We start from the raw sequence: 115343 nt of genomic DNA, 5'->3' as shown, positions 1-115343 counted from the left end.
CGGGTATCTCATTCTTTCCGATATTTTCTACCCGGGATGGACTGCACGAATTAAAGAAGCGGAAGTTCCTGTTTTACCTGCTGATTTTTCATTGCGAGCCATTCCACTACCAGCTGGCAAACATCAGGTTCAACTCTCTTATGAGCCTCCTGGATTCAAAATCGGGTGTATCATCACAGTGACCACCCTTGCCATCATTTTGATTTTATTGCTCATGCCGTTTCGCTCTGAGAAAGCAACCAAGACAAACGAAAACGTACTCGACGTCAACAAATAACCTATAGTGGTTGCTCACTGTTATGGGGCATGATTCAGAATGAGACTAGTGGAGTATCATATTTCAATTTTGAAATAATGGATCTCACGAGAGTGCGACAACGGAGCACGTAAACAACACTCCCCACCCTCAATTTCCAGCTTGACAAAGCACTAGCTAGACGGTTTCTCTGAATTCTGTTTTTTCTGGCGTTTAAAGAATTCCTGGACTCGATCTTCAGTGGGCACTTTTCCGCTTCCCATAAATTTTCCCATGGGACGCTCGATTTTATGGACCAGATAACGTCCTGAGCGAAAGACAACAGGATGCGACCAGGGATAGGCACCTTTCAAACTGACAGGATATTGTGGAGGTGTCAGTTGCTCCGAACTCGACGATTTCGCCAAAGCAGAATCGCGGTTGAAGCCACTATCAATCAGATCCGTGACTACAAATTTTTGCGGACTTTCCTTCACAGCGGCATACAATTCGTTTCGATGGTTCGGACAAAAGATCAAAACCGAATCAAAAAAGACAAATCGTGTTGCAGGTTTTACACTGAGCTCTGGATACAAATACACCAGGGTGCTGTTATAACAATGTAAATCTTCGTCTTTTAAGTCTTGTGTTTTCAAATACTGTTTGACAGCTTCCAGATCTTCCCAATCGACCTGCACCAATAAAGCCAATTTTGATTTTAAATGGGCATTACTGGAATTCATGACACAGGTCTTCCACAATCTGGCCCGCTCGGGCTTGAATGCCGGACAAGAGAGCACCACCATCATCAGGAAAAACGCCATTCCCCCTTTCCAGCCCCAGGATAAGGAGCATTCCTGAAAACGACTTCCTAAATAACCACCAATGACGGTGATCGCCAACAGATGGGAAGGGGGATGCACATAATCAAACAGATGCTGGAACGCAAACGACTGAAATAACCAACCCAGATACATGAAAGCCAAAAGAACCGAGTCTCGCTGCCCCGGTTCAGCCGGAAAGTCCGTTTCAGAATTCCTGCTATTGCTCCAGTACGTTTTCAATGCCAGCAATGCGAGTGGGACCGCAATCAGATGCAGCAAGAACCAGGGATAAAATCGATACAAAAACTGGACAAAACGCAATGACTCCCATCCTGATTTCCGTGCTGCTACATACTCAGGATTCCATTCCGTAAACGTTTCATAAAACGCAGGCCAGGCACCATTCTGCCACATCCAGAAGATACCAATTCCCCCCAGAAACAATCCTCCCAGCAATAAGCTGGAGAAATCAATCATTAATCTGCGGAAATGGCGGATCATCAGTTGGGACCCAATCCAGACACACAACGCGGGAACCGCAACGAACGGTTTCACCCAAAAAGCTGCCGCCCAGAAAAGCCCTTCCAGGAACGCCCAGCCCCAAATCGATGCAAAGGAAACCTGCTGACTACGATTGATCAGTCGATCTGTCTGTTTTCGTCTAAGCCAGAGTGCCGCCATGGAAGGAAGCAGGATCAATGTATCACGTTGAAAGTGAGACCATTCAGAGATGGAAAAATAAAACGAGAATAAAGCAATTCCAACCCAGAGCATTCCAGACAGAGAAAGGTGATTTCTGCGATTCCACAGCATTAACAGAAAAGCCGTACCGCTGAAAATGACGAGATCAACAGCTCGTATCGCGTCAGAACTCATTCCTACGAGGGAACGAACCAGCATATGAACCCAGACGATCCCCGGCAGATTTGTCTCAAACATATCCTGATACATGGTTCCCCCGTTGAGAACCATTTGGGCCTGCAAATCGTAGAGCACCACATCAGTTGCCAGCGGCATTCTAATGAACAATGGGACATTGAGAATCAGAATCAGTAAGAAAATCACGGCTGCTGCCCATGTAAATGCTGTGATTTGACCTGTTCGCTGATTTCCCACCATTTAAACTCCACGCAAGTACACTGTTTACTTCAATTCTGCAGATCAGAACCAAGAAACACTATAGACGGAATAAGCAGCATAGGTAAAATAAATATATTACGTTTGGACGAAAATCTGCCATTTTTGTCAGGTACATGCAGAGTTCTCCTGATTGCACTGTTATGCTGAGCCCCATCAGAGGTCTGTTTGATAACTATTACGATTGAATTTCTGTATTTCCAATTCACAAAAGTCATCCCAAAATAAAGATTATTTTCCCGTGGATCCAGGACACCTCACCGAACTGATTGATTTGGAAGAGAACTATTGGTGGCACGTTGCCAAGCGCAAGCTGGTAACAGAAATCTTGACTACTGAATTTCCTCCCCCCGGTTTAGTGATTGAAGGGGGAATTGGCTCAGCACGGAACTTACTTGAATTCAATCGTCTGGGTTATGAAGTCACCGGCTTTGACCTGATGCAAGAAGCAGTGGACCATGGACGTTCACGCGGACTGGAAAATGTATTCGTTCATGAACTGAGTCAGCCCTGGCCCGTTGCTCCTGCATCTGCCAAAGCAGTACTCTTGTTAGATGTCATGGAACACATGGAAGATCCCGTAGAATTATTGAAAAACGCAGCTGAGACTCTGACAGAGGACGGTGGAATTATCATTACCGTTCCCGCCTATCCGATGCTGTACTCAGACTGGGATCGAAAACTGGGGCACTTCTGCCGTTATACAAAATTAAAATTTCGTCATAATGCGGAGCAGGCCGGATTAAAAGTGAAGTGGGTCACCCACTGGAATTCATTTACGTTACCTGCTGCGATTGCCATTCGTGGAAGAGACAAAATTCTGAAGCGAACCGATGATTCCCCGCCATGCTTCACGCGTGTTTCACGGTTTACAAATGCCTGCCTGAAATCGTTTGCGCAAATCGAACGCAAGCTAATTCATTCAACAGGAGTTCCGTTTGGTCTTTCTCTCGTAGGAGTTTTAACCAAATGAATCAAACCCAGGCCACCTCTTCATCGCTTGCCCGAATGCCAATAAACGAGGCGTTAATATCCGTCGTTCTCCCTGTATTTAATGAACAGTCCGTCCTGCCACAACTACTGCAAGCCGTTGAAGAATCGCTTCAGTCTGCAGGCAGTCAATATGAAATCATCTTCGTAAATGACGGTTCCTCAGACCAGAGCGGGCAAATCCTGAATGACCTTGCCGATTTGAACTCACGGGTCAGGGTGCTCCACTTTGCAAAGAATTTTGGACATCAGGCAGCGGTTCAAGCCGGTTTACTGCACGCGACGGGTGATGCCATTGTCATTATGGATTCCGACATGCAGGACAGCCCTGTTGCCATCATCGATTTCATCGATCACTGGCAATCGGGCTACGATGTTGTATACGCAATTCGTAGGGATCGCAAAGAAGGTGTACTCAAACGATGGGCCTTTCAAACGTTCCACAAAACGCTCAACTTAATCGCCAGTACATCAATCCCAAGGGATGCCGGCAACTTTGGTTTGATTGATCGTCAAGTCGCCATTCAAATCGCACAACTTAATGACCGAGACCGCTACTTTCCCGGACTCCGTTCCTGGGTTGGTTATCGCCAGATCGGTGTTCCCGTTGAGCGATTGGCCCGCTATGACGAAAACCCGCGCGTCTCATTTCTCCAGTTATGCCGATTGGCGAAGACCGCCATTTTCTCCTTTTCTTTTTTCCCGCTGACGATTTTCTATGTCATCGCCGCCCTGTCTGCCGTTGTCTGCATAGCGCTGATTTCCTTTGTGATGTATCATAAACTGGTCACCGGGCTGGCCATTCCCGGCTGGGCATCTACCACCATCACAGCCTCATTTTTTGGTACATTGAATGCGCTGGGAATTGGAATTTTGGGTGAATATGTCACCCGTATTTATGACCAGGTCCGAGCGCGTCCCATGTTCATCGTGGGAACGAAAACCAACTTTGACTCCCCGGAAATTGAAACGCCACTTTTATCGCAAACAAAGACGACACAAAATTCTGCAAAACAACAGATCAAAACTGATGTTGATCAAGAATATTCTCAGCAATCCTGATCACCCTGAGAAAACGCACCTGGCAGATGACTATTACGAGGTGTGCCTTACAATGTTGACCGAATCCTGATGTCGCGAGACTGGTTTTTCGACTGATTCCTGATTCCGATCAACGTCTTTACTTTGAATCGTATGCAGCAGTCGCGGCCGGAACACAACCATCAATAGCATCGGCAGATACCACAGTAAATAAACGCTTCCCTGCTGAGGATACCAGAGCAGAGTCGCGATGATAATCGCTGCGGTATGAGACATCAGATGCCCCAAATTCTTTTTACGCGGCCAGATTGTCAGACAAGCGATCAACAACACGAATCCGACAAACACAGGAATACGATAAGCAGAATCGTAGGCACTCCAGAACCCCGGCATTTGCTGACCGCCTTCAAATTTGAGAACCGACCAGTCAATGGAACCGATCGTTTGTTGTGTAAATGAAAAACGATCCACGGAAGTCAGAACCAGACTCCCCAGCAGAACGATCGCCACAACGCTACCGGAAAGGACAAACCGCTTGAGACCATTTTTCCAGTAAAAACTGGCCCATAATGGTAAGAGAAAGACGGGAAAAAACATGGCGCCACATGCCAGACCCATAAAAATGCCGGACAGAATCGGTTGCCGATAGGCCACAAATGCCCAAACCAGCAAGGCAGCAGGGAGTACATGATTGGCTTTACTGACATCATAGGCAGTACAAGGTAGCAGGAGGTAAAGTAGTGCCATGGCCAGACCAAGTTGAGTATCGGCAAAATGGACCCTCCCCATTATAATCAATCCAACAACCACAAAGGCATGTGCCAAAATCGCCATGATCCGTGCAGCCAGAGTCGCAGGGTCCAAGCTGGATTGTGCCACCGCACTGGAAAGTGGAACAACAGGCGCAGCGAAAAGACGAGCAGTGGGACCCGCTTCCTGTATTTCCTGCTTTTGATCAACCGTCACGTCTTCCATGCTCAACAAGCTGTCGGCTTGCTTCACGGTTTGTATGGTTTCGGCCGCTGGTTTCTCTGTAAAAACGCGCACCATAAAAAATGCAAAAATGGAAATACAAAGAAAGGCCATCCCAAAACTGTTGAGATTCTGCTCACCACGAGGCCTGCGTTGAAAAAAACAGTCAACGCTCATCCGAATGACAAACAATCCGGTTCCCGCAAACAACCAGATATTTCCCAGGACTGGATTGTCACTGAGAAATAAGAGCCCTGGTGAGATCGACAATAGTAACAACAAATCCAGATTGCGCAGCGAAGCAATACGGTCAAATCGGAAAAAGACCGCAAGCGTCAGCAACAGGGATAAGTAAAACCATGTCGCCTCACTTACATAATAATCAGGTAAGATGTGGTTCATACGAAAATACCGCCAGTGATTAGAATAGATCACCAGTCGAATGTTTTAAACGTCTGAGAAACAAACAGGTCCCCTTGTTTTTCACCCAAACGAATGTGCCAAGTCACATTCAAAGTCTTTTCCATTTGATCATTAAAGCATGACTGGCAACGAAATCTGCACTCATTGTTCACACATTTCAAAAATTTAACCAGCCGATATTTGGTTTTTTCTCAAGTTCGATCATATTTTCGCCATCAATCGAATCACATGTACACATCACTAATTCCATATTATCTAACACCAGTATTTCATTAGCTGTCTTAATAAATCACCCGCTTTCAGTATCTCGGCGCTGAAAACGCACATGTCGAATTTCAAGATGAAAGTATCAGATTCTCTTTGAAAAATGAAACCAATAGTGCCATCATGAAGTCACAATGGACTTAATGATCCAGAACGATCAAACCCCGTTCTCCCAAGCTCTCAACTCAAACAGGATTGAGGATAAATCACATGAGAACTCCCTGTCTCACACGAACGTTATTCCCTCTCATTGTTTTGTTTCTTTTGATCCGAAGCCCCCTCTCGGGAGAAGCGCAGCAAAGTAACCAACCAGCATCTTCCTTGACTAAATCCTGTCTCAAGAAGTTGAATTCAGATCGGGGGCTTTGTGTTGTGTTGGGACTTCCCGAAACTGGTGCCGCTTCGTTTGTCACAGAACTTGTGCAAAACAGTAATTTGCAGGTTTATTTTCAATCTGAATCTACAGAAGAAGTGAATCAGGTACGAAAGCTGTCTGATCAGCAAGGCCTATTAGGACAACGAATTTTCGCGGATCAGGGAAAAAACAACGCGATTGCACTTGCCAGTAATCTGGCCGATGTGATCTTCGTACAACCCCCATCGACGAAACCAGCCACTCAACAGGAACTTTTACGAGTGTTGCGGCCTCAAGGGACTGCCTTTACACCTACTTATCAAATCACGAAGCCGGTGCCTGAAGGAAATGATTATTGGGACCATCCTTACCACGGGCCAGATAACAACCCGCAATCGACCGATCAAAACGCAAGATCTCCTTATCGAACTCAATTTCTGGCAGACCCCAAATTTTCTCCGATGCCGGAAGTCTCTGTTGCAGCAGGAGGCAAGGTTTATAAAGCGTTTGGCCACATAGCCCATAAACAGAATCAGAATGCCATTTTGAATACCTTGATGTGTATCAATGCATACAATGGCACAATTTTATGGAAACGTAAACTTCCGGAAGGCTTCATGATTCACCGGAACACCATGATCGGAACCGAAGATGCCTTGTTGATGGCCGACAACGAATCATGCAAAATCATTGACAGTGAAACAGGCGAGATTCGGGACGAGATTGTGATTGATGAGAAACTAGCTGATGGACCTGTCTGGAAATGGATGGGTCTGCAGAATGGAACCCTTTATGCGCTCATCGGAAATAAGGAAGTCAAAGTCGACACCCAGAAATCGGCCCGACGCGGCTTGGGACATTGGCCTTGGGGAATGTGGAAAGGTCACGACTATTCAGACCCTAAAAAAGCGTTTGGTTTCGGCCGAACCTTTGTGGCGATCAATCCTGCCACGAAAAAAGTTCTCTGGCATTTTCGCGACAGAGACTACATCGACAGTCGCGGCGTCTGTATGAAAAATAACCATATTTTTTATTATTGCCCCGATAAATTTCTAGCCTGCCTGAATATCGAAAATGGAAAACAGGTTTGGAAAAACGACGATAAAAAACTTCTGGCTTCGATCGGCTCTAATCAGAAAGCACAACATTATGTCACCGGTTATGCCACCACAAACTACATCAAATGCAGTGACGATTACCTGTTTTTTGCAGGCCCACAACGCCTGCATCTAGTCACCGCCTCGGCCGCTGACGGGTATCTAATGTGGGAGAAAGAACACGGAAATCTGCAACTCGTCTTACGAAAAGATGGTATTTATGCTGCTGGACCAAAAGAAACCGGGATGAAACTCGATTATGCCACCGGAGAAAAAATCGCGTCGCTTCCCACGCGCCGTGCCTGCACGCGTGCCACCGGGAGCGTCGACAGCATTTTTTTCCGTACCCGGGGAGGCACCGTCCGACTCGAAACTGATTCACATTCAGCACAACACATTGCCCCTATGCGGCCTCCCTGTCAGGACGGGGTGATTGTTTCTAACGGGTTACTCTATTGGGGCCCCTGGATGTGTGGCTGTGAGCTCTCGCTTTACGGACATATCTGCCTCGGTCCGGAAAAGAATTCCGCTGCACCAGCTTCCCAGGCTCCCCCGCGGCACGTTGCCTATGGTAGTGACCTTTCGAAAGTTGAGCCATTGGCGGCTCGGAACGGTGACTGGCCCGCATTTCGAGGTGACAACCGGCAGTCCTCAACGACCAACGTATCAATCCCAGCTAAAACCAAACTCAGCTGGACGGCCCAAGTCACGCAGTCCGCAATGCCAACGGCTCCAGTCATCGCCGGAAAGTTGATTTTTGTAGCTGATCGAAATGGTGTTGTGACAGCTTTTGATATGCAAGGCAAGCAAGTCTGGAAACAATATACAGGAGGAGCCATCTATTACCCTCCTACAGTCAACAACGATCGTCTGTTTGTGGGTTCCGCCGACGGGCGGGTCTATGCCTATGAAGCAAAAACCGGACTACCGCTCTGGTCGTTTCGTGTAGCGCCTGAGCAACGCTGGATCCCCGTGTATGGAAAACTGATTTCTACCTGGCCCATCTCCGGGGGAGTCGTCGTTCAGAACAACACAGTTTATGCTGCGGCGGGGATCGCCCATTTTGATGGGACACACATTGTCGCATTAAATGCGGAAACCGGCGAATTACAGCAGGAAAATAATACGTCAGGTACACTTTCTGCAACTGTGAACAGCGGAATCAGCCTTCAAGGCAGCCTATACATTGATGAAAACGAACTCCGGTTCCTCGCGGGAGGCGTCTATGAAATCGCCCGTTACGATCTGCAGACTTTAAAATGTCTGAATACGCCCCGCGCAGAAGTCACATCACAATATCGAACTGCTTTCTATCCATATTACCCGAACTATGGAAAATATCTGTCGATTGAGCACACTCTGGCAGACCGACGGGAACTGGTACATGATGCCAGCTACGAAGGGAGTGCTTTTACCAATCTGACCCTGAAAGAAGCCTTACCACCAGGTGCACCAAAGGTGAAAAAAGAAGTCGCCCGCTGGTTGAGCATGCGTGCCAGACGCACGGGAGAAGCTTTTAAACGCAAAAACCTCTGGATCGACCAGAAGCAACGACGCTTCACCAGTTTTATTGTTTCTCCGGAAACACTGTTAACCGCAGGACATCCTGACGAAAAATCAGACGCTCCTTTTCTAACGGCCATTGATATCAATCAGGGCACAGACCTCTGGTCGCATCCATTGCCCGCATTGGCAGTGAAGGGGGGAACTGCCATCAATTCGGAAGGAACAATTGTGGTCACTTTGGAAAATGGACAACTTCTCTGCTTCAGAAAAGAATGATTCGACGGTAACGAAATCAGAATTGGTTGACTTTCAGATAGAAGCAAAAACCGTTACGTTAAAGACGTCAAACTATTCTCGATCATACTATTACTGAAGTTTCATTCCCATGACCACATCAATCGATCTCTATCTTTCAGGAAACGAAAATCCCCCTGAAAGTCAAAGCAATTTTTCTCACCTGACGTTCAGTAGCCTGGATTCGACCGGGTTCTCGAATATCACTTGTGATACCTTGAAATCGCTGTTTGCAGAGACCGATGCTGGTTATATTGCTTTCCTGGAGTCATCACAGCCCGTTGATCAGTCATTCTTCCATCAATTGAACGACTTGGATCTAGATTCCGATCAGGGGGGAGTCTGTTTCTTGCCTTTCCACGATTCCAGTCCGTTTGTCGATGCATGGGAGGCACTGCCTCCTGTCGCAGCCTCACTGGCGATGAATCCACTTCAGCATGCAGCCGTACTGATTCGAAAAACAGATTTTGCGTCCCTGAACAACCTTGAGAAATCAAACGACATCCTCTGGCAGGCATTGATTCGCCTGGCGCAAGCAGGCATTCCCAGCCAGTTGATCAATCCCTCTGTTTCCTCAGAAGACGACCTCAGTTCTGTGGTCTTTCCATGTCTTGCTCCAAAAAATCCCGGTCCTGATCAGGATTGGCTTCTCCATTTGTTGCAGGATTATGAACCAGCTCAGGATCTACCATCCATTACATCTCAAGCCGACGCCACGGCCCTCAAAGCAGGCTTATTCTGCATCCATGATTATCTGGACGAAAGTCATCAATATTCACAATCAGTCCAAAGCCAGGGGATTCACGGGGCGGGCGACTATTGGCATCATATCATGCACCGCCGAGAGCCAGACTATTCAAATGCCAAATACTGGAGCAGGGCGGTAGGCTATCATCCACTGCAAGACATCTTACCAGACGTCGTTGGAAACTTGTTTAATTTGGAGGGTAGCGATTCCGTTGAGAACTGGAAACGCCGACTTCTGCAAAATGATCGATGGTCACTGAACACATTTGTCGATTGTTGCGCGGAATGTGAAGCAACACACGATCCGGAATTAAACAGATTCGCACAAACGATACAATGGATTGAGATGCAACTCCTGCTTCAGAAAACATCTCAAGATGCTGTAAGAGGTTAAGTCGAAGCCGGCTTTTCATAACTACCAACAGTCTCAAAGCCCGAAAAGGCGTTTTTTTTACCTGATTGCCGTTCAGAATGCCAAATCACGAGAATTGAGCCGTTAAATTCTGTTGACAGCCGCGTTTGCGCGGTTATGATTTAAGTACTTACCGCTCAATCCTCCTGCGACTCCTGCGGGCAAACCGAGTGGATATCCATCCCATGGGATTTCCTCCGAGATGTATTTTCGCAGGGCCACCAAGCAGGAACGAGAACTTTCCTTCGGTCTTTTTCTCAGTGCCGACAGCGCATACCTTTTTGGAACCTTCCCATATTGCTGGTGTTCATTTTCGGTGAAGTCTCCATCTGTTACCATTTCACCGAAAGAACCTGATTCCTTCAGAAAACTGTAATCGTCGACCTCGACAGATTCATCAAAGTTAGTGGGACCGTTAGTATGTTTGGCTTTCCAGGCTGGATTGAAATTACCATCATCTTAGGGATCATTCTGCTCCTGTTTGGTAAACGTTTACCAGGAGCCATGAATTCTCTGGGTAAGAGCATAGTCGAATTCAAAAAAGGGGCGAGAGAGAGCATCGATGAAGATGACTCTTCGAAATCTGACTCACAGAGCTCCGAACAGGATAAGCAGCCAGAATAGAATTCCTGGGAAGTAAAATTGATCGCGCCAAGATGTTCGAAGATGGTATAGTAGAATAGAAACGAGGCTCAGAGGGCATTCGCTTTTCAGTAAAGCGTCCTTCAACACCTTAAAATAAAAGAGGTTCAAAAATGTTCCAGACAATTACACACATGACTCCTGTTCCCGCAATATTCGGAATGCCTGGCGGCTATGAAATGATCATCGTCGGGATTATTGCGCTGCTGCTGTTTGGTAAGCGATTACCCGAAGTCGCACGTAGCCTGGGCAAGGGAATTGTGGAATTCAAAAAAGGCGTGAGTGGAATTGAAGATGAAGTCAATCAGGCTTCGTACTCACAATCACAGCCTGAAACCCCTCGTCCCGCACCTGAGGAACGTTCTGATGAGTTCTCAGCTCCCAAATTTGAAGTTCCCAGCTCAGAACCCAAAACAGAAGAGAAGTCGGAACAGGCATAAGTGTTCCTGCACTTGTCAGATCAGTAAATTCGGTCTGACGATTTAATAGGGAGCCTTATTCAATACTTCAACATCAACGATGCGACCTGAAGGCTTGGTCAAGTCCAGGATTATCGGGTCAGGGGTGACTTCTTTTGAGATGTTCCCCGCTGAATCACGTGCAACAACCTGCAGATAAAACTTGGAAGGGTTGCCCGGTCCCACAGACCAGGTAAACCTTCCTGTATCTTCTTGCCAATCTACAATGGGTTCCCAAGGACCATTGGGCTGAGTCGAATAATTGATGGCGATCGACTTCTCTGCAGGGTTCTGATCACTCATTGCCCAGGTAATGGTTACTTTATTCGCTTCGCCTCCCAACCCCTGTTTAATCGGATGCAGCTTAATTGCCGGAGCAGTGCGGTCAACGACAATCACGACGTCCGGCTTCTCACCTGGCTTGGGTAATGCATCAGCAAGCCCGACTCCACTGCGAACACGCAGTGCAAAGCCATAAATTCCATCATGGGGAACTTCCACATGAAAGGGGCTCTTCTTATCTTCATCTTCACCATACTTATACCACTTCTGACCATTGTCTTCTGTGATATACAGCTCAATTGCCCCAATCCCTGAAGGACCGACTTCATCGACCTGAAACCCGATCTGAAACTGTGTTCCGTTTAAAACCTGCTTACGTTCTGGCGCCCAGTTCTTTTCGGAAGCAGGATAGCGTTTTTTCGCATAATGCGGCCGATTCTCCGGAGCATCGGCGACAAATTGCCCTTTCACTGAATCCTGCATGGGCTGATTGCCGCCTCCTGCTTTGGGAAACACGCTGGGTAGCTGTTGATTATTGGCTAGAGGTGTCTGCTGCTCAAACGGTTTCGGCTGAGTCGACTGTGGGTCCTGCCCTTGACTTGAGTAAGGAGCGAGCGGTTCAGGCTCCGACAATGTCAGGCTGTTATCTAGCGTCCCTCCCTGTGCGATCGGCTGATTAAAATCTGGCAGGTCCTGTTTTTTCTTAGGTAATGAACGACTGGCAGAAGCAACCACACGAATCTGCTTCTGGCTGCTCCCCACATTATCTGCTTTGTCTTTAATAATTCCGCGAACGGCAACAACGCCTCCCTGAGAAATGGACCAGGTTGTTTGTCCTTTTCCATGTGGTGCAACAATCACTCGTTGCCAGTTCGGACTTCCATTTTGAGAATACTCCAGTACCAGCTTACTTGGATCCAGGTACTGATCTTCAGCGTTCCAGATTAACTGGACCTTGCCGGGAGAAACCTGTCGTAGATCGAGATCCAATCGGGGAGGAGTCGTATCGATGACAACGCGCAATCCCGGCTCGAAGACACGACCGGAAGGGTGCAGCTGATTTTTTGAATCTAATGTACGAACAGAAAACCAATATTCGCCATCCTGTGTGGCTTCAAAGGGGAATTTGCGCGTAGCGGGAGAGACTGATTTCAAGTGATTCCAGGTAACACCCCGATCTGTGGAGACATAGAGTCTGATTTCACGAGCTCCCAGACGATCGATTTCCGCCTGATCATAATGATAGGGAATTCGAAACTGAGTCTTACTGGTATAGACGGGCGCCGATGGAACTGCAGCTGCCTGTGTTGAATCGGTTAGAATTCCCCAACAACAGCAACTGACTACCAGTAATGTCAATAGTCTCATGCCAATTCACCCCCATGTCCAGACAACAGCAATTATGATGTTATCCAGTCTCGGAGCCCCCTCCTGAGAAGTTGTAAATATATTTCAACAGCCAATACGTACGGGTACTAGTAAACCGGATCTTGACTATCTAGGCATATCGTCAAATCAGATCGTATGACTTGAGACGATCTTTCTGGTTAAAACAGAAGCGTAGTAGAAGAAAAGCCTCCCTGTTTTATGAAATATATAAAAGAGGCTCGTTCAACTTTTTGATTCGAATCTCGTGCGAAAATCAGCCTTTACGGAGTTCTGCAATCTGATTCATATATTCAGTAGTCAGCTTCTGAATTCCGTCCAAATCGCCTGAATCGACCATCTGCTTCGTCACCAGTGAGCTCCCCAAGCCTACGGCACAAGCTCCCGCCTTGAGATAGGCGGGTAATGTTTCCAGGTCAACGCCACCGGTTGGCATCAGCGGTATCTGGGGCAGGGGGCCGTGCAATGCTTTAAGGTAGGCAGGGCCGCCCACAAATGCCGGAAAGACTTTAATGATGTCTGCACCGGCCTCCCAGGCAGTTAAGACTTCTGTTGGTGTGAATGCGCCCGTCATGATCAATTTATCGTATCGATTGCACAATTCAATCACATCAGTATTTACTGTGGGCGTCACTATAAACTCTGCTCCCGCCAGAATCGCAGCGCGCGCTGTTTCCGTGTCGAGCACCGTTCCAGCGCCCAGAAGAATCTTATCTCCCAGTTCCCGCTTGACCTGTGCCAGAATATCCAAAACTCCCGGAACCGTAAAAGTCACTTCAATCACGTCCAAACCACCCGCATAGATGGCTTTGGATACATCAACCAGTAACTCACCTGATTGTGCACGAATGATGGCAACAGCACCACGATCAACAACCTGAGTGAAATCCGCATGCCGACTCATATGATGAACACCTTATTTCTATGATCTATTTTTAAATGGTTGAATATCGATTATGCTTGAAAAGAGAATTGTTCTGCAAACTCCAGAACCCACAAATCAACCAGATCCTTAAATGAATCCATATCAGCTTCAGCAACAAACTGATAATGGGATCGATTGAAGGTTTCCTTGTTTCGTATCGTCGCCTTAGCGACCAGTTCAATGATGTGTGTTTCCGTAAAAGGCCGCACCACCATCTCCAACCGGGTATAGAGACTCTGTGCCTTTTTCCCAGCTCCCAGGCTAACATCGTCACGAGTAATCCGAGATCCCCAGCCTTCCTCTTCCATCAGGGTTTTAAATTGAAAACCGGGAAAATGATCAGCCAGCTTTTTTAAACAACCATCAATATGGTCAGTCAACTCCAGTCGGTATTTCAAATGAAGATTCCGGAACTCTTCTTCAGACATTTTCTTTCCGACGGCTTGTTGCATTTCTTCATTTTTGGCTGCGCGCCCTTTATTGATGGCGTGCTGAAGACGTTTTTCAAAATCCATTCAAATTCCTAACAAAAATGAGTCTCTGGGCTAAACCGGTTTTGACAGCCAAAAATCTGCAATAAACCGTATCTGGGAAATTCAATCTAAAATTGATCATAAAAGTGAATACATTGGGATGCAATGCAAGGGCTCTAAGAGGCCGCGAATTCCCCCCTAGTTTTTGAATCGTTCAAATCACTGTCCTGCTTTGACTTTAGGTAAATTCAACAATGTAAATCTTACTATTTCCCTGTCTGACAGATTGGTGGAACGGAAAACAGCCTTCTATCCGATGAACCCCGATCTTTCAAATAGATTCAGGAAGAAGAAAATGATTCCTCGACTCAGTTTTCAGTTGAAAACCAGCGATTTCGCTACTCTAGTCAAAACCTGTATACTCACATTAAAGACTATGACTTGGGGAGCTCATTACCCACTAATATCGAATCTTACTGATTTTTGGCGCATGAAATGCTAACATTTCCAGAAGCTGATACAGATCAATTACTGCAGGCGGACTTGCCTCAAACTGGACACAGCCCGATAATTGTTGACAGACAATATATAATGGGTGCATGCTGAGAAAGACCAATCTGAAAGCGAGTAACTTCGTCAGTAAAGTAGTTATGGGTTTGTATTAGGGAAGACAGGAAGATAATACTTTCTGCCAGTTTTAAAGTGATTCTATATATTTTAACTTTGGGAAATGGATCTGGAAGACAAAAGTTATTCAAGGAACTGTTTGAGGGCCATATCCTTCAGTGGGTTTTGGCGTTTCTCCTTGTCAGTTTTTTGATTTGGTTGATCGTATGGATCGTAGGACGTTTTAGGGAAAATGAGGATCGTCATGTTGATGCGAGTGAATTGCTTCTTCAATTCTCAGAAATGCGTCGAGAAGGTGACCTTACGGACGATGAATTCCGATCCATCAAACAACGGCTTGTAGATCCCACCGAGAAGGATTTGGAGAAAAAAGAAACTACTGATCACATAGAAAACGACGATTAGAAAAATCAGGCAGAATAACATCTGCCTTCCTCTAGTCAATTTTCACTGATTACGAATTTACCTAACAATTGCCTCTTTTAAATTTTAGTAGATTTCGCTTTTAAATCCATGTCACAAGTTTTTTACATGTCGAATGATTTGCACGGAGGCAGAATCAAAACTCACTGGACGTTATACGCCATCATTTAGTTGACACCGTTGAAGGGAAGCTATGCCCACCGGACGAGATATCACCTCTGGAAAACGTAATTCTTCTGGAAAGAAAAATGCAAACTGTTCCTTTTGTAGAAAAAGCTATCGCGAAGTGGGGCCTCTCGTAGAGGGACCCGACAATGCGTATATCTGCGGAGAATGTATAGAAGTCTGCCAATCAATACTGGAACAGGAGCATCGACGCAGGGGAACGACGAAAAAACTATTCAAAAATGTTCCCACGCCACGTGAGATTGTAACCCACTTGAATGAGTATGTGATTGGTCAGGAACGAGCCAAGAAAGTCATGGCTGTCGCCGTTCACAATCACTACAAGAGACTGATGCATGCTGAAGAGGATGCTTCAGAAGTGGAACTCGACAAATCAAACATCCTCCTGATCGGTCCGACTGGCTCAGGAAAAACATTGCTCGCCAAGAGTCTGGCACGCTATCTTCAAGTTCCGTTTGCTATCGGTGATGCAACCACCTTAACCGAAGCCGGCTATGTAGGCGAAGATGTTGAAAACCTCTTACTCAAATTGCTGCACGCCGCTGATTTTGATGTCGAAGCAGCCCAACGCGGGATTCTGTTCATCGACGAAATTGATAAAATCGGCAAAACCAGCCAGAACGTCTCGATTACGCGTGATGTTTCCGGAGAAGGGGTTCAACAGGCCTTACTGAAAATGCTGGAAGGAACCGTTGCGAATGTGCCCCCTCAAGGTGGAAGAAAGCACCCCGAGCAACAATACATTCAATTAGACACATCAAATATTCTGTTTATCTGCGGTGGTACTTTCGTCGGTCTCGAAGATATTGTCGGCAAGCGACTGGGGCGTAAGACAATTGGCTTCGGTCAATCAGGCCAGAAGAAAGAAAAGCAGCAGGAAAAATCCAAGAACGATTTACTGGCACAGGCTTCAGTCGATGATGTTTTGGAATTCGGCTTGATTCCGGAATTGCTGGGACGTCTTCCCGTATTGTCGACACTTTCTCAACTGGAAGAAAATGATCTGGTCCGCGTACTGACTGAACCGAAGAACTCTCTGGTCAGGCAGTTCCAGAAATTCTTTGAGATGGAAAATGCCACTCTCGAGTTTACAGATGAGGCACTTCATGAAATCGCATGTATTGCTCAGAAGAAAAACACGGGAGCACGCGGGTTACGAAGCGTAATTGAACAGGCAATGTTTGATATCATGTTCGAGCTTCCCGAACAGGATGCAGAGAAAAAATATGTGGTTACACCGGAGATTATCCGAGGGACGGAACAACTTTTTCCCAAAGATGATTCAGCAGCCGCATAGACTCGCTGCACCCCAGGATCTATAATTAAATCAGAAATAAACAATTTTCCCGCCGAAGTGTTTCTTCGGCGGGTTTTCTTACGTGTGGCTGAGTCATGAAAATTCGCCTGAGTCTTCAAAGTCCTTCAAAAAAAACGAAGTCTATGACACTCTCGAAAACAACCTTAATCGGGAGAGCCTCAGACTGCGATATCAAACTCAAGTCAGATCTGGTCAGCCGCCATCATTGCAAAATCTTTCTGACTGAATCAGTTGCTTTGGTTCATGACCTGGGTAGTTCCAATGGTACTTTCATCGATGGTAAAAAGGTGACTCCCAAGCGAGACACCAAGCTGGCTCCCGGTTGCCTGTTGTCCATCGCCGACGTCAGTTTTCTAGTAGACTATGATCCACAGGTATTTGTGGATGTTGGATCTACTATCAACCTGAAGGGAATTGAATCTCTGATGCCCGAACATCCGCTTGCTTCTGCTTCGGATGACGTCATTCCTATTCATACTCCTGATGAGATCTCTCTGCCAGAGCCCCAGGAACATCCCGGGCAAAGCAAATCCAATGACACAGTAACGATTGACGAATACGAACCAGATCAGAATTCCCGGGAAAATAAAAAGACGATTCAATTTCCAGAAATTGAATTAACTGATAACATAGATCAAAATTGACCCCATCTTGACTTTCTCAACAGGATTCAATTATGTCGGACAATGACGTACAGCAACTTTTGAAATTGAGTAAACAGCTTCTTGATGCCGTTGATCATAAAGACTGGAATACCTACACAAATCTTTGTGATGAAGAATTGACTTCGTTTGAACCAGAGTCTCAAGGACACCTGATCACAGGGATGGACTTCCATCGTTTCTATTTCGAAATGAATCCAACAGGAAGACCCAGACAATCAACCATCAGTTCGCCTATGGTTTCGGTCATGGGTGATGTGGCTTTGATTACTTATGTTCGAATTGTCCAGGCAATTGACGAACACGGCCATGCATCCAGTTCCTCTTTTGAAGAAACCCGTATCTGGGAAAAGCAGGACGGCGACTGGCAACATGTGCATTTTCACCGTTCTCTAATTTCCTGATTGTTCGCCCGCGATGACTGAATCCGATTCAACACCCCAAATTGTCATTCTCTGTTCTGACATGCTGTTTCTCAGTAAGATCACTGGTACAGCCAGAGAGCTGGGCTACACATTCTGCACGGCGCTCAGCTGCAATAAAGCAGCTGCGTCGTTGTCGAATGAAACCAGACAGTTACTGCTGATCGACTTAACGCAACAAAATCTGGACTGGGGCTTGCTTGAATCAATCCATCAACGCAATGACAGCATAAGCAGCATTGCCTTCGGCCCCCACGTCGATACGGAACGTCTCGCCAAAGCAAGCGAGATCGGCTGTACGCAGGTACTTCCTCGCAGTCAATTTTCAGCACAGCTTCCACGGCTCATCGATGCGGCGTTTGATTAGACAACCTGAAAATCACAGGGATACTCAGAAGCTAATCCAGCTCGAATTTCTTCAACAACCCCTGATAAGCCTGCTCGCCATGCTCAAGGGCCACGACAGCACTGATCCGGGTCTCGCTGGTGTTTATCATCTGAATATTGATCTGGGACTCCGCTAAGGCGCTAAACATGCTTTGGCCAACTCCTGTATGACTACGGAGACCAATGCCAACCACCGACAGCTTTGCAATCGCTTCTTCGTGACTCAATTCAGCATTTCCCCATTCCGAGAGCAGGGGCCTCACAAGTTCCAGGCTCTTTTCCAGCGAAGTCCGAGGCACCGTAAACGAAAGGTGCGCCTGCTCTTCTTCGCCCATGTTTTGCACAATCATATCGACTGAAACGCCCCCCTCCGCTACCACAGAGAACAGACGTGAACAGATTCCGGGATTATCCGGCAAATTTCTGACAGTCACACGAGATTGACTTTGATCGAGCAGAACTTCACTCACCACAATGTCTTCCATATTGGCTAGCTGATCGATGATTTCCTGCTCAAGCTGAGTCAACCGCTGTGACGACTCTTCAGAACACTCGCCTGCAGGTAATTTCTGATTTGTAGCAAACGAGTAACTAGTCAGACGGTCCAATTCGAAACCATTATGAATTACACGGACTGCTTCTTCACATTGATTTCGATCAACGAGAACGGTCACCTTAATTTCACTGGTTGTAATCATTCCGACATTAATGCCTGCTCCGGCCAGGATCGAGAACATGCGGCTGGCCACTCCATAATGATTCCGCATGCCACTTCCAACAATTGAGACCTTGGACAAATTCGTTCCATGTTGAATCTTTCCTGAACCAATAGCATCAATGGCCTCACTGGCTGCAGTGAGCGTTTCCGCCAGATCTGACTGTGGAACGGTAAAGGAAACCCGTGCGACTCCTCCCGTTCCCACATCCTGTACGATCATATCCAGACAAATTTTTCGCTCTGACATTCGAGTAAAAATACTGCTCATGATTCCCGGCTCATCAGGAATATCGGTTAAACTGACCCGGACTTCATCGCGCACAAAAGCCACGCCGGTTACTACCGAGGCATCAGCTAAAGGCTCCGCAGCAATCAGAGTTCCTTCGCCATCAGAGAATGAGGGACGAACTTTCAGAGGCACCTGGTATTTTTTTGCAAATTCAATCGATCTCGAGTGCAGCACCCCCGCTCCCAAACTTGCCAGTTCCAACATTTCGTCATATGAAATACTGTCAACTTTGTGGGCTTCCGGTACGATGCGTGGGTCGGTTGTAAACACGCCTTCCACATCGGTATAAATTTCACACATATCTGCTTCCAGCACAGCTGCCAGAGCGGTCGCGGTTGTATCACTGCCTCCTCGTCCCAGAGTTGTGATATTCCAATCCTTATCCCGTCCCTGGAAACCGGCAGCAATGACGATCTTTCCTTCATTCAGAGCAGTACGCATCCGCTCTGTCGAAATCGAAATAATACGTGCTTTCGTATGCGAGGAATCTGTGACGACCCCAATTTGCGATCCTGTCAGACTGATTGCATCGCCCCCCAGCTTATGAATGGCCATCGCCATCAATGCAACTGATTCCTGTTCCCCTGTCGAAAGCAACATATCCATCTCACGCGGAGTAGGACTATCTGTCATTTCCGCAGCCAGTCGCACTAGTTCGTCCGTCTTTTTACCACGCGCACTGACCACCATCACAACCTGGTGACCGGCTTGATGCATTTCGGTAGCACGCCGCGCTGCAGCGAGAATTTTGCTGGTATCGGCAACACTCGTTCCACCAAACTTCTGGACTATGAGCGACACGTCTCTTCTCCGTTTCTCTACTCTTTGAAAAAATGATGATCTGACTCATTGAAAATGCCGTAGCATAAAAACAGTATATTACGAAATTTTGAGCATCCTCAGGCTGAGTCAAAGAACTTGGAAGGTAACAAATCGAATCAATTTCGTGAATCAACAGACTTTTCTGATTCGATAAATCTTGAAAAACTGCTTTGAAATGTGTCATATTCCTAAATTCTGGCAGCTCAGATCCAATACCGTAGTTAGGAGCCAGCCAAAACAGAAGTGTTCAAAACAGCACCCCCGTTAATCCCGAATTAATTCAACTAACTCCTCTGCAACCCTGTGAGCCGCCTGAGGGTAGGCAAGTTCATGGACTTTCTGTGACATACTGCTTCGTTCCTCCGGGCCATTCAACAAATCCAGAACCGCTTTGCTGAGCAACTGAGCGGTCACATTGGAGTCCGGAGCTTGTTCCACCAAGAATGCTGCCCCCCGTTCGGCATAAAAACGGGCATTGATTAACTGATGATCTCTGATTGAATTCGGAAACGGAATCAGAACGGTCGGAATACCCAAGCAGGCGATTTCAGCCAGCGTCGTAGCACCAGCCCGAGAAATGATCAGATCCGTATGTGTGTACCATTCTGTCAAGTCATCAAAAAAGGGCTGTACTGTCACCCTCAGTTGAGGCCACTGTTTTCTCATCCATTCATAGGTAACATTGACACACGCATATCCCGCTTCTCCCGTCTGATGTATCACATGTAGTGGCATTGGAAGATCGTCTCCGGTTTGTTTCAGCAGGGAGAGCACAACGTCATTAACAGCTGTCGCTCCCTGACTACCGCCTAAGATCAGAATTGAAGTTTCGGTAGATTTTTCTGCCGTCCCCTTCTGTATTCCTGCATTAACAATCTGCTGTCTGACCGGATTCCCTGTCAAAACAACACGAGGCTGGTTGTGATTTACTCCACTTCGCTTGCATTTGAATTCTGTTTCCGAGAAAGAAATACAGACCAGAGAAGCGCGAGAGAACAAAAACTGATTTGCTCTCCCTGGAATGATATTCTGCTCTAATAAAACAATTGGAATCTTTAACCAGGAAGCGGCAAGTATCACAGGCACACTCGCAAAACCTCCCAGACCAATAACAACGGAAGGTATTTTTGTTCGCAAAAAACGAATTGCCTGCAAGAATGCGCGGCCATTATGCCAAAGAAATCGAAAAGGGGCGCGTTTTAAATCGCTGGTTGATGACGATGGCAAACTGAGATGTTGATACCCTGAATTTTCAATGATTTGTTGCTCGACAATGCGGTTGGAGCCTACAAATATCGTCTGAAATTCACCGAGTGAAGCCAACTGCTCAGCGACTGCGATTCCAGGAAGCAGATGACCTCCTGTTCCGCCTCCCGCAAAAACGATTGTTTTCTTCCTAAGAATAGACTCGGTCATTGTACCCTGGAATCACTGGTGGAGTGACTTTTCAACTAAACACCAATCAAAGGGTCCAGCATAGGAAAACTCTTCTCAAATTCCCAGTCAATTCTTCTCCTCATCTTCATCCTCGTACTCTTCATCCTCGTACTCTTCATCCTCGTACTCTTCATCCTCGTACTCTTCATCCTCGTACTCTTCATCCTCGTACTCTTCATCCTCGTACTCTTCATCCTCGCACTCTTCATCCTCGTACTCTTCATCCTCGCACTCTTCATCCTCGCACTCTTCATCCTCGCACTCTTCATCCTCGCACTCTTCATCCTCGCACTCTTCATCCTCGTACTCTTCATCTGCTTCCGACTCGGAGTCTGCGAGATCTCTTTCCATAACCGCTTGCGGATCAGATAGCGGCTCCTCTTCTCCTTGCTCCGGATCGATCAACAATTCTGCCCCCGCCGGCGACCGGGTCAAGCTGACGATAATTCCCAAAGAGAGCAGGCTTACCATCAAATTTGTTCCACCATAACTGATGAGGGGGTGTGAAATCCCCTTCGGAGGCACCATCGCTGTCACAACGGCGACATTGATAATCGCCTGAAGAACCAACTGCATCAACAAAGTAAACCCGACAACATAGGCATATGACTTCTGATTCTGTGAGCGAATAATATTGAAGCCTGCCAGAAACAGTCCCAGCCAGAGTCCCACAATTCCGAGTGTCCCAATCAAGCCTAGCTCTTCTCCTGCCACCGAAAACACGAAATCGGTATTTGCTTCAGGCAGAAAACTTAATTTTTGTGCTCCTTTCCCCAAGCCGGATCCGGAAACGCCACCTGTTCCTAACGCCATTAGCGACTGCTTCAGCTGATAGGGAGCCGATTGCCAGTCAGTCCAGGTATCAAGAAACCCACTGATTCGCTTTAACTGATAAGGCCTTAATGCCACCAACATCCCCACAGCGGGAATCGCACAAAGCATCCCAACGATAAAGTTTCTGAGCGGCCAGCCTCCCAGGAACAAGGCAATCGCAACTCCCCCAACCAGAAACAACGATGTTCCCAAGTCGGGTTGTTTTAGAACCAGCGGGATCACAATAGCTAGAGGAATTAGTAAAGGAATCGTTCCTTTGAACCAATGGTTCAAAGACCGTCGCCGCTGCAGCATCAGCCGGACTGTCAAAAGGGGGAGTGCAATTTTTGCCAATTCTGAAGGTTGAAGAGAAACTGCCCCGAACCTTAACCAGCGTTGCGCACCATTCACGCGCGTACCGACCCCGGGAATTAAAACCAGAATCAGCAAAACTACGGTTCCCCAGAAGAGCAGGGGAGCGCGATCAAACCAATATCGGGCTGGCATATAAGAAGCAATTGAAGCCACGGTGACAGCAATTACCAGAAACGTCAAATGTTTTGACAAATAAACCTGTTCAAATTCAGTCGGCCAGGAGGTGATGCTGGCGCTATGCACCATTAGCACTCCGATCCCCAACAGCGCACACGCCATCGAAATGAACAGACTGCGGTCATGGTCCGGTTGCGATTGTGGTAAAATTGAAGCCGACTTCATTCGAAATCTCTCATCGATAAACGAGAATGGATATCAATGAAATCGTCTTGTAAAATGATACTCCACCAACCCAACCCCATTGTGAATTCACGATTTAGAAACATTCGACATCGACACGAACTAGCTGACAAAACCGTGATAACAGGCCTTTCTCCAATCGGACTACATTTCCTGACTGACAAAAGCCACATGATCAACAAACCCTATTTAGCTTGCCAATCACCTATTTCAAGAATGTAGGCTCAGGTCGCGATCTTCAAACTGGCAACCGCAATAATGGCCAGCAAAGCAGAACAGATCCAGAAACGAACAACAATTTTCATTTCATGCTCGCCTTTGAATAAATAATGGTTGTGCAGCGGACTACAAGCAATTAGCCGGTTTCCTGTGCGCCGAAACCAGAATACCTGCATAATGACACTGAGTGTTTCCACAACGAACACTCCGCCGGCAATCACCAGTAATGCTTCCTGACGAATTACCAGTGCAGCAAAACCAAGCAATGCCCCCAAAGGCAGCGAACCCGTATCTCCCATGAAGACCTGAGCCGGATAGCAATTGAACCACAAAAATCCCAGCACCGCTCCGACAGCCGCTCCTAGAAGAATACTCAGTTCTCCAGCCCCGGCGATATAAGGCACCTGTAAGTAATCAGCCATTACTTTATGCCCCGCCAGATAAGTCAACCCCGCAAAGGCCGAGCCGGCAAAAACCATGCAACCGCTGGCCAGCCCATCCAGGCCATCCGTTAAATTGACAGCGTTAGAACTTCCTGTCATGACCACGATCGTCCAGGGAATAAACAGGACACCTAGATAAAAAGTTAGACGGGTGACTGGCATAATCAAATCCAGCCCTGAATTCAAATTGGCGTTATTAAAGTAGAGAGCCGTCCCGATGACTCCTGAAAAGAGGATTTGGACCAGTAGCTTCTGACGAGGTTTTAATCCGTTCCGAGTAGTACTGAGCTTGATCCAGTCATCATAAGCCCCCAACAAAGCAAAACCCGCGGCTGTCAAAATTCCCAATTGAACGTAACGGTTCGAAAGATCTGCCCAAAGGAACGTTGAAATTAGAATTGCGCCGATGATGAAAATCCCCCCCATCGTCGGAGTAGCATTTTTCGAAGCATGGATTTCATTCAACTTTTCCGAGGCACTGTCAACGCGCTCACGAAACCGTTTTTCCAGCCAGCGGATCGCCAATGGACCCAGCAGCAAGGCAATCAGAAAAGAAGAAAGACTGGCCAGTGCAATTCGTGCCGTCAGAAAGACACGCGAATCACCGGTTGAGAGAACTTCGAGTTGTTCGAGCAGAGGAGAAAACGTCTTCAATAACCAGATTACCATGAAGTATTTTTCTCGTCACATACTGTATCACACAAATCAGGGCCAGGATTCATATTCATTCCACTAACCTGTTGAACTCGACTCTGACTCATTTTACCGAGTATTCACATACTCGTAAATGAAAGCACCGGACGCCGAGACCCCATATCCCGACGTCCGGTAAGGATTTCATCATGATACAGCAGTGGAGTGATCGACCCAAGTAATCACAAATTCCTGTGCTGATTTGTCCGCCGAAACGAACGCGCTCAGGATTCCCGCAAACCCAGGAGCACATGATGAAATCACAAGTTTAGACACATGATATTTTTTTCTCCCCCGAAGTAGCATCAAGAGAAACCTGTCGATTCAAATAGGAAATCAATCGTTCCATCCGCATACCTCGAGAACCTTTGACTAACACAACGTCTCCCACTTCCAGGCAAGAGACCACATCACTTTGTAATTCGCTTACATCCGTCGCCTGTACGATTCGATCCCGGGATAGATTTGCAGAAACCGCTCCCTGAACAACGGCTCCGGCTTGTTTTCCACAGACAAAAAGCAAATCAATTCCAGACGCGGCGATGAATTCTCCCATTTCATGGTGGTACCGTCTTGACTCGGCTCCCAACTCCAGCATATCCCCCATCACGAGAATGCGTTTACCGGAGCCCGACCAATCCTTCAGAATCTGACATGCCGCTCTCATCGAAACAGGGCTGGCGTTATAAGTATCATCAATGATCGTCCAGTGACCGATCTGTTCAACGTGACAGCGCCCCGGTACCGAAGCAAATTGACAAACTCCCTCAATAAGGTTCTGATTCGATAATCCAAATTCTTTCCCGACTGCGATCGCAAACAAAGCCGCATACACAAAATGCTTTCCCCGTGCTGGCACGAAATATTCTGTATCTTCAAACTGAAATTTTATTCCGTCGTGTGCTTGCCGAACAAAAACAGCCTGTAAATCATTCTGATCACCCAACCCCACCGTCAGGGTCCGAGCCGATGTCTTTGAAATCAGCGATTCAGCAAATGGATCATCCCCATTGACAACTGCTAACCCTTGAGCAGAGAGCTGTTCGAACAGCTCTGCTTTTGCATCTGCCGTTTGATCCAGGGTTCCAAAATGCTCTAAATGCGAGGGACCAATTCCTGTTATCACACCGAGTTCCGGTTGTGCTATCTGGGCCAATTCCTGAATTTCACCTGAACGCGAAGCAGCCAGCTCGAGAACCGCGTACTCATGAACCAATTCAATTTGTGCAATACTCAAAGGCACACCGAACTCATTATTGTAATTGGCGGGACTTTGAACACCCTTTAAAAACGGGGACAATGCCGAATGAATCATATTTCGAGTCGTCGTTTTGCCAACACTCCCCGTCACACCAATCACAGTCGCCTGCTGCTGACTGCGATACCAGCCAGCAAACTCCTGCAAAGCTCGATTGACATCATCTACAGCGATCAATGGCTGTGAAAGTGGACCTGTTTCCGTACCATGCTTTACAACACAAGCTTGCGCGCCGTGCTCAATTGCCTCGGCAACAAATTCGTGCCCATCCAAACGCTGCCCATGGATCGCAAAAAACAAGTCCCCTGGAGTAGTCGTTCGGGAGTCAATCGAAATCCCCTCAACACTAGCGGCTACCTGATCCGCCAGGACAGAAGTCCCCTGGATAACCTGAATAACCTTGTTGAGTGAAACACGATCCATACGATGAATTCTTTATTTTCTAAACTCTGACAGTCAGATGTAGTTCAAATTATTGCTTAAGCGGGAATCCTTGCTGAGCTCCCGGAGAGTAAGTTGCTGAAATAATTTTCGACCACCAGCCGATCACTAAAAGGAATCTTTTGATCTCCAATGATTTGTTCGCACTCGTGCCCCTTACCGGCAATCAGCACCAGGTCTCCCGCCTGCGCTTCGTCGAGCGCCCGACAGATGGCTTCTTTTCGATCGATAATTAATTCGGGGGTTATCCCCTTGGTTCGACAACCTTCCGCAACCATCTCGATAATCTGCATGGGATCTTCGCTCCGGGGATTATCACTGGTGATGATAACTTGATCCGCTTCGCTGCCTGCCAGCCCTAATAACCGACGTTTGGAATTATCGCGGTCACCACCAGCTCCAAACACACACAGAATGCGTTGTGAACAGACTTTTCTGGCAGCTCGAATTACATGGCTTAATGCATCATCGGTATGAGCATAATCAACAAGTACCGTATACGGCTGACCGCAATGCACCTGTTCCATTCTTCCCGGAACACAATCAGTGCTGCGAATCCCCTCGGCAATTTCAGTCAGCGATAAGCCTAAAGCCAGACAAACAGCCGCCGCCGCTAAGCAATTTGATATATTATGCATTCCAATTAACGAACTTTTGACGGGCACGCTCATCTCACCATATAAAAGTTGAAATGCAACTCCATTTACAGTTTCTTGGATCTGCTCGGCTGAAATGTCTGCCTGACCATGAATACCATAAGTCAAAACAGACTGTGACGAACTTACTTCGGATGCAAATGCCTGGCAGGCTGAGTCATCACGATTCAAAACGACGGTCCCATTCGGCTTGACGTGCTGAATGATCTTTGCCTTACAGGCTGCATAGTTTTCACGATTTTGATGATAGTCAAAGTGATCTTGGGTCACATTGGTGACGACACCAATCGAAAGTCCTGTCCCTGCCAGACGGCATTGATCCAACGCATGACTCGAAACTTCCATAACTGAGTGAGTGACATTATTTTTGACCATTTTGGATAGCATCTGCGATAGTTCACTCGCATCTGGTGTCGTTAATGAAGCAGGCCATGCAGTAACACCGTCATGATATTCGACCGTCCCCAACAGCCCAGTTCGCCGCTCAGTATTCTGTAGAATGGCTCTAATCAGCCAGGTTACTGTCGTTTTTCCATTCGTACCGGTCACCCCCACAGTCTGCAGATGACTGGCTGGATGACCTGCAAATTCAGAACAGAGAATCGCATAAGCTTTGCGGACATCACTGACGATACACTGAGGCACTGGGAGGTCCACTAAAGGATGGCCTGTAAGAACTGCTTTCGCGCCTTTTCTGAGCGCCTCAGGAATATATTTTTCGGCATTTTCTTTCGTACCGGGTACGACTGCGAAAAGATCACCCGGTTCACAACAACGACTGTCAGACTGAATCGATGTGGCACAAATGTCAGCACAATCGACAAAGCTTGCAGAGGGGAAAAGCGCCCTTAAGCTTATGGCAACTGTTCCCGGTGATAAGCTGAGCGATGAAGATGACATGGATGTGAGGTAAGAACCATGCATTTCAGTAAAACCATCTATGAAAGGGACGAGGAGTAGGGGAGATTTTGGTGGTAAACTGAAGATTGAAAAAGTTGATCAAAGCCGGAACCGGCAAGGGAATAGAACAGATTGAAATTATTACTTTTTGAGCAGGGGAGCATTCTCGTAATTCTCAGGATCAGGTCAACCCTGGTTATTTAAAAAAGTAGCCCCCCCAAGACCACCTTGTAATTATTACAGAAACACTTACCACAGCAAACATTGGCACAACAGCATGAATTCATTTTCCCGACCTGTCTACACACTGCTTTTCGTCCCCTGCGTTTCTACCGATTTCTCTTACTTCACTATTATCAGAGCAAGGCATGATTTTCGCTGAAACAGTGTCTGGAAACTGACATTTCATACTATCTACTCCAAAAATTAAAATCGGTATTTTTACCTATTTGGTACACAATACTATGGATTGAGGGGTTTACTCTATGTATCCTGTAAGCAGATCAGATGTGTCTCACTTCCATCTCTATCAACATCTGAATCACACTTTTTGAACGTAATTTCGTTTTCATAACAAGTTTAATCAAACTGCAAATTCTTGCTGTTTACTTCGCATTCTGCTGAAAAGCAGATCAGCAGCTGAAGTCATCGAAGACTTCAATTGTAAAAGGAGAAACTATTCTCAACTTACTTTTCCCCGATCAAACATTTCATTTCGATGTGCCAAAGGAGAGAGAATATGCTACAAAACTCGCGCCACAAAAAAGGGTTCACTCTGATCGAACTTCTTGTCGTCATTGCAATTATTGCTATCTTAATCGCCCTTCTATTACCGGCTGTACAACAGGCAAGAGAAGCTGCCAGAAGGTCTACCTGTAAAAACAATCTGAAACAACTTGGACTGGCGTTCCACAATTACCATGATACGCATCGTAGTTTCCCGTATGCCTGGTTTTTAGATCCCACCAACCCTGCCAATCTAAAAGCCGGCAGCTATGGCACCATGCTGCTCCCCTATCTTGATCAAGCCCCCCTATATAATCAGTGGAACTCTTCATACCCCGCTTTGAATGAGTTCGCAGCGATTCCCCAGGTTGCTCAAAACCTGACTGTCATTGGGACACCTCTTCCCGTATTTATGTGCCCGTCGACTCCAGAAACGACGAAACACGACTATGACTTGACCCCAGGCTTTCCTTTCAGCTGGACTGCAGCTCGTTCCGACTATTGTCCTGCATCAGGCGTCAGGGGTACCTACTCGAGCCTTGCCTATACAGGGCACCCGGCAGCAGCCAGCCGAAGCGGAATGTTAAATTTTGTGGGCCTTAGCGCGGGAGGTTCCCCCGGAGACAGTATCACCAGAATTCGCGATATTATTGACGGCCCCTCCAATACGATCTTACTAGGAGAGCGAGTGGGTGGTAATAAGATTTATACCGGCACAACGGTTAATGCCGCTCAAACAGCATTGTTAGGGCCCAGTAACGGTGGCGGCTGGGGAGACTTCCTCAGCGGAGAACACTGGTACCAGGGGTCCCTACGTGATGGCTCCGATGGGGGAAGTGGTGGACCTTGTGCCATCAACTGTAGTAGTGCAAGAAGCACCGGTTTTTTAAGCTTCCATGTTGGTGGTGCCCATTTCCTGCTCGGCGATGGCGCAGTGCGGTTCATCAGCCAAAATGTCGACGCTTATACATTCGCCTCTCTTACCACAAGAGCAGGTGGCGAGATCGTTGGGGAATTCTAACCCCACCTCTCATACGGTTCATTGTATGTCGGCAGGCCCCCTCAGGTGCCTGCCGACGTTTAAGCACCACATTTCCCCTCTGGTACTACCTGAGAGAGTTCTATGCAAATACAGCAGACAGTCTTTCTAACACTGATCACAGCATCCATGTTTTCCTGCAGCAGCCCCGAGCAACCCTTCACCAAACAAACTTACCCGGTCAAAGGAAAAATTTCTGTCGACGGGAAAGAACCTGGTTCCCCCATCCAGATTCAATGCTTGAGCACAGGCGAAATTGACACAGAACATCCCACCGCATCAGGTAGCATTTCTGCCAATGATGGAACATTTGAACTGTCAACCTACACTAGCGGTGACGGAATCCCTCCTGGCGACTATACCTTAACTTTTGTCTGGAAGAAATATGACATCATGTCACGCGGCTACAGTGGCCCTGACAAACTCAAAAAGCGTTACGATAAACCGGAAAAATCTAAAATCAAATTTTCTGTGGTTGAAGGCAAGCCTACTGATCTCGGTACCATTGAATTAACCACAAAATAACTCCACATTTAATGAGTCTCTTCGAAAACAAATTTATAATGATCCAGCCTGCTTCTGGAGCTTCCTGGATCATAATTTAACGTCTGTCTGAAAACTGGAATGAATCTATGATTTCACGAGTCTTCACATTTTTGCTAGCCATTACAGTCGGATCCACTATTTTCGCGGCCGAGAACTCGAATGTTCCTGCTTCACTCAAAGCAGCTAGAGAAATCCCCGATGCGTTTTTCAATTACATTCAACGCAAAGAGCCAGCTTATAAGTGGGAGCTCCATGACTCGTTCTCACATGATGGCGTCACCGCCTATCCTGTTGAACTGACATCTCAAACCTGGCAGGGAATGACCTGGAAACACTGGTTGTATATCTTTGAGCCAGACACAGTTCGAATCAATAACAAGGTTCTCCTGTTTGTCACCGGAGGCAGCAACGGCTCTCGCCCCAGCGAGAAACGACTCCACCCGGCATTTTTACTGGCTAAAACAACCGGTGCCCGCATCGCCTTACTCACTCAGGTTCCAAACCAACCCCTGTTTGATGGAAAAAAAGAAGACGACCTGATTACAGAAACCTGGCTGCGTTACCTGAAAACAGGAGACGAAAACTGGCCACTGCTGTTTCCCATGGCTAAAAGCGCCGTCAAAGCGATGGATGCCATTCAGGAAATTGTTCGGGAAAAACGCAACACAATCATTGATGGCTTTGTCATTACTGGTGCCTCTAAACGAGGCTGGACCAGTTGGCTTACACCCGTCGTTGACAAGCGAATCATCGCTACAGCTCCGATTGTGATCGACACGCTCAACTTTAGAAAACAAATGAAACACCAGATTGCCACTTGGGGAAAATACAGCGAACAAATTATCGACTACACCAGCAAGGGACTAATTGTAGAAGGCGAAGAAAACCAGAGAGAGAGACACCTCCGCCGAATGATGGACCCTTATACCTACCGAAACCAGCTAAAACTACCCAAATTAATTATCAATGGAACCAACGACCCCTACTGGGTTGTTGATGCAATGCGTTTTTACTGGCCGGATCTGGTAGGACCGAAATACATTCTTCAGGTTCCGAATGCCGGTCACAATCTGGGTGACGGAGTTGAATATGCCCTTCAGACAATCGGCGCATTCTTTATTCATGCTGCAACAGGCAAAGAACTTCCGAAAATCGAATGGGACAACTCCACTGACTTTGAATTGAAGCTCACTTGTAAAAGCAAACCGACACAGGTCCGCCTGTGGAGTGCTTACTCGGAGACTAAAGATTTTCGAAACTCCAAATGGACTTCCAACGAAATCAACCCAAATGAAGATGTGTATTTAGCAAAAATAAACAAACCAGAAAAAGGGCATGTCGCTTATTACCTGGAGGCCATCTACACCATAAACCAAATCCCTTACTCACTATGCACGATTACGACAGCAAAATAATCGCATCACAACCTTTTATTTTTGGATTTTTGAAGCAGGAGATCCATTTTTAAAATCTTCAAAGAAGATTTCTTTTTCATCTATCGGTTTATTTCTTGAATGTTAAGATAATGTTTAGAGGGAGCTGATCCTCCCCAAAACATGAAAAGAAGGACCGTATTTGAAAGTGGTGAAAGGAACAACCACATGAAAAAGAAATCGCTCGCCCAGTCTTCTAACCCGACTCCAACCAAGTCTACCGCTCGAGCCACATCATTGCAGTTTGATGCGCCCCATTCTCTGGAGTGTGAAATCCAGCATGCATTAGCACTTGACTCTGATGTCTGCCTGAATTCCTTGGTTGTTCGTCGCACTAAAAATGGAGTCTGCCTCGAAGGTGTTCTCGAATTTGATGACGAATGTCCGGACATCTGCAACAGAATCAAGGCACTCACAGGCGTTGAAGAAGTCATCAATCACCTCATGATGAAAAAACGAATGCCGCTACCCCCAAAAGGGTAAGCAGTACTTTAGTTACCACTAGTACGCCTCAATGAAATTTATGTTGAGCAGGCTTCTTGTGCGCAGCAAACTCTCCCATTCGTTTGTTTTTTTGGCAAAAAAACAAAAATTCGTCTGTGCGCCGTTATCCACTTCTGCTAACTTTCGCGAATCAACCTCGCTGTTTTAGGCGTCTTCAACTCTGAAACACATCCTCAATCATGATCAACATTTTCCGACGCCCAAATTAAACCTTATTCAATTACTTTTCCCAGACTATTGCTGGACTCATGAAGAAAAAAGCAATCGTCCCAGGTACTTATTGCAGCACTTATCAGTAGCAGGAAGGCCACTATGAGTCTGAATCATCACTCGAATCAAGATACCATGGTACAAATCCGCTGGCTTATCCGCAGAGATATGCCAGAGGTCCTTCGAATTGAAGAGGAAAGCTTCGAGTTCACCTGGACGGAAGAGTATTTCCTAAGCTGTCTCAGACAACGAAACTGTATCGGTATGGTTGCGGAACACAATCACCAGATCGTCGGCTTCATGATATATGAACTTCATAAATCAATGATCCAGGTTTTGAATTTTGCAGTCGCCCCTGAGTTTCGACAGCAGGGAATCGGACGCCAGATGGTACAGCGCGTCATCGACAAACTATCCCAGCAACGTCGTCGCGAGATTGTACTGGAAGTACGTGAGACCAATCTGTCTGCTCAACTGTTTTTCCGCAAAATGGATTTCCGCGCTGTTTCCGTGTTGAGAAACTATTTTGAAGATGCAGGAGAGGATGCCTACGTTCTCCAATATCGCATGGAACGCGCTGAACAGGATTTCGCTCCCGGCCTTGCCCCCAAGAATCGGATCAGCAATTATCTCGATGCCTCGGATGCTGCCTGAAATTGACAGCGAATGACAAATCAGTTGCCAAGTGGATCTTCTTCCAGTCAGCAGACGCCTGCCATTCAACTTCGTGGCGTCCGTGTCCATAATCTGCAAAATATCAACCTGGACATCCCCCTCAATCAATTGACTGTCCTCTGCGGCGTCAGCGGGTCCGGCAAGACCAGCCTGGCTTTCGATACACTTTATGCAGAAGGCCAAAGACGCTACATCGAAACGCTTTCCGCATCTGCCCGGCAATACTTAAACCAACTCCCCAAGCCAGACGCCGACCATGTCTCTCATATTCCGCCCGCAATTGCCCTAAAGCAAAATGCAGGTAAAAGACAGTCAGGCAGCCGCGGAATCGAACCAACTGTGGCGATCGAATCAGGAATTCACCACTACTTAAGACTGCTGTATACATCCCTGGGACAAGTCATCTGCCCCACATGTCAGTTACCAGTCCTGCCACAAACACCGGAATCGGTTCTTGAGTTCCTGAAAACACTCCCTGAAAACAGACGCTACCAGATCTGTTACCCACTGCTCCTGGCAAAGGATCAACAACCAGCAGAGATCATTGAGGACCTTATCCAACAAGGCACAACGCGTGTCATTGCCAATCACAAAATATTTAAACTGACAGAGAATAGCGTACGAGAAATCAACCCTTCAGGAGATCCTTACCTGGTAGTCCTTGACCGCCTGAGTACAAAAAATCTTGAAGAACAACGCGTTCTGGACAGCTTGGAACTCGCGTTTGAATTATCATCCGGGCAGTCAGTGATCCTCGTCGAACATCATCCGGACATCGATAATTCAACGGTATCCCTGACAGTCGACGAGAAACTCTGGCTTCGCTATGATTTTTCGACAGATCTGACCTGCTCCCAATGCAAAAAAAATTTCTGTCTTCCGGAACCACAACTATTCAATTTTTTCAGCCCGACCGCTGCCTGTTCCACCTGCCAGGGAACCGGAGTGATTTCGGATTCCGCAAGTTCCTTGAAAACAACACAGGCTTGCCCCGAATGTCATGGCAGCCGGCTGAATACAGCCGCACTCGCGGTCCAGATCCAAAACAAAAACATCGACCAGCTCTGCCAACAATCGATTCTGGAACTGCAAAACTGGTTCTCAGAGTTGTCACAGAACCTGAATCAACCCGTTGAACAACATGTGACACCGCTTCTCCGTGAACTCAACAATCGACTGGACCTATTAGCCGAACTGGGAATCAGCTACCTGGCACTCAATCGCTCTATGCGAACGCTCTCCGGTGGAGAAGCACAACGCATCGCCTTGGCGTCAACTCTGTCCTCGAATCTGGTCAACACACTCTATGTGCTGGATGAACCATCCTCGGGTCTGCACCCTGTGGAAAACAGTCGCGTGATAACAGTTCTCCAGAAACTGTGTCGCCTCAACAACACACTCGTCCTCGTCGAACACGATGCAGACTTCATCCATACAGCCGATCACATTGTCGAACTGGGACCTGCCGCAGGTAAAGCAGGGGGCCAACTTGTTTTTGAAGGCACCTATGACCAACTCATTGCCTCGACTTCCTCACCTACTGGTGAAATTCTGAATGCCCCTTCGTCAGCAGCACTGAAATCGGTTCCGAGAAAAGTAGATCCCGACTGGATCACACTCAGTGGAATCACTTGTAACAACCTGAAAAACATCGCTGTTTCTTTTCCCCTGGAACAGTTATGTGTTGTCACAGGCATCAGCGGCAGCGGAAAAAGCAGCCTGATTGAACAGACTCTTTTTCCTGTTCTGTCAGACCTGCTGACGGAAACAGAACACGCTCATTCATTTCCGTTCTGCCAGTCAATAACTGGCAGCGAGCAGATTGACGAAGTCATCTTTCTAGACCAGTCACTCGTAGGCCAGACTCCCCGGAGTATACCGGCAACCTACCTGAATCTGTTCGACGACATTCGTTCGGTGTTTGCCCAGACCAGTGATGCAAAGCTGCGCAATCTCTCTCCCAGACATTTCAGTTTCAACAGCAAAAATGGTGGACGTTGTCCTGAATGCAAAGGGACGGGCTCTATTGAAATCGATTTGCAGTTCCTGGCGAACTTAAATATGACCTGCCCGGAATGTCATGGCAAACGCTATCAACGCGAGCTTCTGGAAATAAAATATCGCAAACTCAATATTGCCGAAGTACTGGAACTGACCGTTGATGAAGCGTTTCCTTTTTTTCGTGGTCAACCAGCGCTTCAAAAAAAGCTGAAACAACTCAAAGATGTCGGCCTGGGATACATTCCCTTAGGCCAGTCGACCCCCACGCTCTCGGGTGGAGAGTGCCAGCGACTAAAACTCGCAGCCTACCTGACCACCAGCAGTCGCAACAAGACTCTCTTCTTAATGAATGAACCAACGGCCGGATTGCATCCCTTGGATATCCGATATGTGATAAACTGTTTCGAACATTTACTCACAGCGGGGCACTCTATTATTGTCACCGAACACAACCTGGAAATGATTTGTGCCGCAGACCATATCATCGACCTGGGGCCGGAAGCTGGCGAAGCAGGAGGCTCCATTGTGACGACGGGCACCCCCGCAGAAATCGCCCAACACCCCACCTCTCACACCGCGACTGCAATCAAAAAACGGCTCTCACATTCCTGAAGATCACAAGACTCAACGCTTCCGCCGCTGTCGTTTTCCTTTTTTTCCAGATCGAGATGCTTTCCCGGTTTGCTTGTTTCCAGCCGCGCCTCCCGTTTTTTTCAAATCATCTATGCGATCCCGCAATAATGCAGCTCGCTCAAACTCCAGCTTTTCGGCCGCTTCCAGCATCTCCTTTTCCAGCTCACCCAGAAATTCCTGAGTGATGTACTCTGACTCGTCTGAAAACCCGACGGATTCCCGCACAAATTGACGGGCTTCGATTTCTTCCTCAATGCCGCGTTTGATGGCTTTCTTGATAGACTCCGGTGTAATCCCATGCTCGCGATTATATTCTTCCTGAATCGCGCGGCGACGTTCGGTCTCGTCGATCGCATTCTGCATGCTGTTCGTCATCCGGTCTGCGTAAAGAATGACTTCCGCGTTGACATGCCGTGCTGAACGACCGATGGTTTGAATCAGACTGGTTTCACTTCGCAAAAACCCTTCCTTGTCGGCATCGAGAATGGCAACCAGTGAGACCTCGGGAATATCCAGACCTTCCCGTAATAAGTTGATCCCGACAACAACATCATATTTCTGCTCTCGCAGCCCTCGTAATATTTCCACGCGTTCAAACGCATCTAACTCGGAATGCAACCAGGCACAGCGAATTCCTTCCTCTTGAAAATAAGAGGAGAGATCTTCCGCTAACCGCTTGGTCAACGTTGTCACCAACACACGTTCTTTCACCGCAACGCGTTTCAGAATCTCCTCCTTCAAATGGGGAACCTGTCCTCGGGCCGGCACAATTCGAATCACGGGATCAATCAACCCGGTCGGACGAATGACCTGTTCAACCACTTCCCCTTCGACACGCTCCAGTTCCCAGTCACCGGGTGTCGCAGAGACAAAAACCGTCTGTCGGCGTCGTTCGTTCCATTCATCAAAAGTCAACGGGCGATTGTCCAGCGCCATCGGTAAACGGAACCCATGCTCAACCAGATTCGTCTTCCGAGACCGGTCTCCTGCAAACATCGCACGTACCTGAGAAACCGTCACATGAGATTCATCGACGAACAACAGATAATCATCGGGAAAGAAGTCAAGCAACGTATCCGGTGGCGAACCCGGTTTTCGACCTGCCAATGCGCGGCTGTAATTCTCGATCCCCGGACAAAAACCAACTTCCTCCAGCAGCTCCATATCATAACGGGTTCGCGCACTGAGCCTTTGAGACTCAAGCAACTTTCCTTCATTCTGCAACACCTGCAGCCGTTCGTCCAATTCGCTCTGAATTTCGTGAATGGCAGACTCAATTCGCTCCTGGGGCAGTACAAAATGCTTGGCCGGATAAATATACGCTTCCTGCACTGTCCGCAATACTTCGCCTGTCAGAGGATTGATCACCGCGAGATTTTCAATTTCATCGCCCCAGAATTCAATTCGATATGCGAACTCTTCGTAAGCGGGCCAGCACTCTACCACATCTCCGCGAACCCGAAATTTGGCTCGCGCGAGCTCAACATTATTTCGATCATACTGAATATCAATCAGCTTCCGCAGCATCTCGTCGCGATCAATCTCAGTGCCCACTCGAAGTGGGATCATCATTTCCAGATAGTCTTTGGGAGAACCCAAACCATAAATACAACTGACGCTGGCAACTACAATCACATCCCGGCGACTGACCAGTGCACTGGTCGCCAATAAACGCAGACGGTCGATTTCATCATTGATCGACGCATCTTTCTCAATGTAGATATCCCGTTGCGGAATATAGGCTTCCGGCTGATAGTAATCGTAATAGCTGACAAAATATGTGACGGCGTTCTCCGGAAAAAACTCTTTAAACTCCGAATACAATTGGGCGGCCAAAGTTTTGTTGTGCGAAAGAATCAGAGCAGGGCGGCCCAACTCTGCGATCACATTCGCCATCGTGAACGTTTTCCCCGATCCCGTGACCCCCAGCAAGACCTGATCCGACTTTCCCTCTTGAATCCCCTTGATCAGACCTTCAATAGCACGAGGCTGATCCCCCGAGGGCTGGAAGTCACTCTTTAACTGGAAAACGGACATACTCAATGATTCCTCTAGTTCTATTTTATCCCGTTAGAACGTTTCTGATACTCAATGCTTCCGACGTGGAATGGGGATATCTGTGTTTATTGTAGAGGAAAGACTTCGGCAGGGGAAAGGGACCAAAAGAGCAGAATCAAAGTGCCATCTATTTCAGGCATATGTGCAAATTCTTCCAGATTAGACTCCCATTTTAATCTGGATACCTGAAAAAAACTGCCAGCTTAGTCTTCAGCCCCTGTTTCATCTGACGGGGGCTCTGTATCGGTCAGATCTTCAGAGGATGTAGTCGCCTCTTCACCCCCTGGCACATCCTGGCTCACATCATTCAGTTTCTCTGTTTCACTCGCATCTGTTTCACCAGTATCCGAGAGAGGAGGCATTACCCAGATTTCGCTATATTCCACAGGCTGCTCCGCCCGGAATTGATGATGTCGCAGGAGCTCCAGGATCGCCAGAAAAATACCAATGATCCGACTGCGCAGATTCTCTCCCTGAAAGAAGTCACTGAACGCAACCCGCTGTTCTTCACGAACACGGGCACCGATCAATTCGACATAGGTCGAAATCGGTGTATCGTCATAGGTGATACTCGACTGTTCTTCGACTTCCTTGCGTTTAACGACCCGCGCTAGCGCACTGACCAGATCCCACAGCTCGACTTCTTTAATCAGGTCTTCGGATGGATCTTTCCCTGATTTAGGACGTTCATCCGATAACCGCGGATAATGTTCCTGCCATTCCGCTGCGTGTTCTTCCAACGCATTGGCGGCATCCTTGAACTTTTTATATTCCAGCAGCTGCTGAATCAGATCGCTACGGGGATCATCAATGACCTCCGCGATTTCTTCTTCTTCCGCCCGCGGCAGGACCATCCGACTTTTGATTTCTGCGAGTGTGCTAGCCATCACGATAAAATCGCCCACCAGATCCAGATCGATCAACTCCAGAACATTGAGAAACTCGTTAAAAGAAGACGTAATCCGAGCGACAGGCAGGTCGAGAATGTCCAGTTCATTACGTCGAATCAAATACAACAGCAAGTCCAATGGACCACTGTATATACTTAGATCGACCCGGTATTGCGCAGTCGTCATAGTTTCGTTTCGGGCTCAACTAACAGATATTGTCTTCACGATCCATCGTTAAACTGTTACCTGTCTTTTAGTTATATCGCATTTCTAATCAAGAATAGAATACGATGAGTCGTCAGTCATCGCGGTATTCAATCGCATATTATCGTTATCGTCAGATTAACCGCTACAGATTCATCGATTCCGATTTCCAGACCGAGAAATAAAAAATCGGCAAGTCGTTATGACTTGCCGATTTTCGAGTACATCAACTCACGATGACACAAAGCTGACTAAGATCAAACAATCCGAAATTCGGATCAGGCAGCTTTGCGGACAGGCATTTGCAGAATTTGTGGCTCGGGCTCTTCACAAGCCGTCAGGAAGTTTTCGAAGACCTGCATATCTAACGCAGACGCGGAATGATTTTGGGGATGCCATTGCACGCCCACACAGAACCAGTCTTCATCAGGAACTTCAATTGCTTCAATGACACCATCCGGGGCAGTCGCTGAAACCACAAACATTTTCGAAATATAATTCACGGCCATATGATGTTGGCTGTTAACCCGAATTTCACCCGGTCCGTACATTTTGTCAACCCGTGTTCCGGGGACAATATTGATAATATGTCGTAGATTGGATTCGACTGCATCACGGTGATACATCGCACCGGCAACATCTTCGATTACATGTTGATGCAGTGTTCCGCCACTGATCACATTCATCATCTGCATGCCGGAACCGATTGCCAAAATCGGCATCTTCTTTTCCATTGCCATGGTGCAAATCCGGCGATCAAAGTCTTCACGTCGCAGAGGCATCGCCCGTGACGCGGGATGTTTTTCAAATCCCAGACGAATGGGATCGAGGTCCAGAGTACATCCTGAAAGCACAAGACCATCGAGTTGTTCTAAAAACTGTTTTAAGTCGTCGTCATCGGCCAATGGCGGAATCATCACGGGAATCCCGCCAGCATCGGTTACCGAATCATAATAGCCGGTATAAAACCAGCTCAACGCCTGTGCTTCTTTTTGCTCAGCGCGATAGTCTCCGGTAATTCCGATCAAGGGCTTTTTAGACATGGTTCCATCCTTCACTTCAATGCACTTCCTGTGCGGTCAAAAAATATTCCGGGGATAAAACGGGAACTCCCCAAAGTAACAGACCGGCGGAAGCAAACTACAGAAAGACGCGCCAAAGAAGTGCGTTCGAGCGGATGAAATTCCCCCCTGTCGAACGAATAGAAATAGAATCCATTCTCTTTTAGCGGTCCGTTCCTTCGGTCCGTTTCGTACTGAAAAAAACTCAGTAGTCTCAAATGTTTGTTTCATGAATCATTCCAAATCACTTGAGTGAGCGGATCTTAGTAACCTGAAATCAGGCTGTCCAGCGAATCGATCATTTTGAGCGAAAATTTTCTCATTCAATCTTTGACATACCACATCTTGTGCCAGCTCGATTTCAGGAGTCTGAAATCTCCCACTTTGAGAAATATTTTTCACTGAATTTATCAAAATTCTTCTCGCAGATCTGCTGGAAAAGAACATCTCATTGACGCGGAAATCTTTTTTAACCCTCGAAAACACCTTAGAAACAGGGCTTTGATTTACCTCTTGACTCCCTCATCCCACTCCTTAAATTGCGGGTTTAGCGTCGCGCGCGCGAGTGACTCGTTTTTTTATAGTGCATACGCCATAACCTGTTAATCGATTCACTATTCAAAACTCCTGTTTTTAAAGGACCAAACATGGACCTCCCTTTATTCAGTTTCCGATGAGCAGTTGTTTTCGTTCCGCTTCGATGCCGCTTCAAAGAAGGATCACTGACTATCACAGCCACTTCCTGAAACTTCCCACTTGCTTCGTTGACACTGTTCCGCATGATACAAATCTCTGTATCCAAACTGTTTGAATGGGAGTTGCATCAGGAGAAATCAGTCAGCCTGATTTCTCTGTACAACTTCGTGCAACAGGACTGATTCCTGACAGGCTTGATGCTATCAGATAAAACCACATTCACAGAGATGAAAAGCCGGCACTGCTTAAGTAGCCTCTACCACTTCAGTCTGAGGTTGTGTTCGTGTTGCCAATGCTGGCAGGAACAGCGTGCCGAGCGTCGCCAGAATCAGACAGGGAATGATGGCATGAAACGCCTGATGCGGAACATCCAGAGCCACAAAGTGACTCGTAATTTTGGCCTGGATCATCCCGCCTCCGCCCCAGGCCATTCCCATCGTAATCGCCGAAGCCACTCCGCCCCCATTGGGAAACAGTTGATGTGAATAGGAAACCATCGCCGGGCTGGTCCCCCACAAAATCAAGCCGCTGGGAATCAGGAGAAGCGTCATGAGCCAAGTCGGACAACCTTCCCACCCCAGCACAAACATTAACGGAATCCCCAACAACGGACAGGCAATCATAAATGCTTTTTCATGGCCCGACTTGAAACGGAACGCCATGAGCAACATTCCGGCACTGGCAGAAAACAGAAACACCGATTGCGTCATTCCAATCTCAAACGCAGACGCGCCCTGTTTTTCAAGAATGAAGGAAATCAGTTTATCCATCGCCATATTCGGTACCAGCCTGAGCGAACAGACCAGAAACAGAAAGAACGCTAAAAAGACGCGTCCTTCCAGCATCTGCGACAGTGACTGTACCGGCTTTTTCCGATCTCGTTCAAACAGGGCAGCAGGCGGCTTTCCCAAATGGTACAGCAACAGAATCAGTCCGGAATACAAGGGCGCCAACACCCAGATACTGGACAGACCCCAGGTCGAAACAATCGCACCACAAATCAATGGCCCGAGTGCCAGCCCCATGGCGCCGCCAAACATAAATAACGATAGACTTCGTGTGCGGCGTTCCGGTATCAAAGAACCTGCGATCACTGCTGCTTCGGGATGAAAGGAACCAATGCCAATCCCTCCCAGCAACAGTGCCACGCTCAATACAATCAAGCTGTTTGCCGGCCCGACCATCGGCATCAGAGCCGCCCCCAGTAATGGGCCCAGCCACAATATGGATTTGATCGGATAGCGATCGCGCAGATATCCAAAGACCGGCTGCGCGAGAGAGGATGCAAGCGCATGAATGGTCAGCACCATGAACAAGGTGTTCTCGGTTAATGAATGCACACGTTTTAACTCACCCCACAAGGGACCCACAATAATCGCCGAAGCATCAACGATAATGTGGGTCAGCGTGAGACAGATCAGACAACGATAGGCGTGAGACATTTCTGGTATAACTTCAAGGCGGGAGTTCGATTTGAAAGCAGACTCTATTCTACAGAGCCAGACAGGAATTTGGGAATCAGGTTCATAAGACTGTCTGCCTGTTTTTATTACTTTTTTCATCCCACTCTGAAAATAGCTTGTATTGTGATTTCGTCAGAAAAAAGCTATACCTGCGATATCACATCGACTTTTTTGCAAACTATTCAGAGAGAACATTCCTTGGACACTGCTTCAGAGTGGACCTTTCAATCAACCAGTGAAACAGAGACCCAACGCCTGGGAACCATGCTGGCACAACGACTTGAACCAGGAACCGTTATTGCCCTAAATGGTAATTTAGGTGCAGGGAAAACCCGTCTGGTCCAGGCAATCGCAGCTGCGCTGGGAGTGGATCGCGCCGAGGTCAACAGCCCGACGTTTGTTCTGATCCAGGAATACCAGGGACGCCTTCCGCTGTATCACTTCGATACTTACCGCTTGCAGGATACCGATGAATTCCTGGAGCTTGGTGCCGATGACCTGCTGTACTCAGACGGCATCTGCCTGATTGAATGGGCTGACAAGGTCGCGGAAGTCTTGCCTCGCGATTTACTGCAAATCAACATCGAACACAGTTCTGATACGGCACGCACTTTTCACATTAAAGGGCAGGGCTCCCGTTCAACCAAAATCGTTGATGCACTCAAACGAGAAAATCCTGAATGTGGCCAGTGAGATTCTCATCCCTAAACTCTGAATCAGGATACCGGCTATGACCGTGGCATCAGAAGAAAAACTGTTGGTAACCGGCGGGACAGGCCTGGTCGGCAGTCGCGTCATTCAACGCGCGCTGGAATCAGGAATCCCTACGAAGGCCATGGTGCGTTCGCCAGCAGAAGCAGAGTTCTTAGCAGAACAGGGTGCCGAACTGATTGAAGCAGATCTGACAGATTATAAAACTCTGAAAGAGGTTCTCCGCGGTGTCACGATAGTTGTGCATACCGCGGCGAAGGTCGGCGACTGGGGCCCTGTCGACGAATATCGCAAAACCAACGTCGGCGGCCTGGAATCTCTATTGACCGCACTGGAAGAACAATGCCTGATCAAGCATTTCATCCATATCAGTTCGCTGGGCGTTTATGAAGCCCGTGATCACTTTGGGACCGATGAAACAGAGTCGCCTCATACTGCCGGCATCGATGGCTACACACTCAGCAAAATCGAAGCTGAGCAGCTTCTGCAGAAACATTCACTCCCTTACACGATTCTACGTCCCGGATTTATTTACGGCCCACGCGACCGTACCGTCTTACCGCGTATTCTGGAGCGATTGAAATCAGGACAGTTCGCGTACCTCGGCTCTCCTGAAAACCTGATGAACAATACTTACGTCGAACATCTGGTCGATGCTATCTTTCTGGCTCTGTTCAACGAAGAAGCACTCAACCAGATTTATAATGTCACAGACATCACCCTGGTTAGTAAACGAGAATTTATCTCCACCATCGCCGAACTCGCTCAGTATCCAATCCCCCAGAAAGTTGTTCCGCTGCCCATTGCCCGAAATCTGGCCCGAGTTCTGGAAGGCCTCTGGAGATTCCTGGGTAAGAAACAGGCTCCCATCCTCTCACAGGCACGCATCAAGTTCCTGGGGCTGAACCTGGATTTCAGTACGCAAAAAGCCCAGCAAGAGCTCGATTATCACCCTGAAAAGTCGTTTCAGCAGGCAATGACGGAAACGATTGACTGGTTTCGCGAAAACCACAAACTCCCGTAGGTTACCGGGGATGATGAATTTTGCATGAAAAGATGCCGTAATCCACTCCCATCAGAACGCTCGCATTTGACCCTGCTTGGACCTGATGGGTAGAATAGTCATCATGGAAAGTGAATCAACGCAAGCAACTGTACTGCCCGAACAAAGTCAGCCAACGGAGCCGCCGAAATGGTCATGGCGGCGGTACATTATCAAATCGCTGATTCAGGTAACGATCATCTTTTCCCTGTATGTCCTTTCCATCGGACCGTTTTTCTGGCAATGGTACGCTTCATTTAACTCGATGAGCTCACCTTTCTTCGCGTCGTTCTACATGCCGCTGCTACTGGCCTGCGACCTTTGCCCGCCGCTCTCCGACGGCGTGAACTGGTATATCAGCCTCTGGATCGGCTGATCAAACCTGCGTTTCACCTCAATCAGGCAGATGGATATTTTCTCGGCAACCGATGCCATTCCGGTTTCATCAACTCTCACACATATCAAAAACCAAAATCTCAATGCCGCAAGGTTGATTGACAAACGGAAGAATCCAAATACACTCAAGAGTAGAAGACCGTGAAGGAACTTCCTTCTGTTTTCTGCACTCAAATTCTCTCACAGCTTTAGCTGATTATAGCCTGGATGGCGTCCAAATAGACGGGAGCACGGAATATTATGAGCGACCCACGCCCTTTTGCTCATCTACATTGTCACACCCATTTCAGTATGCTGGATGGTGCCAGCCGCATCCCTGAAATGGTGAGCAAAGTCAAAGAAGCCGGCATGAATTCGCTGGCGATTACCGATCACGGCAATCTTTACGGCGCGATGGACTTTTACCAGCAATGCCGCAGCCAGGACATCAATCCGATCCTGGGGCTGGAAGCGTATATCGCCCCCCGCAGCCGCTTCGAAAAAGGGGCCTCACGAATGAAAGAGGCCAGCTTTCACCTGACTTTGCTGGCACAAAACCGTCAGGGCTTTGAAAATCTGATCAAACTCTCTTCCACATCGTATCTCGAAGGGTTCTATTACAAACCCCGTATCGACAAGGAAATCCTGGAAGCCCACAGTGAAGGTCTGATCCTGCTCACAGGCTGTGCAGCAGGAGAACTGTCGCACCATATTCTCGGCGAAAACTTTGAGGAAGCGGAAAAGCTGTGCGCCTGGTATGAAAAAGTGTTTGGTGACCGTGTTTACATGGAAGTTCAGAACGCTGGTCTGGAGATTCAACGGCAGTGCCTGGAAGGCACGGTCGACCTTGCCAATAAGATGGGACTGCCCCTGGTCGCCACCAACGACGCCCACTATGTCGACCAAAAAGACGCCGTCGCCCAGGACGTCCTGCTCTGCGTCAGTACACGCTCTGTGGTGAGCGATGAAAAACGGATGAAAATGACCGGCGATCAGTTTTTCGTCCGCACACAGGATGAAATGTACGACGCCTTTCCAGGACTGGAACACGCGGTCGCACGTACACAGGAACTGGCGGAACGGGTCGACATTCAGATGTCGGACAAAAAATTCTACCCGGTCTTTCAGCCGCCTGATGGCATGACTGATACGCAATATCTGCGCAAACTCTGTGAAGACCGCCTGCCGATAAAATACGGTGACGAACTGACTCAGGCCCACTGGGATCGACTGCACCTGGAACTGGGCGTGATCGAGCAAATGGGGTATTCCAGCTACTTCCTGATCGTCTGGGACTTCGTCCAGTTTGCAGAAAACGAAGGAATTCCCTGTACGGCCCGTGGTTCGGCTTGTGGGGCGATTGTGGCCTTCCTGTTGGGAATGTCGCAAGTCTGCCCACTGAAATACGACCTGCTGTTTGAACGGTTTCTGGACCCCAGCCGTTCGGAACCACCTGACATCGATATCGATTTCTGCCGCGACCGCCGTCAGTTGGTGATCGATTATACCAAAGAGAAATACGGCGAAAAAAGCGTCGCACAAATCGGCACGTTTGGTACCCTGAAAGCAAAAGCCGCCATTCGCGACGTTGGGCGCGCGCTGGGGGTCCCGCTGGCACGTGTGAACGAAATCGCTAAAATGATTCCTGAATCTCTCGGAATCAAACTCAAGGATGCACTTACAGAAAGTCCCGATCTGCAAACCGCCTATGATCAGGATTCGGAAGTCAAACAACTTCTCGACCTCGCAATGCAGCTGGAAGGCTTATGCCGCAGTGCCGGTACTCACGCGGCGGGGGTTGTGGTCGCCGACCTGCCTCTTTCAGAAGTTGTCCCGCTGCAAACCATTACCGGCAAAACCGACATCATCACCCAATGGGATGGTCCCACTGTGGAATCGGTGGGCCTGCTCAAGATGGACTTCCTCGGTTTGCGCAACCTCACGATTCTGGACAAAGCCGTTCAGAACGTGAAAAAACATTGCGGCATCGATATCGATCCTCACAAATTGCCTCTGGATGACAAGGAAACGTTCGAACTCTTACAACGGGGAGAAACCAAAGGGATCTTCCAGTTGGAAAGTGGCGGGATGCGTGACCTGCTGACCAAGATGCGACCGGACAAATTCGAAGACATCATCGCAACATCCGCCTTGTATCGCCCGGGTCCTCTGGAAGGAGGAATGGTAATGCAGTACGTCGATGTAAAGCACAACCGGATTCCGATCCCGAAAGTGCATCCCATTGTGGATGAAATTCTGGATGAGACCTACGGCGTAATGGTCTACCAGGAACAGGTCATGCGGATTCTGAACCGTGTGGGTGGCATCGAGCTTTCTGCCGCGTATCGTTGTATTAAAGCCATCAGTAAGAAAAAACTGAAAATCATCGCCGACTTCCGCGACCAGTATCTGGCGGGCGCAAAAGAAAACGACGTCGACGTCAAACTGGCAACCGACCTGTTCGAGATGATCGAAAAATTCGCCGGCTACGGCTTTAATAAATCGCATTCGACTGCATACGGCGGCGTGGCTTATGCAACTGCCTATCTAAAAGCACATTACCCCAAAGAATTCATGGCGGCACTCCTTTCCTGCGGAATGGAAAGCCACGAGCGCATTAACGAACACGTCGATGACTGTCGCCGGATGAAAATAGAAGTACTGCCGCCCGATATCAATCACTCGGACGTCGAATTCAGCGTCGAAGGCGAGAAAATCCGCTTCGGTATGGGTGCCATCAAAGGGGTCGGCGAGCAGGTTCTGGAAGCGGTCGTCAAAGAACGGGAAGAAAACGGACTGTTCCTGAATCTGTATAATCTCTGCGAACGGGTCGACCCGAAAACGTTGAATAAGAGCACCCTCGAAATTCTGATCAAAGCAGGAGCACTTAGCAGTCTGGGAGGAAACCAGGCGCAATTGATGCTCTCCGTCGAGCGGGCGGTACAGTCAGCTCTCAACATCCATCGTGATCGAGCCCGCGGGCAGAAAAGCCTGTTTGGCGATGAACCAGCAGACGATGAACCAGGCGGCGCCGAGGAAGCGATTTTACCCGAAGCGGAAGATTGGCCACGTGCTCAGAAACTGGGCGCGGAAAAAGAAGTCTTCGGCTTTTACCTCACATCACACCCACTGGCCGAAATGGGAACATCACTGACCAAATACGCGCAACACCAGACAAACGAACTGGCGGAAATGGATGATCGGGTCGAAGTCATCCTGGCCGGCATGGTTTCCTCTATCAAAATGGCAGCCACTAAAAAGCCAAGCAAGAACGGAAATACCCGTTACGCTAACTTTGACCTTGAAGATCCCCACGGCCTTGTTCGCTGCATCATGTGGCCCGAACAGTTCGCATCAATGGGTGAAAAAGTCAAAATGGAAGCGATGGTGATCATCAAAGGGAAAATCGACAAACGGGGCAGGGAACCCAATGTGATTGTTGATCAGTTGCTGACCCTCAATGACGCCCGCAAACAGTTCACCGATCGCCTGGCTATCAACTTCAAACGTGGTGTCCACACCCGTCAGGATATGGTCAACGTGCACGATGTTTTGACTCAGTATCCGGGACAGACAGAAGTCCTGCTTGTCGTTGACTCCGTCGATCAGGAGAAGCCCAATACCCATTTGCGTTATGTTCTGAACCCTCCCGGAAGCATGCGTGTATCCTGCAGTAATGAGCTTGAAAACCAACTGACTGCTGTCATCGGCGAGAGTCATATTCACTTCCATACTCCGATTAAGAAAAAAAATACGAATGGAAGTATGGGCCGCTAAAACCTTTGCAGCAAGAGGGTAAAACAAAGTCCGCGTTCTGTCATTTTTTAAGAAATCTTGCCGTTCCCTCAAGCCGAAAATAAGATATAGTTAGCATAACTATCAGGGGGTTCAGGTTATTCAGGACACATGTGATGAAAAAAACGGGAATCATTATCTTGGCTTTGACAGGTATCTCAGCCCCATTCCTGTTAAAAACAGTGAATTCAGAGCAGATTCCTTCTCAGCAAAGTCGTAGTAAAACTCTGCGACAGCAGCCGATTCTGCAACAAATTCCAGCCCGATTGGCCCACAAGAATACTCTCAACCAGATTACGGATGCTGCGGCTCAAAAACCGGAATCAACGGGCTCTTTTGAAGGGTTCTCTTCCGAGCAAATACTGGCAAAACTCGTCGGTAAATGGGAACAAACCAAAAGTTCCAGCAAGCAAATCCTGACCATCAAGGAAAATGGGACAGCGACGATGCTGATCGAACCGCAAGGCCTTTGGACAGCCGTTCTGGGAAAACAGGTCACCATCGATATCGAATGGAGCCTCAACGCCGCCACTCTGACTCTGCGTGCCGTCGGTGGAAAGCCGGAAAACAAGCTGGATTACATCAGACAGCTCTGGGGAAGTGAATTTGTCCGCGAGATCAACTCCATTGAGGACAAAATGTTCACGCTTCGTGATAACAAAGGCGATGTCAGCCAAAAGTGGATTCGCACCGCATACTGAGCCGAATCGACGATTCCGCCAAACTGTAGCTTCCCAGGCAATGAGTTTACTTGTACTCTCACCCATTTTGCCTATCATAGGGGCAGGATATATCTCAAGATCAACTGCCCGGATTCTCACAAATCATGATCAGACTGGAGTTTCCACCGTTTCTTCAGCCTCTGATCAACTGGCAGGACTGATGTTACTCCAAAACCGAGCCCGGATGGCCGGACTAAAACCAAATTGCTTCTAATGCTCTGAAAGATCTATTTGATGAACACTCAGGTTAATTCGTCTCCTTCACGCTGGCAGACTCTCGCGGATCAGGTTCTGTCTGGTTATCAGATTACCCACAAAGAAGGGTTGGAGATCCTGAATTCTTCTGATGATGAGTTGCTCGACTTACTGGCGGCTACTTTTCGGATCCGTCAGAAAGCATTTGGGAAGCAGGTTCAGCTCTACTACTTGAAAAATGCGAAAAGTGGTCTCTGTCCCGAAGATTGTGGCTACTGTTCACAGGCCCGCGGATCGAAAGCAGAAATCCCCAAATATCGCATGCTGAATGAAGAGAAACTGCTGGACGGCGCCAAAGCCGCTGATGAGGCCAAAGCAGGCACTTATTGCATCGTCGCCAGTGGACGTGGACCAACTGACAAAGAAGTTGACCACGTCGCTTCCGTCGTCGAAAAGATCAAATCATCATACGACTTACGAATTTGCTGCTGCCTGGGACTGTTAAACGAAGATCAGGCCAAACGCCTGCAACAGGCTGGCGTGAATCGTATCAACCATAATCTCAACACCAGCCGTGAGTATTACGAAAAGATCTGTACCACCCATACCTACGAAGATCGCCTGCAAACACTCAAAGTCGCCCGGGATGCCGGCATGGAACTCTGTAGCGGCCTGATTGTCGGAATGGGTGAAACCCCGGAAGACATCGTCGATGCCACATTCGAATTGCGTGAGCTCGAAACAAAATCCATTCCGGTCAATTTCCTGAATTCGATTGATGGTACCTCACTGGAAGCCGTCGACGAACTCGATCCCCGCTATTGCCTGAAAGCACTCTGTCTATTCAGAATGGCACATCCCACTACAGAAATCCGCATTGCCGGCGGGCGGGAAGTGAACCTGCGATCGATGCAGGCTATGGGCTTATACGCTGCCAATTCAATGTTCGTCAGCGATTACCTGACGACTAAAGGACAAGCCGCAGAAGCTGACTACGAAATGATTTCCGATCTTGGATTTGAGGTCATTATTTCCGGACATGAGATGAAAGCAACCGACGCAGCCCCCGAATTGGCTGCCCAGAGTGAGTCCTGTTAATCCAGCAACATTCCAGATTTTGCCGTGAGATTCAGGATTTCTCAAACCCCTTACGTAGATTGAGGTTGTAAGAAAATCCGCGTCTTTCTATGATCCCACCATTGAAGGTGAGTGCGCGCATTACATGCCTCGTCTTTATCTCTGGGAATGGAATCCGAATTAACTGAGTCAGGGAGCACCTGAAATGAATTCAGGCAGACTGAGAGCCAGCCACCTTACCGGCGAACCGGTAGCCGGGCACGAAACAAACCCCACCTTCAAAATTTTCCCCAGTACCGAAGCAGCCCCCTTCGATCATCCGGAACAGTTGTTGAAAGGGATTGCTCGTTCGCGCGACTACCTGCTGTCTCAACAACATGAAGACGGGTATTGGGTCGGCGAGTTAGAAGGCGATTCCATTCTGGAATCGGAATACATCCTGCTACTGGCATTTCTCGGAAAACATGATTCAGAAGAAGCCATCCAGGCCGCGAATTACTTGATGGATATCCAGATGCCTGACGGGGGTTGGAACATGTACCCGGAAGGCCCCATCGAAATCAGCGCTTCGGTCAAAGCCTACTTTGCTCTCAAGCTCACCGGACATTCCCCCGAAGCCGACTACATGCAGCGCGCCCGAATCGCCATTCTGGCAGCCGGCGGTGTCGAAGCCGTCAACAGCTTCACCCGTTTTTATCTCGCATTACTGGGAGTCATTCCGTACTCAAAATGCCCGGCAGTGCCTCCTGAATTGATGCTGATCCCCCGTTGGATGCCGTTCAATATCTTTGAGATGTCTGCCTGGTCACGCACAATTCTCGTTCCCCTCAGTATCCTCTGGGCATATCGTCCTTCAATCACTCTACCACCAGAGCAGGAAATCACAGAACTGTTTACCGGCGACCCGGCTTCCTATCCCAGAACCATTCCCAAATCAGAAGCTCTGGATACACTCAAAAAGAAAACCTGGATCAACTGGCATCGCTTCTTTCAACTCGTAGACCTGGGTTATAAAAGCCTGGAAAATCTGGGAATCAAACCACTACGAAAACGAGCCGTCAACAAAGCCCACGAATGGATGAAAGCCCGCTTTGAACACAGCGACGGGCTGGGCGCCATCTTTCCGCCCATTGTCTGGACTGTGATTGCACTCAAATGTCTGGGAGAAGACGAGAGCAGCCCTGATATCCAGCGGGCCTTGCGTGAATTAAAAAAGCTGCAGATCAAAGAAGGTGATCGCATCCGCCTGCAACCTTGTAAATCTCCTGTCTGGGACACTGCGATCAGCACGATCGCGTTACGCGAAGCAGGCGTTTCGAATCGACATCCGGCAATTCGAAAGAGCGTCAAATGGCTCCTCTCCCAGGAAGCACGACAGCCGGGAGACTGGGTCAATTCCAGTCGTTCACAAACTCCGGGCGGCTGGTACTTTGAATTCAATAATGAGTTTTATCCCGACGTCGATGATACTGCGATGGTGATTATGGCCCTGCGACGCTGCATGCCAAAATCGCTAAAAAACGACCAGTGGCTGACCGACTTCATGGTGACTCCGGAATGGAACCCGTATGAAGAAGATCTCGACACCGAAGCTATCATCGCCGGGCGAAGCGAATCGCGAGAACAGGCCTTTGCTGATCTGGATCTGTTGCAGCCGATGATTGGCGCCATTCAGCGCGGCATGCATTGGATGCTGGGCATGCAAAATAAAGATGGAGGCTGGGGTGCCTTTGACCGTGATAACAACCGCGAATTATTCACCCAGGTTCCCTTTGCCGATCATAACGCGATGGTGGATCCGAGCACCGCTGATCTCACGGCGCGTGTACTGGAAGCGTTCGCAGATATGCAACTGCCAATCAGCCACCCCGCATGCCAACGCGCTATCGAATATGTCTGGAGTGAACAGGAAGACGACCACTGCTGGTATGGCCGCTGGGGCGTGAATTACCTGTACGGAACGTGGCAGTCGATTGTTGGTCTGACTCAAATCGGGGTCCCCGCAGACGACCCGCGCATTGTCCGTGCAATTGGCTGGCTTAAATCAACGCAACAACCATCGGGAGGCTGGGGAGAAACAGCAGACAGCTATGCCGACCCGTCCCTACGCGGACAGGGAGCCGAAACTCCCTCGCAAACAGCCTGGGCTTTAATGGGATTGATGGCGGCGGGCGAAATTGACTCGGCGGCGGTGCGGCGCGGAATTCACTTTTTACTGGATACGCAAAGGTCTGATGGAAACTGGGATGAAGCCCCCTTTACGGGAACCGGTTTCCCCAAGGTGTTCTATCTCAAATACCACCTCTACCGCACCTATTTTCCTTTGATGGCATTAGCCCGTTTTGAGCGTTTACGGCGTTGATTTTCAACTCAACAATTGCCATCACAAGCATGAGTATTTCTTCTTATGCACAGAACGTCACGTTCGTCGAAAAAAGAATATTCTTGACAAAATTTAATAAAATAAACCCTATAAAAAAGGGCCTCAAAGACGTTACACTAAACACAACAGCACCCCGGAAAAATTATTTTCCAGTTTTTTTTAAACTAACTTTAAACCGTTCTTGTTTCCTCCTCATTACAGATGTAATTTCACCTGCTGCTCAAGCTCACTCTGTTTCTTACAGAGTTGAATTTCGCTTTAAGCAGGCGCCCTCTACAAACACACTGTTTTGACTGGAGTAATGATGAAGAGATGCAAAGGAACCGCTCAGCGCGGATTCACACTGATCGAACTACTTGTTGTAATTGCAATCATTGCGATTCTGATTGCCTTACTTCTCCCTGCCGTCCAACAGGCACGTGAAGCAGCCCGTCGTTCAAACTGCAAAAACAATTTGAAGCAAATCGGACTCGCGCTCCATAACTACCACGAAACATTCAGCATCTTCCCTCCCGGTTATGTTGGTACTGGTGCCAGCGCACAGAATCCGAACCTCCTGGCATGGTCAGCGATGATTCTGCCTTTCATCGACCAGGCAAACTTGTACAACCAGATGAGCTCTTCCATGTTCCATAATCCAGGTACAGGTGGCTGGTTAACTGTTGCAAATGTCAGTCCCGCAGTTGCTGCGACGACACAGGCTCAGACTGTCATTCCCTTCTACAACTGCCCTTCCGACCCCATGGGTGGCCGGAATGCAGATCGCCCCAGCCCAACCAATAATTACCAATGGGGAAAATCAAACTATCCTGCTGTGAGAGATTCGGTTTACTGGAACGCTGCTACACCAGCTGCCGTAACAGTAAAGGGTAGCTTTGGGAACAGTGACACAAAAGTTCGTTTCCGCGACATGACAGACGGTACCAGCAACATCATCATGGTCGGTGAGCGAGCCACTCTGGATACACCTGGTAGCCCTGGTATCACGCGTACTGGTGCAATTTGGGTTGGCTTCCATGTTGATGGTGACACCAACACTACTGATATCAATTCAATTAGCGGAACAGCATCAAGTGCCGACGGCACAGGCCCTCAAACTTCTCAACTCATCAACCAGGGAAGCGAGCACGCATTCAGCAGCCCGCACGTTGGTGGATGTCACTTCCTGATGGGTGATGGAAAAGTTCGATTCATTAGCGAAAACATCAACGGCGACACCTATACCTGGCTTGCTGGTATTAACGATGGCAAAGTAATTGGTGAATTCTAAAATAAGAACAACACCAGAATATGGTTTCAGCTCTACTTGAGTAGCTGAACAGCAAATAACAAACAGGCAGTATTTCGACCTTCAAACCGTTGAAATCGCTGCCTGTTTTGCGTTCACCAGTGAATCAACTCAAAACAGAAAACGTCATCAAAACCCCTCCTTTAGAAAATTCTTATTGCACATATCGGGGAAATTCGATATCGTTCCCTGTTGACTCACATACTACAAGATCTACAACAGGCGTCCTCCAATTGAGTCAGAGATAAAATTCTTCAGTGGTTCGGGATCGTGAAATCGTTTCTGATCCCGCATTGAAGAAAGTGATTCAATGTACGAATTCCATTCGCACATTGGACTTTCCCAGGGAAGGGCGCATATGCAACGAGTGCAACGTTTCTGGATCAGGCAGAACCTTCAGGTTCCCGTTCGACACCCGCTTTCTTTTCTCAGCCTGTGTCCTCGCACTCAGACTCTCCAGGCACTTAGTTTCCTTCTCACCATCGTCGGCTTTCCGATCTGTTCTTACGCGTCAGAGATTGAAAACTGCGAGCAATTACTGCAAACCGGGCAATACCAAAAATGCATCGACGTCGCAGAGGCAGCGATCACCAAGAAAGCCTATGGCTCTGAATGGCCACTCCTCAAAGCACAGGCTGAACTGGCAGTCGGTCAGTATGTCGAAGCCAGGCAAACGATTGACGCCGGCCTCAAACGTTATTCCTGGAGCTTGCCACTTAGACTCTTAGCCGTACAAATCTACCAGTTGAATAACGAGCACGAAGCAGCCGCAACATTCCTAAGCAGCATCCACGATCTCGCCAGCCGCTCTGCCTGGCGTTATACCGATGCCAGCAGTCTGGTCGCGTTAGGACGCGCATCGCTATTACGAAACGTTGATCCTGGCGAAGTACTCGAATCCTTTTACGATCGCGCAATCAAAGAATACCCGGACCAAAAAGACGCTTACCTTGCCAGTGGAAATCTGGCACTGTCCAAAAACGACTATGCCCTGGCGCAGGAAACGTTTCAGGCGGCATTAAAACAGATCCCAGGCGATGCCGACCTGCTGTTCGGACTGGCCCAGTCCCTCCAGCGATCCGACCCCGAACGCTATGAGACATTAATGACTCAGGTGCTCAACATAAACCCTAACCATATCCCCGCTCACCTGGAACAGATTGCACTGCTGATTCACTCGGAACAGTTTTCGAATGCCAAAACACGATTGGAGCAGGTTCTCGCTATCAACCCGCACCTGGCAGAAGCCTGGGCGACACTCGCCGTGATAGCTCACTTCGAAAACCGGCCTCACGAGGAAACCGCTTTTTACTGGCAGGCACTCAGCCATCATGATCGGAATCCTCTGGTCGACTATTTGATCGGTAAAGCCCTTTCCGAACATTATCGCTTCGCCGAAGGCGCCGCATATCAACGCCAGGCTCTGGAAAAAGATCATCAATACCTACCTGCCCGCATTCAACTGGCACAGGACGAGCTACGCCTGGGTCAGGAAGTCAGCGGCTGGGAACATGCACTCCAGGCGCACCAGCAGGATGGTTACGATACCACCACATTCAATCTGCTTGAATTAAAAGATCAAATTGCTAAATTCAAAACACTGGAAGATGACCATTTCATCATTCGCATGGATTCGAATGAAGCCAAAGTCTACGGACAACAGGTCGTCCAACTGCTCCAGGATGCCCGCAAAACGCTCTGTCAAAAATATGGCTTGGATCTGAAATCCAAAATCACCGTCGAGATCTTTCCCAATCCAGACGACTTTGCCGTCCGCACTTTCGGCATGCCTGCGGTCTCCGGTTACCTGGGAGTCTGCTTCGGAAAAGTCATCACCGCCAATAGTCCCGCCTCTCAGGCCGACCATCCCACCAACTGGGAGTCCGTCCTCTGGCACGAATTCTGTCATGTGGTCACACTTGAGTTAACGAAAAACAAGATGCCCCGCTGGATCAGTGAAGGCATCTCGGTCTACGAAGAACGCCAGAAAAATTCCCACTGGGGTGAAACAATGGTGCCGCAGTACCGGGAATTGATTCTGAATGGAGAAGCTACTCCGATCAGCGAATTAAGCAGCGCGTTTCTCAATCCCAAAAGCAGCCTGCATGTGCAATTCGCATATTATCAGTCTTCGATGGTTGTGGAATACCTGATCGACCAGTTCGGCTTCGAAGCACTGCGGCTCATCTTGAATGATTTACGCGTGGGTATCCCCATCAATGTCGCCATCGAGCGTCGCACGAAAACAATGGGAGAACTGGAACTGGAGTTTACCGCGTTTCTCAAAGATCAGGCAGAATACTTCGCTCCCGGTGTCGACTGGTCAGAACAGGATCTGCGGCCGCTGATCAGTGATGACACCAAGCGTTTTGACGACTGGATTAAAGAACATCCGAATCATTTTGAAGGCCTGATGGCCTATTCCCAGATTCTGGAAGAAGAAAACCGGACCGAAGAACTGGAAGCGACGCTCAAGAAACTGACCAAAATCTATCCCCAATACACGGGCGCCGACAATGCCTGTCTGCGACTGGCAAATCTCTACCTGAACCAGAAACGCTTCGATGAGGAACAGAAATACCTGGAGTTGCATGCCCGGTATAATCCAAACGCGCTCGCGGTATTTCAACGCTTAGCGGAAGTCTATCAGAAATCCAAAAACTGGGACGCCGTTTACGCAGCCTCGCAAAGTGCAAATGCGATTAACCCGCTCAATCGAGATACTCAGCAGATACTTGCGGAAGCCTGTATTCACTTGGAGCGACGCCAGGAAGCCATCAACGCCTGGCGTGCCATCCTGGCCTTGAAACCACACAACAAAGCAGCCGCCCACTACCAGCTTGCCCGGTTACTTCAATCGGAAAATTTAAAACTAGCCAAGCGACACACACTCATCGCGCTCGAAGAGGCGCCCCGCTTTCGGGCCGCTCATCAATTGTTACTTGAATTGACTGCAAACACACCATAATGCCTCGCACGAGTTTTGACATGAACCACTAAGGCTCACGGAGGAGCCTGCCATGAAGAATAGTTTGATTTCACTGACTGTGGTCTGCGGATTACTGATCGTCGTTACGATCTGCATTGGGCAATATCGGCCCTCCATCCCCGCTGATCGCGGCGGTGTTCCCGAGTGGAAAAACGATGCGGAATTCAAGCACGATGTATTCACCTTCGTACGCATCCGATACAACTCGCACCAGGGCTGGCGGCGCTGGGCCACGGATTATCCCGACAGCGATTTGAACTTTTCCTATCGACTCCAGCAACTGACTTCCATGAAAGTCGACCCCGAAGGCCGCATTCTGGAACTGACCGACGAAGAACTCTTCGATTATCCCTTTATCTATCTGATTGAGCCGGGCTCGCTGGAATTCACGGAAGATGAAGTTACCGCCCTCAGACGCTATCTCTCCAATGGTGGCTTTATGATGGTCGACGATTTCTGGGGCGAAGCTGAATGGGATAATTTCGCATTGGAAATGAAACGCGTCTTTCCCGAACGAGAACTCGTTGATATTCCTCTGGAACATCCGATTTTTCATTGTGTCTATGATCTGAAAGAAAAGCCCCAGGTCCCCAGTATTGGTGTCGCCCAGTGGGGCCGCTCGGAAGGCATTACCTGGGAACGGGAAGATGCCAAACAGGTCCACTACCGAGGACTGTTCGATGATAAAGGTCGATTGATGGCGGTTGTCTGTCACAACACCGACTTAGGTGATGGCTGGGAACGGGAAGGAGAGGACAAGTGGTATTTCCAGGAGTTCTCAGAGAAGAAAGCCTACCCCCTCGGCATCAATATTGTGTTTTATGCCATGACCCACTGAATCCAGCGCAGCTGACTTTATAATTTTTTTCAGGAGCCAAAACGTGAATCTCAAAGTAGTCTCCCCCGATGGTCGCAGCGATGACGAACGCACTTTTGAAATGCTGCAAAACAGCCGCAAGCAGATTGATGCCGAAATCTCCAAAGCAGTCATCGGCCAGAAAGAAATCGTAGACCAGCTGTTGATCGCGCTCTTTGCCGGCGGACACTGTCTGATCACCGGAGCGCCGGGGCTGGCCAAAACGCTTCTGGTTAATTCACTGGCACAGGTTTTCAAACTGAAATCACAGCGAATTCAATTCACCCCTGACCTGATGCCTGCCGACATCACGGGAACCGAAATCCTGGCAGGCGACTCACAGGATTCGCGGGGCATGAAGTTTGTCAAAGGTCCCGTCTTCACGAATATTCTGCTGGCCGATGAAATCAACCGTACGCCTCCCAAAACACAGGCCGCGTTACTCGAAGCAATGCAGGAAAAACAGGTCACCGTCACCGGCGTCAAGTATGAACTGGATAAACCATTTTTCGTATTAGCAACGCAAAACCCGATCGAAATGGAAGGCACCTATCCGCTGCCCGAAGCACAGCTGGACCGCTTCATGTTCAACCTGGTGATAGATTATCTTTCGGAAGATGATGAAGTCGCCGTTGTCACGCAAACAACGGCCCGTAATGCCGAACCCATTGTCCCGCTGTTTACCGGCAGCGACATCCAACAGTTCCACCAGTTTGTCCGTGAAGTTCCCGTCGCCGAAGAGATCGTGCGTTATGCCGTCCAACTCTGTGCCGCGTCTCGTCCGCATCAGGAAACAACGCCGGACTTCATCAATGAATGGGTCAACTGGGGTGCCGGACTGCGTGCCGCGCAAAGCCTGATTCTGGGCGCCAAAGCGCGTGCTGTCCTGCGCGGGCGGGTACATGTCACCGTTGAAGATATCCAGGCACTACTGGCACCCGTTTTACGTCACCGCATTCTGATCAATTACCGCGCCGAAGCTGAAGGTATTACTGTCGAACAAGTCGTTCAACATCTGATTGACACCATTAAAAGGCCCATCACAGCATGAGTTCGATTCGCATGAAACAAAATACATCACACACACCCCAACAGAGCAAGCGACTGGCCTCTCAACGGATTGATCCTGCCTGTCTGATGCGGATTAAGTCTCTGGAACTCAGGGCCAAATCCGTCGTCGAAGGGACCTGGAAAGGCCTGCATCGTAGCCCCTATCACGGCTTCTCCGTTGAATTCACCGAATACCGCGAATACACGCCCGGCGACGATCCGCGCCACATCGACTGGAAATTGGCGGCCCGCTCCAACCAGCATTTTATCAAACGCTTTGAAGAAGAGACCAATCTCTGCTGTCACATGCTGTTGGACCTGAGTACTTCCATGCAATTTCACAGTCTGGGCTATTCCAAATCGGATTACGCGAAAACCCTGGTCGCAACCTTTGCCTATTTCCTCTCCACTCAGCGCGATGCCAGCGGATTGATCATCTTTGATGAGCAGGTCGAATCGGTTGTTCCCGCCCGGTTCACCCGGGGTCAGCTTAGACGAATTCTGATTGAACTGGAACGACCGCCACAGGGATCACACACCAACGTTGTATCGCCTCTGAAACACGCCGTCGAAACCATTAAAAAACGGGGACTGGTTGTTTTAATCTCTGATCTTATGTCGCCGCTGGATGAGTTAAATACACACTTGGGATATCTGCGTGCTAAAGGGCATGAAGTGGCATTGTTTCAGATTCTGGACCCCGCCGAGATTCATCTGAACTTCAATGAAACCGCGATTTTCGAAGATCTCGAAACGGGCGACCGCATCGCACTCAATCCCAAAGCAGCACAAGCCAGTTATCGACAACAGTTGAACCAGCACCTGGAGGAAATCCAAAGCATCTGCCGCAAACAGGGCGTGCATTATCACAAATTGACCACCGATACACCACTGGAAGCAGGGCTCTCCGATTTTTTAGCTGATCGCGCCGCATAAAAGCAGTCCAGAAACAGAGGACACATAGTTGAGTTTTTTAACCCCGCTCTATTTAGTTGGAATCATTGCCGTCGGCCTGCCGATCCTGCTCCACCTGGTCCGGCACCAGCCAAAAAATGTCTTTTTTTTCAGCTCGCTTCGTTTTCTGGAACACAAGCCCCCTCAAACCAACCGCAAAAATAAGATTGAGCACTGGTTGCTGCTCATGCTGCGAGCTATCGCCGTCATGCTTCTGGTAACAGCCTTTGCACGCCCCTTTTTCAAAAACACAGACCTCGAACTAGCGTCGTCAGACACAAAGCACCAGACAATTCTATTGATCGATACCAGTTCCAGCATGCAGCGCGGCACTCTCTGGAAGCAGGCACTTCAGACCGCCGACGAAATTATCAAGCAGGCCGACGAGAATCAGATCGCCATCTACACCTTTGATTCCCGTCTTACCACGGTTAAACCGCTCAAGGAAACGAAACAGGACACACCACAACAAACGCAGCAGAATGACCGCGAACGGCTTACGAAGCTTACTCCGGGCTGGAACGCAACCAATCTGGGTCTTGCATTGACAGAAATCGCAGCACGACTTCAGCAACAGGCAATTTCTGATCCATCGGGAACTCTGTTACAAAACAGCACGATAGAGCTGATTACGGATTTCCAGGCTGGTGCGAAAATCGACTCACTCACGGAGTTTTCCTGGCCGGCAGAGCTCCAGGTCCGCTTGCATCAACTCAAAGAAAAACAGACCAGTAATGCCGGACTCCAACTCCTGGCACTGAACGAACAGGGGCAGGCAACGGTTCGCATTGTCAATGCAGCAGACTCTCAGCAGGAACAATTTCAAGTCGCTTATCAGACAGCCCTCAGCGAATCCGAGCAACCGCAGAAGATTTATGTCCCCACAGGTCAGTCCCGTGTCATTCATATGCCGGCAATGGACGAACAGCAACAAGCGACTCGAATTGTACTCACGGGCGACAAGCACGACTTTGATAACAGCCTCTATCTTCAACCCCGCGAACAGGCAAACATCACCATCGTCCATTACGGTACACCTGCCGCAGGCTCCACCGAGTCCCCCGATTATTATGCCAAACGTGCATTTCCGACAACGCCCCAGCGCAAAATTGAATTCCTAACGGTTGGCCCTGACTCGCCGCAAGTTCTCCTTGCAGTCGCAAAGATACATCTGATGATTGTCAGCCGCGAACTAGCCGCGGAAGAAACCAACCTCGTCAAGAACTACCTGGAGCAGGGCGGGGTGGTCCTGTTTTCCCTGAACCAACAACAGACTAACGACACGTTTCAACTTTTGATTTCCCATTCGCAAAATAATCTTACCTCAGAGGCCGACGTCAATGGCTACGCGCTGCTTACAAATATCAAGTTTGAGCACCCGCTGTTTCAGATGTTTCAAGCTCCCGAATATTCGGACTTCACTAAGTTAAAGTTCTGGAATTATCGTCGGCTCTCGCTTCCTGAAGATGTACCGCATCAAGTTCTGGCCCGTTTCGATCATGAGAGTCCGGCAATCGTGAACGTTCCCCTCGGTCAGGGAAAACTAATCGTTACGACGTTTGGCTGGACTCCCCAGGAAAGCCAGTTCGCTCTTTCAACCAAATTTGTACCGATGATGAATGCCATTCTGGCCCTCAATGCCAACATGATCGATACACCGTCTCAGTTCATCGTCGGCGAAACCGTCAAACTGCCAGAGTCCCTCAAAGCAGCCAAGGTGAGCGTTCCCAAGGCCTCATCAATTCAATTAGCAGCTGGTCAGCAGAACTTCGAACAGACAGTCCAACCCGGCCTGTACCAGATTACCTCGGAAGATAAAACAACGCCGGCACAAAAGTTTGTGGTCAATCTCGACATCGAAGAAAGTAAAACCGCACCACTGGCAATCGAAAAACTGGAAGCTCTGGGAATCAAGCTGCTCAGCCACAGTAAAACCACTGCCGCCAATTCCACCCACGCCGACCTCAAACGCCAAGCGTTAATCCGGGAGATGGAACAGAAACAGAAAATCTGGCGTTGGCTGATCATCGTCGCGCTGGCGATGCTCGGTCTGGAAACAGTGCTGGCGAAATGGATCGCCGGCAAAACATCAGCGACACGAAAGGCGTAATTATGGGCCTGCCCGATCTCTTACAACAACTTAACCAGGTCGTCTTTCGTTACCAGACCAGCCAGAATCTCAAACGATTGACCATCCTCTGGCTGATTGCCGGTAGCCTGACACTACTGACCTTCACATTCCTCGAACCAATTGCCGCACCGTATTATCAACACTTATTTCTGGCAGTGTTGCTGGGAGTACCATGTCTGGTCGCAATAGGAATGCTCCTGTTCCGCTTCCGAAGTCGTGTTTCTCCTGCCAGCCGCCATCAAATCGCCACTTTAATTGAACAAACCTACCCGGATCTGGACACCAGCCTGCTAGCCACACTGGAACTGGAAAAAACAACCGATGAAACGCTTCCCACTTTTCTACAAAATCGGCTGATCCAACAAGTCATTCAGCATGGAACCGAACACGATTGGCGACAGACGATCTCCAACCGCAGACTGATCCTGCAAAGCACAACACACCTCGTCTGTTTTACCGCCTGGTTCATCAGTTGTCTCACCTGCTGGTTTTACTTGAAGGCGGCCCCCATTCCTAAAGGCGAACTGCAGACGACAATCGCTTCCACACAAGCACAGTTTCAGGTCGAAATCAAACCGGGAACCACCGATCTGGAAAAAAATCACCCTCTCCTGATCACCGCACGATTCACAGAGAAAATCCCCGATATCGCAAGCCTGCACATCCGCGCGGCATCAGGAGAAACTCAGAAACTGCCGCTCGTCAAACACCTGGACGACCCGGTTTTTGCCGCCCGGCTAACTGACGTGAGCGAGGATCTTACTTACTCGGTACAAGTGAATGACTGGGAATCAGAAACCTATCAGGTCAAAGTCTATGTCCTGCCAAAACTGGTCCAACTGGATTCGATGATCATTCCCCCCAACTACACGGGGCTACCTACGCGAACTGTTGAAGACAGCCTGACCATCAGTGCGATTACTGGCTCGAAAATCGCATTCATCGCTAAGTTCAACAAACCTGTAAAACAAGCTCAACTGAAAACGGGAACAGGGAAGACACTCCCAATGGAGGTCAGTTCCGATGGTTTCGTCGCCCGGCTCAGGTTTTTAGCCACAGAAAGCCAGTCCTGGAACCTGCGGATTATCGATGCTGACGAACGCGAAAACCGTGCGCAGCCTTTCATAGATCTCACCGTTATTCCCAACCTGCCACCGGAAATTAAAGTTACATTCCCGGGCCGTGATACACGCGTCTCTCCGCTGGAGGAAGCACTGGTTCAAGGGACCGTAGTCGATGATTTCGGCGTGCAACAGGTAGGACTCGTCTATTCGATTCCCGGTCAGTCTACCCAAACCCTGAAATTACTTAGCACAGCAAAACCTAAGCAGGAGGTGGCAACCGAGCATCTCCTCTCTCTGGAGCAGCTGCAGGTTCAACCCGACACACTGATTTCGTATCACCTGTTTGCGGAAGACATCGCCCCTGACGGCAGCAGACGCAAGGTGCTCAGTGACATGTATTTCATGGAAGTCCGCCACTTTGAAGAAATCTTCAAGCAAGGCCGCTCTGCCAACAGTTCCTCAAAATCCGGAAAAAGTGGTGGCAATGCCCAACAGGCTGAAAAACTGGCAGAGCAACAAAAACAGATCATCAATGCGACCTGGAAAATCATCCGTCGCGAAATCAAGGAGACCGTATCCAGCCAGTACGCAGAAGACGTAAACACACTACAACAAGCACAGCAGGCACTAGTAACCGCAGTCATCAATTTGGCCTCAAAAGTGAAATCACAAAAATCAAAAGCGGTGATCGATTCCATCTCACAAAAGATGCAGGAAACCGTTTCACTACTCAACGCAGCGAAAGATGCCAATGAAGTTGAACAACTGACCGCCGCTCTGGCGACAGAACAAGCCAGTTATCAGCTCCTGTTAAAACTGCGCGCCCGCGAACACAAGGTCTCCCAAAACAAAAATGGAGGCGGCAGTAAAGGGGGCGGCAGCAGCCGTTCACAGAATCAACTGCAACAACTGGAACTGACCAACAAAAAACAACGTTATGAAACAGAGAATCAGGCATCCCAACCACCGGCTGCACAGCCGAACCGTGAATCGCTGCAAATCCTCAATCGGCTGCGAGAACTGGCACAACGCCAAAAGGATCTGAACGAACAACTCAAAGAGCTGGCCGACAAACAACGTTTCGCGAAAACCGATCAGGAACGTGAAGAAATCGAACGCCAGCTCAAACGCTTACGCGAACGACAACGCGAACTTCTTCGCAAAGCGGATGAAGTTGCCCAGCGCATGGATCAATCGAAACAACCCTCATCAACCAAATCCCGACGTGAACTCGAACAGACACGCAAACATCTGCAACAAAGCTCACAATCGCTCAAAGAAGGGCAGGTCTCACGCGCCCTGAATTCCGGGACCCGCGCACAGCAGCAGTTGAATCAGCTCAAAAACGAATTCCGTAAAAAAACCGCCAACCAATTTGCTGACGCCATGCGTTCTCTGAATCAGCAGGCCGAACAACTCGATCAAAAACAGAAAGAACTGAACCAGGCTCTTAACAAATCAAACCAGCCAGACCAAGCCAAGGGACGGCGATCTCTGAGAAAAAATCAGGGACAGCAGAAACTGGCCGATCAACTAGAGAAGCAGGAAGACCGCTTGAAAAACCTGGTAGAGCAGATGAAAAAAGTCGTTAAGGAGTCTGAAAAGTCGGAGCCGCTGCTTTCCAAGCATCTGTACGATGCCATTCGTAAAACAAGACCCTATCGCCCGGAAGATGCGTTAAAGAACGCCGCCAACTTCCTGAAAGAAGGCGCTACCGAACGGGCACAACAGGCCGAGCAACGTGCCGGGCAGGGGATCGAGAAAATGAAACAGGGAATCAAAGTCGCCGCCGAAAGTGTGCTGGGCAACGATCTGGAATCACTCAAGCGAGCCCGACAGGAAATCAAATCGCTCACCTCAGAAATGAAACAGGAACAGAAACTGGCCGGCAATCCCCAAGCAGCAGGCCAGCCAAAACAGGCTGCACAAAAAACGGCCCAGTCCGGAAAAGGGAAATCTCCCGGACAAAAACCGTCTCCGGGAACCAAATCCGGTCAACCGGGTAAATCTGGTTCCCCCTCAGGGCAAGGCAAATCACCGGTACAACTAGCCTCAGCCCAAAAAGGCAAAGGGCAGGGCTCTCAATCAGGCTCTGGCAAATCCTCATCTCCGTCAAATTCACAGTCGTCATCAAAATCAACTTCCTCCAAATCACTGAAAGGTTCTCGCGGCAGTCCGAAAGGCGGACCCGGTGGAGGCCAGGGAGGGCCTGGCGCACCATCAACGGGACCTATCACCGGCAACCAGTTCCGCGAATGGTCCGACCGTATGCGGGACGTCGAAGAAATGGTGGGAGATTCCGAACTTCGTAGTAAAGTCGCTCAGATTCGTGAACGGGCACAAAGTATGCGTGCCGAGTTCAAACGACATTCCAAAGTACCTGAGGGAGACTTGGTCAATGCACAAATCCTGGAACCGCTGGCTGAACTTCAAAAAGTATTGTCAAACGAAATCAGCAAACGAGGCGCGCAGACATCGTTGGCACCGATTGACCGGGACCCGGTACCGGAAAAATACTCTGAGCTGGTCCGTCGTTACTATGAAGAATTAGGGAGTGGAAAATGAATTGCCTGGCCCAAATCCAATTCGGCGCCCCCGACTGGACCACGATCACGATCGCAGTCATCATTATGGGACTGGCTCTGTTGATCTATGCCTACCGCTCACTCACTCTGCAACGTTCGCTGGCGGGAATCGCCTTCAGTTTGAAACTGTGCGGCATCGCAGTGCTTTCGATTGCCCTCACCGAGCCGTTATGGAGCGGCGTGCGGATTCATCCCGGAACCAATCTGTTCGCGATTGTAGTAGACGACAGCCAGAGCCTGAAAACCAAAGATCCCCAAACAGGCCAACCGCGCCTGCAACAAATCCAACAACTGCTCACAACAAACGATTCAGAGCAGACAGCGCCGCAGTGGATGCGTGACCTGGAACAGAATTTTTCTGTCCGGAAATATTCCCTCGATGCCCATGCACACGCCCAGACCAGTCTGCAGCATCTGACCTTTGACGGTTCCCAGACCAACCTCGTCTCCGGTCTGAATGAATTAACTCGCCGCTATCAAAAACTCCCCTTAGCGGGTATTCTGCTGATGACCGATGGTATTTCTGCCGAAGAAATCAGTCGGCTGGAAACTTCGATCCCCATTTACCCGGTTGCCATCGGAAATTCCCAGCCGGCAACCGATCTGGCGATCACGAAAACCTCTGTCAGCTATTCCCCCTTTGAAGACGCACCCATTCGAATTCTCGCCGACCTTTCCGCATCACAGTGTCAGCAGAAACAGCTCAAAGCTCAACTGCTGGATGAAACAGGCAAGGTCGTCGAGACAGTAACCCGTGAAGTCAGTCAGCCCGAACAACAATTCCAGATTCGCTTTCAAGTTCGTCCTGAAGCAACAGGCATTGCCTTTTATCAGATTAAAACGTCACTGATCGCAGAAGACACGAACGAAGCCACGCTAGCCAATAACCAACGCACCCTGAAGCTTGATCGCGGCCGCACTGCACATCGCGTGCTGTATGTCTCAGGTCGCCCGAACTGGGAATTCAAATTCCTGCGACGGGCAATTGAGGAAGATGAATTCATTCACCTGGTGGGTCTGATCCGCATCGGCAAAAAAGAAACCAAATTCGATTTTCGCAGCCGGGACGGGGAAGAAGGAAACGCGCTTTTCCGGGGTTTTGATCCCAAAAATGAAGCTGATCTGGAACGCTATGACCAGCCAGTTTTCGTGCGGATTAATACACAATCTCCCGATGAGCTCAAAGACGGCTTCCCCAAAACGGAAGAGGAGCTCTTTCAGTATGAAACCTTGATCATCGACGATCTGGAAGCGGCCTTCTTCACACACGACCAGCAGGAACTGATCACCCGCTTTGTCTCAGAGCGGGGCGGCGGACTAGTGATGCTCGGCGGGCAGGAATCGTTTCAAAAAGGAGGCTATGATAAAACGGAGTTAAGCCGCCTGTTGCCGATCTATTTTCCGCAAAGAGATGCGTCTGCCTTCGAGAGTGATTACCAGTTCACATTGACCCGCGATGGCTGGCTCCACCCTTGGATGCGGCATCACAAACAGGAACAGGAAGAACACAAACGCCTGACAGAAATGCCAACTTTCAAAACGATCAATCGAGTGGATACCACCAAGCCTGGTGCCACCTTGGCGGCAGAATTGAAGAGCCCCCAAAAGGCCGTGTATCCGGCGATTGCCACACAACGATACGGTCTGGGACGTGTCACCGCCGTCATGATAGGCGATCTCTGGCGCTGGCGACTGAAAGAGGATTCCACGTCTCCCCAACTGTATAAGTCCTGGCGGCAATTATTACGCTGGATGACAACGGATGTCCTCGAGCCCGTTGATCTCCTGGTCAATACGAACCTGGAAGAATATTCCGGCACGAAAATTAAAGTACACGTCCGAGATCCGGAATTCCAGAAACGCAGCGATTATCAGGTAGAACTGGAAATCACCACACCGGAAAACGAAACCATCAAACTGACCGCTGATCCGACAGCCGACAAGCCTGGTGAGTACCAGACCGTTTACCTGCCCCCTCAACCGGGCGGCTATTCGATTTCTGCTAAGGTAACCGCCCCCGATTCCAAAACGAAAACAATTCATAGCGGCTGGGTGCATGACCCGGGCAGTCGGGAATTCCAGTCGATCAAACCTGATCACAAACGACTGCTGCAGCTTGCCACACACACAAAGGGCGAAGTCATCCCGGCAGGCAAAATGTCACAATTCGTTCATTCTCTGGATCAACGTCACATGCCTGTGACGGAAGAGTCAGTCAGTCCGCTGTGGCATCATCCCTGGGTCCTGGTATTCGTCCTGGGTTGTCTATTTGGTGAGTGGTCATTACGACGCTGGAAAGGATTACCCTGATGCACAATCAATTCCATACTGGATTCTTAACGATACTGATTTGTCTTTTGACATTGATCAACGCTATACCTTTGAACGCGGAGAGTGAATCTCCCATCAATAAAACAGAGCGCATGATCGTTGTGATCGGCGCCGGAGGCCTGGAAGAATATGAACAGCAGTTTGACCGCTGGTCGAAGCGCTGGAAGCAAATCGCCGCTCATAAACAAGCCGAGCTGACGGTGATTGGTGAAAGCGTCGATGCACGCCATTCTGATTTGGAACTCATTACCCGAGAACTGCAGCATCAAACCAGCGAAACCACGGCGACCTGGATAATCCTGATCGGACACGGCACATTTGATGGCAAAACCGCCCGCTTCAACTTGCGTGGCCCCGATCTCACCGCTGACCAACTGTGTCAGTCTTGTGATGCTATCAAGCATCCGCTGGCCATTCTCAATTGTTTTTCGTCCAGCGGCCCTTTTTTGAACGCGCTGTCCGCAGACAATCGTGTAATTATTTCAGCGACCAAAAACGGACACGAATTCTACTTTTCCCACTTTGGAAATTTTCTTTCCGAAGCCAGCTCTCAGCCCGAGGCTGACCTGGATCATGACGGTCAGGTCTCGCTGCTGGAAGCCTATCTGGCTGCTTGCCGCGAAACGAACGCCTATTATCAGGAAAAAGGAGAACTGGCCACCGAGCACGCACTGCTGGATGACAATGCCGATCAGCGGGGAACCCGCGGCGATCAATTTCAAGGCCTGAATCGGCTCCCGGATTCCCATTCTGCGACGGTGACATTACCTGATGGGCACCGGGCCCATCAATTCACCCTGTTCGCGACACAACCAATTACACAGGTTTCCGGCGAACAGAAATTGAAACGTGATAAACTGGAACTCCAGATACTCGCACTCAAACAGCGCAAAGCTAAGTTTTCCAGTTCTGATGAGTACTACCAGAAACTCGAACCCCTGATGCTTCAACTGGCACACGTCTACCGCAGAATTGATTTAAAACAACAGCAGGTCATTTTCGATCCGATGGTCGTGCCCATTAATGCAAAAAAGACCGGCAGATAACCAGTCTCTTTGCAGATTTGCTTATGACGTATCAGAAATTACTCGCCGGAAATTTCCTTGGCCAGTTTTTTGAGTGCTTCACTCTCGATCTGACGCACGCGTTCCCGTGTCAAACCTAATTCCTGACCGATCTCTTTTAATGTTTTGGGTTCGTCACCATCCAGACCAAACCGCATCCGTAGAATGCTGGCTTCGCGATCCGGAATTTCTTTCAGCAATCGATAGACATGTTTCAGATTGTCATTCTCAACCAGCTCGTCATCCGGACCTTTTAAACGGTCATCGGGAATCATCTCTCCCAGTGACCAGCCGGCTTCATGCTGTTCGGATTGAGGCGACGAATTATAAAGCTGAATCGCTTTCTTGACGATCTTCAACTTTTTAGGAGGCAGGTCGAGTTCTTTGGCCACTTCTTCTGTCGTGGGAGTTCGATCCAGGGTGTCTTGTAGCTGAGCAGTGGCACGTCGCCATTTGGTCAAAAGTTCAACCATATAGGCGGGAATCCGAATCGTCTTCGCGGAATTCACCAGCGCCCGTTTGATCGACTGTTTGATCCAGTAACTGGCGTAGGTACTGAAGCGGGTTCCCATCTCGGGATCAAAACCCTCAACAGCTCTAAGGAGACCCAGGTTGCCTTCTTCAATCAAGTCCTGAAGTGGCAGACCTTTACCTGAATACGCTCGTGCGATATTCACAACGAGCCGCAGATTCGCTCGCACCATGCGGTCGCGGGCTTCTTTATCACCGTTTTCAATTCGGTTCGAAAGCTCCTTCTCTTCTTCTGCAGTGAGCAGGGCGGTTTCGTTGATTTCTTTGAGATATGTTTCTAACGGATTCTGTACGGCTGAAGAGGAACGCCGTCGAGCAGTTTTCTGCATGGAAAACCTGTTATCTATTTGTTGTTGACAAATGGAAATGCCGAACCGATTCCATGGCTTTCCATTAGATTTGCAACCGTTCGCGGGAACTCGTTTCCTCTCGACACGATGATTTATTTACAGAATTAAGGAAGAGATACCTTTCACTCTGTAAACTACTTATCGGCAAATCAAAGTGGTTTTCTGAAGGCGGTATGGAAAAGCCCAGCAGGAAACGAGGAATCTGCAGAAACTGTAACGATTGTAGCAATCAGGAAGATCTCTACTGCTAAAACACAGTGATTACTACAGTTTTGCACAGAATCAGGCTTCAGACATTGCAACAATCTTACTTGATTGAACTCCCCCCCTCTGAAGCGTCACCGCACGTTTTGCGGAGACAAAAAAAGCGGTGGTCCGTTAAGACCACCGCTTTGATTTTGATTCCATTTCCAGTCAGATTTTGACTAGAGATGATTTACTCAGCCGATTCTTCAGCCTTCTCTTCTGCAGCAGGTTCCTCTGCAGGAGCTTCTTCACTGCTTTCTGAAGTTTCAGAAGGCATGCTGAACAGTGGGGCGTTTCCGCCGGTTCCGCCCATCAGTTCCTTACGAGGAGCACCAGCAGTTGCTGGCTCACCGGCTTCACCCGACACTTCTTCTTCGATTGGCTCTTCGAGCTTACGGCTCAGGCCGATCTTACGATCATCAGTGTCAACACGCAGGATTTTGACATCCAGTGTTTCGCCGACCTTGACAATATCTTCGGGGTTTTCCACTTTGTGATCTGCGAGTTCTGAAATGTGGAGCAGACCTTCCAGCTCATCTTCCAGTTCTACGAAGACACCAAAGTTCGTAATTTTGGTAACCACCCCTTGCACGATGGCACCGGGCTGGTATTTCTGAGGAATATCGGTTTCCCATGGATCGGAAGCGAGCTGCTTCAGTCCCAGAGCAATTCGCTTTCGCTCTTCATCAACGGAAATGACCAGACACTCGATTTCGTCGCCTTTCTTCATGACTTCACTGGCATGAGAAATCTTACGTGTCCAGGACATATCGCTCACGTGCAGCAAGCCGTCGACACCTTCTTCGAGTTCGATGAAAGCACCATAGTTGGTGAGATTGCGAACGGTTCCTTTGACCTTGGCACCTTCCGGGTATTTTTTGGTGACTTCGTCCCATGGGTTGGACTGAGTCTGCTTCATACCGAGAGAGATTTCCTGCTTGTCTTTGTTGACACCCAGAACAACCACTTCCACTTCATCGCCGATATTGACGAGTTCACTTGGATGGTTGATACGTTTGGTCCAGGACATCTCACTGATGTGTACCAGGCCTTCGATGCCGTCTTCCAGTTTGACAAAGGCACCGTAAGACATCACGTTGACAACGTGACCGATGACTTTGGTACCCACCGGGTATTTGGACTCGACCAGTTCCCAGGGGCTGGGTGATTTCTGCTTGAGACCGAGAGCAATTTTTTCTTTTTCACGATCAACACTCAAGATCATGACTTCGATTTCGTCATCAATCTTCACGATTTCAGTCGGATGGTTGATACGTCCCCAACTCATATCGGTTATGTGTAACAGACCATCAATCCCGCCGAGATCAACGAAGGCACCAAAGTCGGCGATGTTTTTCACGACGCCCTTAACAATTTGACCTTCTTCAATCTTGCTGAGCAGATCCTGTTTGAGTTTCTCACGTTTTTCTTCGATGAGTTTACGACGTGAGACAACGATGTTTCGTCGGGCTTCATCAATTTTCAGAATCACACACTCAATAGTACGACCAATGTAGTTGGCGATATCGGAGGGACGACGAATATCAACCTGACTGGCTGGCAGGAAGACATTGACGCCGATATTGATGAGCAGGCCACCTTTGATTTTGCGAACGACAGTACCGGAAACCACATCGCCTTCGGCGTGTGTTGCGATGACTTTTTCCCACTCGCGAATGCGATCTGCTTTGCGTTTGGAAAGCATGGTCAAGCCGAATTCGTCTTCGACTTCTTCCAGCAATACCTGAACCTTATCACCGGCCTTGGGAGGTTCTTCTTCCTCAGACCATTCATCAATGTGAACGACACCTTCACTCTTGAAGCCGATGTCGACGAGAACTTCTTCACCCTCAACGCTTAATACAACACCATCAATAATCTGATTTACATCATAGGCACAGGAGACGGAAGCATAGACGTCATCCAACACCCAATCGGTTTCTTCACCGTCTGCATCTACTTCTGGCATGACCTCTGCGAATGCCGCATCCAGGTCTTCATCAGAAATGTTAAACTCTCGAATTAAATTACGATCAACCATACTAAAAAAAATCCAAATACACTTAAAATTTCAAAATCAACTTCTTACAGGAATGCCCCATCAAATTTTGCTGTTAGCGGAACCTGGCATGAACTCGCTTGGGTTCACCCGTTCCAGCAATTCAAAAACATCTCTTTGTCAACAGGTCTCTGACGTTCGCTCACGAAGAGCAGGGGAGAGAGAGAAGGCGTCAACTTGTCTTTGAACGTGATCTAACAATCGAAAAAAAAGCGAAGAGATCAGAGAATCTCCCGCAACATTCCTGCGAATATCAATTTCTCCAAAACCAATTGTCTCACTACGTGGTCAACACACAACGCATTGATCAATGCACACAGGAGATCAGTCCAGCAAATATATCAGAACCAATTGATTTAATTCCAGCCATATAGATGTCTGAAAGTCATTAAATCACGTATTTCTTGTATTTTTTTGACTTTTTGTGGTTCTGATTCACAATCCCGACTGACGGCCATCAGATCGTCAGAAACAGAGATCAAGAAAACCGGGGGTGGGGCGTCTCATGAATAACAGACTGGCCCTTTTCACTTAACTTCGTGATTTTCTGCCGGACCTCATCAACGGAATCCGAATTATTCAAAATTGATACCTGGAATTCGGTCTCGTAGCTGGCCCCCGACTCGAGAATTCTCAATCGTCCCTGTTCCCGCTCGACCGCCCTGAAGTTGGGGAAACCAATCGCTGGCTCCAGTCCTGTCACATAGCCGCCCGCCTCGGACTGGGTATTCTTCCATAACGTAAAATAAGGGAGAGATGCCTTTTTCAAATCAACCAAAAACCCTATTCCACCCTTTTTATCTGCCAGCAACGCTGGTGTATCTCCTTTGTCATCACAGACAGGGAGAAAATAGTACGCCTGCTCAGCATAACCGGGGGTCGGTCCCAGATAAGTCTCGAACTCCTTCACCCCTTCTGCCGCACGGGAATCGCGGGGGGCCATTTCCTCAAAAGGTATCGCGAACTGGGAACCTTCTTCCAGAAATGGGGCCCCCACATTGATGTGATACAACAATTCTGACTCCGCAGATTCCGGCCCCAGGTTTGTAACGCGGTCACGAATCCGGAATTCCGTTGAGTCCAACCGGGTTTCGAGCGTCGACTCCAGGAGAAAATGACTACCAAACAGCATCCCCTCTTCCATTTTGCCCGTAACTTTTAACCAGCCACCGTCGGCTGGATCAAGTTCGACATTCACAAAATGAGCCGGGGTATTGGCAATGCGTCCGTGTAAAGTTATTTCCGATTCCAGCGGATTACCACCTGAATCGGTCCCGGGAGGGCCGTTTGAGATCAGGCCACATCGACAAATCAGCTCATTAAAGCCACTCAGCCAACCCAGCCCACCTCGCTCGGAAAGTGTGACATAAGCAGGATTTACAGGTGTTTTTACGGGAGACTGCCATTCCAGTGGGATTCCCTGACAATTCCCTTTCCAGACCCCCATTCCCCGTGTGGGCAGAATCGACAACTGCAGCGCGCCGTTATTCACCTCGATCAGATCTACACCTTCCGAAAGACCGCCGTGCAGTTGTGTTTTGTGAATTGACCAGCCTGGATTCCTGGAAAACTCGGGATGGCTCTCTGCATTCAACAGGATTTCTTCCACCCAGGTTTGCGAACTCACATCAGTGAACAAAAATTGTGTTGATTTCATTGTCGCGCCTTAAATCTAACAGATCAGTAAATTCGGAATATCCGGCAGGAGTGAAATAAAGAAGAATATCAACCTGACAGTCTGGATAATGTAAACCGGTTTGTTCAACCCGGCCAGCACCGAAAGCAGAAACGAATCAGAAAGTCCTCTTGCAGATGCCATTTGCAACTTATAATACAGAGTAGAACCTATCAAACATTACCCACTCTGTATCAAAGTTAATCATGGATTTCCACTCAATGACACCAGTTCCTCAATCGGATGAACACGGTTACCCGTACACGACCGAATGGTACGACTCCTTGAAAGCATCACTGGGAGAAGCCGGTTGCCGACAGCTTGGCTTTTATCCCATTCCAGAAGACTTTTTACTCTCGGTGGTCATCCCCATCTTTAACGAGAGTAAAACCGTTGAGAACCTGATCAATCAGGTCAAAGCCGTTCCGATTCGAAAGGAACTGGTTCTGGTCGATGATGGCAGCACCGATGGCACGCGGGAAATCCTGAAGCGACTGGAAGAACTGTCTCAGACCAACGAAGACTCCCAAAATCAAATTCGCGTCATTTTTCACGAAGTGAATCAAGGAAAAGGAGCCGCTGTCAGAACAGGGTTTCTCGAAGCACAAGGCGACGTCATGCTGATTCAGGACGCCGACCTGGAATACGATCCTTCGGAATATCCGCGTCTCCTGCAGCCCATCATTGAAGGGAAAGCAGATGTTGTTTATGGCAGCCGATTTCTGGGCGACCAGCCTCACCGGGTCCTTTACTACTGGCATTTTCTGGGGAACAAGTTCCTGACAACACTTTCGAACTGTTTTACCAATCTCAATCTGACAGACATGGAAACCTGTTACAAGCTCTTTAAAAAAGAGGTCATCAAGGAAATCGCCCCCGGGCTCTGCCAGAATCGGTTTGGTATCGAACCGGAACTCACGGCGAAAGTAGCCCGGCGTCAGTGCCGTATCTTTGAAATGTCGATCAGTTATGATGGACGGACCTACGATCAGGGAAAGAAAATCGGCTGGCGAGACGGCGTGAAAGCACTTTGGTGCATAGTGCGATATGGATTGAAAGATTAGTGGCGAAATCCTGATAGAATGCAATAACATCCCGTCTTGGAAGAACTTATTTTGCTGACGGCTTGCCTGATCCTTTCTAAAAACAGGCTTCCCACCATTGCCTGCAAGGCAGATTTTCCCATAGAATCAGCAACATGTTACTGAAACAGAGAAATAAACATTCGTCCCCTGCAATAGCAGTGAGACGATTTACCGGCAAACGGCTGATCGAACGTGAGTGCCACATCACGGGAAAACCGGTCTTCAGCAATTAGAATACAAAGATCTCAGTATACGAACGGAATAGCATATGGCCTCTCCTCCGGAGAACCCCCAAGAGAATCCTCCCAAAGGCAAAGCCCCTCAAAAGCAACCAGGCAAAGACTCTCAGGGCGCCGCTCCCTCAACAGGTCCCTGGCTGATCATCCTGCTGATTCTGGTTATCGGCAGCCTGATCATGATGAAATCCTCGCCGGAAAATACGGGATCGAAAGTAGACTACAGTTTTTTCATTTCTGAGCTGAATCGTGGCAATGTAGAATCTGTCGATTTCCATGGTGACATCCTAACCGGGAAGTGGAAGATTCGCCCTGAGAATCCAGACAAAGAAAAGAAAGACGAAAAACTGGCAGAAGAGTTCAATACCGTTCTGCCCTCACATCCCGTCGAAGATCGAGATCTGGTTCCCGAACTCATCAAACAGAAAGTCGATTTCAAGGCGGAAAGCACCAATGTCGGCATCGGCACTTACATCATCCCCTGGTTGATCGGCCCGCTGTTGATCATTGGGTTCTTCTGGTTCATGCTGCGTCGTTCTGCCGACCCCATGGGTTCAGGAATGCTTGGAAATTTCACCAAGAGTCCGGCAAAGCGATTCCGCCCCTCTGAAGAACAAACCACATTTGACGATGTGGCAGCGATGGAGCAAGCCAAATCGGAATTACAGGAAGTTGTTGAATTCCTGAAGACACCAGCCAAGTTCCAGCGTCTTGGCGCACAAATCCCCAAAGGCGTCTTGCTGATGGGTTCTCCCGGAACCGGGAAAACCTTATTAGCTCGCGCAACGGCCGGTGAAGCTGGCGTTCCTTTCTATTCCATAAACGGGTCGGAATTCATTCAGATGTTTGTCGGCGTCGGCGCCAGCCGTGTACGGGACCTGTTCCGAACTGCTAAAGAAAATGCCCCCTGTATCATCTTCGTCGATGAAATTGATGCCGTGGGACGAATTCGAGGTGCTGGCCTCGGAGGTGGACATGATGAACGCGAACAGACATTAAATCAGATGCTTAGTGAAATGGATGGTTTCCAGCAAAACGAAGCGGTAATCATAATAGCAGCAACCAACCGTCCGGATGTTTTAGATCCGGCATTGCTGCGTCCCGGACGTTTTGACAGGCACATCACCGTGGATCGTCCCACTAAAGAAGGACGTGCCGCAATCCTGAAAGTTCACTCGCGGAAAATCCCGCTTTCAGATGATGTCGACCTGAATAATATCGCCGCTGGTACGATTGGTTTTTCTGGTGCCGACCTGAAGAATCTGGTGAATGAAGCGGCTCTTTCGGCAACACGTCTTAACAAAGACCAGGTCGATAAGGAAGACTTTGATAATGCTCGGGATCGTGTTTTGATGGGACCAGAACGTGAGGAGATTTTGAGCGAAAAAGAACGTGAAATGACAGCCTACCATGAAGCCGGCCATGCGTTATTGGCCTGGTTGCTTCCGGAGATTGATCCGGTACACAAAGTCACGGTGATTCCTCGTGGTAGAGCACTCGGCGTAACACAGCTCTTGCCTGATGAAGAACGCTATAACATGGGAGAGAAGCAACTTCACTCTCAATTAGCATTCATGTTGGGTGGTCGGGCTGCGGAAGGTATTGTCTTCGGCGAACATACAGCCGGAGCAGCAGATGACATCAAACGGGCGACCCAGATCACACGAAAAATGGTGGGGCAGTGGGGCATGAGTGATGTCATCGGACCGGTGGCGTTTCGCCATTCGGATGAAAACCCGTTCCTTGGAAAAGAGATGAAATCACAGGGCGAATGTAGTGAAGAAACCGCCCACGTCATCGACCAGGAAATGCAGCGTTTTTTAAACGCGGCTGAACAACGGGCAGAAGAAATATTAACAGAAAACAGGGAGAAACTTGACCTGCTGGCAAAAGCACTCGTAGAACAAGAGGCCATTGACAGTAATGACATCAAGCGTCTGATTGGCGTTTCGGTTCGGGAACAAGCAAAGCTTGATAGTGCCAAAGAAACTGGTACTGACAGTCAAAGTGACAACGAATCAGAGTAACCAGCCAATCCAGGATGCCTCATCAGAGAGCGAGTTTTCTCCTGCCTCAGCAGGAACAATTAGGAAATGACTCAGAAAACGAAAAAGAAAAAAAAGACAACTAAAACCAAATTTGATCAGTTAGGACTGAATGACAAAATCTTAAAAAACCTCAGCCAGGCAGGGTATGAAACTCCCAGCCCCATTCAGGCTGAGCTGATTCCGATCGCCGTCACCGGACAGGATTGTATCGGACAGGCCCGAACAGGAACCGGTAAGACAGCCGCCTTCTCGCTGCCGGTCCTGCAACAAATTGACCTCAGACGCCCAGGCATGCAAGCCTTGATTCTGGCACCAACCCGGGAATTGAGCGAACAGGTGGCTGAAGAAATTCGCAAATTGTGCGGCTCCCAATCACTCAATCTGGCGGTACTGGTGGGAGGCAAACCGGTTCGTCCCCAGGAAAATCAATTAAAAAAAGGAGCCCAGATCGCTGTCGGGACTCCAGGCCGCGTGATTGATCATATCAATCGCGGAAATCTCAAACTGGGCCAACTTGGTTTCGTCGTATTAGATGAAGCAGACCGTATGCTGGATATCGGCTTTCGTCCTGATATCGAAAAGATCCTGCGAAAGTGTCCCAAAGAACGGCAGACCTTACTGCTGTCGGCAACATTGCCTCCTCCCGTGGAACGTCTGGCACAACGCTATATGCAAGAGCCGGTCATGATCGACCTGTCTGATGACAAGGTCAGTGTGGATGCCATTGATCAGTATTACGTCACCGTCGACCCGGACCGTAAAATCAAGCTCCTCTCACGGCTGTTGTTCCAGGAACGTCCCAAACAAACCATCGTGTTCACCCGCACAAAACGCGGTGCTGACAAACTAGATCGGATCTTTTCCAAGAAACTGAAAGACGTCGCCGCCATTCATGGTGACTTACCACAGACGAAACGGGATCGCGTTCTCAAAAAATTCCGTGAAGGAAAAATTCGTCTGTTGATTGCCACAGACGTGATGGGACGCGGGATCGACGTCAGCGGGATTTCACATATCATCAATTTTGATATCCCCGAATTCAGCGACGATTACGTACACCGCATCGGGCGTGTCGGCCGGCTGTCTTCTGATCAGAAAGGCGCCGCATTTACCTTTGTGGCCCCGGATGAAGGAGACCAGTTGACCAACATCGAAAACCGGATCAATCATATGATTTCCGAATTTCGCATTGAAGCTTTTGAAGCCTATAAGCCACAAAAGCCCCGCAAGAAAATCGAGAAGGTTTCACACCTCGGCTCGACCGAGCACTTAATCAACCCTGACTTCGGTGATTTTTAATCAGCTGTCTTTACGCAGGCGTCACTGCTTAACCAAGCGGCGATGCCTGCGTCTGAAGAAACTGTTCGATGCGGGGCAGCATGATTTCGTGGGCGTCCTCAAACACGTAATGTCCTGCATCCGAAATCCGTAATGTTTCCGCCTGGGGAAAACGGCGTTCGAATTCGTCCAGAAAATTGGTGGTAAAACACCAGTCCTTCTCGCCCCAGATCAACAGCATTGGATGGTTTTGAAACTGTGCCAGGCCTTCTTCCACATGCTGCAGCGTCGCGTAGCTGGGATGTGAAGGCTTCAGCGGAATGTCTTTCACAAACTGATGCACGGCAACCCGATTCTGCCAAGAATCATAAGGTCCCAGAAAACCGGCTTTGACTTCGTCCGTCATCCGATCCCGTTTATTGACTGCCATGGAAATTGCGGCTCCCGAAAACAGATTCAGTCCCCGTACTCCCAAGGCACCCAATAAAGGTATTCGACAGACTGCAATTCGCAACGGAATTTCCTGTGAACGAAAAGCAGCCGTATTCATCAATACGAATCGTTGGAATCGTTCAGGCAGGTCAACGGCGGCTCCCATGCCGATCGCACCGCCCCAGTCATGGGCAAATAGAGTGATGTCCTGCAGATCCAGTTCCTGAATGAGTGTTTTCAGATTGTTGATATGCGATTCCAGCCGGTACGGATAATCCTGTGGCTTATCAGACAGACCACAGCCCATATGATCGACGGCAATCACGCGATACTGGGAAGAAAGCTGCTTCACCAGCCGCCTCCAGGCAAAGCTCCAGGTTGGATTTCCATGCACCATCAAGAGTGGTTGCCCCTGACCCTCATCCAGACAATGGTATTGATGGCCGTCGATCTTCAACCAATGAGATTCAAAGGGATATTCATTTTTGATCTGATCACGAAAATTCATGCAAGAGTCTTCAATCGATGATATTCAAAATGGCTGTCAAACAGCCCGATGAGTGATGTTTCTGTTCTGAAAAAGCTGATTTGCCTACCTTATCGAGATTCAACATTTCTGGCGAGTGAACGATCCAATGCTTTTAAAAACCGCTCCAGATCGTCTTGCTGGTGGGCACAAGTAAGCGAAATCCTGAGTCGTGATGTCCCCTCAGGAACCGTTGGAGGCCGAATAGCACCGACCAGGAAACCAGCTTCCTGCAACTCTGCCGCGATGTTCATTGTGATATCGGGGTCCTGCAGAATGATCGGGATGATGGGTCCTGCTGATGAGGGAATCGTGACGTTCGTACGCTGCTGAAGTTCGTTTCGTAGAAATTCCGCCCGTTCAAACAGAATACACCGCCGCTCCTGTTCCGCCTGAATGATCTCCAGTGACTGACAGGCGGCTGCACAAATCGCAGGGGGCAGGGCAGTTGAATAGATTTGTGTCCGTACCCGGTTCCACAACCAGTCAATCATTGCCGACGAACCAGCCACGAAGCCACCCAGCGTTCCAACGGCTTTACTGAGCGTGCCGATGCGAACCATCACCCGATGTGCAACACCGAGTTCTTCTGCCAACCCTCTACCAGTGGCGCCCCAGATGCCGGTTGCATGCGCTTCGTCAATCATCAAAATCGCCTGAAATTCCTCTGCCAGATCACAGAGCGAAACCAGCGGCGCCAAACTGCCGTCCATACTGAATACCGAATCGGTAACAATGATCTTTTTTCCTTCGCCGGTCACTTTCTCCAGCTCGCGTTTCAGTTTTCCGAGACTGTCATGACGAAAGACGCGTAACCGGGCACCAGAGAGGCGGCAGCCATCAATCAGACTCGCGTGATTCAAGCGATCACAGAACACGGTATCCTGTTCACTCGCCAACGCCGAGACAACGCCGAGATTGGCGGCATAACCACTCGGAAACAGAATCGCTGCTTCAGTCCCTTCAAATTGTGCCAGCTGCGTTTCCAACTTTGTATGCCATTCGGTACGACCACTGACTAGTGCGCTGGCCCGTGCCCCCACCCCCATCTCTGCCAACGCCGCAGTAGCAGCAGAAATGAGCCGCTGGTCATGCGCCAGATCAAGATAATCGTTGCTCGACAAATTGATCAGCGTTTGACCATCCAGCACGCAGCGTCCGCCTGGGAGTGGCCTGAAGGTTCTGCGGGATCGAAACAGGGCCGCGTCCCGGATCTGCCGCAGGTCGCTTTCAATCCATTCCGAAAATTCTGGAGAGGACATGCTGCTCGAGACACCTGATAGAAAAAGGAATGTCCAAAGTAAAACAGGTCGCCGGCTCAGTGAAACACCAGACCGGCGGCCTGATCAATTTACTCAATATTTTAGGTTAACGAGATGACGTGATTACTGAGTCGCTCGAATCCATCTTTGGTAATCAGATAGTTATGCTCGATCCGCATCCCACCGATGCCTTCGACATAAACCCCCGGCTCAAGCGTGACGACATCTCCAGCCAGCAGGGTATCGGTGCTTTCTGGTACGAGAATCGGGGCTTCCGGATGCCCCAGTCCCAGTCCATGACCGGCGTGATGCTGGAAGTTTTCTTTATAGCCAGCATCCCAGATGGGAGCCGCCGTCGCCGCATGCACGTCGGAACATTTTGTTCCCGCTTTGAGAGTCGATTCGCCTCCCTGCATGGCAGCCTGACATAAGCCAAACAGTTTCTGTTGATCAGCCGTCGGTTCACCCACGCTGATTGTATTGGTGAAGTCGCTCCGGTAACCGTGAATCACAACCGAATAATCGAGGACGAATAGATCACCGTTTTCCAGCACGTGTGGTGAGGGTAGTCCGCCAGCTTTCGGAACAGCAGGGGTCGAAGCCCGAAAATCGCCGTAAATGATCACAGGCAGGCCCGCGGCCTGTAACACAGCCGCCTGGACCTTGCGAAAGATGTCGAATTCACTTTTGCCTGCTTCCACTACTTCTCGTGCACAAGCATGACCGGCATCACAGGCCTGCATACACTGTTTTAACAGTGCGATTTCATCCTCGTGTTTCTGACGACGCAGTTGACGCAACACGCTGCCTAATTCAAGTGTCGTGTCGGTCTGCGTGATTTCCAGTTCCTGCAGCGCACCAACCGGCAACCATTCTGCTTCAACCGCTCCGGCACGACCCTTTAATTGAGGAACCACCGACCCGAGCGCTTTGAATAGCGCGTGGTCTCGGTTCTCTACGGAATGCTTGTGATCATACCACGTTTCGATAGCTTCATGGTCGATAAAGAAATCAGCAGCGGAGGACCGTAGCGTAAAGTTATCGCCGATCAACGTAACACCTTTGTCACGATCCAACAGCAAAAGTGCCCGTTCGCCGCGCGAGAAACTGCAGGGTTGGACAAGAAAATTCGAAAGATAAAGCACGTGACGTGGGTCCGCGATCAGAATCCATTCCAAATGATCGGGTACGGATTCCCACAATCGTTTCTGTCGCGCCAGACAACCTTCTTTTGACAGCATGATCTTGAAGTCCTTTCAGACTTGATTGAAAAAGTATGAATCAGCAGGTCCGGATTACTCGTGACCTTTTTCTACGAGCCAGCGTTCCGCATCCAGGGCCGCCATGCAGCCACTACCGGCGGCGGTGATCGCCTGCTTGTAATTGTCGTCGGCAACATCACCGGCAGCAAACACGCCATCTATGCTGGTATTCGTGCGGAATGGAATCTTCCACTGAATGAAACCTTTGTCGTTAGTCTCAAGTTGACCTTTCAAGAAGCTGACGTTTGGCGTGTGACCAATGGCGGCGAAATAGCCGGTGGCTTCCAGTTCTTCGGTTTGACTCTCATCTTCCGTGCTGCGAATGCGAACGCTGGTCACTCCTTTTTCATCATTGCCCAACACTTCATCAATGACCGAATTCCATTTGACTTCGATCTTCTCGTTGGCCAATGCCCGTTCCGCCATAATTTTACTGGCCCGGAATTCATCCCGACGATGCACGATATACACCTTGGAAGCGAACTTGGTCAGATAGTTTGCTTCTTCCATAGCGCTGTCCCCACCACCGACGACCACCAGTGGTTGATTGCGGAATCGGGGCATTGCACCATCACAGACGGCACACGCGGAAACGCCCATGTTTTTAAAGCGGTTTTCTGAATCGAGCCCCAGATAGTTCGCCCGGGCACCGGTGGCAATAATCACCGACAGTGCTTCGACCGGCTCACCATTGAGAGGAGTAATCTTAAACGGATGCGAGGAAAAATCGACATCAACGATATCATCCGTCACGACCCGTGTTCCGAAATTTTTCGCCTGCTGACGCATCAGCTCCATCAGCTCGGGTCCACTCACACCATGACCGGAATGCGGTGCCATATACTTCCGCTTCGATTCGTCGATAGAATCATTGAGATAGCTCTCCAGGTTACCGGCGGGAAACCCCGGATAGTTCTCAACTTCTGTGGTTAAGGCTAACTGACCTAACGGGAGAGTCCCTTGAAGGCGATTTTCTTCTGTGATCGCCCCTTCGAAGCAGAGTGGTTCAAGATTGGCACGAGAAGTATAAATACAAGCGGCCCAACCGGCGGGTCCTGATCCAATTACGACGACTTTTTCTGGCACGTTCGGTCACCTCCTGATATGCAGACTCTCTCGGCGGAAATCAGAAAGAAGAGATTTCGGACAAGAGAAATTGCCAGTGGAATGGAATTCTGAAACACAGCCAGCATACGAACTTGGCGTGTGCCACAATCCTAATGAAGTCAGGGCAGGAATTCCAGAAGGGGAAAGGACTCGTTTTTAAGCCGAGGAGAAAATCAGGGGATAACGCATAGATATAGACGTAAAAAAAGGTGCTTCGAATCATGTGAATGACTGAAGCACCTTTTCTGTGCTGAATGGAGCAAGTGCGGGCCAACGCTTGCCACCATCGCTGCTATAGTACTAATGCATAAGCCGTACCATTCAGAAAATTTCGTGCAACTTTTTCTGTAAGACACTTATATTCAGGCCTTTACGTTTTTATGAAGATCTTGCTTAGTCGATCCCCCCAAAAGAATGCGCCGCATTATGCAACAGGTGTTGCAATATAATACGGTGCAAAATACTACAGCCGTTGTGCCGGATCTGTTTTTGAAGAAAAACAGACCTCAGTCTTGCGAATCAGGACTCCATTTTCCTATTGTGGAGCCTCAACTGCTAAAAACGTCTACGATAATAGTCCGTGGATGCCTGATTTCTGGCTGCTGTGCCAGACCAGCGATGTGATTTAAGGAGAGTTCCGTGTCGAATGCGTCCCCCGCACGGCCCAAAAAGTTTACCGTCCCCCGATTTCTGGCTGCCAAAGCAAAAAAACAGAAAATCACCATGCTGACTGCCTACGATTATCTGTCAGCAAAAATTCTGGATGAAGCCGGTTTAGACTGCCTGCTGGTAGGCGACACTTTAGGAATGGTCGTCCAAGGCAAGAGTACAACGCTCCCGGTGACTGTGGATGAGATGATCTATCATGGTGAAATCGTATCCCGCGCTGTGCAGCGTGCCTTGATCATTGTCGACATGCCTTTTATGTCATTTCACGTCTCTCCTGCTCAGGCTTTGGAAAATGCGGGACGCATCCTGAAAGAGACCGGCGCAGACGCCGTCAAACTCGAAGGGGGAGTCAATCAGGCGAAAACCATCGAAGCCATCGCATCAGCTGACATCCCAGTCATGGCACACCTGGGGCTCAAACCCCAATCCGTGCGAGCACTGGGGGGAATGGGAAAAATTCAACGGGACGAAGACCAGCTCATTGCTGATGCACTCGCCGCGGAAAGAGCAGGGGCCTTCGGAATTTTGCTCGAAATGATTACCGCCCCCATCGCGCAAAAAATTACCGACACGGTCACAGTCCCCACCATTGGCATCGGCTCGGGGCCAGGCTGTGACGGTCAGGTCCTGGTCACGCCGGATATGCTGGGCATGAATGCTGATTTTCATCCGCGGTTCCTGAAAAAATATGCCAGCTTTGCTTCAGAGATGACAACTGCCGTGCAGGCGTATGCGAATGATGTCCGCGAAGGGGCCTTTCCTGATGAGTCTCACAGTCATTCCTGAGACAGTGAACCGGCCGGTTATTCTGAAGACTCAGCGGGAAGCGTACGCACCCGTTTGCCCAGGCAGTTATCGATTCCCAGTACGAACATCACCCAAAGTGCGGAAAAGGCTTCACCCATGTTGATCTTTGAGCTGCCAAACCGGCGTTCTTCAAACGTGAAAGGGACTTCCTTAAACGTACACCCCACGCGGCGGCAGCGATAGAGGATCTCTTCCTGAAAGGCATATCCCTTGGCCCGCAGCAGGTCAAAGTCGATCTCAGCCAGTTTGGGAACCCGATAACAGCGAAAACTGCCGCTGCAGTCCCGTGATTTCAGACGAAGCAACAAGCGGGCATACCAGTTGATGGCCCCACTCATAAAATACCGCTTCGGTCCCCAGCCTTCGATTTTACCCCCCGGTACGTAACGGGACCCAATAGCCACGTCTGCCTCTCTGGTTGCTTCCACCAGGTCCGGCATAAAACGGGGGGGATGACTGAAATCGGCATCCAGGTTTAACACCAGATCGTACTTGTTCTCGATTGCATAGCGGAAACCGGCAATTGTCGCCGTGCCCAGACCTAATTTACCGGTACGATGGATTGAATGAATGCGTGAATCGGCTTGCCCCAGTTCTTTTGCATACTCGCCTGTCCCATCGGGTGAATTATCATCAATCACCAGAATGTGAGCTTCGGGCAGAAAATTGTGAATCTCCGGAATCAATAGTTCCAGGTTTTCACGCTCGTTATACGTACATAATGTCACTAACAATCGAGAAGAAGCAGAATCTGTCATCAGTGTAATGAGCCCGAAGATAAAAGAGGTGTACTATTACTGTGGCGGTATCAACAACGGTGGTTGTTGACTTTTAGCAGGCTCAGGAAGAGGAATCAACGGTTCCCCCGGTGTACTGGCGTCTTTAGGAAGCGGTGGCAGAGGCAGATTATTGATCTGCGGCGTCTTCTGTTTCGCCGGAGGGGGTGGTAGAGGCAGTGGCTTAGTGATGGGAGCGGATCGTGATGGTCCCTGTGGTTTCATCTGCGGTTGCTGTTTGGTTGCTTCAAATGCAGGGGGACGGGTTTTCGCCGGATCAACCACATGCCCGGAAGGGGCACCTTTCTGTGGAATTGCCTGCTGTTTTCCGGGAACCGGCTTAGGATCCAGAAACGCCAGAAAATGATCGCCACGTCCTGCCAGACGCGCTGCTGTTCTGAAAACATCGATTGCCTGTTCTGTCTGACCGTTAAAATGTAACACCACGCCAAACACAAACAGCCGATCGGGATCGCGAATATCTTCTTTGACATACGCAGCCACCTGATGCAACATCGAGTCTTTGGCAATGAGATGATCTGGACCAAATAACTCGCTCAAGCTTTCGCCAGTTGCAGGCCAGGTCGGATCAAGCGCCAGCCCCTGTTTAAATTCATACGCGGCCCTGTCATATTGTGTTAATGCAACTAAAGCAAACCCCTTTTTAAAGTGGGGAGTCGCAAGATCTTTCGCCAGAGACGCCGCCAGTTTGTAGCGATCATAGGCTCTGCGGTAATCCAGTTTCTTGAAGTATTCATCTCCTTTTACCTGATTCCGCAGGCTCAGTTCTTTTGCGTGCCGCGTAGATGGAATGACATATCTTTGAATCTTTCTAGAAGGCTCAGGCAGATAGTTTTTGTCACTCCACCGCTCCAGATCATCCCTTAATGCCTGATTTAATGGGACATTACTAGCCGCGTTATTGGGATCATTCCATTGGGGATGGGCGGGCAGCGTCGGTATAGTGCCTGGCACGTTACTATAAGGGTAGACGGCGGGCGGCGAATATCCTTGTCCAGGGAGAATCGGATAAAAGCCGTTTAAGGAATACCCATTGGAAAACAGGACGGGATTGCCAGCAATAAAGGCATCCGTACTGTAATAACCAAAGCGGTTATAGAAGTAGGGCCCCCAGGGATCACCATAATAAGAATTGCCACCAAACGAAAAGTTATAAGCAACATTTCCAGAGCGACCACTGACTGACCAGCCAGGGTTTGGCCACGTACGTCCATAATAACGCGGGTATGAATGTTGGTGATGCGAATGCCCGTGATGGTGACCACGCCCAGAATGATGCCGCTGAGCGGCAGCCGGTTCGGGAAGCATTATAAAGAAAGGTGCCAAGCTCAAAACGAGAAGATACCGCATTTGTTTTTCTCCTGTTGGCCCAACTGGAAATACTCTATTACATTATGCACGTTGAATTTGCTAAAAGCAAGGATTGTTCAACTGATACAATCAAAAGCCTTTGACCGAGCTCAGGCAACATCATTATTTGAACTGCGCATGTCAGGATCGGTCGAAACAGACTAAGTTTGTTTTCAGACAAAATTCCCACGATATGAGCAAGCAGACCAGCAGGAAAAGAAAAAATATCAGTTGTGATTGTTCCAGATGGCGCTGATCGGCAAAGTTTGAACTGATTCCAGGCAATTTAGTCAGACTTTTCTGCCTGATAGTTCCGCTCACCCAAAGGCAGGATGTTGCAAACCATCCAACAAAAACAGCTGACAGGAACGGGGCCCTCCTCACATTAGGCATAGCCCCAACCGTCAAATATAAATACCCCTCTGGTACATATTCTTCCCAGATTAACGCATTTCGAGGGGCCTCCCTACCATCAAGTCAGCGTAAATCCACCCCAGTTTAACCAACCGTTACGATACTAATAATCCGATGTAAAAATGACGTAACCTTTTTATCTGATAATGACTTGAGACATTCAAGCGATAATTCCAGCACGCCGATAGATTGTAGCAGTCGCAATGAGAATTCGCGTCTGAATGATAGAAGGAAACAATTCGGATGTGAATTTGGCCGGTACTCGCAAGAGCATCGACCGCAATCGAAATTACGGAAATTATTGTAAAGGAATTGTAAGTCACAATTCTTTTAAGGCTCAAGCCAGCGCGAGTTGATGATTTCAACTTGGACCGAAAGCAGTCCCAATAGGAACAAAACAAAATTCGCGCCGTAAACCACTGTGTGATGTGACAAAAGAGGCACATCAATCTGTCTATGATGGTCAGAAATCGACCCAAGAAGGAGACGCTGTTCTATGAAATGGATTAGTCTGTTAAGTGCATTTGTTGTGGCATTGGGGATGAATGCCGTTGCACAAGCAGATCTTTTTGACCTTTCGCTTAATTGCGGGGCTGCAAAGAGCTGTGAATGTGCCTCGACATGTCAACCTGAGTGTTGTAAACCCACTATTACCAAACCATGTGAGCCTAACGTTTATACATACCAACGTCAGTGTTCATCTATTAAACCACCTTGCTGCTGTGAGTCTGCTCCAGTTTGCTGCAAGCCTGCTCGCCGTCTGCGTGGCTGGTTCAAAAAGCACTGCTGCAACTCAGGATCAAGCTGCAATACATGCAACACCGGATGTAACACCGGAAAAGGATGCTGCACACCAGCTCCTAAAGCATGTGCCGCTCCTGCTCCTAAAGCATGTGCCGCACCAGCCCCTAAAGCTTGCTGTGCTCCTGCACCAAAAGCCTGCTGTGCACCAGCTCCAAAAGCATGTGCCGCACCAGCTCCTAAGGCTTGCTGTGCTCCTGCACCAAAAGCTTGCTGTGCACCAGCTCCTAAAGCATGTGCCGCACCAGCTCCTAAAGCCTGCTGTGCTCCTGCTCCCAAAGCTTGCACACCAGCTCCTAAGACCTGTGCTGCACCAGCTTCTTGCTGCAACGAAAAACCTTGCTGCAACTATGATCCTTGCGAAATCGCTGAATTGATCTACCAGTCTCAAACTGCTTGCTACGCTAAACACCGTCGCAAAGCAATTCACAAACTGGGCGACAAATTCACCTGCGAATGTAATCCTGAGATCATGTGTGCTTTCATCTACGCTCTGAACGACGCTGACGAACGTGTTCGTGCTAAAGCTGCTGATGAAATCGGCGACCAGCTTCGCAAGAATGGCTGCTGCTGCTCACCTGAGCTGACAGCTGCTCTGACTTGTGCTCTGGGCGACTGCGACAAGAAAGTTGTTCGTGAAGCAACTCAAGCTCTGGAACTCTGCGGATACGAAGTCGTTGAAGGTTGCTGTGACAAACCTTGCTGCCACACTGGATGTGCTCCTGCTGGATGCTCACCCTCAGCAGCTCCTGCAGCTCCTGCTCCAACTTCAGATCCTAAAGCTTACTTCCCCAGCCGTATGCAAGACCGGAAACAGTCTCGCCGTCTGAGCGGAAACAGCCTGTCAAACCTGTTCGGACTGATTGACTAGTTCTCAATCAAGACTTCAGTTTGACTGAAATGAAGATTAGAACGGCTCCCCTCTTCGGGGGAGTCGTTTTTTTTATTGTCCGCGTGAATTCAACAATCCAGGATTGTACTTCCCCTATTTTGGATAGTATAATCCTAATTCACCAACTTCATTGCCTTAAAGACCTGAAGTCATTAGACTTAAAATAAACATTCGTAATCTCTTGTATGTTTTGTTAGGATAGAACCAACCTTCCAGCAATGACAGAAACTTACGAATTACCGTATCGGAAACGTAAATTGTTACTTCCCTCCTCAACAGCGACTCACTAAAACGAGAAGCACCCTGCCAACGTAAAGTACAACAGACGTTTTACTGTTTACTAATCAAATAGAACTAAACCGTTACCCTTGAAGGCACATGTTGATTGATTCAGAAATCAAATAGTGATACCAGGACTGCTGATCAACAACCGGCTTTTCAGATTTGAAGGTTCTCACCATGCGACGTCGAAAATTCCTCAAATACTGCACTGGTGTTTTAGGTGCCGTCTACGCTACCGTTCTGGCGGTACCCGGATTAGGATTTCTGCTTTCGACTCTCAAACGCGGTCAACTAAAAGAACAGAAGTATCAGCTTGCCAAGCTGGATGACCTGGAACCAGGCGTTCCTCAACGATTCTCTATCATCGACCAACGTGTTGATGCCTGGACGAAATATCCGTCTGGCCCGATTGGTTCAGTCTGGCTCACCAAAGCCCAGGACGGAACGATAACAGCGTTTTCATCCACTTGTCCGCATCTGGGCTGTGTAATCGATTATGTACCCGGCGATGAAGAATTCTTCTGTCCTTGCCATGCAGCAACCTTCCAGCCAGACGGTGGTACGGTCAGTGGCCCTCAGCTCCGCGGAATGGATGAACTGAAAACATCGCTGAAAAAAGTACGTGGCGAGCAGTGGGTTGAAGTCGAATACCAAAAATTTGAACCCGGCATTGCAGAAAAAAAAGCCTTAGGCTGACTTCGCATTCCCAACCTTCCAACTCTGATACCTTATTCTATTGAAGTAATAATTTTGATTTCCCATAGGGAGATGTTTCAGTGCTGTCAGAAAAAACCAAACAGTGGATCGACGAGAGAACCGGCTACAAGAACTTCTTCCATGCGATCTTTTTATTGAATTTCCCCACGAAGAGACGCTCCCGCTGGCAGAATATCTGGGGCGGGGCTCTGGTCCTGTTGATGTTGCTGGAAATCGTCACTGGTACTTTGTTAATGACGGTCTACAGCCCATCTGAAGCCGCCGCCTGGGGGAGCGTGCATTATATTGAAACACAAGTTGACTTGGGCTGGTTTGTACGTGGCCTGCATCATTATGTCGCCCACATGATGATTGTCGCGGTCATCATTCATATTTTTCTAGTCATCATTTCAGCCGGTTATCGCAAGCCGAAAGAATTTATTTACTGGACCAGCCTCTTGATTGGCGGCGTAATAGTGGGTCTCACTATCACTGGAAATCCATTGCCCTGGGATCAGAAAGGCTACTGGTCTTATCAAATTGAAACAGGAATCGCAGGTACCATGCCGGTCATCGGTTCCTCACTCCGTTCCATCATCGTCGGCGGAAGTGAATTCGGGAACCTGACTTTAACACGGCTCTACACAATTCACGTCATCGTGCTGCCTGTCTTAGCCATTCTGCTGTTTACGATTCACATGGCCCTGGTGCGTCGAGACCGCCTGCGGACCATGAAAATCAAAGAAGCCGCCGATGATCCGGAAATCGATTTTGAACTGGATGATGATGATCCGGTCAAAGATGAAATCACTCAACCTTACTGGCCTTATCAGACGACGCGTACTCTGGTATTAACCCTGATCCTGATCGGGATCGTGATTCTCCAGATGGTCGTTTATCCTACCCTTAAAAATCAACATGTGGCTCCAGAACTGGCGGAATGGGAAATGGACATGCCGCTCAGCGAGATCAAACTCGAAGCACCCGCCGTCAGCGACAGTTCGATTCCCTTTATCGCACGTCCCGAGTGGTTTGTACGATTTCTGTTTGAACTTAGACATATGGTTCCCAAAGAACTGGAAGTCCTGGTTACTGCGGTGCTGCCCGGTGTGCTTCTGGCCATTTTGATCATGGTTCCCTTTTACGAAAAATTCTTTGGAGAGAAATGGGGACAGCGTCTGGCGATTGCCGTTTATGTAGGCGGTTTAGTAATCATTTCCGGCATCAGCTGGTATAGCGTTAAAACCGAGCGAAGTGCGCCCGACTACGCTTTGAAACGTTCACAGGAAATCGCCTATGCCGCCCGTGCTTCCTGGCTGGCTAAAGAAAACGGTGTACCCCCGGAAGGACCCGCTTCGCTACTGCGAAACGACCCCAAGTCGATGGGACCGTTGATTTTTGCACGGCACTGTGGAGTCTGCCATACGTGGAACGGCCATGACGGAACAGGTCTCAATATCATGGAAATGAAAGACGGCAAAAAAGTCAAAGCGACTCCCCGTGCATCCGATCTGGCAGGATTTGCTTCGAAAGAATGGATTGCGGAATTTCTGACAGATCCGACAGCGCCCAAGTTTTTTGGGCACCTCGGATCATCAAAAGGGGGTGACGCGATTCTACACGGAGACATGAGCGACTGGGCTGACAGCTATGTCGGTCCGGAAGGCGTACTCTCGAAAGAAGATATCGAAGCCGTCTCGGCACTCATCGCACGCGAAGCCAAACACCGGAATGCGGAACCGCTCAGCGAAGCGGTCATGAAACGCGGCGTGTCTGTCTTCAGCGGCATCGACTTTAAAGATAAATCTGGGAAAGTAGTCGACTTTGACGGTTACTGCGCCCAGTGCCACGCCATGAAAGCCGGTGACCCTGAAGAAGAGGGAGGCGGTGCTGCTCCCGATTTGAACGGTTACGGCTCTGACAAATGGCTCTCCGATTTCATTCGCAATCCGGGCGCAGAACACTTCTATAGTGACAAGAACATCATGCCCGCGTTCGAAGAATCGAAACTCTCCCAACACGATCTGAATTTGCTCGTCAATTGGATGCGCGGAGAATGGCGGCGTCCGGAAGAAGAAAAATAACCTCTCATCGCACACCATAACAGGGGCACTACCAGCGTCTTTCCAAAATCAGGCGCTGGTAGCCCACTGGACTTGATCCACCTTCAAGGCAGTGTGTCCAACTCTTGTGCTCACTGCAGCTTAACCTGTGAAGCGATGGCCTCTTTCTGTCTGCAAATTCGTGCAATGACGCAGTCAATTCGATCACTCTGCGCAACAGAATCTGAAAAATCTTAAATTTTCTGCTTGCAGAATTACTACACCTGTGGTAACACTACGCAAACACATTACTACACACGTAGTCACAGGAGGCCGCATGAGCCAGCAACCCGAATTACAAATCACAGATGCAGAATGGGAGGTCATGCTGAGTGTCTGGGAAGCGAAGGACCAGACAGCCGGTGAAATCATCGCTCGCGTCGAACCGATTCGTGAGCGAAGCCATCGAACGGTGCGAACGCTTCTTGCACGCCTGGTTGAAAAAGGTGCTGTTGCTGTACGTGTTGATGGCTCGCGCCATCTCTACAGCGCGGCCATCTCGCGAGATGAATGCGTTCGACTGGCAGCCCGTTCCTTCACGGAACAATTCTTTGCCGGGAACCTACAGTCCCTATTGATGCATTTTGTCGAAAATGAAACGCTCTCTGAAAAAGAAGTGAAAGAACTCAGGCAACGCTTAGACGAACGTCTCACGAAAAAATCCCAGCCGAAAGCTGACCAACGTACCAGCAGATCCTCTTCAACCCGGAGAAAGAAATCATGAACTTCGATTTTGAATGGACCGCGTTATTAGCACTTATCTGGCGGGCAACCTGGCAGGCATTCGTCCTGGCTGGCATTATTCTTTGTTTGACTTCAACATTGCACCGCTGGATTTCCCCCAAATGGCGTGCGCTTTTGTGGGCCATTCCACTGGCTCGTCTGGTTTTATTAATGATTCCAGCTAGTGGATTGAGTCTCTTCTATTTACTCAATTTCGAAAGTCAAAATCCGACTCCCGCAGTCGCAATCTCTTTCTCTGGAACCGGAGACATCGGATTGATTCCAACCTTGGATTCGCTTCAGCCAAATCATCGGATCTCACGAACGGAGACCGCTCAAGAGTACAGCGTATCTCAGACTTCAATCACGCGATCTGAAGAGTCCCGAACCAATGCCCCCATTTTAGTTTCCAGGCTCCTCACTTATCTTTGGTTGACTGGCAGTTGTATTGTCCTTTGCAGATGGATCGGTTCCAGAATCATACTGGCCCGCATCATCAAAAACAGCGAACAGCTCCAGGATGCAGGTCTGCTTAAACTGATTGAAGCGATACAAAAACGGAATCAACATTGGTTCCCGGTTCGCTGTTTCGTTACGAACGATCCTATAGGCCCGTCCTCTTGTGGATTCTGGCGGCCCACCATTTTATTGCCCTTAAACTTGTGGTCCGATTTCGCAGAAGAAGATCGTCAGACGATCGTGATTCATGAACTGGAACACATTCACCGACAGGATGTCTTACTGATGCTCATCAGTCGAATCGCAATCACTGTTCACTGGTTCAACCCATTGGTCTATCTGATCAGCAACCGCATGCGCCGTGAAATCGAACTGGCTGTCGATTCAGCAACGGTTACCAATTTCGATGAGCAGGCACGTCATGATTATGGTGAGTTATTAATTCGTCTGGCACAGCAGACACAGGGACCTGTCGCTGCACTCCCCATGGCGGGCAAACGTTCTGCGCTGCGTGTCCGCATCAATCAGCTAACATCACCAATTCAAGACAGCCGCTCAAAGTCAGCACTTGCCATGGGCCTGTTGCTGATCCTGTTTGTGACCGGCTTAAGCGATGTAGCACAAACTCAGGAAAAAAGCAGCCCGACCCCTGCGACAGCATCTCCTGAAAAAGAAACAGTGCCAGACAACAAGAAACAAAACCAGTATTTCATTTCCGGTACCGTGCAAGATACTCAGACTGGAAAGCCAGTGACGAATGCTGAAATCCAGATACTGGTGGCATCAGAACCAGATCCTGACAAGAGAGTACTCAAAGGAACGACGAACGAAGCAGGGCGGTATCGCATTGAGGTACCTTTAGGAAATGTGCAACTCTGGTTTCCAACATTAAAGCCCGGGTATTGGCTCATGCCGGAAGAATCCATGCAAGCCTTAGTGACAACTCCAGAGAAGCCGATTGTGAATCATGATCTACAGGCACAAACAGGAGCGGTCTGGAACGTACATTGGAAAGGCAAGCTCAACCAACAACAACGCCAACAATTAGGCGTGCAAAACAAGGATCAACCTGTTCGATTGTTGGCCTCTGTGCAGGAGGTTGCGGATGATGCGAAACGGGCTGCCTGGCTGAAGGGAGAACCAGTCTCATTCCAGAAAGCGAATGCGACTTCCATGAATTACCTGGACGAAGAAGGTCGTGGCCAACTGACTGAGGTTGGTACCAGCGGTAAATATATTTTAACTCTGGTCAATATGTCAGCCGAGTTGATCGTCGCCCCTGGCTTTGACAATTCTCAAGTCGTCGCTCTAAGGCGTTTACCTGATTCAAACACCACACAAATGATGGACAAGGAAGGAAGGAAAGCAACCATTAAAAATGGAACTGCCACGATCAATAACGGTGTACCGCTCCTCATATTTGTCCCCAAGGCATCAAAACCAGTCGGCAATCAAAAGCTGGTCGGTCGTGTTGTCGATGCGGAAGGAAAACCGTTAACGGAGGTACGCGTTGGAGTGGTCTCTGGCACACAGGGAGGCGGAAGTGGTGATACTGGTGTTTCAACAAAAAGTGCACTCGACGGTAGCTTCTCACTCGATTTTCCCATTTATGATTATGGAAACCAAGCTGCTGATAAACTGCAGTTTTCAGTAGTTCTGACCCAAAAAGGTTATGCGGGCATGGATTCAAGAAGCATTGCTGTTTCAAAAAACTTTGTCCCCATCGACTTCAAAACACTCACACTCAATCGCGGCTATTCACTGCCAATACGCGTTCTGGATGAACAGGGAAAACCGCTCCCCGGAGCAATTGTGGAACCAGGAAACAGTTATGCTTTAAGAAGACAAATTGTTCGCACATCCACCGATGGGCGGGCAATCCTAAAAGACTTACCCAGCGGCGTAATTCGGGCTTCCGTGCGTTGGGGAACGAAAATAAAATGGATCAACCTGGTGATCAGTAATAATGAGTCTGAAAATCGAGAAGTGACCATTCACCTGAAGGAGTTCTCATCTGCTACGACAACCCAGGCAGAAAAGGCCAAACCACTAACCGTGGGGCAGATCGCCCCCACGTGGGAGATCGCAGAATGGTCTGATGGGCGTACCCGCAAATTATCCGACTATCGCGGACAAGTTGTGGTACTCGATTTCTGGGGACTAAGCTGCAGTGGTTGTGTCACTTCCATACCCGCTCAGAAGAGACTGGAAAAGAAATTTGCAAAGCAGGGTGTGGTCTTTCTCGGCATTCATACCGCGGACGGCGAAATGAGTCAGATCAATAAATTGAAACAGAGTGAACAATGGACAATTCCCACTGGAATTGATCGAGGTACTTCAATTCTGGACAGTGTGACTGGTGAGAAATACGGCGTGCAGGGTTACCCGGCACTGATCGTGATCAACACAGATGGCAAGATCACATTTCGGAGTGATGTGGAACCATCGAAGAATCGTGAGACCTATATGAGAGAACTGGCTGAGGCCAGCGGTGTCAAATGGCCGCCCGGTGAGAATGCGTCTGAAGCTGAGATGATTCAAATGATGAATCAAATGCAATACACATTACTAAGCCGAGAAATTGAACGCGTCCTGAAAATGAAATAATCAGACTTTCCCCAATAATGTAAATGCAGTTCGAGCAAATTATTTACGAGGAATCAGCGATTCTTTGGAACCTTCTGATTGATCTTGAACTTGTTTTCGCAGCCGTTTTAAAGCAGCAGTCAGCACGGGGTCTTCGGTTCTTGTAAATTCATTGGGGGCCGCCTGCACTTTGATATCGGGTGGAACGCCCACGGTATCAAAGGATTTTCCGTTGACATCCAGGGGAATCCAGCGGGGCAGATTCACAATAATCCCCGCACCAGCATCGATCTTGCGCGGATTCCCACTGGAGCCGGCGGTCCGATCACCCAGCGTGGTCACGTTGGGGCATTCTGCCAGCATCAGGACAAACGCTTCGGCAGAACTCATTGTTTTCTCTCCCTGAAGCACAACCACTGGCCCCCGGTAATACCAATTCTCATTGGGAGTAAAAGTTCGTTTCTGTTTGGGCCCCAGGTCGCTGTGCTCAGGACCACTCCGATACTGATGCATCGCATACAGTCGCGGCTGATCTAAAAAGTAGCCTGCCATTTCCATCGCCAACGGTTCGGCGCCACCTCCATTCGCACGGAGATCCAGAACCAGACCGCGGGTTCCATGCATTTGCTTCAGAGCCGTTTCAAACTCATCGGGCAAAGCAACGTTTGATAAACTGTCTACAGCGATATAGCCAATACCGTCTTTCGTCCGCCCCCATCTCATTCCCCTTATTTGATTGAGCTGGCCGATCAGATGCGGCGCTGCGACAGGGCTGGCATTAAAGAATCGCTCGCGATTGAAACCTTTGACATATTTACCATCAACCAGAACGTAGACATGCAGATCTTTCAAATGCGCCAGCATCTCATTGAGAATGTCTGCCAGCTCACAGTTCGTATTTGCTGCGACAGCCCGGGGACGATACTGATCGTGCAGCTTCTGCCATTTGACGTCCGGCTTGATCACAAACATCGCGTACTCGCGATCGAAAGCATTCCAGACTTTGTCGAAAATGGCAGCTCCTGCACCTGGCTTAAACGGGATAACAACAGGAAGCACCCGATTACGGAATGCATCCACATACTTCACCGTCTGCTGTTTGGTATCGATTACATAGAAACGCCGCGATCCTTCTTTCGTCTCCAGATCAATAATGATGGATTCAAGGAGCGGAACCATCGGTCTACCGTTCTTGTGCCAGCTTGATCTCATTTTGTGAGAGGCTAATCCATTTGCCTGTTTGACCAGTGCAGCGTTTCCCTGCTTGACAACTGTGTTCGCGGGAAACAATTCTCCCACACGTGCCGGATGAAAACGTAACCAGACGCTAGTTACGTGTTCTCCTTTGCCTGCGCTGGCTGTCACAATTTCCCCGGGCTCATCGGGAAAAACAGCGGCCCACAGGACATTCTTATCATGACGTCCCAAGACAACCTGCGCGGCTCCAAGTTTGACTTCGAAACTGTCCGCTAATTTGAAATCAAAAGACGAAAGACTCCAAACGTCCTCTTTCTCAGTTGCCGTACTATAGCTACGAGGCTGCTTTGAAAAATCCGGACTGGCTGGATATTTCTTACTTAGATCTTCTGCAACCGCTGGTTTTACCCCAGTTGTCAGCAACAATGCCAACAACAGGGCTCCTAACGAAACACCACTTCGTTTTCGTAACAACACACTTTTTGTAACAGGTCCTGCCATCACACGATCACCTCCTTGGAAGAGTATCGGAATCTGGGTCTATTATTTCAGAGTGCCTGCTAATTCAGTGTTTCACGTCTTGATTTATGGGCTCGTGGCTGCTGCCACGGGCGGTTTCACCTGCGTATTTCCAGCAATGTAAGCAATCAAATCCGCCAACTGCTGCTTTGTTAGTTGATCAAGTTGCCCTTCCGGCATCAGAGATAATTTGGACTGATTCATTTCTTCAATCTGACGCCGATCCAGAACAAGTTGCTCATTCTGTGTCTGCAGCGTCAGCTGTTGATCGGTTTGTCTGACAATCGTCCCATTCAAAATGCGACCATCTTCCAGCGCAACCACCACCATCTCATATCCTTTCGGAATCAGGGCAGAGGGGTCTACCATATTTTCCAGCAGATAATCCATATTGGTCCGATTGGCGCCGGTCAGATCCGGTCCAATCGTACCGCCGTTCCCAAACAGGCGATGGCATTTCGCACACGTTTTTTCGTAGAGCGCCCGACCTTGCACTCGGTCTGCTTTTTGCAGGCGTTCTGCCGTCAATAATTCTTTATAACCTTCAATCTGTGCCCGTTTCTTTTCGGGAGTTTCCCGCGCAAGGCCCCAAACCTGATTCAGTTTATCGACCACTTCCTTGTCCTGAAAATTACGCAACTGCCGCACATGAAATGCAGAGACTTCACCTTGGGGCACCTGCTTCTTATCGATGGCTGTCAGCAGTAGCAGTACATATTCCTTGCGACTGCAAAGCGTGTCCATCAAAACCTGGCGTCCCTCCTGCTTGATACTGCGATACCGGCCCAGCATGCGTTGAATCGTCTTGGGATCATAAAACCGCGACAATCCCCGAAACGCCAGAGGCTGCAGTTCGGTGGTATACACCGATTTCTGTATCACAGGCAGTAATCCTTTGTCCTGGGAACTGTTCAATAATGATTCCAGTGCCTGATAACGGCTTTTCATCGACTGATCCGAATCGACTACGATCTGCTTGAGTGCATCCATCGTCTGCCCATCACCAAATACGACGGACAGTTCTGTCACCAGGGTCTTCAGTTCTTTTGAATCTGCTTTCTCGGTCTGTTGTTTTAATGCCTGCCAGTTTTTCGGTGCCTGTGCTTTCAGTCGCCCTTGTAGTGCGGCCTGGATTCCCGTTAACAGATCTTCTTGAACCGTTGAGTCCTTTGCATCAATCACCTGTTGAACCAGTTGTTTCACATACTCTGGATGTTGATCAATGTCTTCAGTCAATCGCCTGGCCACCAGCTGTCGCACCAGTGGTCGTGTGGAGTGACTCAAAAACTGCAACGCAGCATCACTCTCTGCCATCACCGAGGGTTCAATTCCATACCAGAGCATCAATGTAAAATTGCGATCTTCCGTATCCTGATGATTTTGATCAAGTGCCGCAGCGATCTCCCAGCAATCCTCTGGAGCAAGCGACTGCATCGCTGATGCCAGATAAAGCCGAACCAGGCCTGATTGCTCATCGCGGGCTAACTTAGCAAACTGAGCTACCGCTTCCGAGGGAACCTTCCCATCATCTACCAGATACCGGATCGCCCAGATCCGAACGTGCTCACTCGGATCATTCAATTGTTTTACCAGCCACGCATCGTTTAATTGATTCGTACAATACAGAGCCCACATGGCACGCAGTCGACGGGGTACCTCTTTTGAAGTATTGAAGATATGAAACAACTCCGCTTTAGGCTGACTCCAGTTCGCTGTGGTTCCTGCCCGCTCCATCAGAATGCGACGGGCGTGGCGGACATACCAGTCATTAGGATGTAGTTGCAGCTTGACAAGTTCGCTGTCAGAAAGCTGATTCAGATCCAGCTTTTTCGGCTGTGTCACATCGCCATACGAAATTTTGTAAATGCGCCCGCTGGTTCGATGCACGCCATCATGATCGTGGCACTCACCGAGGTCGGCCCAGTCAGAAAGATAAACACTGCCATCGGGTCCATATTTCAGTTCGGTTCCTCGAAACCAGTCTGACCCGGTCAGCAGAAAATCAGGTCTGTGCGTGCCCACATATCCCGAACCTTCACGTTCCAGAGCATCGTTATTCACACGATGTCCGTGCGTGTTACACAGAAAAATGGTATTGCGATATTTCTGCGGCCAGTTATCGCCGAGATAAATCATGCCGCCACAGTGACTGTGTCCGCCACCCAGTTTCCCGTGAATTCCAGTTGTATCCCGTGAATCAGTCCATTTGCCTGATGAACTATCCCAGTGGTCGTGGTCGGCACACTTGGTCATCAATTCATAAACATAAGGATTCGGATCGCTGCCATGACCATTCATTCGAATATAATGCGAACCGGGAATCATGTGCCATAAATGCCCATTCACATTGTTCGTGAAAAACATCTGACCGTATTCATCGTAATCAAAGCCCCAGGGATTCGTGGTTCCGGAACTGACTTCTTCGATCGTTTTACGAACGGGATGATAACGCCAGACACCACAATGAATCAATGTGCGCTGCGAAGGATCGGTCTCGGGTGTTCCCACCAGAGAAGTGTCAGTAATTCCATGTCGACCATACAGCCAGCCATCGGGTCCCCAGGTCAGGCCGCTGACAATATTGTGTCGGACCGTCTTATAGTTCCAGCCTTCAAGTAGGACCTGTGGTTTCCCATCGGGAACATCATCGTGATTTTTATCCTCAAAGTAGCGTAATTCGCCACGGCACAATGCCCAGACACCATTGGAACCAACAGTCACGCTGGTTAAAGGTCCCGACCCCTGCCAGAAAACTTTCCGCCGATCCATAGCGCCATCGCCGTTGGTATCTTCCAGAATGATAATCCGGTCTTCAAATTTGTCATCGTAAGTACCACGTTCATAGGTAAAACATTCGGCAACCCAGACACGACCCCGATCATCAATTTCAAATCCGATCGGCTGATGCACATTGGGCTCACTGGCAAACAGCGTTACCGTGAAGCCTTCCGGCACCGTCATATTCTTAATCGTCTGTTGCGGCGAAGTCGCGATATCTTTGGGGTCTTGCGTATTCTGAATCGGTGTTTCAGCAGCAGCAAATTGAAACGGCAAACCGCAAAGTAGTGTGGTCGACAGCAAAGAGACGAAGAACCGGCGTTGATAATGGAAGCGCATCGATTACCCTCAGTGGCAGGAATAAATAGATTAAGATAGTTTGATATCATTTATGCTATATCAGCCACGGAGCAAGAGCAATCAAATCGCCGTGGAGATCACTGAGAAATTTGAGAAATACAAACGGTTATTTCTCAATCGTGTCAAACATCTCACGGAATTTGGCAAGGACTTTCGTGACAGCTGAAGAAAGCGGTCCATTGAGCATAGCCCCCGATGCCTGACGATGTCCGCCGCCACCAAACGATTCTGCAATTTTGGAAATATCCCATGCAGATCGACTGCGAAAACTGATTTTGACCTGCCGGCTCCGCTGTTCGACGGCGATAAATGCTGCCTGAGTCCCAGCCAGCGTCAGACAGTAATTAACCAGTCCTTCCGTATCTACGGGCGTGGTTCCCGTCGCACTAAAGTCTTCACAACTGACGATCGTATAAGCCAGCTGCCCGTCGAAATCAGTCTGCACTTTATCCAGTACACGCCCCATCAGTTTTAATTGTGGCAGACTGTTCTGTTCGTACAACAGCTCATAAATCTGATGTGGTTCTGCGCCCGCCTTAATCAACTCACTGATGATCTGCATCGTGTAACTGGTCGTGGAGGGAAAACGAAACCACCCAGTATCAGTGGCAATCGCGGCATAAAGTAAAGTCGCAATTTCCGGCGTCAACGTACAATTGAGGGCTTTACCCAGATCAAACACGAGACAACCCGCTGCCGGCGAAGTAATGTCTTTGAATTCTTCCGCGCCCAGTGAATCAGAACTGACGTGATGATCAATCACCACTTTCTTCGAATCTGTTTTACGATAGAAATTTGCCAGTCCGGGTAACTGCGACCAGGCACTCGTATCAAGGATGATATGCACTTCGGCCCATTCAAAGTCCTCCGTCGTCACACCATCACCCACATAGCGAACTTCGTTATCCTGCACTAGAAAGTCCAGGCTTTTGGGATGCGCTGACGGGTTGATCACGCGAACTTCTTTACCCAGCTCTTTCAAAAAACCGGCTAACGCCAACTCAGAACCCAGAGCATCCGCATCAGGCCGCACATGGCAGGAAAGGAGGATCTTTTGATGTGCCTCGATGATTTCACAAAGGGGAGTCCAGTTAATACTGCTCATTCATATTTCCTGCGCTGCGTGTTCCTGCCAATTCCAGTATCTGGTTCCACTTTGTCATTGAGACATCTTAGGTTAATCCGGGGTGGCATTCCATTGCTTGAGCTGCTTTTTTGCTGAATCAACGTCAATCGCCAACTGAGTTTTGAGTGCTTCGGCATCAGAAAACGTCTGGGTACCGCGTAAGCGTTCGATCAACTCGACCTCCAATGTTTGATCGTATATTTCTTTTGAGAAACCGATCAAATGCACTTCTACCTTTGTTTCCGAGTTGTGAAACGTCGGATTCGCACCAATATGAACCGCCGCTGGATAGCGCTGTCCGCCTACAATCCCAAATCCACAATACACGCCATCGGCAGGTAAGAGAGTCGCCACCTGACTCAAGTTGGCTGTCGGGAATCCCAGCTTTCTTCCCCTCTCGGCACCATGCACCACAGTTCCTTTGATCCGATAAGGCCGCCCCAACATTTTTTCCGCCAGCACAACGTCTCCGGCTTGAATGGCTTTGCGGACTTCCGAGGAAGAAATCATCTGCGTGTCACATAAGCTCGGTTCGACCACTTTAAAAGACATCCCGGCATTTTCACACAGAGTCTGCAACAGCTTGACATCACCCGCGCGGTTTTTGCCAAAATAAAAGTTGGGACCTTCCACCAGTCCCTTTGCCTGCAGCTGATCGCATAAAACCTGTTGAAAGAACTCTTCGGCACTCAAATTTAGTAACGCCCGATTAGTCGGGTAGGCAATCACACAATCAACACCCAGGCTCTTCAGGATGGCGGCACGCTCTTCAATGCCCATTAATTCCGGCGGGGCGTGCTCCGGGCGGAGGAGTTGAATCGGATGTGGATCAAACGTGAACACAATCGCGGGCAGATCTTCACACCGGGCCTGGTGAACCAATGTCTGAATCATCAGTTGGTGCCCACGATGCACGCCATCAAAATTGCCGATTGAGACAATACCTCCCCGACAGGCGTTGAATCCTTCTAATTCACGTATAAACACCACTTAACCCAACAATTTATTGCCTTTATTTAGAAAATCACTCTGCCCGGTACTCATAACAGGCTGTATCAATTGAATCGGCAACAATTCAGAAAATGTAGAGTGATAAGTACCATCTGGCCCTCAATATTGCTACTATTAGGCGTAAGGAGAGTGTATCCCTCTCCTTCCCCCGCTGCACCAGAGGGTGCTCACCATAAAGTATTGAACACTTTGGTATCGCCGTCCCTTGATGCCATCCAGTAACAGACTCACTTTATTAAATAACTGGAGATAACGAAATGGATCAAAGCCCCATCAATCGAAGAGATTTCCTGAAAACATCAGGAACGACAGCCGCTGCTGCCAGCACGATCGCCGGTCTGGCAACCGCACCTGCTTTGGGAGCCGGAAATAGCAACGAAACCATTCGCATTGGATTTATTGGGCCGGGTGGACGCGGCTTTGGTGCTCACGTCAAAAAATTGGTTCAGTTGAAGAAAGATGGGATGAATATCGAACTGGTCGCCGTATCAGACGTTTATTCAGAACACCGTGACCGAACCGCCAACTACATCAAAAAAGAGCTGGGCAACGATGTCGCCAAATATGTCGACTACCGTGATATGCTCGAAAAAGAAAAACTGGATGCTGTCGCCATCGGTACTCCCGACCACTGGCACGCCAAACAAACCATTGACGCCATGAACGCTGGCCTGAACGTCTATTGTGAAAAACCAATGACGAAAAAAGTCGAAGAAGCGCTGGCCGTCGTCGAAACCTGGAAAAAAACCGGCAAGATCATGCAGGTTGGCGTCCAGTCTACCAGTCTGCCTGTCTGGGACGATGTCCGGGCACGACTGCAGGATGGACAACTGGGGAAAGTCCTTCAATTCCAGACCGAATACTTCCGCAACTCGTCAATGGGACAGTGGCGGTATTATGCTCTGAAAAAAGAGATGAATCCTAAAAACATCGACTGGAACCTCTGGCTGGGTACCAAAGAAGGCCTGGCAGAATATCAGCCGTTCGACCGCGCTGTTTATGCCCAGTGGCGTCGTTTCTGGCCATTCGGCTCCGGTATGTTTACTGACCTGTTCGTTCACAGAACCACCGCCATGTTAAAAGCAACCGGACTGCGTTATCCCGGTCGTGTTGTTGGTGCAGGGGGGCTCTATCTGGAATATGATGGCCGTGATGTTCCCGATGTCGCCACAGTTGCTGCCGACTTCAACGAAGGCGTGCAAGGGTTGATCAACGCCACCATGTGTAACCAGGAAACCCGTATCAAGCAGATCATTCGCGGGCACAATGGTTCGTTTGTCTTCGGTAACGGTGAAGGCTTCGACGGATACGACTTTATCCCCGAACGCCCTCAAGTAACGCGTGACAGTTCTTTGAAACAACAGCGAATTGATGTCGCTCAAATCAAAGACACAACCTACGCTCACTTCAAAAACTGGGTCGAAGCAATGCAGGCCAACGATCAGAGCAAGTGTAACAACCCGCCTGATCTCGGTGCTGCTGCCATCGCCGTTGTGAATATGGGTTCCAACAGCTATCGCAATGGTAAAGTTTACCAATTCGATACAGATACGCAGGAAATCACCGATGGTGATGGAAGTTGGTCCAAGAAATGGGAAGCCATGTCCAAGGCACGGCAGAAACCCAAGCACATCCCCGGCTGGAAAGCAGGCGACAAAGGCAGTCTTCTGGAAGAACCCGCCTACATGTCTCTGGCTGGTCCCTGGATCGACGGAAAACCTCCTAAGAACGATCCAAATTCCAACGCCGGTTAATCAGACGGTTTGACAACTCCATTCCCGCGTTCCTCCCTGGAACGCGGGAATTTTTTCACGTATCATTTAGATTCACAAACCAGATTCTTTTTCACTTTTAGTTCTACGGATCTCACCATGAAACGTTTTTCTGCATTCTCTATCACCCTCTCAGCAATGATGACGCTGCTCACATTCATCTCAGCAGCGAACGCAGAGGAGAAACCCGGTTTCACCTGGAAAGATCAGCCCGTGAAAAAAGTCGCCGATCTCTATTTCAATGGCACCCCGGTTCTGCAGTACGTTTATCCGTACGATGATTCTTCCGCAGAAAGCTTTCACGATACCTACAAAGTCTTCCACCACGTCTATGGGCCAGGCAGCAAAGCCATCATCACCAAAGGTCCCGGCGGAAAATACACGCATCACCGCGGACTGTATGTTGGTTGGAACAAAACGAAATTTGATGGCAAACAGCTCGACTTCTGGCACTGCAAAAACGGGGCGCATCTGCGACACGCGAAAATGATCGAGATGAAAGGTGGACCCGAATCCGGCACGATGACATCGGAAATTCACTGGAATGATGCGAAAGGCAAACCCGTCATCGTGGAAACTCGCACTGTCACTGTCACACCAATCAAAGTCCCCAACTCCAAAATTCCCGCCTGGCAGATCGACTGGCAGACCAGACTCGAAAGCAAACGGGGAGAAATCATTCTCGACGGCGACCGACAGCACGCTGGCTTCCAGTATCGTGCAGCCCAGCCCGTCGCAGAATCTAACAACGCAAAGTATGTCCGCCCCGAAGGGTTCCCCCAACAGCTCGCACCGTTTCAGGTCTCCGACAAAACCGATCCCAACGGTCACATCAATCTGGGCTGGTTCGAAATGTCGTACGGCATTGATGGCAAACATTACAATGTCGAATACATGGAAGATCCCGGCGTTCCCAAACCATCGCGTTATTCCGAACGTCCCTACGGCCGTTTCGGTGCTTTCTTTGATACCAAGTTTGATGAAAGCAAGCCACTGGAAATGAAATACCGGGTGATTGTCAGCGAAGGGAAGACTCCCACACAGGCAGAGATCCAGAAACGCTATGATGAATTTGCCGCTTCTCTGAAGAAATAGGATTTCACATGGGCAAGCCAACCGTTGCCATTATTGGAGCCAGTGCGGACCGACAGAAATACGGAAACAAATCGGTCCGCGCTCATCTAAAACAGGGTTATGATGTGTACCCCGTTCATCCTACCGAATCGAGTATCGAAGGATTAACCGCCTACCCCAGCCTGGAACAAGTCCCGTCAAAACAACTCGACCGGATCAGCGTGTATGTGCCCCCCGAAGTCGGGATTCAGCTGCTGGAACAGATTCGCAACCGCGGGGCAAACGAAGTCTGGTTCAATCCCGGCAGTGAAAGCCCGGACTTACTCGCCCGTGCCAAAGAACTCGGGCTGAACGTCATTCAAGCCTGCAGCATCATCGCGATCGGCGAATCACCGTCGGATCATCCGGAATAAACCGGAATCGCGATTGAGCCGCTTTACCGGTTCGTATAGAATAAATTCAGACGTGATTCATTTGCGTTGGTGAATTTCCTCATTTGTCCGGTATCTGATAAAGTCTCGACCATGAAAAAATGTAAAGTCTGTAATAAACCGGCCGTCTACCACCTGACCGAAATTCAGAGCGGACAGGCACAGGCGCTGCATTTCTGTGAAGATCATTTCCAGGAATATATCAGCGGCCAAGCCCCGCAGGACGAATGGGAACCGCAGGACGAAGCCACACTCATCGAGCTCAACTCGCAGGATCTGGAACTCGACGAAGAGCTGGAGTGCCCGAATTGCGGCATCACCTTTCAGGAATTTCGCAGTGAAGGGCGGCTCGGCTGTCCGCACGATTACATCGCCTTCCGTGAGCCGCTGATTCAGCTCCTGGAAAATATTCACGGCGAATGTGTCCATATCGGCAAATTCCCCAAGCGAGCACCGACGTCGAGCCAGCAGCAATACGACCTGATCAAACTCCGTCGCGAGTTGACCGCTGCGGTCGCGGAAGAAAATTACGAAGCGGCCGCCTCGCTCCGCGATCAGATTTCCAAACTGGAAGAGGAAGAGCAAAACAGTTCCGAATCAGAAACGGCAGAAGAATAACGATTCCGGATCTCAGAATTCCCAGCATAAAATCGGAAAAATCGACCAAAACCCTCTGAAAGTCAAACTTTTTCCTCCTGATCGATTTGTATCAGCCTCCGGAAATCGTTAGTATTCCTGCAGAATCAAAATTCCCCGGGGATGTGGTGGAATTGGCAGACACGCTAGATTTAGGATCTAGTGCCGCAAGGCGTGCAGGTTCAAGTCCTGTCATCCCCATTTTTTCTGAAAAGCACTGATGCCTGACAGCATCAGTGCTTTTTTTGAAGAATGAAGAGATTCACTTTGAAAATCTCTTCATTCTTCCATCTCCCGCGCTTTTGAAAGTGCTGATGCCACCAGTCCTGCCGGAATTGAAACAATTCCCAGACCAACGATCAGAATGAAAAACGTAAACATTTTCCCGCCAACGGTGATAGGATAGATATCGCCGTATCCGACCGTGGTTAATGTCGCGACAGCCCACCAGAGACTGTGAAAAACAGAGCTGAATGTCTGGGGCTGGGCAGGGTATTCGAAGTGATAAATTCCCACGCCTGCTAAATAGAGCACAATGAGCGTGGCAAATAAAAACAGAGCCAACTCTTCTTTCGCAATGATAAACGCGCGATGAAAACGCTGAGCCGCTGCATTATAACGAGCCAATTTGAAAATTCGTATCAGCCGAAGCAACCGAAAGGATCTGAGCGATCGTAAATCGAGGCTTGTAGCAAGGTAAAAAGGAAGTATTGCCAGCAAATCGATGACCCCAAAAAAAGAAAAAACGAACGCAGGTTTGTTCGTCGCTACAATGATTCTGGCGATATATTCAACGGTAAACACCGTCACACAGACAATTTCCATTGCTCGTAATATTCCTCTGGTTTCATCTGATAGATCAGGCAGCGTTTCAATAGAAAAGCTGATAAGTGACAAGATGATCATGGCTTGTATTACGAGGTCAAACGCCTTGCCTGTTTTTGTATCGGAATCCTCAATAATCTGCTTGATCCGCTGCATTTTCTGTCCTCTTACTCGGTCAATACGTCTAATGTCATTCACAAACTAATCTTCTCAGCCTGATTGAGCACTCACTCTCCCTGTTCCAGAATCCGCACGACCTGGGCGTAGGTATCGACTTCAATCAAATCACCTGTTTGAATACGGGTGGTGGCTTCGCGGGTGCCTATGAGCGTTGGTTTCTTTAACTCGCGGGCCAGAATCGCCGCGTGGCAACCGATACCGCCGTCATCGGTGACAATCGCGCCACACCGATTCAATAACGGCAGCAACGCCGGGTTGGACTGAATCGAAACCAGCACTTCACTCGCATCAATCGTCTGATCCTTCGCATCCAGAGTGAGCACGACCCGCGCCCGTCCTCGAAAGATGCCAGGCCAGGCAGCCTGGCCGGTGAGCTCGTTGGAGTTGTTTGTTCGCGCAAGCTGACGCTGCTTTGCCAGGCGGGTTAATAAGTAACCGGTTTGCGAGACCAGATGAAATTTTTCTTCTCCCCCGATCATTTGAAAGATGTACCGGTCACCGGCTTCAACAGCCTGCAGTCGAGACTCCAGCAGTTCCCGAGTGACGGTTCCCGCTTTCAACTCGCTCCACAAAACCAGATCACCAGTGCGATCCGGTTGAGAAAAACCAAGCTGTTCTGCTGTCTGTGCCGCCAAAGGCTCCAGGATATTTCGTTCGATCACCGGATATAGAGAATGCGAGCGAATCTGTTCCGCCAGCGCCCTGACTTCAGGATCATCAACCTCGTGCGCTTCAATATAAATCAGAACCCAGGCGGGAAAGACCGTTGTGTGCTGAGCGACATCGGCGAAGAAGTCTTCGAGTTCTTCCAGGTTTTGAAACCCGTCCAGCCCCCGTTCAAGGACAGGCGGTGCCTGCGCATAAATCCCCAGACCATATCGTAAAATTCGAATAAGTTCATCCCGATGATTTTGAAACAGATCACCGATCCGATCGAGAAAGGCATCTGCCGACTCCTTAGAATAAAACAGATTCATCATCTCTGTTTCGTCCTGGACCAGCAACGCTTCATTCAGATGTCCCCCGAGCGTGTTATCGGCGTGCTTCGCATCCAGCCAGTAAGGCAGAATGGAGGCAGCCAATAAGAAAAACGGACGACGTACTGTAAACTGCCATTCCTGACTTTCATCGATCAGCGTCTGGTTATATTCCTCCGCCAGTGTCGTAATTGGGCGCGCCTGCAACACCTGAAACTGCCCGTTCTCGATGGCCCATTCGGTATCAATCGGATGGCCATAATGATCGTGCAGCCGCGTCAACAGACCGGCAAATTCGGTCACTTGCTGCGTACTGATTTTTGGCTGGGAGCCACGCCCGTCAAGTTTTTGCCACGCCGGTTTCGTATCGCCTTCTCCCATCCAAAGCGCTTCTTTCTGTTCGCCAATCATCGATTCGAGAATCTGGTTGGTGCCACGCTCCACCACAAATTGATCGGGAACAATTCGCCCCGAAACAATCGCTTCACCCAACCCGAGACAGGCCTCAATCAACTGAATCTCAGGTTCCTGAGTCACAGGATGCACGGAAAACCCAATGCCGGAAATGTCACTCGCCACCATCTGCTGTACCACAACTGCGACAGAGATCTCGCCCGCGGCAAAGCCGTGCGTCGCTCCGTAAGAGAGTGCCGACTCGCTGAACAGGGAGAGCCAGCAATCCCGGATTTTGTCCATGATCGCATCGGGCCTCACATCCAGAAATGTTTCCAGTTGTCCCGCCCAGGCACTCGTAGCACTGTCTTCACAGGTAGCACTCGATCGCACTGAAACCCTCGTAACGTTTAATACGTTTGCAGCCTCGTTAACGGCTTCTCTGATTTCGCCAGGAATTGCCACGCCTTCAAAGCAGGAGCGGATCTGCTGATGTGCCTGCGATAAATCAATCTGCCCCGCATTCAATGCCTGGACCGTTTTGATAACATCCTGTTTCAGATCTCCCGACGCCAAATAGGTCTGGAAGGCAGAACTCGTCACAACAAAGCCGGGAGGGACCGGTGCCTGGGCTCGCATCAATTCTCCCAGCGACGCCCCTTTGCCACCCGCTTCTGCAACGAACGAAGAATCCAGTTCTGAGAGTGAATAAATGAGTCGATTTGCCATCGTGACTTCTTCCCGTTGTAATCTTGAAACCTGTTTCTGCAAAGCGGCCCGATTTATTTATCGGCATTAAACACGATCCGCCTGTTCATATGCAACCTGTGAAACGGAAATCAGAAAAGATCCTCTAAAACCAGCGGTTCTCAGAGTGGTCTGTACATCAAAGCGGTTTCCACGTATGGTTCTCCTCAAATCGGTGTTGTTGCATACAAAAACGGCTCCGCCCCTTGTTGAAACTTCAATCTCCAACGGACTGGAAACATGAGATACCTGCTGCTGTTGCTCCCTTTGCTGTTATTCGAGGGAGATGCCAGCACTTTTGAATATCGCACTCCGAACTTTGTCGTCTTCTGTCACGATGCGTCTTTCGCTGTTCAAGTCGGAGAAGCTGCCGAGTACTATCGGGAGAAACACGCCAAAGAATGGCTGGGGAAATCGATCCCGAACTGGTATTCGCCGTGCCCGATCCGAGTGAATCTAATCAACGACGCAGGGGCAGGGGCAACCACCTTTTCGTTCGACCAGGGCGAAGTCTTTGGCTGGGACATGCAAATTCAAGGCACTCCCCAGAGTTTGATGGACAGCGTGATTCCGCACGAAGTTCTGCACACCGTGTTCGCCTCTCATTTCAGGCGACCACTGCCGCGCTGGGCCGATGAAGGCGCCGCCACCTATGAAGAGGACGAATCCGAAAAGCAGATTCACAGACAATTAGCAGAGCAGGTCGTCGGCACAGAACAGCAGATCCCGATCCGACGATTGCTGGTGATGCATCACTATCCCGACAACATGGGGGGAATCGCAGTCCTGTATGCACAGGGATTTTACCTGGCCGAATTCTTAATCAACCGCAAAGGGAAACAGGAGTTTATCAAATTCCTCGATACAGCGTACCGGACAGACTGGGATCGGGCCTTCGAAAAACACTATGGTTTCAAAAATCAGGAAGCTGCTTACACCCCAGCCTGGAAGGAACATTCCCAACCAAAGCAGCAGATGGCCAGCCGCTATGAAATCAAAATGTTTACCAGCCCCAACTGTCAGAGATGTGAAGAAGACCGGCGGAAAGTCTTACCTCTCTTAAAAGCCAAAGGACTGATCGTAGAAATTCTCGACTATGATCGGAACCTCGATCTGGCCCGAAAAGAAAATGTCATCGGCCTGCCAACCTATATCATTTACGAAAACGGAAAACGAATCGCCAAACTGCGTGAGAGCCGCGCGATTTCTTCATTGTTAAAACGCCACCATTAACCGATACTAAGAAACATGAATTAGATTTCGAACTTCAGTTCAACGGGGGACCAATATGCCAAAATTTGTTTTCTGCTTACTCGTTCTCTGTTTGACAACGGTCTCCACAAACGCGCAAGAATCAGCGTCCCCCACCATTGCCGCCCCTAAAACCGACCAGGGGCTCGACGCCACACTCTGGATGCAAACCTCCGTCGAGCACGATTTCGCCTGCGTTCAGGCGTATCGGCTGGCAACGCTGCAGGCCACGCAGGCACTCTATGATCCCTGTTGGACCGCGGCGACCGAGCAACAGGCAGGCTATGCTCAGCTCCCTCCCGCCGTCATTTTGGACCTGGATGAAACCGTGCTGAATAATGCCCCTTTCATGGGACGGCTTGTGAAACAGGATTCCAGCTGGAACCAGAATTTGTGGGAAGAGTGGGTCCGCTCTAAAAAATCGACCGCGGTCCCAGGCGTAAAACCTTTCCTGCAAAAGCTGGTTTCACAAGGCATCGCCGTCTACTTCATCACGAATCGCCACTTTAAACTGGAAACGCCAACCGTCGAAAACCTGTCCCAGGTGCTCGACATGCCCATCACCAAATCACAGGTCCTCTTCCAGAAAGAAAAACCAGACTGGAACTGGAATAAAACATCCCGACGTGCTGAAGTAGCTCGCAACCACCGGATCATCCTACTGCTCGGTGATGACTATAACGACTTCGTCTACCAGGGAAAACTGACACCCCAGGAACGCGTGACACAGGGAAAACGCTATCAGCAATACTGGGGCGAGCGCTGGATCATCCTGCCGAACCCCGTCTATGGCGACTGGGAAAAGGCCCTCTATCACTACGACAACGCACTCCCGACTGCCGAAAAACTCCAGTTGAAACTGGATGCACTCAAAACGCTGAACCAATAAATGGCAAAGTGTCACTCATGTAACTTATAGTTTTCCATCCCGTAGTCTACTCCACGACAGACTCCAGACAAACTTCCCCTTTGAATTTCGAATTCACTTGTCGATAGTATATGTCTAATCTGATTACCCGCTTGATCACGTCACAACAAAGCTCCTTTCTACCAATTTCACGTGATATTTATATCAATTTGAAATTGCGTAACCAAAACCATGCGTACATAATATCCATAAAGACACATTTGAACATTTTCTGCATGGAGTTATCTGATGGCGAATTCTGATGATGACAATATCCGACTCGACGTGAACGATGATTCCGAATTCGAACTGGAAATCCCTCTGAATGAAGTAACAGATGATTCAGATATCAATCTGATTTCTATAGATGATGACGATTCTGAAACCATTAATGTTTACGACTCTGATGATTCGGAATTTGAACTGGATTTAGGTGAAGATGAAGATGAAATAGATCTAGAACAACCAACTTCAACCTTTGAGCCTGAAAGTACAGAACCCCGCACTGACTTAGAAATTGAGATTGATCCAGATGCGGTCACGCTTGGGGGGCGAACGATTTTAAGGCGCGATGCCACTGACAACGAACTATCTCTAAATGCCGATGATTATGCCCAAGTGATTGCAGATGTGCTTGAGGGAGCGGATGACACCGAAAGGATGACGTTTGCATTATTCGGACATTGGGGAAGAGGCAAAACGTATCTGACCCATCGCTTGATCAGTTCTTTACAAAACGCGACCGTGAAATATGAAACCGTATTATTTAGTGCCTGGAAATATCGCACAACCCCTGAGATCTGGGCATATATGTTCCAACAATTTCTTGAGCAGGGAAAAAAAACAAGTTCCGGCCTGGTATTAAGAGCCGCTTTTAAAAAACATGGACCATTGCCTCTATTAGGAGCACTCTTTGGTTTATTTATTTCATTATTTTCAGTGAGTGATTGGCTCAATATCTCTTCCTGGTTAGTCCAATTCCTGGGGGTGGGAGCCGTATGTTACGCCGTTTTACTACTTGTACGATTTCAGAACACATTCATTCGACTGAAATCGCTCTATACCTTCTCTGGACATTCTGAAAAGCTCGGTTTACAGGCAGCCATCGGGGATGATTTAAGTGCCCTTCTGAAGGCGTGGATTCCTGATAAGATTTCGTTGTGGCATAAAGTCAAAAACAATTTTTTGACACTCATCTTCGGTACCACTATTTGCGGTCTGATTTTATGGAAAATATATTCAGCCATCCATTCTCTGGGGGTCAATCCCTATGTCACTTTAGCAGGCTATCTATTCTGGGTGTTCCTGCTGCTTTCATTCCTGTTTGTGGCCTCCGCCTGGTCGCGAAATACGACAGACCGAATTCTGCTTGTAGTGGACGATCTCGATCGCTGTGAACCATCGCAGATGTTGGAAATCATTGAATCGACGATGCTTATTCTTGATGATCCGGAAATCCATAGCCGGCTGCAGGTACTCATGCTGATTGATGAAAGTGCTTTTCTACAAGCATTAATCAAAAAATATAAATACCTGACACATAATTTAGAGCTGGGACAGCATCACACATATAACACCAGGCGAATTGTCCGCGAGAACCTGGAAAAATTTTTCCTGGTTCATCTGAGGCTTCCCCCTTTATCTAATGAAGAAATAGTTGAAGTCACTGAAAAATATATTACTCAGCTCTGCGAAGGGGAGTTGGGCCATAACCACACTCGGAAATCATCATCCCCCAATAAATCGAAAACGATGCCATCTGCCAACACAACCGATTCATCAACATTGAGCAAAAAAATCCTGGAAACAGATCGGCCTATCGAAACGGAAGAAATGAAAGCACTCTTAAGTGCCATGAATTCGATCACCAATAGTCAAGATCGTGATACCATAGGCCCCAGAAGTATTCGATGCCTGCTTTTCCGTTATCAGTTGGCGAGAAGAATTCTTATCAAATTAAACCAGATGCCTGACGCATCCGATCTTGCACAGGCAGTAATGGACTCTTTTCTTCAGGAACAAGATCGCGATTCTAAAGAAGTCTCCATCGTGGAACGAGTTGTTGAGCAGGTTTCATAACGAATTGTGATTCATATATCACTTTTCTGCTGTGGGAATACGAAATCGTTCCAGCAGATCATCTGCCTTACGTTTTTTGAATCGTGTATTCGTGTAGGAAATCTTCCCTCGTGAATTATTGGAGAAGGTCACGGAGATCACGTTCACACGAGTATTCTTCTTAATCGGCTCAAGCTGAGTTCTGATCTCAGCCGGAATTGATTTACCATGCTCTTTGAAAAACCTGGTAAAAAGTTCCCGGTCTTTCACACTGATACTCACTCGAGGCGGATGGCGATACGTTGGTGTTTCTGGTTTGCGTTCCCAAGATGTGAACGCGGCCCCCGCCAATCCGATGACTACATTCAACGCCACCATCGTCACCAGCGAACTCGTTTTACTTTCCACTTCATCCTGCGGAGTTGCCCCGAACTCGGCAACCTCTTCCTGCTGAAAGCTGTGATCACAAAACAGACATTCGTCAGCATCTAACTCCAGATCCGCCCGACATCCCGGGCATTTCTTATAAATCAACCGTTGTTCGTGATCATGATACTCCTTCATTTGTGAACCCCCTCTGGGTTAATGACCATTGAGCTTTAACCGATTCAACTGGCCCGTAGAGCTGCCTCCCATTTTAAATGATAAAAATTCAACTGGCAAATTTTTTTTATTTAAACTGCTAAGATTACTCTTTCGCATTCTTTTCCCGCATCAATTGAGGCGGAAAGTCAGCCGGGCTCGCTCCGTTTTTCAGTCGCAGATTCGCGCCCATTCGGCGTTTATGGCTAAAGGGAACCTGGTTGGCATTGGACTTTTCCAGGATCGCGTGCAGATCGGCCCGCATTTTTTTAATACGTGCCTGTTGATCTTTCTCGAAAATCAGGTTGTGTTCTTCGTGTGGGTCCTCTTGCATGTCATACAATTCGTCGAGATCCCAGATGCCGTGATATTGGATAAACTTATATCGCGGCGTACGCAATGCAAACGTCGTCGGCGTCTGCGGGAAGTTATATTCCCAGTAGTATTCATAAAGGCTGTTCTGCCGCCATTGGGAAGCGGGAAGATTACCTGCCGCCAGTTGCAAGAAACTTTGGCCGTCCATTTGAGACGGCGTCTTCAATCCCGCCGCCGCCAGAATCGTGGGTGCAATATCAATATTCGCGACGACTTCATTCACCACAGTTCCTGGTTTCCAGAGACCGGGGCAGACTCCCACTAGAGGCACCCGGATCGATGCTTCATAAGCAGTCCGCTTGTCAATCAGACCGTGCTCGCCCCACTGGAATCCGTTATCGCCCATATACAGAATCATAGTATTCTCGCCATAGCCATTCTCATCCAGCCATTTCCGCACGCGGGCAATCGATTCGTCCACACTCAGCAAGGCTTCACAATACAATCGGTAATGTTCTTCAATATTCGTATCCTGATGATAGGCAAAATCAACGCCGTGCCAGCTGTTACGCTGGTTTTTCAGCCACATCGGCTTGTTCCAGTAATTGTCCGAGGTATTCGCCATCGTCTTCGGAATCGGCATCGCTTTGTCTTTATAACGCCCTGCGTGTCGCTCGGCGGGATGGAACATGCCGTGCACCCCTTTGTGCGACAGATACATGAAGAACGGCTTGTCGGCCGGTTTCACACTCTTGTTCAACCAATTAATGGCATAGTCTGTCAGTTCATCGGTGATATAGCCTTTTTGAGGCACCGATTTCCCGTCAACATTGAGCGACCATTTCTTCAAATGTTTCGGCGGATAG

At 48.9% G+C, this 115343-nt stretch carries 82 protein-coding genes and 1 tRNA gene (2 of these 83 cut by a window edge); 50 read left to right on the top strand and 33 right to left on the bottom strand.

Features of this window, described 5'->3' with window-relative positions:
* On the top strand, nucleotides 1-277 hold the final stretch of the coding sequence (locus Enr17x_RS12380) for a YfhO family protein (RefSeq protein WP_198001123.1). The gene continues 2177 nt to the left of window position 1, outside the view; only the last 277 of its 2454 coding nucleotides appear in the window; the start codon falls outside the window, past its left edge; the stop codon is at nucleotides 275-277.
* Nucleotides 278-429: 152 nt separating this feature from the next.
* On the opposite strand, the gene Enr17x_RS12375 is transcribed toward Enr17x_RS12380, so the two are convergent.
* The gene (locus Enr17x_RS12375; RefSeq protein ID WP_145309127.1) at nucleotides 430-2178 is read right to left on the bottom strand and encodes a hypothetical protein; all 1749 of its coding nucleotides are present in this window, start codon (nucleotides 2176-2178) and stop codon (nucleotides 430-432) included.
* Nucleotides 2179-2437: 259 nt separating this feature from the next.
* Between Enr17x_RS12375 and Enr17x_RS12370 the strand changes: the two genes are divergently transcribed.
* Entirely contained in the window at nucleotides 2438-3169 is a 732-nt protein-coding gene (locus Enr17x_RS12370) for a class I SAM-dependent methyltransferase (RefSeq protein WP_198001122.1), read from the top strand.
* Complete coding sequence (locus Enr17x_RS12365; RefSeq protein ID WP_145309123.1) at nucleotides 3166-4248, top strand: glycosyltransferase family 2 protein; 1083 nt, start codon at nucleotides 3166-3168, stop codon at nucleotides 4246-4248. The genes Enr17x_RS12370 and Enr17x_RS12365 overlap by 4 nt, the downstream gene beginning before the upstream one ends.
* A gap of 33 nt (nucleotides 4249-4281) precedes the next feature.
* Here Enr17x_RS12365 and Enr17x_RS12360 read toward each other — a convergent pair whose 3' ends face one another.
* Complete coding sequence (locus Enr17x_RS12360) at nucleotides 4282-5601, bottom strand: hypothetical protein (protein WP_145309121.1); 1320 nt, start codon at nucleotides 5599-5601, stop codon at nucleotides 4282-4284.
* 657 nt (nucleotides 5602-6258) lie between these two features.
* Between Enr17x_RS12360 and Enr17x_RS12355 the strand changes: the two genes are divergently transcribed.
* From Enr17x_RS12355 to Enr17x_RS12340, 4 genes are all read left to right on the top strand, one after another.
* A complete protein-coding gene (locus tag Enr17x_RS12355; RefSeq protein ID WP_198001121.1) occupies nucleotides 6259-9120 on the top strand; it encodes an outer membrane protein assembly factor BamB family protein in 2862 nt (953 codons plus the stop codon).
* 109 nt (nucleotides 9121-9229) lie between these two features.
* The gene (locus Enr17x_RS12350) at nucleotides 9230-10279 is read left to right on the top strand and encodes a hypothetical protein (RefSeq protein WP_145309118.1); all 1050 of its coding nucleotides are present in this window, start codon (nucleotides 9230-9232) and stop codon (nucleotides 10277-10279) included.
* A 438-nt stretch (nucleotides 10280-10717) separates the two neighbouring features.
* The gene (locus Enr17x_RS12345; protein WP_145309116.1) at nucleotides 10718-10921 is read left to right on the top strand and encodes a Sec-independent protein translocase subunit TatA/TatB; all 204 of its coding nucleotides are present in this window, start codon (nucleotides 10718-10720) and stop codon (nucleotides 10919-10921) included.
* Nucleotides 10922-11052: 131 nt separating this feature from the next.
* Nucleotides 11053-11379, top strand: a complete 327-nt coding sequence (locus Enr17x_RS12340; RefSeq protein ID WP_198001120.1) for a Sec-independent protein translocase subunit TatA/TatB — start codon at nucleotides 11053-11055, stop codon at nucleotides 11377-11379.
* A gap of 42 nt (nucleotides 11380-11421) precedes the next feature.
* Here Enr17x_RS12340 and Enr17x_RS12335 read toward each other — a convergent pair whose 3' ends face one another.
* The 3 genes from Enr17x_RS12335 to Enr17x_RS12325 all read right to left on the bottom strand — a co-directional run bounded on the left by Enr17x_RS12335 (nucleotide 11422) and on the right by Enr17x_RS12325 (nucleotide 14505).
* Nucleotides 11422-13047: a hypothetical protein gene (locus Enr17x_RS12335; protein WP_145309114.1), complete on the bottom strand. Its 1626-nt coding sequence runs from the start codon at nucleotides 13045-13047 to the stop codon at nucleotides 11422-11424.
* Nucleotides 13048-13321: 274 nt separating this feature from the next.
* Complete coding sequence (locus Enr17x_RS12330) at nucleotides 13322-13969, bottom strand: bifunctional 4-hydroxy-2-oxoglutarate aldolase/2-dehydro-3-deoxy-phosphogluconate aldolase (RefSeq protein ID WP_145309112.1); 648 nt, start codon at nucleotides 13967-13969, stop codon at nucleotides 13322-13324.
* A gap of 50 nt (nucleotides 13970-14019) precedes the next feature.
* The gene (locus Enr17x_RS12325; protein WP_145309110.1) at nucleotides 14020-14505 is read right to left on the bottom strand and encodes a hypothetical protein; all 486 of its coding nucleotides are present in this window, start codon (nucleotides 14503-14505) and stop codon (nucleotides 14020-14022) included.
* 1201 nt (nucleotides 14506-15706) lie between these two features.
* On the opposite strand from Enr17x_RS12325, the gene clpX reads away from it, so the two are divergent.
* From clpX to Enr17x_RS12305, 4 genes are all read left to right on the top strand, one after another.
* The gene (gene clpX / locus Enr17x_RS12320; RefSeq protein WP_145309108.1) at nucleotides 15707-16996 is read left to right on the top strand and encodes an ATP-dependent Clp protease ATP-binding subunit ClpX; all 1290 of its coding nucleotides are present in this window, start codon (nucleotides 15707-15709) and stop codon (nucleotides 16994-16996) included.
* Between the two features lie 143 nt (nucleotides 16997-17139).
* On the top strand, nucleotides 17140-17661 hold the full coding sequence (locus Enr17x_RS12315; RefSeq protein ID WP_198001119.1) for an FHA domain-containing protein: 522 nt from the start codon (nucleotides 17140-17142) through the stop codon (nucleotides 17659-17661).
* A gap of 32 nt (nucleotides 17662-17693) precedes the next feature.
* Nucleotides 17694-18083 carry a DUF4440 domain-containing protein gene (locus Enr17x_RS12310; RefSeq protein ID WP_145309104.1) on the top strand — a complete coding sequence of 130 codons (390 nt, stop codon included), beginning with the start codon at nucleotides 17694-17696 and terminating at the stop codon, nucleotides 18081-18083.
* Nucleotides 18084-18096: 13 nt separating this feature from the next.
* A complete protein-coding gene (locus Enr17x_RS12305) occupies nucleotides 18097-18468 on the top strand; it encodes a hypothetical protein (protein WP_145309102.1) in 372 nt (123 codons plus the stop codon).
* Between the two features lie 31 nt (nucleotides 18469-18499).
* Here Enr17x_RS12305 and Enr17x_RS12300 read toward each other — a convergent pair whose 3' ends face one another.
* From Enr17x_RS12300 to Enr17x_RS12275, 6 genes are all read right to left on the bottom strand, one after another.
* Complete coding sequence (locus Enr17x_RS12300) at nucleotides 18500-20296, bottom strand: aspartate kinase (RefSeq protein ID WP_145309100.1); 1797 nt, start codon at nucleotides 20294-20296, stop codon at nucleotides 18500-18502.
* A gap of 285 nt (nucleotides 20297-20581) precedes the next feature.
* A complete protein-coding gene (gene murG, locus Enr17x_RS12295) occupies nucleotides 20582-21733 on the bottom strand; it encodes an undecaprenyldiphospho-muramoylpentapeptide beta-N-acetylglucosaminyltransferase (RefSeq protein ID WP_145309098.1) in 1152 nt (383 codons plus the stop codon).
* Between the two features lie 87 nt (nucleotides 21734-21820).
* Nucleotides 21821-23284, bottom strand: coding sequence for a putative lipid II flippase FtsW (gene ftsW, locus Enr17x_RS12290; protein WP_145309096.1), 1464 nt, complete (start codon nucleotides 23282-23284; stop codon nucleotides 21821-21823).
* Between the two features lie 242 nt (nucleotides 23285-23526).
* Nucleotides 23527-24633 carry a phospho-N-acetylmuramoyl-pentapeptide-transferase gene (mraY, locus tag Enr17x_RS12285; protein WP_145309094.1) on the bottom strand — a complete coding sequence of 369 codons (1107 nt, stop codon included), beginning with the start codon at nucleotides 24631-24633 and terminating at the stop codon, nucleotides 23527-23529.
* 292 nt (nucleotides 24634-24925) lie between these two features.
* Entirely contained in the window at nucleotides 24926-26338 is a 1413-nt protein-coding gene (locus tag Enr17x_RS12280) for a UDP-N-acetylmuramoyl-tripeptide--D-alanyl-D-alanine ligase (protein WP_145309092.1), read from the bottom strand.
* 56 nt (nucleotides 26339-26394) lie between these two features.
* Nucleotides 26395-27912, bottom strand: a complete 1518-nt coding sequence (locus Enr17x_RS12275) for a UDP-N-acetylmuramoyl-L-alanyl-D-glutamate--2,6-diaminopimelate ligase (protein WP_232101083.1) — start codon at nucleotides 27910-27912, stop codon at nucleotides 26395-26397.
* A 739-nt stretch (nucleotides 27913-28651) separates the two neighbouring features.
* Here Enr17x_RS12275 and Enr17x_RS12270 point away from each other — a divergent pair.
* From Enr17x_RS12270 to Enr17x_RS12245, 6 genes are all read left to right on the top strand, one after another.
* Nucleotides 28652-29659 (top strand): DUF1559 domain-containing protein, encoded by a 1008-nt coding sequence (locus Enr17x_RS12270; RefSeq protein WP_145309088.1) that lies wholly within the window; start codon nucleotides 28652-28654, stop codon nucleotides 29657-29659.
* A gap of 102 nt (nucleotides 29660-29761) precedes the next feature.
* Nucleotides 29762-30202: a hypothetical protein gene (locus tag Enr17x_RS12265; protein WP_145309086.1), complete on the top strand. Its 441-nt coding sequence runs from the start codon at nucleotides 29762-29764 to the stop codon at nucleotides 30200-30202.
* A 107-nt stretch (nucleotides 30203-30309) separates the two neighbouring features.
* Nucleotides 30310-31638, top strand: coding sequence for a PhoPQ-activated pathogenicity-related family protein (locus Enr17x_RS12260; RefSeq protein WP_145309084.1), 1329 nt, complete (start codon nucleotides 30310-30312; stop codon nucleotides 31636-31638).
* Nucleotides 31639-31824: 186 nt separating this feature from the next.
* Nucleotides 31825-32139, top strand: a complete 315-nt coding sequence (locus Enr17x_RS12255; RefSeq protein WP_145309082.1) for a hypothetical protein — start codon at nucleotides 31825-31827, stop codon at nucleotides 32137-32139.
* Between the two features lie 333 nt (nucleotides 32140-32472).
* A complete protein-coding gene (gene rimI, locus Enr17x_RS12250; RefSeq protein WP_145309080.1) occupies nucleotides 32473-33024 on the top strand; it encodes a ribosomal protein S18-alanine N-acetyltransferase in 552 nt (183 codons plus the stop codon).
* A gap of 12 nt (nucleotides 33025-33036) precedes the next feature.
* On the top strand, nucleotides 33037-35658 hold the full coding sequence (locus Enr17x_RS12245; RefSeq protein ID WP_145309078.1) for an excinuclease ABC subunit UvrA: 2622 nt from the start codon (nucleotides 33037-33039) through the stop codon (nucleotides 35656-35658).
* A 12-nt stretch (nucleotides 35659-35670) separates the two neighbouring features.
* On the opposite strand, the gene uvrB is transcribed toward Enr17x_RS12245, so the two are convergent.
* The 4 genes from uvrB to Enr17x_RS12225 form a co-directional block, all read right to left on the bottom strand.
* Nucleotides 35671-37716 (bottom strand): excinuclease ABC subunit UvrB, encoded by a 2046-nt coding sequence (gene uvrB / locus Enr17x_RS12240; RefSeq protein ID WP_145309076.1) that lies wholly within the window; start codon nucleotides 37714-37716, stop codon nucleotides 35671-35673.
* Nucleotides 37717-37940: 224 nt separating this feature from the next.
* Nucleotides 37941-38813 carry a segregation and condensation protein A gene (locus tag Enr17x_RS12235; protein ID WP_145309074.1) on the bottom strand — a complete coding sequence of 291 codons (873 nt, stop codon included), beginning with the start codon at nucleotides 38811-38813 and terminating at the stop codon, nucleotides 37941-37943.
* 296 nt (nucleotides 38814-39109) lie between these two features.
* Nucleotides 39110-39874, bottom strand: a complete 765-nt coding sequence (locus Enr17x_RS12230; RefSeq protein ID WP_145309072.1) for a gamma-glutamyl-gamma-aminobutyrate hydrolase family protein — start codon at nucleotides 39872-39874, stop codon at nucleotides 39110-39112.
* A 959-nt stretch (nucleotides 39875-40833) separates the two neighbouring features.
* Complete coding sequence (locus tag Enr17x_RS12225; RefSeq protein ID WP_198001118.1) at nucleotides 40834-42030, bottom strand: MFS transporter; 1197 nt, start codon at nucleotides 42028-42030, stop codon at nucleotides 40834-40836.
* 219 nt (nucleotides 42031-42249) lie between these two features.
* On the opposite strand from Enr17x_RS12225, the gene tsaE reads away from it, so the two are divergent.
* The 16 genes from tsaE to Enr17x_RS12145 all read left to right on the top strand — a co-directional run bounded on the left by tsaE (nucleotide 42250) and on the right by Enr17x_RS12145 (nucleotide 68645).
* Complete coding sequence (gene tsaE / locus Enr17x_RS12220) at nucleotides 42250-42744, top strand: tRNA (adenosine(37)-N6)-threonylcarbamoyltransferase complex ATPase subunit type 1 TsaE (RefSeq protein WP_145309067.1); 495 nt, start codon at nucleotides 42250-42252, stop codon at nucleotides 42742-42744.
* Nucleotides 42745-42781: 37 nt separating this feature from the next.
* Nucleotides 42782-43786 carry an NAD-dependent epimerase/dehydratase family protein gene (locus Enr17x_RS12215; protein WP_145309065.1) on the top strand — a complete coding sequence of 335 codons (1005 nt, stop codon included), beginning with the start codon at nucleotides 42782-42784 and terminating at the stop codon, nucleotides 43784-43786.
* Between the two features lie 103 nt (nucleotides 43787-43889).
* Nucleotides 43890-44180: a hypothetical protein gene (locus Enr17x_RS12210; RefSeq protein ID WP_145309063.1), complete on the top strand. Its 291-nt coding sequence runs from the start codon at nucleotides 43890-43892 to the stop codon at nucleotides 44178-44180.
* Nucleotides 44181-44440: 260 nt separating this feature from the next.
* Nucleotides 44441-47956: a DNA polymerase III subunit alpha gene (gene dnaE, locus Enr17x_RS12205; RefSeq protein WP_145309061.1), complete on the top strand. Its 3516-nt coding sequence runs from the start codon at nucleotides 44441-44443 to the stop codon at nucleotides 47954-47956.
* Between the two features lie 134 nt (nucleotides 47957-48090).
* Nucleotides 48091-48675: a hypothetical protein gene (locus Enr17x_RS12200; protein WP_145309059.1), complete on the top strand. Its 585-nt coding sequence runs from the start codon at nucleotides 48091-48093 to the stop codon at nucleotides 48673-48675.
* Nucleotides 48676-48930: 255 nt separating this feature from the next.
* Nucleotides 48931-49989: a biotin synthase BioB gene (gene bioB, locus Enr17x_RS12195; protein ID WP_145309057.1), complete on the top strand. Its 1059-nt coding sequence runs from the start codon at nucleotides 48931-48933 to the stop codon at nucleotides 49987-49989.
* 184 nt (nucleotides 49990-50173) lie between these two features.
* On the top strand, nucleotides 50174-52330 hold the full coding sequence (locus tag Enr17x_RS12190; protein WP_145309056.1) for a terpene cyclase/mutase family protein: 2157 nt from the start codon (nucleotides 50174-50176) through the stop codon (nucleotides 52328-52330).
* A 322-nt stretch (nucleotides 52331-52652) separates the two neighbouring features.
* On the top strand, nucleotides 52653-53621 hold the full coding sequence (locus Enr17x_RS12185; RefSeq protein WP_315853063.1) for a DUF1559 domain-containing protein: 969 nt from the start codon (nucleotides 52653-52655) through the stop codon (nucleotides 53619-53621).
* A gap of 376 nt (nucleotides 53622-53997) precedes the next feature.
* Entirely contained in the window at nucleotides 53998-56607 is a 2610-nt protein-coding gene (locus Enr17x_RS12180) for a peptidase MA family metallohydrolase (protein WP_198001117.1), read from the top strand.
* 52 nt (nucleotides 56608-56659) lie between these two features.
* Nucleotides 56660-57466 (top strand): DUF4159 domain-containing protein, encoded by an 807-nt coding sequence (locus tag Enr17x_RS12175; protein ID WP_145309052.1) that lies wholly within the window; start codon nucleotides 56660-56662, stop codon nucleotides 57464-57466.
* Between the two features lie 43 nt (nucleotides 57467-57509).
* Complete coding sequence (locus Enr17x_RS12170) at nucleotides 57510-58535, top strand: AAA family ATPase (RefSeq protein WP_198001116.1); 1026 nt, start codon at nucleotides 57510-57512, stop codon at nucleotides 58533-58535.
* Nucleotides 58532-59470 carry a DUF58 domain-containing protein gene (locus Enr17x_RS12165; protein ID WP_145309050.1) on the top strand — a complete coding sequence of 313 codons (939 nt, stop codon included), beginning with the start codon at nucleotides 58532-58534 and terminating at the stop codon, nucleotides 59468-59470. The genes Enr17x_RS12170 and Enr17x_RS12165 overlap by 4 nt, the downstream gene beginning before the upstream one ends.
* 28 nt (nucleotides 59471-59498) lie before the next feature.
* The gene (locus Enr17x_RS12160) at nucleotides 59499-61598 is read left to right on the top strand and encodes a vWA domain-containing protein (protein WP_145309048.1); all 2100 of its coding nucleotides are present in this window, start codon (nucleotides 59499-59501) and stop codon (nucleotides 61596-61598) included.
* On the top strand, nucleotides 61559-65248 hold the full coding sequence (locus tag Enr17x_RS12155) for a hypothetical protein (protein ID WP_145309046.1): 3690 nt from the start codon (nucleotides 61559-61561) through the stop codon (nucleotides 65246-65248). The genes Enr17x_RS12160 and Enr17x_RS12155 overlap by 40 nt, the downstream gene beginning before the upstream one ends.
* Nucleotides 65245-67578, top strand: coding sequence for a hypothetical protein (locus Enr17x_RS12150; protein WP_145309044.1), 2334 nt, complete (start codon nucleotides 65245-65247; stop codon nucleotides 67576-67578). Before Enr17x_RS12155 ends, Enr17x_RS12150 begins: the two co-directional genes overlap by 4 nt.
* Nucleotides 67578-68645 (top strand): hypothetical protein, encoded by a 1068-nt coding sequence (locus Enr17x_RS12145; protein WP_145309042.1) that lies wholly within the window; start codon nucleotides 67578-67580, stop codon nucleotides 68643-68645. Before Enr17x_RS12150 ends, Enr17x_RS12145 begins: the two co-directional genes overlap by 1 nt.
* A gap of 38 nt (nucleotides 68646-68683) precedes the next feature.
* On the opposite strand, the gene Enr17x_RS12140 is transcribed toward Enr17x_RS12145, so the two are convergent.
* From Enr17x_RS12140 to Enr17x_RS12130, 3 genes are all read right to left on the bottom strand, one after another.
* Nucleotides 68684-69523, bottom strand: coding sequence for a sigma-70 family RNA polymerase sigma factor (locus tag Enr17x_RS12140; protein WP_145309040.1), 840 nt, complete (start codon nucleotides 69521-69523; stop codon nucleotides 68684-68686).
* A 457-nt stretch (nucleotides 69524-69980) separates the two neighbouring features.
* Complete coding sequence (gene rpsA, locus Enr17x_RS12135) at nucleotides 69981-71831, bottom strand: 30S ribosomal protein S1 (protein WP_145309038.1); 1851 nt, start codon at nucleotides 71829-71831, stop codon at nucleotides 69981-69983.
* A 496-nt stretch (nucleotides 71832-72327) separates the two neighbouring features.
* A complete protein-coding gene (locus Enr17x_RS12130; protein ID WP_145309036.1) occupies nucleotides 72328-73506 on the bottom strand; it encodes an aldose 1-epimerase family protein in 1179 nt (392 codons plus the stop codon).
* A 239-nt stretch (nucleotides 73507-73745) separates the two neighbouring features.
* Here Enr17x_RS12130 and Enr17x_RS12125 point away from each other — a divergent pair, with 239 nt between their 5' ends.
* The 3 genes from Enr17x_RS12125 (at nucleotide 73746) to Enr17x_RS12115 (ending at nucleotide 78192) form a co-directional block, all read left to right on the top strand.
* Nucleotides 73746-74588, top strand: coding sequence for a glycosyltransferase family 2 protein (locus tag Enr17x_RS12125; protein ID WP_145309034.1), 843 nt, complete (start codon nucleotides 73746-73748; stop codon nucleotides 74586-74588).
* A gap of 289 nt (nucleotides 74589-74877) precedes the next feature.
* Nucleotides 74878-76872, top strand: coding sequence for an ATP-dependent zinc metalloprotease FtsH (gene ftsH / locus Enr17x_RS12120; RefSeq protein WP_145309032.1), 1995 nt, complete (start codon nucleotides 74878-74880; stop codon nucleotides 76870-76872).
* Nucleotides 76873-76938: 66 nt separating this feature from the next.
* Entirely contained in the window at nucleotides 76939-78192 is a 1254-nt protein-coding gene (locus Enr17x_RS12115) for a DEAD/DEAH box helicase (protein ID WP_145309030.1), read from the top strand.
* A gap of 28 nt (nucleotides 78193-78220) precedes the next feature.
* Here the strand turns inward: Enr17x_RS12115 and Enr17x_RS12110 are convergent, their stop codons facing one another.
* The 4 genes from Enr17x_RS12110 to Enr17x_RS12095 form a co-directional block, all read right to left on the bottom strand.
* The gene (locus Enr17x_RS12110; protein WP_145309028.1) at nucleotides 78221-79111 is read right to left on the bottom strand and encodes an alpha/beta fold hydrolase; all 891 of its coding nucleotides are present in this window, start codon (nucleotides 79109-79111) and stop codon (nucleotides 78221-78223) included.
* 89 nt (nucleotides 79112-79200) lie between these two features.
* Complete coding sequence (bioF, locus tag Enr17x_RS12105) at nucleotides 79201-80391, bottom strand: 8-amino-7-oxononanoate synthase (RefSeq protein WP_145309026.1); 1191 nt, start codon at nucleotides 80389-80391, stop codon at nucleotides 79201-79203.
* A gap of 101 nt (nucleotides 80392-80492) precedes the next feature.
* Nucleotides 80493-81632 carry a M24 family metallopeptidase gene (locus tag Enr17x_RS12100; RefSeq protein WP_145309024.1) on the bottom strand — a complete coding sequence of 380 codons (1140 nt, stop codon included), beginning with the start codon at nucleotides 81630-81632 and terminating at the stop codon, nucleotides 80493-80495.
* A gap of 54 nt (nucleotides 81633-81686) precedes the next feature.
* On the bottom strand, nucleotides 81687-82739 hold the full coding sequence (locus Enr17x_RS12095) for an NAD(P)/FAD-dependent oxidoreductase (RefSeq protein ID WP_145309022.1): 1053 nt from the start codon (nucleotides 82737-82739) through the stop codon (nucleotides 81687-81689).
* 660 nt (nucleotides 82740-83399) lie between these two features.
* Between Enr17x_RS12095 and panB the strand changes: the two genes are divergently transcribed.
* Nucleotides 83400-84215 carry a 3-methyl-2-oxobutanoate hydroxymethyltransferase gene (gene panB, locus Enr17x_RS12090; protein ID WP_145309020.1) on the top strand — a complete coding sequence of 272 codons (816 nt, stop codon included), beginning with the start codon at nucleotides 83400-83402 and terminating at the stop codon, nucleotides 84213-84215.
* 17 nt (nucleotides 84216-84232) lie between these two features.
* Here panB and Enr17x_RS12085 read toward each other — a convergent pair whose 3' ends face one another.
* The 3 genes from Enr17x_RS12085 to Enr17x_RS12075 form a co-directional block, all read right to left on the bottom strand.
* Entirely contained in the window at nucleotides 84233-84994 is a 762-nt protein-coding gene (locus Enr17x_RS12085) for a polyprenol monophosphomannose synthase (RefSeq protein WP_145309018.1), read from the bottom strand.
* 36 nt (nucleotides 84995-85030) lie between these two features.
* A complete protein-coding gene (locus Enr17x_RS12080) occupies nucleotides 85031-86383 on the bottom strand; it encodes a hypothetical protein (RefSeq protein WP_145309016.1) in 1353 nt (450 codons plus the stop codon).
* A 1104-nt stretch (nucleotides 86384-87487) separates the two neighbouring features.
* Complete coding sequence (locus Enr17x_RS12075; protein ID WP_145309014.1) at nucleotides 87488-87946, bottom strand: hypothetical protein; 459 nt, start codon at nucleotides 87944-87946, stop codon at nucleotides 87488-87490.
* Nucleotides 87947-87971: 25 nt separating this feature from the next.
* Between Enr17x_RS12075 and Enr17x_RS12070 the strand changes: the two genes are divergently transcribed.
* The 5 genes from Enr17x_RS12070 to Enr17x_RS12050 all read left to right on the top strand — a co-directional run bounded on the left by Enr17x_RS12070 (nucleotide 87972) and on the right by Enr17x_RS12050 (nucleotide 95359).
* Nucleotides 87972-88469, top strand: a complete 498-nt coding sequence (locus tag Enr17x_RS12070; protein WP_232101033.1) for a HEAT repeat domain-containing protein — start codon at nucleotides 87972-87974, stop codon at nucleotides 88467-88469.
* Nucleotides 88470-88949: 480 nt separating this feature from the next.
* On the top strand, nucleotides 88950-89468 hold the full coding sequence (locus Enr17x_RS12065) for a QcrA and Rieske domain-containing protein (protein ID WP_145309012.1): 519 nt from the start codon (nucleotides 88950-88952) through the stop codon (nucleotides 89466-89468).
* Nucleotides 89469-89548: 80 nt separating this feature from the next.
* Nucleotides 89549-91552: a cytochrome b N-terminal domain-containing protein gene (locus tag Enr17x_RS12060; RefSeq protein WP_145309010.1), complete on the top strand. Its 2004-nt coding sequence runs from the start codon at nucleotides 89549-89551 to the stop codon at nucleotides 91550-91552.
* Between the two features lie 295 nt (nucleotides 91553-91847).
* Nucleotides 91848-92294 (top strand): BlaI/MecI/CopY family transcriptional regulator, encoded by a 447-nt coding sequence (locus Enr17x_RS12055; protein WP_145309008.1) that lies wholly within the window; start codon nucleotides 91848-91850, stop codon nucleotides 92292-92294.
* Nucleotides 92291-95359: a M56 family metallopeptidase gene (locus Enr17x_RS12050; RefSeq protein ID WP_145309006.1), complete on the top strand. Its 3069-nt coding sequence runs from the start codon at nucleotides 92291-92293 to the stop codon at nucleotides 95357-95359. The genes Enr17x_RS12055 and Enr17x_RS12050 overlap by 4 nt, the downstream gene beginning before the upstream one ends.
* A 39-nt stretch (nucleotides 95360-95398) precedes the next feature.
* Here Enr17x_RS12050 and Enr17x_RS12045 read toward each other — a convergent pair whose 3' ends face one another.
* From Enr17x_RS12045 to Enr17x_RS12030, 4 genes are all read right to left on the bottom strand, one after another.
* Nucleotides 95399-97036 carry a S41 family peptidase gene (locus Enr17x_RS12045; protein WP_145309004.1) on the bottom strand — a complete coding sequence of 546 codons (1638 nt, stop codon included), beginning with the start codon at nucleotides 97034-97036 and terminating at the stop codon, nucleotides 95399-95401.
* A gap of 84 nt (nucleotides 97037-97120) precedes the next feature.
* On the bottom strand, nucleotides 97121-100171 hold the full coding sequence (locus Enr17x_RS12040) for a PVC-type heme-binding CxxCH protein (RefSeq protein WP_145309002.1): 3051 nt from the start codon (nucleotides 100169-100171) through the stop codon (nucleotides 97121-97123).
* A gap of 127 nt (nucleotides 100172-100298) precedes the next feature.
* Nucleotides 100299-101297, bottom strand: coding sequence for a DHH family phosphoesterase (locus tag Enr17x_RS12035; RefSeq protein WP_145309000.1), 999 nt, complete (start codon nucleotides 101295-101297; stop codon nucleotides 100299-100301).
* A 72-nt stretch (nucleotides 101298-101369) separates the two neighbouring features.
* Nucleotides 101370-102305: a bifunctional riboflavin kinase/FAD synthetase gene (locus Enr17x_RS12030; protein ID WP_232101032.1), complete on the bottom strand. Its 936-nt coding sequence runs from the start codon at nucleotides 102303-102305 to the stop codon at nucleotides 101370-101372.
* 281 nt (nucleotides 102306-102586) lie between these two features.
* On the opposite strand from Enr17x_RS12030, the gene Enr17x_RS12025 reads away from it, so the two are divergent.
* From Enr17x_RS12025 to Enr17x_RS12005, 5 genes are all read left to right on the top strand, one after another.
* The gene (locus Enr17x_RS12025; protein WP_145308998.1) at nucleotides 102587-104083 is read left to right on the top strand and encodes a Gfo/Idh/MocA family protein; all 1497 of its coding nucleotides are present in this window, start codon (nucleotides 102587-102589) and stop codon (nucleotides 104081-104083) included.
* A gap of 117 nt (nucleotides 104084-104200) precedes the next feature.
* A complete protein-coding gene (locus Enr17x_RS12020; protein ID WP_145308996.1) occupies nucleotides 104201-105196 on the top strand; it encodes a DUF6807 family protein in 996 nt (331 codons plus the stop codon).
* 8 nt (nucleotides 105197-105204) lie between these two features.
* A complete protein-coding gene (locus tag Enr17x_RS12015; protein WP_145308994.1) occupies nucleotides 105205-105588 on the top strand; it encodes a CoA-binding protein in 384 nt (127 codons plus the stop codon).
* Nucleotides 105589-105699: 111 nt separating this feature from the next.
* Nucleotides 105700-106224: a UvrB/UvrC motif-containing protein gene (locus Enr17x_RS12010; protein WP_145308992.1), complete on the top strand. Its 525-nt coding sequence runs from the start codon at nucleotides 105700-105702 to the stop codon at nucleotides 106222-106224.
* Between the two features lie 137 nt (nucleotides 106225-106361).
* Nucleotides 106362-106443: transfer RNA gene (locus Enr17x_RS12005), tRNA-Leu, on the top strand.
* Between the two features lie 78 nt (nucleotides 106444-106521).
* Here Enr17x_RS12005 and Enr17x_RS12000 read toward each other — a convergent pair.
* Nucleotides 106522-107223: an ion transporter gene (locus Enr17x_RS12000; RefSeq protein ID WP_145313996.1), complete on the bottom strand. Its 702-nt coding sequence runs from the start codon at nucleotides 107221-107223 to the stop codon at nucleotides 106522-106524.
* 71 nt (nucleotides 107224-107294) lie between these two features.
* Nucleotides 107295-109346 (bottom strand): PEP/pyruvate-binding domain-containing protein, encoded by a 2052-nt coding sequence (locus Enr17x_RS11995; RefSeq protein WP_145308990.1) that lies wholly within the window; start codon nucleotides 109344-109346, stop codon nucleotides 107295-107297.
* Nucleotides 109347-109604: 258 nt separating this feature from the next.
* Here Enr17x_RS11995 and Enr17x_RS11990 point away from each other — a divergent pair, with 258 nt between their 5' ends.
* From Enr17x_RS11990 to Enr17x_RS11980, 3 genes are all read left to right on the top strand, one after another.
* Entirely contained in the window at nucleotides 109605-110597 is a 993-nt protein-coding gene (locus Enr17x_RS11990) for a hypothetical protein (RefSeq protein WP_145308988.1), read from the top strand.
* 55 nt (nucleotides 110598-110652) lie between these two features.
* The gene (locus Enr17x_RS11985) at nucleotides 110653-111504 is read left to right on the top strand and encodes a 5'-nucleotidase, lipoprotein e(P4) family (protein ID WP_145308986.1); all 852 of its coding nucleotides are present in this window, start codon (nucleotides 110653-110655) and stop codon (nucleotides 111502-111504) included.
* A 267-nt stretch (nucleotides 111505-111771) separates the two neighbouring features.
* Nucleotides 111772-113601: a P-loop NTPase fold protein gene (locus tag Enr17x_RS11980; protein WP_145308984.1), complete on the top strand. Its 1830-nt coding sequence runs from the start codon at nucleotides 111772-111774 to the stop codon at nucleotides 113599-113601.
* Nucleotides 113602-113619: 18 nt separating this feature from the next.
* On the opposite strand, the gene Enr17x_RS11975 is transcribed toward Enr17x_RS11980, so the two are convergent.
* Entirely contained in the window at nucleotides 113620-114144 is a 525-nt protein-coding gene (locus Enr17x_RS11975; protein ID WP_145308982.1) for a hypothetical protein, read from the bottom strand.
* A 124-nt stretch (nucleotides 114145-114268) separates the two neighbouring features.
* Nucleotides 114269-115343 carry the 3' portion of a sulfatase family protein gene (locus Enr17x_RS11970; protein WP_145308980.1) on the bottom strand. It continues 467 nt past the right edge of the window, so 1075 of the gene's 1542 nt are visible here — the last part of the coding sequence; the start codon falls outside the window, past its right edge — the gene reads right to left on this strand; the stop codon is at nucleotides 114269-114271.

Source organism: Gimesia fumaroli (assembly GCF_007754425.1).
Taxonomy (GTDB): domain Bacteria; phylum Planctomycetota; class Planctomycetia; order Planctomycetales; family Planctomycetaceae; genus Gimesia; species Gimesia fumaroli.
The sequence above is the reverse complement of the archived record's forward strand: the minus strand, read 5'-3'. Positions and strand labels throughout refer to the sequence as shown.

Coding starts and splice junctions, on each gene's coding strand:
- Enr17x_RS12175 (WP_145309052.1), top strand. CDS start 56,660: ATGAAGAATAGTTTGATTTCACTGACTGTGGTCTGCGGATTACTGATC.
- Enr17x_RS12025 (WP_145308998.1), top strand. CDS start 102,587: ATGGATCAAAGCCCCATCAATCGAAGAGATTTCCTGAAAACATCAGGA.
- Enr17x_RS12340 (WP_198001120.1), top strand. CDS start 11,053: ATGTTCCAGACAATTACACACATGACTCCTGTTCCCGCAATATTCGGA.
- Enr17x_RS12020 (WP_145308996.1), top strand. CDS start 104,201: ATGAAACGTTTTTCTGCATTCTCTATCACCCTCTCAGCAATGATGACG.
- bioB (WP_145309057.1), top strand. CDS start 48,931: ATGAACACTCAGGTTAATTCGTCTCCTTCACGCTGGCAGACTCTCGCG.
- Enr17x_RS12045 (WP_145309004.1), bottom strand. CDS start 97,036: ATGGCAGGACCTGTTACAAAAAGTGTGTTGTTACGAAAACGAAGTGGT.
- rpsA (WP_145309038.1), bottom strand. CDS start 71,831: ATGGTTGATCGTAATTTAATTCGAGAGTTTAACATTTCTGATGAAGAC.
- murG (WP_145309098.1), bottom strand. CDS start 21,733: ATGACCGAGTCTATTCTTAGGAAGAAAACAATCGTTTTTGCGGGAGGC.
- Enr17x_RS11980 (WP_145308984.1), top strand. CDS start 111,772: ATGGCGAATTCTGATGATGACAATATCCGACTCGACGTGAACGATGAT.
- rimI (WP_145309080.1), top strand. CDS start 32,473: ATGAGTCTGAATCATCACTCGAATCAAGATACCATGGTACAAATCCGC.
- ftsH (WP_145309032.1), top strand. CDS start 74,878: ATGGCCTCTCCTCCGGAGAACCCCCAAGAGAATCCTCCCAAAGGCAAA.
- Enr17x_RS11975 (WP_145308982.1), bottom strand. CDS start 114,144: ATGAAGGAGTATCATGATCACGAACAACGGTTGATTTATAAGAAATGC.
- Enr17x_RS12350 (WP_145309118.1), top strand. CDS start 9,230: ATGACCACATCAATCGATCTCTATCTTTCAGGAAACGAAAATCCCCCT.
- Enr17x_RS12265 (WP_145309086.1), top strand. CDS start 29,762: ATGCAAATACAGCAGACAGTCTTTCTAACACTGATCACAGCATCCATG.
- Enr17x_RS12150 (WP_145309044.1), top strand. CDS start 65,245: ATGAATTGCCTGGCCCAAATCCAATTCGGCGCCCCCGACTGGACCACG.
- mraY (WP_145309094.1), bottom strand. CDS start 24,633: ATGGTAATCTGGTTATTGAAGACGTTTTCTCCTCTGCTCGAACAACTC.
- Enr17x_RS12280 (WP_145309092.1), bottom strand. CDS start 26,338: ATGGATCGTGTTTCACTCAACAAGGTTATTCAGGTTATCCAGGGGACT.
- Enr17x_RS12125 (WP_145309034.1), top strand. CDS start 73,746: ATGACACCAGTTCCTCAATCGGATGAACACGGTTACCCGTACACGACC.
- Enr17x_RS11995 (WP_145308990.1), bottom strand. CDS start 109,346: ATGGCAAATCGACTCATTTATTCACTCTCAGAACTGGATTCTTCGTTC.
- ftsW (WP_145309096.1), bottom strand. CDS start 23,284: ATGAAGTCGGCTTCAATTTTACCACAATCGCAACCGGACCATGACCGC.
- Enr17x_RS12130 (WP_145309036.1), bottom strand. CDS start 73,506: ATGAAATCAACACAATTTTTGTTCACTGATGTGAGTTCGCAAACCTGG.
- Enr17x_RS12245 (WP_145309078.1), top strand. CDS start 33,037: ATGACAAATCAGTTGCCAAGTGGATCTTCTTCCAGTCAGCAGACGCCT.
- Enr17x_RS12230 (WP_145309072.1), bottom strand. CDS start 39,874: ATGTCTAAAAAGCCCTTGATCGGAATTACCGGAGACTATCGCGCTGAG.
- Enr17x_RS12065 (WP_145309012.1), top strand. CDS start 88,950: ATGCGACGTCGAAAATTCCTCAAATACTGCACTGGTGTTTTAGGTGCC.
- Enr17x_RS12140 (WP_145309040.1), bottom strand. CDS start 69,523: ATGCAGAAAACTGCTCGACGGCGTTCCTCTTCAGCCGTACAGAATCCG.
- Enr17x_RS12080 (WP_145309016.1), bottom strand. CDS start 86,383: ATGCGGTATCTTCTCGTTTTGAGCTTGGCACCTTTCTTTATAATGCTT.
- dnaE (WP_145309061.1), top strand. CDS start 44,441: ATGAGCGACCCACGCCCTTTTGCTCATCTACATTGTCACACCCATTTC.
- Enr17x_RS12365 (WP_145309123.1), top strand. CDS start 3,166: ATGAATCAAACCCAGGCCACCTCTTCATCGCTTGCCCGAATGCCAATA.
- Enr17x_RS12035 (WP_145309000.1), bottom strand. CDS start 101,297: ATGAGCAGTATTAACTGGACTCCCCTTTGTGAAATCATCGAGGCACAT.
- Enr17x_RS12055 (WP_145309008.1), top strand. CDS start 91,848: ATGAGCCAGCAACCCGAATTACAAATCACAGATGCAGAATGGGAGGTC.
- clpX (WP_145309108.1), top strand. CDS start 15,707: ATGCCCACCGGACGAGATATCACCTCTGGAAAACGTAATTCTTCTGGA.
- Enr17x_RS12165 (WP_145309050.1), top strand. CDS start 58,532: ATGAGTTCGATTCGCATGAAACAAAATACATCACACACACCCCAACAG.
- Enr17x_RS12110 (WP_145309028.1), bottom strand. CDS start 79,111: ATGAATTTTCGTGATCAGATCAAAAATGAATATCCCTTTGAATCTCAT.
- Enr17x_RS12190 (WP_145309056.1), top strand. CDS start 50,174: ATGAATTCAGGCAGACTGAGAGCCAGCCACCTTACCGGCGAACCGGTA.
- Enr17x_RS12115 (WP_145309030.1), top strand. CDS start 76,939: ATGACTCAGAAAACGAAAAAGAAAAAAAAGACAACTAAAACCAAATTT.
- Enr17x_RS12260 (WP_145309084.1), top strand. CDS start 30,310: ATGATTTCACGAGTCTTCACATTTTTGCTAGCCATTACAGTCGGATCC.
- Enr17x_RS12145 (WP_145309042.1), top strand. CDS start 67,578: ATGCACAATCAATTCCATACTGGATTCTTAACGATACTGATTTGTCTT.
- Enr17x_RS12345 (WP_145309116.1), top strand. CDS start 10,718: ATGTTTGGCTTTCCAGGCTGGATTGAAATTACCATCATCTTAGGGATC.
- uvrB (WP_145309076.1), bottom strand. CDS start 37,716: ATGTCCGTTTTCCAGTTAAAGAGTGACTTCCAGCCCTCGGGGGATCAG.
- Enr17x_RS12155 (WP_145309046.1), top strand. CDS start 61,559: ATGGATCGCCGGCAAAACATCAGCGACACGAAAGGCGTAATTATGGGC.
- Enr17x_RS12015 (WP_145308994.1), top strand. CDS start 105,205: ATGGGCAAGCCAACCGTTGCCATTATTGGAGCCAGTGCGGACCGACAG.
- Enr17x_RS12255 (WP_145309082.1), top strand. CDS start 31,825: ATGAAAAAGAAATCGCTCGCCCAGTCTTCTAACCCGACTCCAACCAAG.
- Enr17x_RS12275 (WP_232101083.1), bottom strand. CDS start 27,912: ATGTCATCTTCATCGCTCAGCTTATCACCGGGAACAGTTGCCATAAGC.
- Enr17x_RS12375 (WP_145309127.1), bottom strand. CDS start 2,178: ATGGTGGGAAATCAGCGAACAGGTCAAATCACAGCATTTACATGGGCA.
- Enr17x_RS12185 (WP_315853063.1), top strand. CDS start 52,653: ATGATGAAGAGATGCAAAGGAACCGCTCAGCGCGGATTCACACTGATC.
- Enr17x_RS12225 (WP_198001118.1), bottom strand. CDS start 42,030: ATGTCTCACGCCTATCGTTGTCTGATCTGTCTCACGCTGACCCACATT.
- Enr17x_RS12335 (WP_145309114.1), bottom strand. CDS start 13,047: ATGAGACTATTGACATTACTGGTAGTCAGTTGCTGTTGTTGGGGAATT.
- Enr17x_RS12305 (WP_145309102.1), top strand. CDS start 18,097: ATGACTGAATCCGATTCAACACCCCAAATTGTCATTCTCTGTTCTGAC.
- Enr17x_RS11990 (WP_145308988.1), top strand. CDS start 109,605: ATGAGATACCTGCTGCTGTTGCTCCCTTTGCTGTTATTCGAGGGAGAT.
- Enr17x_RS12235 (WP_145309074.1), bottom strand. CDS start 38,813: ATGACGACTGCGCAATACCGGGTCGATCTAAGTATATACAGTGGTCCA.
- Enr17x_RS12050 (WP_145309006.1), top strand. CDS start 92,291: ATGAACTTCGATTTTGAATGGACCGCGTTATTAGCACTTATCTGGCGG.
- Enr17x_RS12100 (WP_145309024.1), bottom strand. CDS start 81,632: ATGCTGTCAAAAGAAGGTTGTCTGGCGCGACAGAAACGATTGTGGGAA.
- Enr17x_RS12360 (WP_145309121.1), bottom strand. CDS start 5,601: ATGAACCACATCTTACCTGATTATTATGTAAGTGAGGCGACATGGTTT.
- Enr17x_RS11985 (WP_145308986.1), top strand. CDS start 110,653: ATGCCAAAATTTGTTTTCTGCTTACTCGTTCTCTGTTTGACAACGGTC.
- Enr17x_RS12270 (WP_145309088.1), top strand. CDS start 28,652: ATGCTACAAAACTCGCGCCACAAAAAAGGGTTCACTCTGATCGAACTT.
- Enr17x_RS12040 (WP_145309002.1), bottom strand. CDS start 100,171: ATGCGCTTCCATTATCAACGCCGGTTCTTCGTCTCTTTGCTGTCGACC.
- Enr17x_RS12180 (WP_198001117.1), top strand. CDS start 53,998: ATGCAACGAGTGCAACGTTTCTGGATCAGGCAGAACCTTCAGGTTCCC.
- Enr17x_RS12215 (WP_145309065.1), top strand. CDS start 42,782: ATGACCGTGGCATCAGAAGAAAAACTGTTGGTAACCGGCGGGACAGGC.
- bioF (WP_145309026.1), bottom strand. CDS start 80,391: ATGTCCTCTCCAGAATTTTCGGAATGGATTGAAAGCGACCTGCGGCAG.
- Enr17x_RS12315 (WP_198001119.1), top strand. CDS start 17,140: ATGACACTCTCGAAAACAACCTTAATCGGGAGAGCCTCAGACTGCGAT.
- Enr17x_RS12210 (WP_145309063.1), top strand. CDS start 43,890: ATGGAAAGTGAATCAACGCAAGCAACTGTACTGCCCGAACAAAGTCAG.
- Enr17x_RS12330 (WP_145309112.1), bottom strand. CDS start 13,969: ATGAGTCGGCATGCGGATTTCACTCAGGTTGTTGATCGTGGTGCTGTT.
- Enr17x_RS12085 (WP_145309018.1), bottom strand. CDS start 84,994: ATGACAGATTCTGCTTCTTCTCGATTGTTAGTGACATTATGTACGTAT.
- Enr17x_RS12010 (WP_145308992.1), top strand. CDS start 105,700: ATGAAAAAATGTAAAGTCTGTAATAAACCGGCCGTCTACCACCTGACC.
- Enr17x_RS12325 (WP_145309110.1), bottom strand. CDS start 14,505: ATGGATTTTGAAAAACGTCTTCAGCACGCCATCAATAAAGGGCGCGCA.
- Enr17x_RS12200 (WP_145309059.1), top strand. CDS start 48,091: ATGAAAAAAACGGGAATCATTATCTTGGCTTTGACAGGTATCTCAGCC.
- Enr17x_RS12000 (WP_145313996.1), bottom strand. CDS start 107,223: ATGCAGCGGATCAAGCAGATTATTGAGGATTCCGATACAAAAACAGGC.
- Enr17x_RS12310 (WP_145309104.1), top strand. CDS start 17,694: ATGTCGGACAATGACGTACAGCAACTTTTGAAATTGAGTAAACAGCTT.